Raw genomic sequence first — 115,343 nt, 5'->3', positions numbered from 1 at the left:
CCGGCGGCGTGATGTCGAAACGCGCGGGCAGCTTTTCCTTCACGCGCAAGCGCACGCGCCAGATGGTTTCGTCGCCGGTGGCGCCGGCAATCAGCATATCCGGCACCTTGGGAATTTCCTCAACGATCTCCGGCCGCGACGTGGTGGTGCGCTGGTAGAAGCTCACCAGCTGTGCCTTGGCCAGTACCGCACCTTTTGGCGCGGTGACGTTGTAATCGCGGCTCTGGAACAGCGCGCGCTGGCCGCGCGGCACCAGATAGACAAAAGTGAACTCCGCGCCGCCATCGGGCAGCGTGACCGGCGGCGTGGTCGACACGCTGATCCCGCGCGGCAGCTCAAAGCGCGAACCATCCTGCCAGCTCACGCACTCCGGCGTCGCCGCCATGTACACATCAACCGGCGTATAGGATTCGCCGCAGGCAGTCAGCAGCAGCAGAGGCAAGACGAGGGGAATGGTATAACGCAAGCGCATAATAAAAAACGGGCTTCTTGAAATCAGAAGCCCGTAGTTTACTGCATTACCACATGATGACGCGGTCTTTTGGCGCCAGGTACATTTTGTCACCTGGTTTGATGCCGAAGGCGTCGTAGAAGCCTGGCTGGTTGCGCATGGTGCCGTTGGCGCGGAACTGGCCTGGCGAGTGCGGATCGGTCTTGATCTGCACGATCTGCTGCGCTTCACGCATCTTCATGCGCCACACTTGTGCAAAGCCCATGTAGAAGCGCTGGTCGCCGGTCAGGCCGTCGATCACTGGTGCTTTCGCGCCCTTCAACGACAGCTTGTAGGCCTTGTACGCGATCGCTACGCCGCTATTGTCGGCAATGTTCTCGCCCAGGGTCAGCTCGCCGTTGACGTGGTAGCCAGGCAGTGGGCTGAACTGGTTGTACTGCTCCACCAGCATCTTGGTCTTGGCCGCGAAGTTCTTGTGATCGGACTTGGTCCACCAGTCACGCAGGTTACCGTCGCCGTCGTACTGGGCGCCTTGGTCGTCGAAGCCGTGGCTGATTTCGTGGCCGATCACGCCGCCGATGGCGCCGTAGTTGACCGCGTCATCCGCGTCCGCGTTGAAGAATGGCGCTTGCAGAATCGAGGCCGGGAACACGATCTCGTTCATCTCCGGGTTGTAGTAAGCGTTGACGGTTTGTGGCGTCATGCCCCACTCGTCGCGGTCGATCGGTTTGCCCAGCTTGTTCAGTTCCTTGTTGTAGTCGAACTGGTGCGAACGCATCACGTTACCGGCCAGGTCATCCTTGCTGACCACCAGCGAGGAGTAGTCGCGCCACTTGTTCGGGTAGCCGATCTTGGTGGTGAATTTGGCCAGCTTGGCTTGCGCCTGCTTCTTGGTGACCGGGCTCATCCAGTCCAGCTTGTCGATGCTTTGCTTGTAAGCGACCAGCAGGTTTTTCACCAGCGCTTCCATGCGCGCCTTGCGCTCGGCCGGGAAGTGTTCCGCCACGTACAGCTTGCCGACGGCCTCGCCCAGCGCGCCTTCGGTCACGGACACGCCGCGTTTCCAGCGTGGACGCTGTTCGGTCACGCCGCTCAGCACGGTACCGTAGAAGGCAAAGTTTTCATCCACAAAGGCTTTGCTCAGGTACGGCGCGTTAGCGCGCACCAGTTGCCATTGGAAGTAGGCTTTCAGGGTGTCCAGCGGAGTGCTGTCCAGCAGGGTTGCGACGCCTTTCAGGTAGCTCGGCTGGCTGACGATCACGTAGCTGACTTTGCCTGCCACGCCAGCGTCGGCCAGGTAGGCGTTCCAGTCATGGCCTGGCGCCAGTGCGCCCAGCTTGGCGATGTCGACCTTGTTGTAGGCCTTGACCGGGTCGCGCAGTTCCACCTTGGTCCACTGCAGCTTGGCGATCTCGGTTTCGAAAGCAACGATGGCGTGCGCCTTGGCAGCAGCATTGGTGTCGCCAGCCAGCGTCAGCATCTTGGTGATGTGCTGCTCGTACTTGGCCAGCGTGTCAGCCAGCTTGGCGTCGTCGGCTTTCAGGTAGTAGTCGCGGTCCGGCAGACCCAGACCATCCTGGTACAGGTCGGCCACGTACTTGGTCGAATCCTTGTTGTCCTGGTGGACGCCGTAGCCGTACGGTGCGGTCACGCCGATCTGGTTAAAGTGCGAGATCAGGGCTGGCAGCTGTTTCTTGTCGCTCAGCGCGGCAATCTTGGCCAGTTCCGCGTTCAGCGGCGACAGGCCCAGTTGTTCCAGCTTGGCTTCATCCATGAAGCTGGCGTAGAAGTCGCCGATGCGTTGCGCTTCCGGGCCGCCCGCCTTGTTGGAGGCGGCGCCTTCGATAATCGCGCGCAGTTGCGGCTGGATGTCATCGCGCAGCTTGGCGAAGGTGCCCCAGCTTGCTTTGTCGGCCGGGATTTCGGTCGTGGCCAGCCACTTGCCGTTCATGTGGGTGAACAGATCGTCCTGCACGCGCACGGCCGGGTCGATGTACTCGACGGCGATGCCGGAGGTTGGCTTGCTGGCTACTTTGGTGCTGGCAGGGGCAGCGCTTTTGGCGCTGTCCGCGGCGCCGGCCAAACCTGCGATCAGGCTCAGCATCAATGCACTTACGAGATGACGTTTCACGAGGATTTCCTTCTATGTTTAATGGAAGGCCCATTGCTCGAATGGGCGAGGCACTACTTTACTACATCACCACATGATGACGCGGTCTTTGGGCGCAAGGTACATCTTGTCGCCCGGTTTAACGCCGAAGGCTTCATAGAAGCCCGGCTGGTTACGCACCGTGCCGTTGGCGCGGAACTGGTCCGGCGAATGCGGATCGGCTTTCAGGTAGACGATTTGCTGCTCGTCGCGGATCTTGCTGCGCCATACCTGGCCGAAGCCCATGTAGAAGCGCTGGTCGCCGGTCAGGCCGTCGATCACCGGCGCCGGCTTGCCGCCCAGCGACAGCAGGTAAGCCTTGTAGGCAATGGCCGCGCCGCTGTTGTCGGCGATGTTCTCGCCCAGGGTCAGCTCGCCGTTGACGAAGTAGCCCTTGACCGGACTGAAGGCGTTGTATTGCTTGACCAGCAGCTTGGTCTTGGCTGCGAAGTTTTTATGGTCGGACTTGGTCCACCAGTCGCGCAGGTTGCCGTCGCCGTCGTACTGCGCACCCTGGTCGTCGAAACCGTGGCTGATTTCATGGCCGATCACCGCGCCGATGGCGCCGTAGTTGACCGCATCATCAGCGGCCGCATCGAAGAACGGTGGCTGCAAAATCACGGCTGGGAACACGATCTCGTTCAGCTCCGGGTTGTAATAGGCGTTGACGGTTTGCGGCGTCATGCCCCACTCGTCGCGGTCGATTGGCTTGCCCAGCTTGCTGACTTCCTTGGCGTACTCAAACGCGCGCGAGCGCTGCACATTGCCGGCCAAATCATCCTTGGCCACCATCAGCGCCGAGTAGTCGCGCCACTTGTTCGGATAGCCGATCTTGACGGTGAACTTGGCCAGCTTGGCTTGCGCCTGCTTCTTGGTTTCCGGGCCCATCCAGTCCAGCGTTTCCACGCTCTGGCTGAAGGCGGCCAGCAGATTTTTCACCAGCGCTTCCATGCGCGCCTTGCGCTCGGCCGGGAAATACTGCTCGACGTAGAGCTTGCCCAGCGCTTCCCCCAGCGCCGTATCGGTGGCGTTGACGGCGCGTTTCCAGCGCGGCTCCTGCTCGTTCACGCCGCTCAGCACCTTGCCGTAGAAGGCGAAGTTCTCCAGCGCAAAATCCTTGGCCAGATACGGCGCGTTGGCATGCAGCACATGCCACTGGAAATAGACCTTCCACGTCGCCAGCGGCGTCTTGTTGAGCAGCTTGCTGAAGCCAGTGAGATAGCTCGGCTGGCTGACGATCACGTAGTCGACCTTGCCGCCGATGCCGGTATCGTTCAGCCATGTAGTCCAGTCGTAACCGGGCGCCAGCTTGGGCAGCTTATCGAGCGGCACCTTGTTGTAAGCCTTGACCGGATCGCGCAGTTCGACCTTGGTCCACTGCAGCTTGGCCATCTCGGTTTCCAGCGCCACGATGGCTTTGGCGTCGGCCGCCGCGTTGGCGTTGCCGGCCAGCGCCAGCATTTTTGCCACGTGCTGCTCATACTTGGCCAGCGTGTCGGCCAGCTTCTTGTCCGATTTTTTCAGGTAGTAGTCGCGGTCCGGCAGGCCCAGGCCGTCTTGCACCAGGTCGGCTACGTATTTGGTCGAATCCTTGTTGTCCTGGTGGATGCCAAAGCTGAACGGCGCCGTGTAGCTGTAGCGGTTGAAGTGGGCGATCAGGGCAGGAATCTGCTGCTTGTCGCTGAGCGCGGCGACGCGGTCGAAGTCGGCCTTCAGCGGTGCCAGGCGCAGCGCTTCCAGCTTGGCTTCATCCATATAGCTGGCGAAGAAATCGCCGATGCGCTGGGCTTCCGGGCTGCCGGCCGGATTGGCGGCGGCCGCTTCGATAATGGCGCGCAGCTGCGGCTTGGTGTCGTCATCCAGTTTTTCAAACGAACCCCAGCTCGACTTATCGGACGGGATGTCCGTTTTGGCCAGCCATTTGCCGTTCAGGTTGAGGAAAAAATTATCCTGCGGCCGCACGGCGCTGTCGATGTTGCTCACATCGACGCCCGAGGTTTTAGGTTCAGCATGAACGCCGGCCGAAGCCAGCAGCGCCAGCATGAGCGCGCTTACGAGAGTGGTCTTCAAGTCTATATCTCCGAATGTATAGTCAAGTCTCGGAACAATAGCAAAAATACCACCCCCGGTCACTATTACCAGATGCTGATGCGCTGTTCCGGCGCAACATACAGCTTGTCGCCGGGCTTGACACCGAAGGCTTCATAGAAGCCCGGCTGGTTGACCACAGGCCCGTTGACGCGGAACTGGCCCGGCGAGTGCGGGTCGGTCGTCACTTGCAGGATCTGCTGGTCGTCGCGCATTTTCACGCGCCACAGCTGGCCCCAGCCCATGAAGAAGCGCTGGTCGCCGGTGAAGCCGTCGATCACCGGCGCGGTCTTGCCGGCCAGCGACAGCTTGTAAGCCTTGTAGGCGATGGCCATGCCGCTGTTGTCGCCGATGTTCTCGCCCAGGGTCAGCGCGCCGTTGACCTTGTAGCCCGGCAGCGGGCTATAGCCGTTGTACTGCTGGACCAGGGCGTCGGCCTTGGCCTTGAAGTTGGCGCGGTCTTCCTTGGTCCACCAGTCGCGCAGGTTGCCGTCGCCATCGGACTGGCTGCCGCCGTCGTCAAAGCCGTGGCCGATTTCGTGGCCGATCACCGAGCCGATGGCGCCGTAGTTGACCGCATCATCCGCACGCGCGTCAAAGAACGGCGGCTGCAGGATGGCGGCCGGGAACACGATCTCGTTCATGGTCGAGTTGTAGTAAGCATTGATGGTTTGCGGCGTCATGCTCCACTCTTCGCGGTCGATCGGCTTGCCCAGCTTGGCGATCATGCGCTGGTGCTGGAAGTACTCGCCGCGCAGCACATTGCCCACCAGGTCGTTCTTCACAATCGACAACGCGCTGTAGTCGCGCCATTTGTTCGGATAGCCGATCTTCGGCGTGAATTTGGCCAGCTTGGCTTGCGCTTCCAGCTTGGTGGCCGGGCTCATCCAGTCGAGGCCATCGATACTCTGCTTGTAGGCCACCAGCAGGTTCTTCACCAGCGCATCCATGCGTTCCTTGCGCTCAGGCGGGAAATATTCCGCCACATACTGCTTGCCCAGCGCTTCGCCGAGATTGGATTCGACCAGCGCCACTGCCGACTTCCAGCGCGGCGGCTGCACCGCCACGCCGGTCAGCACAGTGCTGTAGAAGTCGAAGTGGGCGTCGGCGAATTCTTTCGACAGATAAGGCGAGGCTTCGCGCAGCAGCTGCCATTCGAAGTAAGTCTTCCAGGTGGCCAGGTCGGTCTTTTCCAGCACGGCGTTGAAGCCGGTCAGGTAGCTCGGCTGGCTGACGATCACATAGCTGACCTTGTTGGCCACGCCACTGGCGGCCAGTGCATGGCCCCAGTCGAAGCCTGGCGCCAGCTCGGACAGCTGTTTGATTTCCATCTTGTTGTAGCGCTTGACCGGATCGCGGTTCTGCACCTTGGACCACTGCACCTCGGCCAGCGCGGTTTCCAGCGCGATGATTTTCTTGGCGTTGGCGTAGCCGTTATGGTCGCCCGCCAGCGTCAGGATTTTACCGATGTGCAGCTCATACTTGGCCAGTGCACTGGCCATCTTGGCGTCGTCTTTTTTCAGGTAGTAGTCGCGGTCCGGCAGGCCGAGGCCGCTCTGGGTGAGGTAGACCGCGTACTTGGTCGACTCGCGTGCATCCGGGCGCACATAGATGCCGTACGGAGTGCTGACGCCGATCTGGGTCAGGTGGGCGAACAGCAGCGGCAAGCCCTTCTTGTCCTTGAGCGCGCGGATGCGGTTCAGTTCACCGGTCAGCGGACGAATGCCCTGCTGGTTCAGCTTTTCCTCATCCATGAAGCTGGCGTACAGGTCGGCGACTTTTTGCGCGTCGGTGCCGCTCTTGGCTTTTTCGGCGGCGCTCTTCTCGATCAGGCCGCGCAGCTGCGACAAGGTGTCGTCGCGCAGCTTGGCGAAAGTGCCCCAGCTGGATTTCTCGCCCGGGATGTCGGTGGTCTTGATCCAGCTGCCGTTAAGGTAGGTGAAGAAGTCATCTTGCGGACGCACACTGGTGTCCATATTAGGAATGTCGATGCCGGAGATCGGCTCCGCCGCCGTGGCGAAGGCGGTCATCAGGCTCAGGGTCAGTGCGGTCAGCAGGCGTGGTTTCACAGCGTGTCCTCTAGGTTAAAACTTCATTTCGTACTTGATGCTCCAGACCGTGTACGTCTGGTTGACGGTGTTGGCCAGTTGCGCCAGGCCGTTGGTGGTAACGGTATTGGCGCCGATGGCATCTTCCGCCATCAGGTTGTTGGCGGAAATGCGGACCTGGTTGCGGGCATTGAACTTCCACAGCGCATAGGCGTCAAACGAACGCTTGCGGCTAGTGTAGACCAGTTGCGACAGGCTGCTCTGGATCAGGGTTTCCGGCGTCCAGTTCAGGCTACTGCCAACGGTCAGCGGCGCTTCCTTCATGCGGTAGTCGAAGCCGACGTTGGCGGTCTGCTTGGGCTGAGCGTCGAGACGGTTGTTCGGGCCCGGGATGTCATCCACGCTGGACCAGAAGCGGCTGTAGTTGGTGCGGAAATCGATGGCGGGCGCATCGGCCATCAGTTCCTGCAGCTGGAACTTGGCTTCCAGCTCGATGCCCTTGGTGCGCGCGTGGCCGATGTTGCGCGGCGTCGAGACCCAGCGCGGGCCGGTGCTGGTGTTTTGCAGCGTGATGTCGCGGCGGATCAGGTCGTTGATATCGCGGATGAAACCGCTGGCGCTGAGGATGCCGGCGCGGCCCAGGTAATGCTCGTAGGCGAGATCAAGACCGGTAGCCAGCTCCGGCTTCAGGTTAGGGTTGCCGGTACGGTCGGGCCGGGTAGCGCTGTTCAGGCGCGACAGCGCCGGCAAGGCAATCAGGTCCTGGATGTTGGCCGCCTTGTAGCTCTTGGTCAGGCTGGCGCGGATCTGGTCCTTGTCGTGGCCGGGAATGCGGTAGACCGCGTGTAGCAACGGGCTCAGCACGCTGCTGGTGTTGCTGATGTCGCCGCCCTTGGCGCTGCTGCTGGTAGTGCGGATGCCTTCCCAGCGCACGCCGGCGTAGCCCGACCACTGGGCCGAGATATCCCATTCATCCTGCGCGAACACGGCCAGGCGGCGGGTGTCGGCAGTGAGGTTATCGCCGGAATCGGCAAACTGGGCGTTGCCGTCCTTGTCGACCGAGGTCTTGGTCTCGGCGCGGTGGCCCAGTTCGATATCCCAGCCGGCCGCCAGCGAGTGTTCCTTGCCGATCGGCGTGCTGTACTTGCCGCCGCTGTTGGCGCTGCGGTCGCGCACGGTGGCGGTGTCGGTATAGCGATTCAGCAGCTTGCCCGCGTTGTCGTACTGGTAGCGCAGCGAATCGTTGTCGCTGTGGCCGGTGCCGAAGCCGAATTTCACGTCCAGCTTGGACGCGCCTTGCAGCTTGTGCACCCAGTTGCCGAAGCCGCGCAGGAAGGTGGATTCGGAATGCGAGTCGGTCAACGCGAGATTGTATTCCGGCGGCAGTTGCAGCGCGGCTGGCACCACGCCAGGCGTCTGCGTCAGATCGCTGCGCGCATTGCCGTCGCTGCGGCTGACCATCACGAAGGGCTGGAAATTCAGCGTGTCGCCGCCGTCGAACTTGTAGGACAGGCGCGGCGTCAGGTGCAGGCTGCGCGTTTCGCGCTTGGTTTGATCGAGGACGTTTTCATCCTTGGTGACGACGCCGTCGCTGCGGGTGTCGGTATTGTGGGTCTCGGTCTGGTCGTGCTGCTTGTTTTCGAAGACGGAACCGGTCAGCAACCACGTCAGGCTACCGGTCTTGCCCGGTACGGTCAGCGAAATATTCGGTGCGTGGCGGCCCTGCTCGATCGAATCGGTGACCTTGAGCTGCTTGTCGCGCTGCTGATAGCCGTCGCGCAGGATGATGTTGATAGTGCCGGCAATCGCCCGCGTGCTGTGCTCGGCCACCGGGCCGCGCATGATTTCGATGCGTTCCACCTGGTCAGGCGACAGCGACTCCATCGAGAAGCCTGCCGGCGGCCGTTCACCGTTGAGCAGGATCTGTGTGTAACCACTGCCCATACCACGCATGCGCACGTCGCCACCACGGCCCGGACGGCCGCCCAGCGTGACGCCGGGCAGGCGCTTGAGCACATCGCCGAGGTTGCTGTCGCCGTTGCGGTCCAGTTCCTCGCGGCCGTAGATCTGCTTGCCGGCCACCGAGTTGCGACGTTCGGTCATGTCGTCGACGCGGCCGCCGCTGATGGTGACTTGCTGGATCTGGTTGCCGTCTGCAGCGGACTTGACGGCCGGTTGCTGGGCCGTGGCCGGAACACTGCCGGACTGCGTATCGGACTGCGCGGCCGCGTCAGCCGCGCCCAGCAAGGCCAGCCAGGCCAGGGGAAGTAATTTGCTCATGATGGTCAGTGGTCGAATTCTCGCGGAGGATTCTACCGTCATGACTGGCCGTCAAGCCGCTTGTTGCCTGCTTTTTACTTTACGATACACAGGCTACGTAGATCCCTTAGCCGCCGCCTGGCAGGTTGATATTGGCGCCGCCCTGACCGCCACTCATGCCACCGCTCATGCCGCCACCACCGCGACGTCCGCCGCCGCGATGCTCGCCGCCCTCTTCTTTGTGCTCGGGACGGGCGGCGCCGCCATTGTCCTGCACCCGCTGCAGCTGCTCGCTGACCAGCTGCACCACGGTCTGGCGCTGGCCCTCGGACAGTGCGTCATTCACGGTCAGCCACCATTCGCGCAGCTGCTTTTCCTCGCCGGCGCTGATATTGGTTTCCTCGTCCATCGCCCGGCCGAGGTCGCGCAGCTCGGCGTTGGCGCCCTGGGCGCCGGCCAGCGCAGCCGCCTGCAGATGCTCGCGGCGGGTCTTGCGGTCAGCCAGCAGCTTGCGCGTCTTCGACTCAGTCTGCGCCCACAGGGTCTGCTGGTTGGCGTTCAGGTTCAGCGATTTTTTCAGCTCGGCCGCCATCGGGATATAGTCCTCGGCGCGCATCTCGGCCACCGGGGTGGCAAAGGCCGACGACAACATTGCCGACAAGGCCAGCGCAGCACTGACGCGGCTCAAGGCAGCCGGGACGGGGAATGACAACAATCGCATGTAAGCTCCGTAGGTAAAAAAAAGCCAGCGCTTGGGGCGCTGGCGAAAAACCACTTCAGGGTAGAGAGAAATACGAGTTCAGTGTAGGACGCGAAATTGGCTGTTACAGGGCTTCTTACAATTACTTACTGTCGTGAACGTTGGGGATACACTGCGTACAAATCAGCAAACTTGGCCTTTCGCCAAGCGGGCGCTGGTGTACTTTAAATGTCAACGCGGAGCGTTGTAAAACCTCGTAAAGGTATAAATCATTTCGTGACGGCTACTACGTTTGCCGGGAATCAGGTTTATACTGAAATCATGCAGGCTGCACCTCGCAGCGGCTAGCTTAGACAGGTGAAACATGGGCAAGAAACTAAAGAATTCCGGTCTGGTAGGACTGGGCGTGGTAGCTGGCGTCGCCATCTCCCTGCAATTCTCGGCGATGGCGCAAAAGCCGGTCGACCCGCCGCTGCCACTGGAAGAGCTGCGCCAGCTGGCCGATGTGTTCGGCCTGATCAAATCCGACTACGTTGAACCTGTCGAAGACAAGAAGCTGCTGACCGAGGCTATCTCGGGCATGGTGGCTTCGCTCGATCCGCACTCCGCTTATTTAGACAAGAAGGCCTATGCCGAACTGCGTGAAGGTTCGCAGGGCAAATTCGTCGGCCTCGGCATCGAGATCGGCCAGAGCGAAGATGGCTACATCAAGATCGTGGCGCCGATTGAAGATTCGCCAGCGTGGCGCGCCGGCATCAAGCCGGGCGACCTGATCAGCCGTCTGGACAATACCCCGGTCAAAGGCATGACCTTGGACGACTCGATCAAGAAAATGCGCGGCGAGCCGAACAGCAAAGTCAGCCTGACCGTGCTGCGCAAGGGCGAAGCCGAGCCGCTGGTGTTCAACATCACGCGTGAGGAAATCCACCAGAAGAGCGTGAAGGGCAAACTGGTTGAGCCTGGTTATGCATGGCTGCGCATCTCGCAATTCCAGGAGCCGACCGTGGATGACATGGCGGCCAAGATTGCTGAACTGTATAAGCAAGACCCCAACATCAAAGGCTTGATCCTCGACCTGCGCAACGACCCGGGCGGTGTGCTGCAGGGCGCGATCGGTGTGGCGGCGGCCTTCCTGCCGAAAGATTCGCCGATCGTGTCGACCAACGGCCAGCTGCCGGACCAGAAGCAAATCTTCTACGGCCGTCCTGAATACTACGCACTGCGCAACGACAGCGATGCGCTGGCCAAGCTGCCGGCCGCCATCAAGCGGGTGCCGATGGTGGTGCTGGTGAATACCGGCTCGGCTTCAGCTTCGGAAATCGTCGCTGGCGCGCTGCAGGATTACAAGCGGGCCGAGATCATCGGCACCCAGACCTTCGGCAAAGGCTCGGTGCAAACCATCCGCCAGCTGACCGCCGACACCGCCGTCAAACTGACCACGGCGCGCTACTACACGCCGAACGGGCGCTCGATCCAGGCCAAGGGCATCACGCCGGACGTGCCAGTCGATGAATACGCCGACGGCGACGGCCTGAACGCCCTGCGTACCCGCGAGGCCGACCTCGACAAGCACCTGTCCAACGACCGCGAGCAGGAAGGCGAGAAAATCAAGCGCGACGAACTGGAAGAACAGCTGCGCATCGTCGCGCTGGAGAAGAAACGCAAACCGCTGGACTACGGCAGCGGCGAAGACTTCCAGCTGCAACAAGCACTGAACCACCTCAAAGGCCTGCCAGTCCAGACCGCCAAACCAGCCACCACCGTGGTCTCGGTCGATGCTGGACTGAAGAAGGATCTAGCCAAGAAATAAACTGTTTTCAGTAGCAGCCTCAAAATCCGGGGTCAGGTCCCCCATTTCTACACGAGCCCAACCGTAGCAGTCGCTTACGGTTGGGCGCGTGTAGAAATGGGGGACCTGACCCCGGATTTTTTTATTTTCGCGGAACGTGCAGGCATTGTGTAGAATTTGCCTCATTATTGGCATCAGCCATTGCTTAATTTGAAAGTTTAATCATGAAACAAGCCGTCATCAGCGGTACCGGCCTCTACACGCCAGCACAGTCGATCAGCAACGAAGAACTGGTCGTATGCTTCAATGCTTACGTTGAACAGTTCAACGCCGACAACGCCGCCGCCATCGCGGAAGGCACGGTGACGGCGCTGGAACCATCCAGCGTGGCCTTCATCGAAAAAGCCTCCGGCATCAAGTCGCGCTACGTCATGGAAAAGGCCGGCATCCTCGATCCGAAGCGCATGGTGTCGCACATCCCTGAGCGCGCCGACGAAGAACTATCGCTGCAAGCGGAGATCTGCGTGGCCGCCGCCAAGCAGGCGATGGACCGCGCCGGCAAAGCCGCCGCCGATATCGATATGGTGCTGGTGGCTTGCTCCAATATGCAGCGCGGCTACCCGGCCATGGCAGTGGAAGTGCAGGAAGCGCTGGGCATCGTCGGCTACGGCTTCGATATGAACGTGGCCTGCTCGTCGGCCACCTTCGGCATCCAGCAGGCGGTGGCGGCAGTGCAAAGTGGCCAGGCGCGCGCAGTGCTGGTGCTGAATCCGGAAATCACCTCGGGCCACCTGAACTGGCGCGACCGCGACAGCCACTTCATCTTCGGCGACGCCTGCACCGCCATCGTGGTGGAAGCAGCTGACACCGCCAAAGGCGCGCACCGCTGGGCGATTCTGGACACCAAGCTGAAGACCAGCTTCTCCAACAACATCCGCAACAACTTCGGCTTCCTCAACCGCTTCGACGAAGCCGGCGTCGGCCAGGCCGACAAGCTGTTCCGCCAGCAAGGCCGCAAAGTCTTCAAGGACGTGTGCCCGATGGCCGCTGAGATGATCAAGGAGACCGTCGCCAACGCCGGCCTGGAAGTGCCGCAGGTGAAGCGCTTCTGGCTGCACCAGGCCAACCTGAACATGAACCTGCTGATCAGCCGCATGGTGCTGGGCCGCGACGCCGAACCAGGCGAAGCGCCGGTGATCCTGGACGAATACGCCAACACCTCATCGGCCGGATCCGTGATCGCCTTCCACAAACACTCGGACGACATGGCCGCCGGTGAACTGGGCGTGATCTGCTCCTTCGGCGCCGGCTACTCGATCGGCTGCGTGGTGGTGAAGCGCATCTAATCAACGAACCGCAAATCCTTCAACCCTATCGTCGGCAAGATGGCGCGCAGGCCGCCGCGGCTGATGGCGATGTAGACCGGGCGGTCGGCCAGCGTGCCGATCTTGCCTTGCGCATGCGCGGCGCCGCCGTCCTCGCGCTGATATGCAAAATCTTTTTCATGCAAGTGCCTTCCCAAAACGCAGTGCGCCGGGCAGCAGGCCTTCGCGGAAGTAGAAGCGTTGCGCCAGCACGTTGGTCAATCCCGTATCAAGTACCAGCCGTGCACATTGCGCTTCCTGCGCAAATACGGTCAGCTTCTCAAGCAGCAGCGCGCCCCAGCGGCGGCTCCGATGCACTTCCGCCGCAATCAGATCATCCACATACAGGAAGCGGCCGTACACCGTGTTCTCCTGATAGCGATAGCCGGCCAGCGCCACTACTTCGCCATCATTCCACACCGCGAGAATGCGGTACTGCTGCTCATACTGGCGCATGACTTGCGCTACAAACGCATCCTCCGATTCCAGATGCGGACGCAGTTCCTTCATCACCGGATAGCAGGCGCGCAGCTCTTGCTCGGTCTCGACGATCTTCATGGCATATCCTTTCAAAAACGCCATCGTAGGCTGGCGATGGCATAATCCGAAGAGCCATGAAATGACATTGGGAGTGGTCCATGAAATTCCTCGACCTGGACACCAGCGCCGCCGAGCCGCTGTACCGCCAAATCTACACCCGCTTGCGCGACGCCATCGCGCAAGGCTTGCTACAACCGGGCGACCGCATCCCCGCCGCCCGCGCACTGGCGATGGAATTGGGCCTGGCACGCGGCACGGTGGAATCGGCCTACGCGCTGCTGACGGCAGAAGGCTACGTGGAGGCACGCGGCCAGGCCGGCACAGTGGTCACGCCAGCCTTGGCCCGTCACGCTCCTGTCGCGCCCACGCCGCGCCCTGCTCCCGCTCACAATAACCTCGGCGACGCCGCCTCCTCCACCAAGCCATTCCAGATGGGCATACCGGCGCTGGACGCCTTCCCGCGCAAGGTATGGGCGCGACTGGCCGCACGCTCTGTGCGCGCCACCCAGCCGGAAGACATGATCTATCCACCGTGGGCCGGGATGCCGGAACTGCGCATCGCGATTGCCGCTTACCTGCAGCTGTCGCGCGGGATCGACTGCACGCCGTCGCAGGTGTTCATCACCAACGGCTACCGCAACAGCATCGAACTGGTGACGCGCGCCCTGCTCGCTCCCGGCGACGGCGTATGGGTCGAAGATCCCGGCTATCCACCTACCAGCGATTTGCTGCGCGCAGCAGGCATGCAGCCGGTTCCGGTGAAGGTGGATGGCGAAGGCTTGATGGTGTCGCACGGCGTCGCTACCGCACCCAAGGCGCGAGCCGCCATCGTCACACCCGCGCATCAAAGCCCGCTGTGCGTATCGCTGTCGCTGCCGCGCCGCTTGGCGCTGCTGGATTGGGCCGCGCAGTCCAAAGCATGGATCGTGGAAGACGACTACGACGGCGAGTACCGCTACGTCAGCCGCCCGCTGCCAGCGCTGCAAAGCCTGGACCGCGATGGCCGCGTGCTGTACTCCGGCACCTTCAGCAAGGTGCTGTTCCCTGCGATCCGGCTGGCGTATCTGGTGGTGCCGCCAGCGCAAGTGCCGCGCTTTGAAGAAGCCACCCGCACCTTCGCCGCCAGCGGCCCGACGCTGATGCAGAAAATCGTGGCCGACTTCATGAACGAAGGCCACTTTGCCCGCCACATCCAGCGCATGCGGCGTCTGTATGCGGAACGCCGCCAGATCACCGCGGACGGCCTGTCCTCGGTGCTGGGCAAGCATATGCAGGTCGATCCGCAGCCGGGCGGCATGCACCTTGTGCTGCGCATGAAAGGCCATCACACTGACCGTGCACTGGCGGCGCGCATGCGCGAACATGGCATGTCGGCGCTGGCCTTGTCCGAGCGCGGCGTGCTGCCGCATGGGGCGTCAGCGCTGCTGCTGGCCTTCACCAATGTCGATACCGCGGCGCGGGCGCGTGAGCTGGGCCGGCGCATACTCAAAATCATGGCCTAGCTGAAATCACCATTCTTGGCTCTTCATGACTGGACCATAGCGGCGCACAATGATTCCATCGTAATCAACCTACTGAAGGAAATCATCATGAGCAAACGTCTGGAAGTCTTCAAATTCGCACCGGAAGCGTACAAAGGCTTTGGGGCCGTCCACGAATACGTGAAATCGGCGCTGCCGGCCGAGCTGCTGGAGCTGGTCTACCTGCGCATCTCCCTGATCAACGGCTGCGCCTACTGCATCGATATGCACACCCGCGACCTGCTGAAGCAAGGTGTCAAATCGGACAAGATTGCGCTGGTGCCGGTGTGGGACGAAGCGGCCGCCCTGTTCAGCGACAAAGAGCAAGCCGCACTGGCATGGGCCGAAACTGTGACCCGCGTCGAACAAACCAAAGTGCCGGACGCCGACTACCAGAAAGCCCTGTCGGTGCTGGGCGAACAGGCACTGGCCGACCTCACCGTCGCCGTCGCGCTGATGAACGCCTACAACCGCTTCGGCGTCAGCATGCGCATGCAACCCGCAGCATTGGCAAGTTAAGGAAGTTGTAGAGCGAGTGTGCTACGCTGAGGGTTTCACGTAGATTTTTTTCTAAGGAATCCCGCACGCATGCCCCACAATATCAGCCTGATTACCACCATCGCCGCCGCACTAGGAGCCGGTCTCCTGTTCGGCTATCTTGCAACGCGCCTGAAGCTGCCGGCGCTGGTGGGTTATCTCGCTGCGGGCATTATCATCGGCCCGGCCACGCCGGGCTTCGTGGCAGATACCGCGCTGGCCGGCCAGTTGGCCGAAATCGGCGTGATGCTGATGATGTTCGGCGTCGGCCTGCACTTCTCTCTCGATGATCTCTGGGCCGTGCGCAAAGTGGCGCTGCCCGGGGCGGTGCTGCAAATCGCCGTCGCCACTGCGCTTGGCATGGGACTCGCCCACTACTGGGGATGGAGCATCGGTGGTGGCCTCGTATTCGGCCTCGCGCTATCGGTGGCCAGCACCGTGGTGCTGCTGCGCGCTCTTGAGGAGCGCGGCATACTTGATAGCTTCAATGGCCGCATCGCGGTCGGCTGGCTGGTGGTGGAAGACCTGGTCACTGTGCTGGTGCTGGTGCTGCTGCCGGCATTGGCCGGCTCGCTGGGCGGCGAAGTAGCTGACGCACACGGCGCGCATGGCGGCGGTGGCGATTTGTGGACCACGCTGGCCATCACGCTGGGCCAAGTTGCCGCCTTCATCGTGCTGATGCTGGTGGTCGGCCGCAAGCTGTTCCCGTGGATCCTGTGGCAAGTGGCGCGCACCAATTCGCGCGAGCTGTTCACGCTGTGCGTGATCGCGGCGGCAGTCGGCATCGCGTACGCCTCCACCCACTACTTCGGCGTGTCGTTCGCGCTGGGCTCCTTCTTCGCTGGCATGGTGCTGCGCGAATCGGCACTGGCGCATCGCGCTGCCGAAGAATCGCTGCCGCTGCGCGATGCGTTTGCGGTGCTGTTCTTTGTTTCGGTGGGCATGCTGTTCGAGCCATCGATTCTGATCGAACAGCCGCTTAAGTTGCTGGCTGTGGTGCTGATTATCGTAGTCGGAAAATCGGTGGCGGCCTTCCTGCTGGTGATCGTGCTGCGCTATCCGGCCAAGACTGCACTGATGGTCTCGGCCAGCCTGGCGCAGATTGGCGAGTTCTCCTTCATCCTCGCTGCACTGGGCCTGTCGCTGAAATTGATGCCGGTGGAAGGCCAAAGCCTGATCCTCGCTGGCGCCATCATCTCCATCGCTTTAAATCCAGTGGTGTTCCGCGTGACCAAACCACTGGAACGCTGGTTCAGCAACAACGCCGCGCTGGCCGCAAAATTCGACCGCCCTGCCGACCCGCTGGCCGAACTGCCAACCTCCGTGCCACATGAGCACCTGCGTGGACAAGTGGTGCTGGTCGGTTACGGCCGCGTGGGTCGCCGCATCGCGGCGTCGCTGAAAGAGCAAGGCATCGCCTTTGTGGTGGCAGAGCAGAATCGCGAAGTCGTCGATCAGTTGCGTAAGGAAGGCGTTCACGCCGTCGCCGGCAATGCAGGCGAACCGGCAGTGCTGATACAAGCGCACATCGCGCATGCATCGATGCTGGTGATCGCCACGCCGGACACCTTCCACGTACGCTCCATGATCGAAACCGCGCGCGCCCTCAATCCCAGCATCAAAACCGTGGTTCGCACCCATAGCGACGAAGAAGCGGACCTGCTGCGCACCGAGCGCGCCGGCGAAATCTTCATGGGCGAACAGGAATTGGCTAAAGGGATGACAGAGTACGTTCTGGATAGCCTGGACAAGGCCAAAGCGCATCACCCACACTGATGAAGAAATTCTGCCGACAACCTGCGCTGGCTATCTGTCTGCTACTGCAGGCCGTACCGCTCATGGCCGCAGATGCTCCCGCTGAGATCCCGATCCTGATTCAGGAGGATGCTGACGCCACCGGCAAAGTCCTGCCACCGTCTCCCATCATCCCGGGCATTATCAGCCTGCTGGCGGCCGAGTCGGGGCTCAATCTGGTGGTCAGTCCCTATCCGTGGCGGCGGGCGCAGATGATGGCGGAAAATGGCGAGGGCTTGCTGTATGGAGCGGCCATCACGCCGGAGCGCAGCCGCGTTTTCCATTTCACCAAACCGCTGGATACCGTCAACCAGTGGCTGGTGTCGTCCGCGCAGGCGCCGCTCGTGTTCCAGCAGTGGGAAAATTTGCGCGGCAAGACCATCTCGATACTCAGTGGCGGCAAATACAGCGCGGAGTTCGAGGAACGCCGCGGCAAGCTGTTCGCCGTTGAGCAGAATTCAGCCATGCTGGCGAACCGTTTGAAAATGCTGGCGGCAAAACGCGTCGATGCAGTTCTGATTGCCAGCTATCTCAACGCGCCCCAGCTTGAGGCCCGCCTAAACTGCATGTACCCGGATAGCCTCAAGTGGGTGGTGGCAGGGAAGCCGCTTGATACGGAGCCGATGATGATCGCAATACCAAAATCAGCGCCGCTCAACAGCACCCTGCCGGTACTGAACGATGCGATCGACCGTCTGGTCAAATCGCGCAGCCTCCAGAAATTCCACGAAATGAAGGCTCCCGGCTCCAACTGCTAGCCCAATTCGGGGTCAGCTCTGTCATTTGGACAAGCGCGAACAATGCTTGAGGAAGATCAATGCCTTCATCAATATATTCTGATTTAAACTCTGAAGAAAACACGTCTCAAAAGCTCTTAGGACTTGCTAAGGTCGTCTGATTGCAATTCCGTAGTGAGATAGGTATGAGGGAACGCATTGATATTTCTCAAACATCGTTCTCACCTGTCCAAATGACAGAGCTGACCCCGAATCTGGGACACCCGCCTGCGCGGAATAGACAGCATGACTAAGATGCTTACAGGCGCGCTGCCAGCTCCGCGCCTTCCTTGATGGCGCGTTTGGCGTCCAGTTCTGCGGCCAGTGCGGCGCCGCCGATTTTGTGGAAGCGTGGCCACGAGGTGTTGGCTTTGGCTTCTTCCTCGCTCGGCATCAGGTCCGCCAAGCTATCCTGGCCCGCGCAGATCACCACGTTATCAACCGACAGCAGGCGCTGTTCGCCACCTACGGTGATGTGCAGGCCTTGATCGTCGATACGGTCATACTGCACACCGCCGATCATCACTACGCCATTCCGCGCCAGCACTGCGCGGTGCACCCAGCCCGAGGTCTTGCCCAGACCCGCGCCCAGACGCGAAGCCTTGCGCTGCAGGAGGTACAGCTGGCGCACCGGCTCCGGATGCTCAGCCGGCACCAGGCCGCCCGGCGTATCGCCCTTGAAGCTCACGCCCCATTCGCGCGCCCAGACGTCCAGCGCCAGCGGCAATGGATGCTTGGTGTCGTGCAGCAGGAACTCACCCATGTCGAAACCAATGCCGCCCGCGCCGATAATTGCCACGCGCTTGCCCACCGGCTTTTTGTCACGCAGGACGTCGATGTACGACAGTACTTTCGGATGACCGATGCCTTCAATCGGCGGCATCCGCACTTTGATGCCGGTGGCGACGATCACGTCGTCGTAGCCTTCCGCCAGCAGCTGCTCGCGCGTCACGCGCACGCCCAATTTCAGCGTCACGCCGGTCAGTTCGATCTTGCGCGCGAAGTAGCGGATGGTCTCTGCAAATTCTTCCTTGCCCGGCACCTGCATGGCGATCTTGAACTGGCCGCCGACGCTATCGGCTGAATCGAACAAGGTCACGTCATGGCCGCATTCCGCCGCCACCGTGGATGCCGACAAACCGGCCGGACCTGCGCCAATGACGGCCACGCGGCGCTTCTTGGCGGCCGGCGCATACACCAGCTCCGTCTCATGGCACGCACGCGGATTCACCAGGCAGCTGGCGGTCTTGCGCGAGAAGGTGTGATCGAGGCAGGCCTGGTTGCAGCCGATGCAGGTGTTGATTTCATCGGCGCGGCCCTCGGCCGCTTTGACCACGAAATGCGAATCGGCCAGAAACGGACGCGCCATCGAAATCATGTCCGCCTCACCGCGCTGCAAGATGCCTTCCGCATCGGCCGGCATGTTGATGCGGTTGGACGCTACCACCGGTATCGTCACCTCCAACCGCAGGCGGCCCGCCAGCGAAGCAAACGCACCGCGCGGCACCGAAGTCACGATGGTCGGCACACGCGCTTCGTGCCAGCCGTAGCCAGTATTCAGGATGGTGACGCCAGCCTGCTGCAAAGCCTTGGCGACAGTGACTACATCCTCCCACGTATTGCCGCCTTCAACGAGATCCAGCAGCGAGTGGCGATACATGATGATGAAGTCATTGCCCACTTCCGCGCGAATGCGCTTCACGATCTCCAGCGCGAGACGCATGCGGTTCTCGATACTGCCGCCCCATTTATCCTTACGCAGGTTGGTGCGCGCGCACAGGAATTGATTCAGCAGATAACCTTCGCTACCCATCACCTCCACACCGTCGTAGCCGGCGTCGCGCGCCAGCTTGGCGCAGCGCGCGTAATCGCGAATGGTGGTCTCGATGCAGGCCTCGGTCAGCGCGCGCGGCTTGAACGGCGAGATCGGCGATTTCTTCGCCGACGCCGACACCACGAACGGCTGATAACCATAACGTCCAGAGTGCAAAATTTGCATCAGGATCTTGCCACCCTCTTCGTGCACCGCCTTCGTCACACGACGATGGTTGATCACGTCGCCCTTGAAGTTGAGCGTACCTCCAAAGGGTAACAGCCATCCCGACCGGTTAGGAGAAATGCCGCCGGTGACAATCAAACCAACGCCGCCGCGCGCGCGTTCACGATAGAATGCGGCCAGTTTGCCGTAGTTATAGAAGCGGTCTTCAAGGCCGGTATGCATCGACCCCATGATGACGCGATTGCGCAGCGTGGTGAATCCCAGGTCAAGTGGGGCCAGCAGGTGTGGGTAGTTTATAGTTTTCATAATGCCCGCATTTAATCCCAATTCTCTAGATATGGGCTTCTAAAGTCGCGCGTGCTGCTCTTGTATTCTGCCACCCTTTACCGTACGCTGGTCAAATGATGCGATTCCTTCTGTTTTTGTTGTTAGGTGCGGCCGCACAGGTGGCGATGGCGCAGGCACCTAAGCTTGAATTGCCCAAGCTGGAAGTGTCGGTCAATCGCGTGGAGCACGATGCGCAGCACATGTACGAAGTGGACGCCACCGGCACCGTGGCGGCGCCGCTGCCCAAGGTATGGCGCATCCTCACCGGCTACGAGCGCATGTCCGAATTCGTGCCCGACATGGAGTCGTGCAAGGTCCTGTCCCGCAATGGCAATGAGGTGATCATTGAACAATTCGGCGTGGCCCGCTTCCTGTTCATGTCCAAGACTATCCATTTGATTGTGCGCGCGGTGGAGCAGCCGATGTCCTCCATCGACATCTCGCTGATCTCCGGCGACATGAAGCACTATGAATCACACTGGGAGCTGGTGCCGGTGCCAGAAACCGGCGGCACCAAAGTGATTTACAAGGGACGCATGATGCCGAACTTTTACGTGCCCGGCATCCTCGGTTCCAAGATGATACGCAGCGATATCGAACGCATGATGAGCGCCGTGCTGGCGCGCCTCGACCGGCGCGATGCGCCGAAAGTCGAAGCGATCCCGCAGCCTTCGCAGCCCTAAGCCTGCTTAGGCTAAATACGCGTCTTTCGAGCGCAGCTCGGCGAAGTTTTCCAGGTTGCCGATTTTGATCAGCACTGGGTTCAGACTCAATTGCGCCTGCATGGCGCGCCACGCAAACTGCCATTCCTGTTCCTGCGCTTCAGCCACGGTCTTGGTGAAGGCTGCGCCCAGCGCCGCGCGGGTACCGTATTCGATGGCGCCATCAATCCCCGCCCAGCTAGGAAGCGTACGCTGCACCGCACGATGGATGCGCTCACCGAATTCCTCGGTGTTGTGGATGATCAGGCAAGCATCGGCTGCGAACAGCTCGAACAGCTTGGGATCCCAGGCCTGGGAAAAACTCAGGGTCAGGCAGTTGGAGGCCGGAGTCAGGATGAACTGGCCCTGGCTCAGCGCCAGTTCCAGGTCTTCGCGCACGCCGTAGCGGTACAGGGTGGGCGGGCGTTGGTAGTCGTGCATGATGTACTCACATAAAAAAGTTTAACGCTTGTGCCGGACATGGCGCTGTGAACGCATCCACGCCGACGCAATGAAGATTTCGCGCAGCAGCGAAATGAAGCTGCCGACCAGGCAAACCACGGCCACCACGAACATGCCCGCAATGTATTTGTCCAGGCTCAGGTTCGTGATATCGCCGAGGAACAGCATGGCCACGATCACGCAGACAAACAGCCCGCAGGCGGTCGACAGCGCGATCGACATATTGATCAAGTGCGAACGGCTATACAGCACATCCAGTTCATTCAGGTATGGGTCGCTGTAGGCGACGTCGAGCCGGTCTTCCAGCACGCGCGAACGGTCGATGATGCGCGCCAATCGGTTGGTCAGCACGATCAGGTTGGTGCATACGCCTGACAGCAGGAACACCGGCGCAATCGCCAGCTGGATGATGTGACCGATATCTCCGGTCTGAATGTTCATGATCGCCATACGGCCTTATTCTTATCGATTAATTCACAGTGTAGCAGCCCGCGTCTCCCCGGGCCGGTTTTCAGGTGAAGCTGCGGGTACGCTTGAACTGTTCGGTGGCCGCCACCAGCGCGCGCGAGATGCCTTTTTCCATGGCGCCGTGGCCCGCATCCGGAATCATATTCAGCACCGCGCCCGGCCAGGCCTGTTGCAAGCGCCATGCCGACACCGGCGGGCAAATCACGTCGTAGCGGCCCTGCACGATCACTGCCGGCAGGTGGGCAATGCGGCTAACCTCGCGCACCAGCTGGTCGTCGCTGAAGAAGCCAAGATTGGCCATGTAATGCGACTCAAGACGGCCGACGCCGAGATCCAGCGCATCCGACGGCGGATCTTCGGCCTGCGGCAGCAGGAACACGCGGCGGCCTTCGAAACGGCTCCACGCGCGCACCGCCGGCATGTGCACCGTCGGGTCCTCGCTCATGATGCGCTGCACATAGGCTTGCAGCAGGTCGCCGCGTTCTGCTTCTGGAATCGGCGCGATGAAGTCGGCATGCACCTCGGGGTGGAACCAGCGCGCACCGTCGAGGAACCAGTCGATTTCCTCTTGGGTACACAGGAAGATTCCGCGCAGCACGAAGCCGAGGCAGCGCTCAGGATGCGCCTCGCCGTAGGCCAGCGCCAGCGTCGAGCCCCACGAGCCGCCAAACACCAGCCACTGCTGGATGCCGAACTGCACGCGCAGCCGTTCGATGTCCTCGATCAGCAGCTGGGTGGTGTTGTTGCGGCACTCGCCCAGCGGGGTCGATTTGCCGGCGCCGCGCTGGTCGAACAGGATCACGCGGTACTGGTCCGGATCGAAGAAGCGGCGGTGCTGCGGCGACAGGCCGGCGCCCGGGCCGCCATGCAAGAAGATCACCGGAATGCCGTTCGGATTGCCCACCTCCTCCCAGTAGATGGTGTGCAAATCGTCGACCGCCAGCATGCCGTGACGGCTGGGTGCAATGGGTGGAAACAGGACGGAAGTAGGGTCGAACATGGCTATCCTTTGAGCATCGATAGCAGATTGTACGAAAAAAAAGCCGGGATCGCGAACGAACCCGGCTCTTGTGTCATGCGTCAGCGACGGCTTAGGACATGTGCTGGCCGCCGTTGATGGCGATATTGGAGCCCGTCACAAAGGCTGCCTCGTCCGAAGACAGGTAAGCCACCAGGCCCGCTACTTCTTCCGGTTTGCCCAAGCGGCCCATCGGAATTTGCGGCACGATCTTGGTATCCAGTACTTCTTGCGGGATCTCCATCACCATCTTGGTGCCGATGTAGCCTGGCGAGATGGTGTTGACGGTCACGCCTTTTTTCGCCACTTCCAGCGCCAGCGCCTTGGTGAAGCCGTGCATGCCGGCCTTGGCTGCCGAGTAGTTGGTCTGGCCGAAAGCGCCCTTTTGACCGTTGACCGACGAGATATTGATGATACGGCCCCAGCCGCGTTCCACCATGCCGTCGCATACCGGCTTGGTCATGTTGAAGACGGAATCCAGGTTGGTGCCCATGACGGCGTCCCAATTTGGTTTGTCCATCTTCTTGAACGTCATATCGCGCGTGATGCCGGCGTTGTTCACCAGCACGTCGACCGGACCGATTTCTTTTTCGATCGCGGAGATGCAAGCTTGTGCCGAGTCATAGTCGGCCACATCGCATGGGTAGGCGCGGAAGTTGTAACCTTGGTCGCGGGTCGTCGCCAGCCATTGTTCAACTTTAGGATTGCCAGGGGAATACGTGGTGACGACACAATAGCCTAGCGCTGACAGCTTGAAACAAATCGCTTCGCCCAGACCACCCATGCCACCGGTTACTAATGCAACTCTTGCCATTTTCGTCCCCTCTGTAATAAACACTAAAAATCCGAAAACACAGCCCGGCGACATGCCGGGCCGCTTGTATGCTGCTTATGGACGCTCGATTGCCAGCGCCACCCCCATGCCGCCGCCGATGCACAGCGAGGCCAGGCCTTTTTTCGCGTCGCGACGGATCATTTCGTGGATCAGGGTCACCAGCACGCGGGCGCCGGACGCGCCGATCGGGTGGCCGATGGCGATCGCACCGCCGTTGACGTTGATCTTGCTGGTGTCCCAGCCCATCTCTTTGTTGACCGCTACCGCTTGTGCAGCAAAGGCTTCGTTAATTTCCAGCAGATCCAGGTCGTCTGGGGTCCAGCCGGCTTTTTTCAGGCACAGCTTGGTCGCCGAGACCGGGCCCATGCCCATGAACGCCGGATCCAGGCCGGACGAAGCGTAAGCCTTGATCTTGGCCAGCACCGGCAGGCCCAGTTCCTTGGCCTTGGTGGCGGTAGTCATGATGACGGCGGCGGCGCCATCGTTCAGGCCGGAAGCGTTACCGGCAGTCACGGTGCCATCCTTGGCGAAGGCAGGACGCAGGCCGGCCAGCGCTTCCAGGGTCGAGCCTGGCTTCACGTATTCATCGGTGTCGAAGATGATGCTGCCCTTCTTCTGCACGATTTCCAGCGGCAGGATCTCATCCTTGAACTTGCCGGCTTTTTGCGCGGCTTCCGCTTTCAGTTGCGATTGCAGGGCGAATTCGTCCTGCTCGGCACGCGAAATCTCGTATTTCTTGGCCACGTTTTCGGCGGTGGTGCCCATGTGGTACTGGTTAAAGGCATCCCACAGGCCGTCCACGATCATGCTGTCCACGGCTTTGAAGTCGCCCATGCGGAAGCCGTCGCGCGAACCGTTGATGACGTGCGGCGAGGCGCTCATGTTTTCCTGGCCGCCGGCGATGACGATTTGCGCGTCGCCTGCTTTCAGGGCTTGCGCCGCCAGGTGGGTGGCTTTCAGGCCGGAACCGCAAACATGATTGATGGTGAAGCCAGGAATGGTGTTCGGCAGGCCGGACTTGATCACTGCCTGGCGCGCCGGGTTCTGGCCAACGCCAGCGGTCAGCACCTGGCCGAGGATGGCTTCACTGATCAAATTAGGATCGATACCGGTCTTGGCCAGCAAGCCCTTGATCACATGCGCGCCCAATTCAGACGCCGGGGTCTTCGCCAGGCTACCGCCAAATTTACCCACACCAGTACGGCCAGCGGCCACGATAACTACATCATCCATTTGATTCTCCATTGCGCCGGCCGCGACCGGCTAAGTTGAGCAACAACGCGAATTTTTATCATACGCCGTCCGCAGAAAAGCTGTGGCAGGTTTCGATGGTGCGTCGCCGCGAGGAATCGCCAGGATTATCTAGCAGCATCCGTGCCCAGTGCGCAACCGCCGGACACTAATCGTATGCGCAGGATTCCGCGCTTACCTTGATGCGCATCAAATCCTTTCATTTATATTTTGCAGAAACAATAACACTTTGTCACGATAATAATTTGATACCATCCAGCGAGCTGGCGCACTGCTCGCGTATCACGTTGACGAAGTCGAGCACGTAAGCCCTGTGTTTCTGCGCCTCCGGGACCGAGACGAACAAATCACTCCACAGGCCCTGCTCGCCCACCGGGCGTGCAATCACGTAGTCATAATCCACATAATTCTTGATTGCCCAGTTCGGCAAGGCGGCAATCCCGCGTCGGCTGGCCACCAATTGCAGCACGGCCACCGTCAGTTCCGCCGTGCGGCGCTGGAAGTTGACACCGGCCGGTTGCAGCACTTCGCGGATCAGGTCGATGCGTTGTTCCGGCACCGGGTAAGTGATCAGGGTTTCGCCTTCAAAATCGGCAGCTTGCAGGCGGCGCTGGGCAGCCAGGCGGTGTTTCTGCGCCATCACCACCAGGATTTCAAAGCGGAACAGCGGGAAAGTGGTGAATTCTGGTCCGTACGGCGAACCGATGACGAGATCGGCTTCGCCGCTGCGCAGCAGCTCGGCTGGCTCGCTGTGGAAGCCCGAAACCAGGTCGATCTCTACTTCCGGCCAGCGTTTGCGGAATTCGTCCATCACCGGCATCAGCCAGTCGAAACAGGTGTGGCACTCCAAAGCTACCCGTAACTGGCCGGTATCTCCCTGCATCAGGCGTGCAACTTCGCGTTCTGCGGTTTCGATCTCGGGCAACAGCATGTCGGCCAGCTTGAGCAGGCGCGCGCCGGTGGCGGTGAAGCCAATAGGCACCGATTTGCGCTCAAAAAGCGGCCCGCCGTAGCGATCTTCCAGCAATTTGATTTGATGTGACAGGGCGGACTGCGTCAGGTTGAGCAGTTGGGCAGCACGCACAAGACTGCCGGCCGAGCGCAGCGCGCTCAAAGTGCGTAAGTGGCGTATCTCTAGCATGGTCTATTAGTTTTTTTCATGTGAAGCCGCAAAATTTTTCGTTTTGATTATAGACCGGTTTGCCGCACACTTTATATCACCAATATTAAATGCGGATGACAGGCATCATGACGAACACTAATAAAGCGATACACACCCACATTCCCGGTTTTCCACGCATCGGCGCGGCCCGCGAACTGAAATTTGCGCTGGAACGCCACTGGCGCGGCGAGCAGGATGAGGCCGCACTGGAAGCCACCGGCCGCGAACTGCGCGCCCGCCACTGGGCCTTGCAGCGCGACGCCGGTCTCGATTTCGTGACGGTTGGCGATTTTGCGTTTTACGACCAGGTCGCCAACCACATCCAGCTGCTGGGCTGCGAACCGGCACGCTACGGCTTCAGCGCCGAACAGTCGCAACTGAGCCGCTACTTCACGATGGCGCGCGGCCGCAGCGGCGACGCGCACGAAGCCGGTTGCGGCTGCGGCCAGGCGCACGGCGAAACCGGCCTGCAAGCCGCCGCCGCGCTGGAAATGACCAAGTGGTTCGACACCAACTATCACTACCTCGTCCCTGAATTCACGCCGGACACCGCCTTCTCGCTGGCCTGCGAACGCCTGTTCGACGAAGTCGCCGAAGCGCAAGCCCTCGGCCACGCCGTCAAAGCCGTGCTGGTCGGCCCGCTGAGTTTCCTGTGGCTGGGCAAAGCACGCGGTGCCGAAGGCTTCGACCGCCTCAGCCTGCTGGACAAACTGCTGCCGGTCTACAGCCAGGTGCTGGACCGCCTGAAAGCCCAAGGCGTACAGTGGGTCCAGATTGACGAGCCCATCCTGGGCCTCGACCTGCCGTCCGCATGGCGCAGCGCTTTCGAAAACACCTACTGGCAACTGAACCAGGTCGGCGTACCGCTGCTGCTGGCCACCTATTTCTCGCCGCTGGAAGAAAACCTGAGCCTGGCCTGCCGCCTGCCGGTGGCCGGCCTGCACGTGGACGGTGTGCGTGCACCACACGAACTGACCAGCATCGCCGACTGGCTGCCGGTGCACAAAGTGCTGTCGGTCGGCATCGTTGACGGCCGCAACATCTGGCGCACCGACCTCGACGCGGCACTGGCCGTGCTGGCGCCGATCATGGACAAGCGCGCCGGCAAGCTGTGGTTGTCCTCGTCCTGCTCGCTGCTGCACACGCCGTTCACGCTGGCAGCCGAAACCACGTTCGACAGCGAAATCCGCTCCTGGCTGGCCTTCGCCACCGAAAAACTCGACGAACTGTACGTACTGAAACGCGCCCTGCAAGGTGACGCCGGTGCCAACCTCGACGCCGGCACCACCGAAGCACTGGCCGTCTCGCGCGCCGCCATCGCCAGCCGCCGCGCCAGCCCGCGCGTGCACCAGCAAGCGGTACGCGAGCGCCTGCAAGCCATGCCAGCCGACGCCGACCAGCGCCGCTCCGGCTTCACGCAACGCCAGGCCGAACAGCGCGCACGCTTCAAACTACCGTCCTTCCCGACCACCACCATCGGCTCCTTCCCGCAGACGCAAGCGATCCGCAGCGCCCGCGCCGGCTTCAAACGCGGCGAACTCAGCGCCGCCGACTACGAAACCAAAATGCGCGAAGAAATCGCCTACGCCGTGCAGCAGCAAGAATCCCTCGGCCTCGACGTACTGGTCCACGGCGAAGCCGAGCGCAACGACATGGTCGAATACTTTGGCGAACAGCTGGACGGCTTCGTCTTCACCCAACTGGGCTGGGTGCAATCCTATGGCTCGCGCTGCGTCAAACCGCCGATCATCTTCGGCGACGTCAGCCGTCCGAAAGCCATGACGGTGGACTGGACCGTGCACGCCCAAAGCCTGACTGGCAAGCCGATGAAAGGCATGCTCACCGGACCGATCACCATCCTGCAATGGTCCTTCGTGCGCGACGACCAGCCGCGCGCCGTCACCGCGCTGCAAATCGCGCTGGCCATCCGTGACGAGGTGGCCGACCTGGAGCAAGCCGGCATCGGCATCATCCAGATCGACGAACCGGCCGTGCGCGAAGGCTTGCCGCTGCGCCGCAGCCGCTGGGACGAGTACCTGAACTGGGCCACCCAAGCTTTCCGCGTCTCAGCCAGCGCGGTGGCGGACGGCACGCAAATCCACACCCATATGTGCTACGCCGAGTTCAACGACATCCTGCCGCAGATCGCCGCCATGGATGCCGACGTCATCACCATCGAGACCAGCCGTTCGGACATGGAGCTGCTGAACGGCTTCGGCCAGTTCCGCTATCCGAACGAGATCGGTCCCGGCGTGTACGACATCCATTCGCCGCGCGTACCGGCGCAAGCGGAGATGGTGCGCCTGCTGCAAAAAGCCAGCGCGGTGATCCCGCCGGCCAACCTGTGGGTCAATCCGGACTGCGGCCTGAAGACGCGCGGCTGGCCAGAAACTGAAACTGCCCTGCGCAATATGGTGGCAGCGGCCAAGCAACTGCGCGCGATTTACTAACGTCATTCCCGCGCAGGCGGGAATCCATGCAACGCCACAAAGGCCGCAAAATATGGGCTCCCGCCTGCGCGGGAGCGACGTAGCGTGGCATTTTTACAGTAGAATGCTGGTGCCTGCGCATGCGCGCGAGGATAACCACTGATACTGTCGCCCATGTCCAAGAGCCTGTTTCAAAAGCCCATAGAAATCAAGATTTCCACCGTCGTTGCCGTGTCCGCCATTTTGGCGACCGCTGACAGCATCGCTCTCGACGCCGCACTGGCCGAAATGACCGGTGGCACCGCCGACTTTTTCGAAGACGACATCACCGTAATCGACGTTGCCGCGCTGCCGGCCGGCTGCGATCCGATCGACTGGGGCAGCTTGATCGCCCTGCTGAAAAAATACCGTCTGAATCCAGTCGCCGTGCGCAACGCGCCGCCAGAAATGGCCGCCGACATCGCCGCCCACGGCCTGACGCTGGAGCCAGCCAACGCCAAGCCGCGCGAGGAGCCGGAGCATGCTCCGGCGCAACGCCCAGTACCAGCCCCTGCACCGGTTGCCGTGGCCGCCGCCCAAGCCCAGCCGCCTGCGCCCGCCAGCAACGGCACTGAGGTCATGATCATCGACACGCCAGTCCGTGCCGGCCAGCGCATCTACGCGCGCGGCTGCGACCTGGTGGTGACCGCCGTGGTCAACAACGGCGCTGAAATCATCGCCGACGGCAGCATCCACGTGTACAACACGCTGAATGGCCGCGCCCTGGCCGGCGCCTCGGGCAATGCCCAGGCCCGCATCTTTGCACTGAATATGTCACCCGAACTGGTGTCCATCGCCGGCGTCTACAGCACGTTTGAAGACGGATTTCCAACGGAATATGCACGTTCGCCGACGCAAATTCGCTTGGTAGGCGACCGAATCGATATACTATCTGTCAATACTGCCAATCGAGCATAAGCACACCACTCTGAAAAGGATTACTTGTGGCAAGAATTATTGTTGTAACGTCCGGCAAGGGCGGTGTAGGTAAAACGACGTCCAGCGCCAGCTTCTCCACCGGCCTGGCCATGCGCGGTCACAAGACCGCGGTCATCGACTTCGACGTCGGCCTGCGTAACCTCGACCTGATCATGGGCTGCGAACGCCGTGTGGTGTACGACCTGATCAACGTCATCAACAAAGAAGCAAGCCTGACCCAGGCGCTGATCAAGGACAAGCACTGCGACAACCTGTTCATCCTGCCAGCCTCGCAAACGCGCGACAAAGATGCGCTGTCGGAAGACGGCGTGGAAGTCGTGCTGCATGAGCTGATCAACATGGGCTTTGAATACATCATCTGCGATTCGCCGGCTGGTATCGAGCACGGCGCGCTGATGGCGCTGACCTTTGCCGATGAAGCCATCATCGTTACCAACCCGGAAGTATCGTCGGTGCGTGACTCCGACCGTATCCTCGGCATCATCCAGGCCAAGTCGCGCCGCGCCCAGACCGGCGGCGAGCCAGTCAAGGAACACCTGCTGATCACCCGCTACTCGCCGAAACGCGTGGAAGCGGACGAAATGCTGTCGTATGAAGATGTGCAAGAAATTTTGCGCATTCCACTGATCGGCATCATTCCGGAATCGGAATCGGTGCTGCATGCTTCGAACCAGGGCAACCCGGCGATCCACTTCAAGGGCACCGATGTGGCAGAGGCGTACGAAGATGTAGTCTCGCGCTTCCTCGGCCAGGAACTGCCGCTGCGCTTTACCAATTATGAAAAGCCAGGCCTGCTGCAGCGTATCTTTGGGAGCAAGTAATCATGGCACTGCTTTCTTTCCTGTTTCCGCCTAAACCGAAAACCGCCACTGCGGCCAAGGAGCGGCTGCAGATCATCATCGCGCGCGAGCGCAGCGGCCGCGCCGGTCCGGACTTCCTGCCGGCCCTGCACAAGGAGCTGATCGAGGTGATTTCCAAGTACACCAAGGTCAACGCCGACGACATCAAGATTTCGCTGGACCGCCAGGGCAACCTGGAAGTTCTCGACGTCAACGTGGTGCTGCCAGACGCTTAAGTTTTAAGCAGGCTGGCGGTGCACGCCAGCCGTCACCAGCTCCTGCGCCACCCTGGCGCAGGCTTCCACGTGCTGGTAGCCGATCTGGCGGAAGGCCAAAAAGCCGATCCCGGCCGAGGCCAGCTGCCCGGCCAGCGGCACCAGCTTGCTCGCCTGCCGCGCCACCGACTTCATGCCGGTCTTGCGCAACAACTGCATCACTACCTCCCGCGTCACCAGTTTGCCGATCAGCATGCCGCCGACACCTAATGCCGCTTCGTAGGCGATCAGGCGGAATTTAGGCTGCAAGCGGCCGATTTGCTGTTCGGACAGGCCGAATTCCTGATTAATATCGTCAATTAGCAACGCAAACAGGCGTAGGTCGGTCACCACATCCAGCCCCGGAATCGGCACTGCCGACATGCCGGCCGACACCATCGCCCGGCGCCGCACCAGCTGACGGCAGCGTTCGCGCACGGCGGCTATGTCACCTTGCGAGCCCGGCACCATGGTCCAATTTGTGTCTTTTTTGCTGCTCATATCTGCTCCCGGCCCGCACTGGGCATTCTTGCCATTTTTCAACTTCTGCATTGAATTCAGCGTTTTTCCAGTGTACCGTGTAATCAATATACGGCTGCGCACTGGGAAAACAAGAATTGCCAGAAAATTAATGTTAGTATCCAGAAAAAAATAAATTGGCCGTTTTGCTAATTGTTTTGTAAATCTCTGTTATATTTGGAGTGACTTCTCCTTAACATTTTCCTTCAGGCAGCAGTATGAGAATTGCCGTACTCGACAACGATCGCAGCCAAGCCGACTTGATTTGCCAGGTGCTGACTTCGGCCGGCCACATCTGCCATAGTTTCCAGACTGCCAAAGACGTGCTGGCGCAACTGCGCAAGGACAGCTATGACATGCTGATCCTCGACTGGCAGGTAGTCGACCTGAGCGGCAGCGAAGTCTTGCGCCGCGCCAAGGAAAAGCTGCCGGAAAATGCTCCCGTGCTGTTCCTGACCACCAGTTCCGGCGAGGACGACATCGTGGCCGGGCTGGCCGCCGGCGCCGATGATTACATGATCAAACCGCTGCGCCGTAGCGAGATGGTGGCCCGCGTGCAAGCCCTGCTGCGCCGTGCCTATCCGGCGCAAAACGGCGCCGAGTCGCTGCAGTTCGGCCAATACATCTTCGAGACACGGCCCGGCCGCTTGCTGATGGATGGCACCGTGCTGGACGTCACGCACAAAGAGTTCTACCTCGCCCTGTTATTTTTCCGCAACATCGGCCGCCCCCTGTCGCGCGCCTACATCCATGAAGCCGTATGGATACGCGAGACCGCCGTCCCCTCGCGCACCATGGATACCCACGTCTCCCGCGTCCGCAACAAATTGCAATTAAAACCAGAAAATGGCTTCCGCCTGGTGCCGGTCTACAGCTACGGCTACCGCCTCGAAAAGCTCGGCGCCTGATTCGGCCAATCCCGCTGCTATAGCTTTAGGCAGTCCGCCGGGCAACATCAGGACATCACGGTATAATGTCCGCATAATTAATGTCTGGACCCGAAATGCAGCTGCTTGCCGTCGGCCTCAATCACACCACTGCTCCGGTCTCGCTGCGCGAGCAGCTGGCGTTCGCCCCTGAGCAGCTGGGGCAGGCGGTGATGGCGGCGCGCTCGTGGTTTGAACGCATCGACCATCGTGGTTCCGACGAAGCGGCCATTCTCTCGACCTGCAACCGCACCGAGTTGTACGCCGCCAGCACCGTGCCCGACCCGCTCGACGCCGGCGCCCATTTCCTCGCCGATTTCCATAAGCTGAACTACGCCGAACTGCGTCCGCACCTGTACATGCTGCCGCAGCACGACGCCGTGCGCCACACCTTCCGCGTCGCCTCCGGGCTCGATTCGATGGTGCTGGGCGAAACGCAGATCCTCGGCCAGATCAAGGACGCCATCCGCACCGCCGATGAAGTGGGCGGCCTCGGTACCTATCTGCACCAGCTATTCCAGCGTTCCTTCTCGGTCGCGAAAGAAGTCCGCAGCACTACCGAAATCGGCGCCCACAGCGTGTCGATGGCCGCTGCCGCAGTGCGCCTGTCGCAGCGCATCTTCGACAAGATCTCTGAGCAGAACGTGCTGTTCATCGGCGCCGGCGAGATGATCGAATTGTGCGCCACCCACTTCGCGGCGCAGAATCCGAAATCCATCACCATCGCCAACCGCACGCTGGAACGCGGCGAAGTGCTGGCCCACCGCTTCGGCGGCCGCGCCATCCGCCTCGCCGATTTGCAGGACAAGCTGCACCAGTACGACATCGTGATTTCCTGCACCGCTTCCTCGCTGCCGCTGATCGGCCTCGGGATGGTGGAACGCGCCGTCAAGGCCCGCCGCCACAAGCCAATGTTCATGGTCGATCTGGCCGTGCCGCGTGATATCGAACCGGAAGTCGGCCGCCTGAATGACGCCTTCCTGTACACGGTCGACGACTTGGGCAAGGTGGTACAAACCGGGCTCGAAAACCGCCAGGCCGCCGTCGCGCAGGCCGAAGCGATTATTGAAACCCGCGTGCAATCGTTCATGCACTGGATCGACGACCGCGCCGTGGTGCCGGTGATCCAGCACCTGCAGGAAAACGGCGAAGCACTGCGCCTGCTGGAACTGGAACGCGCCCGCAAGATGCTGGCCAAGGGCGAAGATATCGACGCCGTGCTGGAAGCCCTGTCCAAGGGCCTGACCGCAAAGTTCATGCACGGCCCGCAGCAAGCGCTGCACCGCGCGCAGGGCGAGGAACGCGCCCAATTGGCAGAACTGCTGCCACAGATGTTCCGCGGCCGCCGTTAGCGGTCCCGCCTCCTCCGCTCTGCCCTCTCTCCGCCGCCACCTGCGCGGCACATGTCTCACTTTTTAAGAACACGCTATGAAACCATCCATGCTGGCCAAGCTTGATCAACTGGCAAACCGCCTGGTCGAACTCGATGAATTGCTGATGTCCGAAGGCGCCACCGATAACATGGACAGCTACCGCAAGATGACCCGCGAGCACGCCGAAATCGGTCCGCTGGTGGCAGTCTACAAGTCCTATCAGGAAGCGCTGGGCGACATCGCCGCCGCTGAAGAAATGCTGTCCGATCCGGACATGAAGGAATTCGCGCAGGAAGAAATCGAAGCCGCCAAAACCCGCACCGCCGAACTGGATCTGGCGCTGCAAAAAATGCTGCTGCCGAAGGACGTCAACGACGAGCGCAACATCTTCCTCGAAATCCGCGCCGGCACCGGCGGCGACGAATCGGCCTTGTTTGCGGGCGACCTGCTGCGCATGTACACCCGCTACGCAGAACGCAATCGCTGGCAGGTGGAGATGGTGTCGGAATCCTCGTCGGACCTGGGCGGCTACCGCGAGGTGATCGTGCGCCTGGTCGGCAACGGCGTCTACTCAAAACTGAAATTCGAATCGGGCGGCCATCGCGTGCAGCGCGTGCCGGCCACTGAAACACAGGGCCGCATCCACACCTCCGCCTGCACCGTGGCAGTGATGCCGGAAGCCGATGAAGTAGAGGACGTGAACATCAATCCGTCCGAGCTGCGCATCGATACCTACCGCGCATCAGGCGCCGGTGGCCAGCACATTAACAAGACCGATTCCGCCGTCCGCATCACCCACCTGCCGACCGGCATCGTGGTCGAATGCCAGGACGACCGCTCGCAGCACAAGAACAAGGCGCAGGCGATGAAGGTGCTGGCCACCCGCATCAAGGACGTGCAGCTGCGCGAACAGCAGGCCAAGGAAGCGGCGACGCGCAAGTCCCTGATCGGCTCCGGCGACCGCAGTGAACGCATCCGCACCTACAACTACCCGCAAGGCCGCATGACCGACCACCGCATCAACCTGACCTTGTACAAGCTCGATTTCATCATGGACGGCGACCTGACGGAACTGACCAACGCGCTGACCACCGAGCACCAAGCGGAATTGTTAGCTGCCTTGGGCGATTAATCGGAGCCTAAGGCTGAAATAACAACTTTGTGCGAGAATCTTCCGATTCTTCCAAGGACACTCACATGATACATACCCGCTCCCTGCTGCTCTCCATCGCTGTCGCCGCGTTTGGCCTGATCGGCGTCGCCCTGTATTTGCAGCACGGCCTTGATATGCTGCCTTGCCCGCTGTGCGTGATCCAGCGCTACCTGTTCATCGCCATCGGCGTGTTCGCGCTGATCGGCGCTTATACCAGCAAGCCGAAAGCACTGGCTGGCGTTGGCCTGCTGGCGGCATTGGGCGGCTTGGGCACCGCCGGCAAACACCTGTGGGTGCTGGCGCATCCGGGCCTGTCGTGCGGTATCGATCCGATGGAGACCTTCCTCAACAAAATCCCGACCGCGACCTACCTGCCCTTCCTGTTCCAGGCCGACGGCCTGTGTGAAGACGCGCTGGCGCCGTGGTTTGGCCTGTCGATTCCGCAGTGGTCCTTCCTGTGGTTTGGCCTGTTCACGCTGGCGCTGGGCTGGGTGCTGATCCGCCGCGTAAAATGACCGACACCATCGCCTCCCTGCAAAAGCAATCGAAGCTCGATGCGCTGGATAACCGCGTGCTGCTGTGCCACGCGCTGGGCGTCAACCGCATCGCGCTGATCACGCAGTCGGAACGCGTGCTGACAGCAGAAGAGTCGCAACGTTTTAACGCGCTGGCGCAGCGCCGCTTGGACGGCGAACCGATCGCCTACATCGTCGGCCAGCGCGAATTTTTCGGCCTGCCGTTTGAAGTCAATGATGCGGTGCTGATCCCGCGTCCCGACACCGAACTGCTGGTCGAGCTGACGCTGGACCGCCTACCGGCACAAGGCCGCGTGCTGGACATGGGCACCGGCAGCGGCGCCATCGCCGTCTCGCTGGCGCACACGCGCAAGGACGCTGACGTCACCGCGTTGGATGTCAGCCCGGATGCACTGGCCGTCGCCCAGCGCAACGCCGCCAACAACGGCGCCCGCGTCACCTTCCTGCAAAGCGACTGGTACGCCGCGCTGCAAGGCGCTGCGCCGTTCGACGTCATCGCCTCCAATCCACCCTATATCGCCAGCGACGACTGCCATTTGTCGGAAGGGGATTTGCGCTACGAACCAGTGGGCGCACTGACCGACCACGCGGATGGTTTGTCGGCGCTGCGCATCATCATCGCCGGCGCGCCGCAGCATCTGAAGCCGCAAGGCTGGCTGCTGATGGAGCATGGCTACGATCAATCGGCCGCCGTGCGCGCGCTGCTCTCGGAAGCGGGTTACGACGAAGTGCAAAGCTGGCAGGACCTGGCCGGCATCGAACGCGTCACCGGCGGTAAACTCAATAACCTGCTCAGTACCTGATTTCCAGCCGCCGGCGCAAGGCCGATAACAGCATGGCCGCCGGCGCCGGTTTGTACATCACCTCAATAAAATCGCTGGGCCGCTCGGGCGGCAGCAGCGTATGCAGCAGCACCGGCGGCGCTTCCTCGCGCGGCCAGATATCCCACACGCTTTCGTCGGCGCACAGGATCAGCGAGGGATCGCGGTCGCCCGGCTCGTACTGCACATCAAATTCCGCGCTCTCCAGAATCTCGCTCAGATAATCCTGCATCGGCTGGTGCGGCTCCAGCAGCAAAATTGCATGGCCGCTGCCGAACGGCTCCGGCCAGTCGAAGTGCGGCGTCGGCGGCAACGCATCTTCTTCCTCGGCCAGCGGTGCACGCATAGTGAAGCGCAGGGCGTCGCCGCTCTGCTGCAAAACGCCACCCATGGCGCGAACCAGATGCGCCGCCACCATCACCCCGGGCAGGATGCGATCGTCGTCCAGCGAGGCCGTTACATCGCTCCACGGGCCATCCGGCTGACCGGCCACGAACGTCATCTCCACCTCGCCGCGCAGTCGCCTCGCCTGTAGCGACAACTGGCCGCCGACATGCTCGCGCAAGCGCGCCAGCACTTGCGCCAGGCGCTTGGCATCGAGCATGGCCAGCGCTGGCAGCCCGCCGCCGTCGTGCGAGATGTGGCGCATCAGCGCATGCAGGTAGGCCGGGGCCAGCGCCAGTTCCGGCGCCTGCAGCTCGAAGCGTGCGCATTCCTGCAAATCGGACAGCCATTCCAGCTGGCGGCGTGCTTCGAATTCCAGCGCCCCCAGGTCGATAAAGCCGGTGCTGGCGCCGGTGGCGATGCGCGCCAGCGGCGCGCGCAGGTCGTGATTGAGGGCCGCCAGCAAACGGGCGCGGATGTGATTGGGGTCGAGGTCTTTGCGGCTCACGGGTGGACCGCCTGCTGCCGTATGGCCTGGCGATAAGCGGTCGGCGTGGCCGCCAACTGCTCGCGGAAGGCCGTGGCAAAATTGGCCGCGCTGCGGAAGCCGGTCTGCTCGGCGATCTGCTGCACGCTCATGTCGGTATCGCTGAGCAGCTGCTGCCCACGCCGGATGCGCGCCTCGCCAAGATAGCCGAACACCGTGGTGCCGATGTGGCGGCGGAACGCTTGCGACAAGCGCTTTTCGTGGGTGCCGAGCGAACGCGCAATACCGGCCAGCGTCAGCGCCGCGCCGAGGTTGTCGTCGATCAGGCGCATGGCGGCGGCAGCCACCACTTCATCCGGATCATGCGCCGCCGGCAGCGGCGCCGGTACTGGCGTAGCAGCAGCTTTGCGCAAGCCGGCCAGCTCCAGGTGGATGCGCACCCGCGCAAACACTTCCGCCGGATGATAAGGCTTGGCGACGAAATCCACGCCGCCCATGGCCAGCCCGGCCACCCGTTCGTCCGGCTCATCGAGCGCACTCAGGAAAATCACCGGGATGGAACGCGTGGCGGGATTGGCTTTCAACAGGCGGCAGGCGGCAAAGCCGTCCAGTCCCGGCATGCAGACGTCGAGCAGGATCAGGTCCGGCGGCGAGGCCAGCGCGGCCTGGTAGCCGGCCATGCCGTCGCCGGCGCTGCGCACGTGGTACAACTGGCGGCGCAGCAAATCGGTCAGGAAGCGCAATTCCTCCCGCTCGTCGTCGACGATCAGGATGCCGGGCCTGGTTTGCTCAGTTGTCGTCAGGGCGAGGATGGCGCACTCCTTTTCAGGAACTCCATTCCATTATGCACACGCTTTTCGCGCTATTGTCGAGTTTCTCCTTCAGCAAAACCGTTTTCGCGCGCGCCAGAATGTCAGGCTACAAGTTACCGATCAGCCCCAGCCCATGGACGCCGTACTGGCCGCCAACCAGCGTCACATCCTGCGCCAGCAAGGACACCAGATCGGTGCGGCTATGGCTGGCCAGATAGCCGTCCCACTTGGCCAGCGTGGCGCTGTCGGCGTCGTGATCGGTGACGTTGTGGTACAGCAGGTTGACGAAGGCCTGGTTGTCCAGCGCGCCATAATGCTGCTGGAATTCGGTCGACATCAGGAAACCGTCGGCCAGGCTCGCGCCGTCGCGGCCGCTGTTGATCCAGCTCACAAAGCCGTCAAAGTCGCCGGCGCGGTCCAGCGTCATCTGGTACAGCATGCCGATTTCCTGCAGCTTGGCGGTCGGCGTCTGGGTGAAGCGCAGGTCCAGCTTGGCGCCGTTAAACTCGCCTAGCTCGATCTGGCGCAAGGTGTCGGCCGCACCGGCCGCATCGACGATCATGACGTCGCCGCTGCGGTTCAGGGCCAGGCTGTAGGCCGCAGCGTTGTCGCTGTAGACCACCGTATCGATGCCATCGCCGCCGACCAGCAAATCGGAGCCGGCGCCGCCTTCCAGACGGTCGTCGCCGGAATTCAGGATCCAGCCCTGCTCCTGCGTCAGCACCTCCGTGCCCAGCGGTGCGCCGGCGTCGCCTATCCAGAAGGCGCGGTGCGCGGCCGTCATGGCGATATCGGCAAACACGCTGGCGCGCGCCGCCACATCGCCCACCGGGGCCGCATCAAGCCGCGCCACATACGAGGCCGGCGCGCTCTCGGCCGGCGCCACACCCAGGCTGTTGTGCAGCAGGGTTGCCACATAAGCGTGGTTGTCGAGCTTCATGATGCTGCCCAGCGCTTCATCCGACCACAGCATGCGCTCCGCCTGCTGCTGCAGCGAGACTTCTCGCGCCGCCCAGTCATTCAGGCCCGGCAGGTCCGGCGCGCGGTCGAACGCGGTGTGGTATAGCAGCGAGAGATCTTCCAGCCAGGCCGCCTTGCCCTGGATGAAAGTCAGCAGCTTCTGGCTGGCGTCCAGCTCGGCCGCCGTCACCGTTTCCGTGACGCCGGCGCCAGCCAGCACCAGCTGGTGCTGCGCCACCACCTTGCCGTCCTTGAGGAAGAATTGCCATTGGCCGCTATCGCTGCGGCCGCCCTGCAGGAGGTCGTTGCCATCACCACCGAGCAGCTGGTCGTTGCCGCCGCCGCCGGCCAGGCTGTCGTTGCCGTCGCCGCCGTGCAGGTAGTCGTTGCCGCCGGCCGTGGCCAGGATGTCGTTACCGCCGTTGCCGTACAAGGTGTCGTTGTCGCTGCCGGTGCTGAGCCAGATGCGCTGCGCTGCATCATCGCCAATGAAGAAGTTGGCGCCAGCGCCCCCCTGCACATTGGCGGCGCCGATGATGGCGGCAAAGTGCACATCATCCAGCTCCAGGCCGATATTTAGCGGTAGCTTGCGCGCATCGACCACCAGTGCGATGGCGGTGCCGTCGCCCGGCGCGGCCGCCTCGGCGTGGGCGACCGGGGTGGCCACGTCATGCGCGGCCACGGCGGCGCCGTTGATGATCAGCACCGCATCAGGGCTGCCGGCTTGCCCGTCCAGCGTCAGTGTGGCGTGCTGCAAGTGGGTGCCGTTCTCCAGGCTGGCGAGGAATTCGCGCGCCTGCGCTTCCATCGCTGCGCGCGTGGCCTGGCCCGGCACCGTTTGGTCGTCGATGCGGCCGATCAGGTCAATCTGCGCCTGCGCGCCGTCCAGCAGCAACGCCGGTCCCGACGCTGCAAAACCGACGCCGACCGGCACGCTCACCGTCAGGCTGGTGGCCGGCAGCGTACCGTTGGCGACGATGCCAAGCGGGATATCGGCCAGGTGGGCATGGCTGGTGCTGGTGTCTTCCGGCCGCGCGCTGGTGATGGTCGGCACCGTCACCGTGCGGGTGGCCAGGCCGGTGCGGCTGTCGGTGCCCATCACCGTGTGGATCACTACGCCATCCACCAGCGTCGGCGAGCCAGTATCGGCCACCGGCGGCGGATTGGTATCCACCGTCACCACCAGCGGCGCGGCAGCGGTGTTGGTATTGCCCGCCGCATCGCTGAAGTGGCCGCCGCCGAGATTGACGGTAATCGGCGTGGTGCTGTTGGTCGGCGGCGTGATGACCACGGTGTAGCTGCTGCCGCTGCCGGTAAAACTGGTGATCACGCCGCCGGTCACCACCAGGTCGGCCGCAGTCAGCACGCCTGGGTCGCTCAGTGTCAGCGTGATGGTGGCGTGGCCGCCCTGCTGCACCGCACCGCCGCTGTTGGCCAGCGTGATCGTTGGCGCCGTGGTGTCCACGGTGTAGTTGGCGGCATAGGCGGTGCTGGCATTGCCGGCAGCATCGATCACGCGCACCTTCAGCGTGCCGCTGCCGGACAGGGTTTTGCTGACACTCCAGCTGGTGGCGCCGACCGAGGTCGGCACCGTGCTCCAGCTGATGCCGTTGTCGAGCGAGATTTGCACCACGTCGCCGGCTACCAGCGGCGCGCTCAGGTTGCCGCTCAGGGTTTGCGTCGCCACGTTGGTGATCAGGTCACCAGCGGTGCCGGTATCGGCGGAGAACGACACGCCGCCCGCCGTCGCCGACGGCGCCAGCGTGTCGATCGCCAGCGAGGCCAGCGAACCGCTGCTGCCGGTGTTGCCGGCGGTGTCGGTGTAGGCGCCGCTGATGGTAATCGCGACCGTGCCGCTGGCCGTCCCGGCAACGGGCGTGTAGTCCACCGTGTACACCTTGGGATCGCTGGTCGGCTGCAGGTTGCCGAGCGTGCCGCCGGTGGCGCTGATCATGCCCAGCGTGAGGCCATTCGGGATTTCCGAGAAGGTCAGCGTCAGCGTGGTCGGTGCGACGCCGTTGGCCACTGCCGCGCTGCTGCTGATGGTGACCGTCGGCGGCGACGCATCGTAGGCGTACGGCGTGACGGTTTCGGTGCTGTGGTTGCCGGCCGTATCCATCACCCGCACCCGCATCACGCCGCTGGCGGTCAGCGTGTGCGCCAGGCTCCAGGTGGTAACGCCGGAGACCGTGGTGACGCTGGCAGCCGTCCAGGTAGCACCGTCGTCGAACGAGACTTGTACCGTCTCGCCGCTGGCCAGCGGCGCAGTCAGCGTGCCGCTGACGGTTTGCCCGGCCACCGAGGTAATCAGGTCGGTGCCGCTGCTGCCGGTATCGGCGGAGAAGCGCGGCGTGCCGGTGGCGGCCGACAGCGGCGCCAGCGTGTCATAGCTAAGCGTTGGCGTGCTGCCGCCCAGGCCGGCATTGCCGGCGCTGTCGCTGTAGACGTTGGGAGCCACGCTGATCGAGGCGGCGCCGCCGGCGCTGCCCGGCGTCGGCGTGAACACCACGGTGTACACCAGCGGATTGGCGGTGGCCGTAAAGCCGCTCAGGGTGCCGCCGACCGCCGTCACATCGCCCACCGCAAAGCCGAGCGGCGCCTCGCTGAAGGTGAAGGTAATCACGGCCGTCTCGCCGGCCTTCAAGGCCGACACGCTACTGCTGATCACCATGCTTGGCGGGGTAGCATCGATACTGACGCTGGCGCTGGCAGCAGCCGAGCCCAGGTTGCCGGCCAGGTCGGTGTAGCTGCCGGCGCCCAGCGAGACACTGCCGGCGCCACTGAAGTTGAAGATCGGCGAGAACTGCACCGTGTACACCAGCGGGTTGGCGGTGGCGCCAAAGCTGGCGGCATCGAGCGTGACGCCGGTGGCGATCAGGTCAGCAAACGTAAAGCCGGTCGGCACTTCGCTGAAGCTGATGGTCAGCGTGCCGATATCGCCCGCCTTCATGCTGCTGAGGTTGGAGCTGAAGGTGGCGCCCGGCGCCGTAGTATCCAGCACATAGGCTTTCGCGCTGGCGACGCCGTGGTTGCCGGCAGCGTCGGTCACGCGCACTTGCAGCACGCCGCTGCCGCCCAGCACCGTGGGCGCCAGTGCCCACAGCGTGGAACCTACTGTACTGGCCGCCGTCACCCAGTTGACGCCGTTATCGAGCGACACCTCGACCAGCTCGCCGGTTTGCAGGTTGGCGTTCAGCGTGCCGCTGATATTTTGCAGCGCCACGCTGGTGACCAGGTCGCCGCTCACACCGGTATCGCTGCTGAACTGCACGCTGGCCGAGCCGGTGCCGGGCGCCAGCGTGCTGTAGTTGATGGTGGGTAGTGTGGCCAGCGCCGCCGGGTTGCCGGCGGCGTCGAAGAATTGACCGGCCAGCACGCTGATGCTGCCGCTGCCCGAGGCCACGCCCGGCGTCGGCGTGAACAGCGCGGTGTACACCAGCGGATTGGCGGTCAGGCCAAAGCCGCTCAGGGTGCCGCCAGCAACGCTGATGTCACTAAAGGTGAAACCGACCGGCGCTTCGCTGAAACTGAAGGTGATGACGGCCGATTCGCCGATCTTCAGGTTGGCCGCGCTGCTGGTCATGCTGAGCACCGGCGGTGCGGTATCGACTGTGACCAGCGGCGAGCTGGCGCTACCGCCGGCATTGCCGGCGAGGTCGGTGTACAGCCCCGGCGCCAGCGTCACGCCGGCGCTGCCGCCGGCCAGGCCGGCATTGGGCGTCAGCAGCACCGTGTAGACCAACGGATTGGCGGTGGCGATGAAGCCGCTCAGGGTGCCGTTGACGGCCACCAGGTCGGAGACAGTAAAGCCGCTCGGCGCTTCGCTGAAGGTAAAGGTCAGCGTGGCCGATTCGCCCGCCTTGAGCGCGGTGGCGCTGCTGGTGACTGCCATGGTCGGCGCCACCAGGTCCAGCACATAGGCGGCACTAAAAACCGAGCCGGCGTTGCCGGCGGCGTCGCTGACGCGCACCAGCAAGTTGCCGCTGCCGCCCAGCGATTGCGGCGTCAGTGCCCAGCTGGACGGACCGCTGGCAATGGCGCTCAGCCAGCTGGCGCCGTTGTTCAGCGACACTTGCACCACCTCACCTGCCACCAATGGCGCGTCCAGCGTACCGCTGATGATTTGGGTGGCCGCGTTGGTGATCAAGTCTGTGCCGCTGGCGCCATGGTCGGCCGAGAAGCTGACCGCCGCCCCGCCGGTGGTCGGCGCCAGCGTATCGATGGCGATCGGTGCACTGCTGACCGTGCTGCCGAGGTTGCCCGCCGCATCGGCATACACGCTGCCGGCCACGCTGATCGATTCGCTGGCAGCAGCAGTGCCGGCCGTCGGCGTATACAGCGCGGTATAGACCAGCGGATTGGCGGTGGCCGCCAGCCCGCTCAGGGCGCCGTAGCTGGCCGTGATATTGCCCAGCACGAAGGCCGCCGGTGCATCGCTGAAGGTGAAGGTAATGACGGCCGTCTCACCCACCTTGAGCGCACTGGCGCTGCTGGTGATCGATAGTGTTGGCGCCTGCGTATCGACGCTGATGGCCGGCGCACTGCCGCCGCTGCCCAGGTTGCCGGCGATATCGGTGTACAGGCCGTTACCCAGCGTGACGCTGGCACTGCCGTTGTAGCCCGGCGTCGGCGTCAGCACCACGGTGTACACCAGCGGGTTGGCGGTGGCGGCAAAGCCGCTCAGGGTGCCGCCGCTGGCGATCAGGTCGCCGACCGTGAAGCCGGACGGCGCTTCGCTGAAGGTGAAACTGATGGTGGCACTCTGGCCAGCCTTGAGGGTGCTGCTGTCGCTGCTGATGGCCACCGTCGGCGGCGTGGTGTCCAGCACATAGTTGTAGGTGGAGACCGTGCCGTGGTTGCCGTTGCTGTCGCTGACCCGCACTTGCACTGTCCCGGTCGAGGTCAGGGTCTGGCCGGTCAGCGCCCACGAGCTGCCGCCGGTGGCGGATGCGGCAGTAGTCCAGCTACTGCCGTTGTTGAGCGACACTTCGACCACGTCGCCAACTGCCAGCACGCCGCCGCCCAGCGTGCCGGCCAGGGTTTGCGCGGCAACCTTGGTGATCAGGTCAGTGCTGCTGGCGCCGGTGTCGGACGAGAACAGCAAGCTGCTGCCGGCCAGCGCCGGCGCCAGCGTGTCAATGCTGATGCCGGGCGAATTGCTGGCCGCGCCGCCGTTGCCGGCCACATCGGCATAAGCACCAGCCGCCACCGTCACCACCGCCGTGGCCGCCGCGACATTGGCGGCTGGCGTAAGCACTGCCGTGTACACCAGCGGATTAGCGGTCTGCACCAAGCCGCTAAGGGTGCCGTTGGTGGCGCTGATGTCGCCCAGGCTGAACGCCGCCGGCGGCTCACTGAAGGTGAAGGTGATCACCGCCGTGCCGCTGCTGTTGAGCGAACTGGCGCTGCTGCTGATGCTCAGCGTCGGCGCCAGCGTATCGATGCTGATGGCGGTCATGGCACCGCCCACGCCGGCGTTGCCAAGACTGTCCGTGAAGGTGCCATTGGCAATGCTGACCGCGCCGCTGCCAGCGGCCACGCCATTAGTCGGCGAGAGCACGGCGGTGTACACCAGCGGATCGGCGGTGGCGGCAAAGCTGGACAGCGTGCCGCCGCTCACCGTCACATCGCCCAGGGTGAAGCCGACCGGCGCGCTACTGAACTTGAAGGTGATGTTGGCGGTGTCGCCCGCCTTCAGCATGCTGACGTCGCTGAGGATGGCCACACCGGGCGCCACCGTCGCATAGGAGATCGACGGCGCCGACGCGCCGAAGCCGCCGTTGCCGGCGGTGTCGGTGTAAGCGCCGGGCGCGACCGAGATCGCAGCCACCCCGGCGCTCTGGCCGGCAGTCGGCGTGAACACGGCGGTGTACACCAGCGGATTGGCGGTGGCGCTGAAGCCGGTCAGCGTGCCGCCCGTAACGTTCACGCTGCTGGCGCTGAAGCCGGTCGGCGCTTCGCTGAAGGTGAAGGTGATGATGGGCGCGTCGGCACTGTTGAGCACCGTCTTGCTGGTGCTGATGACCAGCGTCGGCGGCGAGCTATCCAGCGTGTAGCCGGCGCTGAACGGCGAGCCGTGGTTGCCGGCGGCGTCGCTGACGCGCACTTGCACCGTGTGCCCGGCGCCGCTGCTGAGGGTCTGGCCGGACAGCGACCAGCTGGCGCTGCCGGCGCTGCCGGTGGCGGTGATCCAGCTGCTACCGCCGTTGAGCGAGATTTCCACCGTCTCGCCGCTTTGCAGATTGGCGCTGAGGGTGCCGCTGAGGTTTTGCGCCGCCGTGTTGGTGATCAGGTCGGCGCCGCTGCTGCCGGTATCGGCAGAGAACACCACGCTGGCGCCGGTGGTGGTGGGCGCCACCGTATCCACCGCAATCGTGCCAGACGATGCGCCCGCGCCGGCATTGCCGGCCTTGTCGGTGTAGCTGCCGGCGGCAACCGTCACGGCATCGCTGACGCCGTCCTGCCCAGGCAGCGGCGTGTAGGTGGCGGTGTACACCAGCGGATTGCTGGTGGCAGTCAGGCCGCTGAGCGTGCCGCTACCGGCGCTGATGTCGCTCAGGTCGAAGCCGGACGGCGCTTCATTGAAGGTGAAGGTAATGGTGGCCGTCTCGCCGGCCTTGACCGCGCTGGCGCTGCTGCTGATGCTGACCGTGGGCGGCGTGGTATCGAGCACATAGGCCACCGAGTAGGTGGCGCCGTGGTTGCCGGCGGCGTCGGTGACGCGCACTTTGAGGGTGTCGCTGGCGGTCAGGTTCTGGCCGGTGAGGGTCCAGGCGCTGCCGCTGCCGGTGGCGTTGGTCCAGGTGGCGCCGTTGTCGAGCGACACTTCCACCGTTTCGCCGCTGCCCAGCACACCGACCAGCGTGCCGCTGATGGTCTGGCTGCTGGCGTTGGTCACCAGGTCGGTGGCGCTGCTGCCGTTGTCGGCCGAGAACAGCACCGAACTGCCGATGGCGGCCGGCGGCAGGGTGTCGATGGCGATCGGCGGCGTCAGCGCGGCGGTGGCCGCGTTGCCGGCCAGGTCGGTGAAGGCGCCGCTGGCGACAGTGATGCTGGCCGCCGTGTTCTGGATGCCGGCGGTGGGCGTGAAAGTGGCGCTGTAGACCAGCGGATTGGCGGTCGGCGCCAGCCCGCTCAGCACGCCGCCGGTGGTGACCACGTCGGATGCCGTGAAGCCCACCGGCTGCTCGCTGAAGGTGAAGGTGACGGTGGCCGTTTCACCGGCCTTGACCGCGCCGACATTGCTGGTGATGGCGACCGTGGGCGCCAGCGTATCGATGCTGATGGCGGGCGCACTGGCGCCGCTGCCGCTGTTGCCAAAGGCATCGCTGTAGGCGCCGGCGCCGACGCTGATCCCGGCGCTGCCGGAAGCCAGGTTGACGTCCGGCGTGAATAGCGCCGTGTACACCAGCGGATTGGCGGTGACGGTAAAGCCGCTCAGGGTGCCGTTGCTGTAGTTGATGTCGGCCGCGGTAAAGCCGGTCGGCGGCGTGCTGAAGGTGAAGGTCAGCGTGGCTGCCTCGCCGCTCTTGAGCGCGAGGTCGTTGCTGGTGATGACCAGCGACGGCAGCGTGGTGTTGATGCTGATCGGCACTGCCGCGCTGACCGTGCCGTTGTTGCCGGCAGCGTCGGTGTAGCCGCCAGCGTTGACTTGCGCGGTGCCGGTAACGCCGGCCTGGCCGGCAGTCGGCGTGTAGAGCGCGGTGTACACCAGCGGATTGGCGGTGGCCGCCAGCCCGCTAACGGTGCCGCCGGTGACCGTCAGCGACGAGGCGGTAAAGTTGTACGGCGTTTCGCTGAAGGTGAAGGTCAGGGTGGCGGTGTCGCCGGCCTTGAGTGCAGACAGGTCGCTGGTGACGCTGACCGTGGGCGCCGTGGTGTCGAGCACATAGGCTGCGCCGAAGGCCGCGCCGTGGTTGCCGGCAGCGTCGTTGACGCGCACTTGTACGGTGTCACTGCCGCTCAGGGTGCGGCCGCTCAGGCTCCAGCTGGTGGCGCCGGTGCTGGCCGTGGCGTTGGTCCAGGTGGTGCCGTGATCGAGCGAGACTTGCACCGTTTCGCCTGCCACCAGCGCCGCGCTCAGCGAGCCGCTGACGGTTTGCGCGGCAGTCCTGGTAATCAGGTCGGTGCTGCTGGCGCCGGTGTCTGCCGAGAAGCTGAAGCCGGTGCCGATGGTGGTGGGCGCCTGCGTGTCGATGCTGATCGACGGCGTGGTGCCGGCCGTGCCGCTATTGCCGGCCAGGTCGGTGTAGCTGCCGCTGCTAACCGTGATGCTAGCCGAGCCGCTGTTGACGCCCGACGCCGGCGTGAACACCGCCGTGTACACCAGCGGATTGGCGGTCACCGTGAAGCCGCTCAAGCTACCGCCGCTGACATTCACATCGCCGGAGGTAAAGCCCAGCGGCGTTTCGCTGAAGGTGAAGGTGATGGCGGCCGTATCGCCATCCTTGACGGCGGAAACGTTGCTGGTGATGGCCAGCGTGGGCGCGCGCGTGTCGACCGCGATCACCGGCGTGACGCCGCCGCCGCCGGCATTGCCGAAGCTGTCCGTATAGCTGCCGCCGGTCACCGTGATCGAGGCCGCCGCCGTGACATTGCTGCCGGGCGTGAACACGGCGCTGTAGACGCCGCCGCCAAGGCTGGTCAGGCCGCTGATCGTACCGCCGCTGGCAACGATGTCGCCGGCCGTGAAGCCGCTTGGCGCGCTGCTGAAGGTAAACGTGATGTTGGACGTCTCGCCGCTTTTCAGGGTCGCCGCATCGCTGGTGATCAGTACGCTCGGGCCCAGTGTGTTGATGGTAATACTGGCCGAGGTGGCGCCGGCGCCGGTGTTGCCGGCCAGGTCGGTGTAGCTGGCCGCCGTCAGCGTGACGTTGCCGGCCAGGCCGCTCAAGCCGCTGTTGGGCGTGAACTCCACCGTGTAGACGCGCGGATTGGCGGTGGCCGTCAGGTTGGCCAGCGTGCCGCCGGTGGCGTTCAGGTCGGACAGGCTGAGGGTGGCGCCGTCCGGCGTTTCGCTGAAGGTCAGCGTGACGATGGCCGTTTCGCCGCTCTTCAGCGCGCTGACGCTAGTGGTCATGGCGACAGTCGGCGCGGTGGTGTCCAGCACGTAGGCGGTGCTGGTGGCGCTGCCGATGTTGCCGGCCGTGTCCACCACCCGCACTTGCAGCGTGTTGCTGCCGGTGAGGGTCTGGCCGGCCAGGCTCCAGGAGGTGCCGCTGGCGCTGGCCGTGGCCCAGGTGCTGCCGTTGTTGAGCGAGACTTCCACATGCTCGTCGCCCGCCAGGGTGGTGTTCAGCATGCCGCTGATGGTCTGGGCCGCCGTCTTGGTGATCAGGTCGGTGCTGCTGGCGCCGGTGTCGGCCGAGAAGCTCACGCTGGTGCTGGTGTTGGACGGCGCGGTGGTGTCGAGCGTGTAGCTGGCACTGAGCGGCGTGCTGCTGCCGCCAGGATTGGTGACGCGCACCTGCAGCGTACCGGAACCGCTCAGGGTCTGGCCGGCCAGCGACCAGCTGCTGCTGCCAACGCTGGTGCTGACGGTGGTCCAGGTACTGCCGTTGTCGAGCGAGACTTGCACCGCTTCGCCGCTGGCCAGGCCGGCGCTCAGGGTGCCGCTGATGGTCTGGGCGGCAGTCTTGGTGATCAGGTCGCTGCTGCTGGTGCCGGTGTCGGCCGAGAAGGCGACACTAAGCGCAGTGGTGCTGCTGGGCGAGGCCGACACCACCGTGGTGGCGCTGTTGCTGACAATGACGCTGCCATCGTTGATACTGACCGTGAAGGTGGTGGTGGCGTTCAAGCCCGCCGTACTCTGGAACACCAGGGTTTGCAGCGCAGTCTGCGCCGCGCCCGGCGCCGCCAGCGCCAGCGTGTAGCTGACGCCGCCGTCCAGCGTGACAAAGCCGGATGCGCTCAGCGAAGCCGGCGTGAACACGCCCTTGGCCGCACTGTCCGGCGTGATGGTGACGATCACCACCGCACCGACGTCCGGATCGCTCAGGCTGATGCCGGAGAACGGATGCAGCGTACCGCCCGCTGTCACGCTCTGCGCCGCCGCCGTGCCGCTCAGCACCGGCGCATCGTTGACCGAGGTCGCAGTGACCACGGTGGAGCTATTGCTGCCACTGGATGCACCCAGCGCATCGGTTGCGGTCAGCGTGAAGGTGGTGGCAATGCCGACGCCAACGGCGGCCTGGTTGGCAGTGGGGGTAAAGGTCAGCGCCTTCAGCTGCGTGGTCAGGGTGGCCGGCGTGGTCGCGCTCAGCGTGTAGCTGCCATTGCTGCCGGACAGGCCGGTGCCGCTCAGCGTGCCATTGGCGCTGTTGAAGCTGATGGTCATGCTGACGTTGTCGCCGTTGACATCGGCCACCGTCACACCGCTGAAGGGCTTGATGGTGGCGTTGTCGTTGACGGCGCCGGCCGCCGCGCCGGTGATGGTGGGTGCGCTGTTGGTGGTGTTGGTGACCGCCACGCCGACGCCGGCCACCGCCGTGTTGGCGTTGCCGATCACGCTGTTCCAGTCGTCGCCGGCCACCAGCTGGTAAGTGGTGCCGCCGGCCGAGATGGTGCCATTCTTGTTGAGCAGGGCTTCCACCGCTGCAATGTCGGCGCCCGACAGCGTGACCGAGAACGAGGTGGCGCTGCTGACGTCCACATTGCCAGTGGTGCTGAGCACGCGCGAGACGCCGCCCTCGCCCTTGAGGCTCAGTTTGGCGACGGTGATGTCGTTGCTGCCACCGATAATGCCGACCAGGTTGGCGCCGGTCACGGTCAGCACATGGGTGCCGGCGTTGTAGCTGGCCGAGCTAATGGTCGGCAGTTGCACGCTGGAGACAGTGATCGGGTTGCCGGTCATGTCGATGCCGTTGCTGAGATTGCTGTCCCAGTTGGCCGCCGCCGCGATATTGAAGCTGGTGCCGTCAACGCTGCTGCTGCCGTTGTTGTTGAGCAGGCCGTTGATGGCCAGCGCGTCGGCCGCGTTCAGCGTGATCGACGCCGCCGTGGTGCTGGAGGCGCTCACCACCGCCGAGGTCAGGGTGTAGGTGGCGCCGTTGGCGCCGGTGACGGTCAGTTTGCTCGGATCGATGGCGTCGCCGGCACGGATGCCCACCGCCGTCAGGGCCAGCACGCCGGTGTTGGCGTTGTAGGCGGCCGAAGTGATGCTATTGGCCACACGGCCATTGGCCACCGTGACGTCGTCGATGGCCACCTCGAAGCCCAGCGGATTGACGATGCGGATGCCGTAGATGCCCTTGAAATCGGCCATCGAGGCAAAATTCAGCAAGCCGTACTCGTTCACCACCAGACTGGTCAGCGAGACGCCAACGCCGGTCGGCTGGTAGTTGGCATCCAGCGCATACACCGTGAAGATGACGGTGCCCAGCAGGTTGCCGACCAGGCTGCCGCTGCCGAGATTCAGGCTGAGCATATCGAACACGCCACTGTTGGCGCGCAAGTCGACATAGCTGACCGGCGACAGCAGCGAACCGTTGACGGTCAGGCGGTCATCGGTGACCTGCACGCCCAGCACACTGGTGCCGTTGGCGTTGACCACCACCACGCCGCCGCCGTTGGTGCTTTGGGTGTACAAGTCCAGCCCGGTGCCCAGCACATTATTGAGGTGCACCACCGCGCCGGCTGCCAGCCCGGTGGAATTGAGCAGGGTGACATCGCTGCTGGTGCCGAAGGTGAAGGTGCCGCTGGCGCCGCCGTTGACCAGCGCCAGGTCGCCCGCAAACGCCTGCTCGGCGGCGGTGCTGAGCACCGAGGCGGTTTCGATGGTGCCGTGCTGGTATTCCAGGTCCCAGTTGCCGTGCGCGCCGGTAAGGTCGGTGGAAGCGGCGACGTCGGCGCCGCTGGCGGTCGACAGCGCATCGACAAAGTCCTGCCCGGCCGTACCCTGCGCCACATCGCAGCCGTACAGCAGCAAGTCGCCGCCGTCGCGCAGCGCAGCGCCCCACTCTCGCAGCGCATCGGCATAGCGCGCCAGGCCGGCCTGGTCCAATACCGTGTTGCCGAGCTGGAGCTGGCCTTCCGCACCGTGCGAGACAATCTGGATGCTATCGAGGTCCTGGTAGTTGCGCAGCACGGTGGCGATCTGCTCCACGCCGTTGCGCCATGAAACCAGTTTAACCACAAGTACATCATCCGAAACACCCTCTGCTAGTGTGGCGGCACCCGCCACACCGGCATCGATGAAGAGAACAGAGTGATACGTATGGCTTTGATTACTCATCTTGCATCTCCGCATCATTAGCGTAGATAACCGATTATGAGTAGCTTCAAAAGGATTACCAAATTTTCCCGTTTGCCAAACGTTCTGTCCGGGATTGCAAAAGTACAGGTGGCGTGGCGCACCAAGTCAGGCCCTTGCTTTGTTAAAATGCTCTTTTTGCCGCTGCCCGGCGAGTTCGGCCAATTTCGGTTACTCTCAGCACCAATATTTTTTTTGCTGCACCAGAAAGGATTTCAAATTGCCAACTCTTTTGACACGACGCCTGGCCTTGTTGGCCGATGAAAAGCACCGCGCCGTGCTGGCTGGCGGCTTGCGCGGCATTGAGCGGGAAACCTTGCGCGTAGACCGCGCCGGCCACCTCGCGCACAGCCCGCATCCGGTGGCCATGGGTTCGGCCCTGACGCATCCGCAAATCACCACCGATTACGCTGAGACCCTGCTGGAGTTCATCACTCCGGCCGAAAAAGACATCGCCGACACCGTCGCCAAGCTGGACGGCATCCACCGCTACGCCTACAGCAAGCTGGGCGACGAGCTGCTGTGGAGCCAGTCGATGCCGTGCCAGCTGCCGGCCGAGCAAGACATTGAGATTGCCTACTACGGCACCTCCAACCTGGGCACGCTGAAACACGTGTACCGCCGCGGCCTGGCGCTGCGCTACGGCAAAGCCATGCAGTGCATCGCCGGCATCCACTACAACTACTCGCTGGACGAACGCCTGTGGCGCGTGCTGGCCGAGCATGAAGTGAGCGGCAAGCGCCTGACGCCGCGCTCGTTCCAGTCGGAAGCCTACCTGGCCACCATCCGCAACTTCCGCCGCTACAGCTGGCTGCTGATGTATTTGTTCGGCGCCTCGCCGGTGCTGTCGAGCGGCTTCCTGCGCGGCCGCCAGCACAAGCTGGAGACGCTGTCCGACGACACGCTCTACCTGCCGTACGCCACCAGCCTGCGCATGAGCGACCTCGGTTACCAGAACGATGCGCAGTCTGGCCTGAGCCCGCATGAAAACTGTTTGGACAGCTACGTGGCGGCGATGACCAAGGCCGTCAACCAGCCGTACGAGCCGTACGCGAAACTGGGCACCAAGCGCGATGGCGAATGGATCCAGCTCAGCACCAACGTGCTGCAGATCGAGAACGAGTACTACTCCACCATTCGTCCCAAGCGCGTGATTCAAACCGGCGAGCGTCCGATCCAGGCGCTGTGCGCGCGCGGCGTGCAGTACATCGAAGTGCGCTGCATGGATGTGGATCCGTTCGAGCCAGTCGGCATCAGCGTGGCCACCGGCCGCTTCCTCGATGCCTTCCTGCTGTTCTGCGCACTTGAGGAAAGCGACACCATCACGCCGGAACAAGGCGCGGTCTACACCGAGAACTTTGCGCGTACCGTCAAGGAAGGTCGCCGTCCGGGCCTGACGCTGAACAACGGCGAGGCCGAAGTGGCGCTGCCGGTGTGGGGCGCGGAACTGCTGGAGCGTATCCGCCCTGTCGCAGCTTTGCTCGATACGCTGCGCGGCGACACGGCACACGCCGACGCGCTGGCAGCGCAATCGGCCAAGCTGCTGGATACTGAACTGACGCCATCGGCCAAGGTGCTGGCAGCGCTGCGTGCCAACGGCAAATCGTTCGGCGCTTTCGCGCTGGCGCAAAGCGAGAAGCACGCGGCCTACTTCCGCAGCCATCCGCCGACCGCTGAAGAAGCAGCCTACTTCGACAACCTGGCGGCCGTGTCGCTGGCCGAACAGGCCGAGATGGAAGCCGCACCGCAAACCAATTTTGACGATTACGTCGCGGCCTATCGCGCATCGAACCTGTGCCAATCACGCCAGGACTGTGACTGACTGCGACTAAATTCGATGCTCACCTTCTACAACGAACAGCACGCGCAGCACCGCGGCCGCCACGAGTTCTTTCGCGGCGAACAGGTGCCCTGCTTTGAAAAGCCGGAGCGTGCTGATTCGGTGCTGGCGGAGTTAGGCCGGCGCGGTTTGGGACGCATCGTCACGCCGCACGGCGTGCCTTTGATGTCGCTGGAGCGCATCCACACGCCACGCTACCTGCACTTCCTGCGCAATGCCTGGAGCGAATGGGTGGCGCTGGATCCGGCCAATGCGCAGAAGGACGCCTTCCCATCCGTGTGGCCGGTGCGCACGCTGCGCAGCGATATCGAGCCGGAAAATTTTGCTGCCCGTATGGGGCTGTACTCGATGGACAGCGGCACGCCGCTGACCGCCGGTACCTGGACCGCCGCCAAGACTGGTGCGGATTGCGCGGTCAATGCGGCGCATGCCTTACGGCTCGGCGAGCGTGGCGCGTTTGTGTTGAGCCGTCCGCCCGGCCATCACGCGGGCGCGGATTTTTTCGGCGGCTACTGCTTCCTGAATAACGCCGCGCTGGCGGCGCAGCACTTGCTGGATGACGGCGCGCGCAAGGTAGCGATTATCGATATCGACTACCACCACGGCAATGGCACGCAGAGCATTTTCTACCACCGCGATGATGTGCTGTTCGTGTCGATCCACGCGGATCCGCGCAACGAGTATCCGTTTTATCTCGGCCATGCCGATGAACGCGGCGAAGGCGCCGGGCATGGCTACAATATGAACCTCCCGCTGGCCGCAGGCAGCAGCACGCAGGCGTGGTTCACGGCGCTGGAGACGGCCTGCGTCCGCATCGGTAGCTTTGCGCCGGATGCGGTGGTGGTGTCGCTAGGTGTGGATACGTTTGTGGGCGATCCGCTGTCACGCTTCGCGCTGCAAAGCGCCGACTACCTGAAAATCGGCGAGCGCCTGGCGTGGCTGGGCAAGCCGACCGCCTTCATCTTCGAAGGCGGCTATGCGGTGAAAGAGCTCGGGGTGAACGTGGTGAACGTCCTCGAAGGCTACGAGACCGCTCTTTAGTACACGTCCCTGCGGTAGCGCCCCGCTTCCGCCAGTTGCTCCAGCTGTGCGCGGCCGATGATGTCGGCCAGTGCGTCATCCACGCCGCCGGCCATGCCGTGCTGGCTGCCGCAAACGTAGATCACCGCACCGTCATTAATCCATGCACGCAGCGTGTCGGCGCGCTCACGCATGCAGTCCTGCACGTAGCCGCCGCCCGTTACGTCGCGCGAATACACCAGGTCCAGCTCCGGCAGGAAGCCGCGTGCGCGCCAACCCTGGATCTCTTCCGCACAAACCGCATCGTACTGTTGCTGGCGCTCGCCGAAAATCAGCCAGTTGCGCGACGGACCCTCGCGTACTCGATCGCGCAAGTGCGAACGCAAGCCTGCGATACCGGAACCGTTGCCGATGTAGATCGCCGGTGCTGGTGCCGGATACGCATCAAACGAAGGATTCACCACCAGCCGCACACGCACCTCATCGCCGATGGCCGCTTGCGCCGTCAGCCAGCCGGAGGCCAGTCCATCCGCGACCTTGCGCACCACCAGCTGCATGCAGCCATCTTCCTTCACCGACGCCAGCGAATAGCGGCGCGGTGTTGCGTCCTTGCCGTAATGGCCCGGCCAGATATCGACCAGCGCGCCGGGACGCCAGCCCGCGCCGACCTCACCGTGCAGCGTGATTTCGTACAGCGGCTCGCCGATGCTGCCCGGGTTGAGCAGGATGCGTCCCATCAAACGCCAGCTGGCGTAATCGTCGTCCGCTGCGTTGGCGGTGAGCGCGATTTCAGCGGCATCGCCTGCATCACTGGCTGCGTCGCCCATCAAGCCGCGCAGCGCATTGCCCCAGCGCGTCAAAGCCCCTGCATCGCCGTTATCCACCTCCACCATCGGATGCAGCGGCTGCGCCCCCATGACGGCGAGGCGCTGATCCAGCGTGCGGCCAAAGCCGCAGAACTGCGCGTAATTGCGGTCGCCCAGCGCCAGCACGGCGTACTGCATGTGCTTCAATTCCTGCGCCGCCGCATGCAGCAAGCGGCTGAAACGGCGCGCGCTGTCCGGCGGTTCGCCGTCGCCGAAACTACTGGCGACAAACAGCGCGCGGCGATAAGTGCTCAATTGTGGCAGCGTCATGTTTTCCAGCGAATGCACGTGCACCGCCACGCCGGCTTTGCGCAATGCTGCTGCGCTTTGCAGCGCAAGACGCTCGGCCTGGCCGGTCTGGCTGGCGTAGGCCATCAGCACCGGATCATCATGATCGCCAGCCGGCGCGGTGGCAGCAAACTGCGCGCGCTCGGCACGGGCGATGCGTTTTTGTTTGCGGCGGTTCAGGTACAGCATCCAGCCGGTGATGCCAAAGCCCGGCAGCGCCAGCGCCGCGATGAAGACGATGATTTGCCCGGTCACGCCGAAGTAAGTCCCGAGGTGCAGCGGGTAGATGGTGGACTGGAAGCGCGCGCCGAGCGGCTTGTCCGCATACAGTTCGTTCTTCAGCAGCGCTCCGGTCTGCAGGTTGATCGACATGCTGCTGCGCGCACGCACATGTGGTGCATCCTTCGCAACCCACAGGATTTGCAGCGGCTGCGTGGCGCGTTCCGGCGGACGCAGGAGCGCCATCTTCCAGTCCGGCGCGTTGTTGCGGAAGGTATCCCAACCGGCCGACAAGTCGGCTGCTTCGACCGCCGGCGCCTTGGCCAGCTTGGGTGCTTTCGGCTTGGCCGCAGCAACGTCGCGCGGCGGACGCAAAGTCCCCATCCAGCCATCTGCCATATCGCGGATCGGATCAAAAGCCCAGTACACACCGGACGCGGTGAACATCAAGAACACCACCATCACCCACGTGCCGGCCACCGAGTGCAAGCCCCACAGGAAGGACCGGCCCTTCATGCGCGTGTCGAAAGTAAGCCAGGTGCGCCAGTCCCCTACGCGGCGCGGCCAGCGCAAATACAGGCCACTCAGCGCAAGCCCCATCAGACAGAACGCCAACACGCCAGTCACCATCTTGCCCGGATCGCGCTGCAGCAGCACAAAGCGGTGCAGCTGCTCGGTCCATTCAAAGAAGCCATCACCCGCCAGTTCCGGCAGCAGCGCACCGGTGTAGGGATTGAGATAAATCGTTTCGCCCTTGCGTTGGCCCGGCGGCGGCGCAAGGCCGACCCGCGCGCTGGAGCCTAGCGTGTTGTACAGCGTGATGCTGGTGACACGTTCGTGCGGTTTGAATGCCTTGGCCGCATCCATGAACTGCTGCGGCGACAGCACCGGTGCATCCTGCAAGGCAACGTTACGCACGCCGGGATTCAACGCATCAAGGATTTGCTCGCGGAACGCCAGCACGGCGCCACTCAGGCCGATCACCATCAGGACCGTACCGGCCGTGATGCCGACAAACCAATGCAGCTGGAACCAGAGCTTTTTCACAGGTCGACCTTCGCACTGAGTTTAATCAAACGCGGCGCACCGGATGCGAGGCGCGTGCCCGCACCGGCCCAGTACCGTTTGTCGGCAGCGTTATCCACGTTGAGCTGCCAGACCATATTCTTGACGGCGTAGCGGCCGCCGACGCTGAACAGCGTTACACCGCCGAGGAAAGCCTGATCCAGATCGTTGACCGGACGACGCCCCGTGTAATACGCGCCGCCGTTGAACGACAAGCCGTGCGCCAGTTCGTATGACAGGAACGCGCTGCCGGTTTGTTTGGACGCGTTCTCCGGCTGCTTGCCGTTGTAGACCGCATTAATGTGGCGGAATTCCGGATCGAGGAACTGCGCCGAGGTTTGCCACGACAGGCTGCGCGTCAGCTTGCCCTGCGCCGACAGCTCAAGGCCGCGATAACGCTGCTCACCGTCGGCGGTGAACACGTTGGCGGTGTTGGTGTAGTAGCCCGGACGGCTGATATCGAACAGCGCGGCCTGCACCAGCGTGCCGCCTTCCACGCGCCAGCGCGCGCCGACTTCCTTCTGGCGGCTGACGCCCGGCGCCATGCGCGTGCCGACGTTGGCGCTGCCGGTCGGCGCGGTTTCACCTTCTTCCAGCCCTTGTGAGGACGAGGCGTAGAACGACAGGTCCTGATTCAGTTTATAGATCAGCGCTACCATCGGCGTGGTCTTGCTGACGTCATAGTGATTCGTGCCCTGGTCGCTGCGATACTGCACGCTGCGCACGCCAGCCACCGCCTGCCAATGCGGCGAGAAGGTCAGGCGGTCAATCGCATACACGCCGCTGTCACGCGAGGACAGCGCCGCAGTAGTCGGCGTGGTGGGATATGCGCCGACGGTGTAGCTGGTGATGGCCACTGGGTTGTACAGGTTTTGCGACGCCACCGTGTAGCTGGCTTGATAGATCGGGTCCTGTCCCTTGTCGGTGCGGGTTGCGCCGAAAGTAAGATCGTGCTGCACCGCGCCCGTCGCCACGGTGCCCGCCAGTTCGGCGCGCAACATATCCGAATCCACCACGCTGTGTTGCAGGTTGCCGGTGATGCGGCCCGCGCCGGTGGCCAGCGCCGCTGCATTCGTCAAACGGAAAATGGCCAGTGCGCGATCGCGCGCGGTTTCGGAGTGGCCGGCTTCCACGGTCAGCGCCCAGTCATCGCCCAGCGCGTAATCGGCGCGCAGCAGGGCGTTTTTGGTCTCGGCATCAAACTTGGCCCAGTCAGGACCGATCAAACGTTTCGGATCGACGGCGGCTGGCAGCGCGATCGTGCCATTCACGGCAGTCGGCAAGGCGATGCCCGCTTGTTCGGTGACGCGGCGCTTGTCGTATTCCAGATCGGCCTTCAACAGCAGGCGCGAGTTCACGCGCCAGTCCAGCGCTGCCGAGACGAATTTGCGGTTGCCGTTGCCAACGTTGTCCAAATAGGAGCCCAGCGTGCCGCCAGCGGCGTTGATGCGCACGCCCACTTGCTGCTGCTCGCCGAAACGACGCGCGACATCAGCCGTGGCAACGGCGCTGCCGTTCTGGTCCACCATCATGCCGACCGTGCTCACCGGCTTGGCGGCCGCGCGCTTGGTGACGAAGTTGACCACGCCAGCTGGCGACGTGAAGCCGTAGTACAAAGCGGTGGCGCCCTTCAGCACTTCCACCCGTTCCTTGTCTTCCATCGGCACCTGCGAGAAGTTCATGATCGGCAGCGAGCCGTTCAGACGGTAGTTGGTGCGGTTCTCCACGGCGATGCCGCGAATGACCAGCTGGTCCCACGTATCGCCACCGTTCTGCTGGCGCGTGACGCCAGCGGTATTGCGCAGCGCGTCGTACAAGCCGCCGGCCGCCTGCAGTTCCAGCACCTCGCGCGTGACCACGTTGACGGTGGACGGCACGTCCATGATGTCGGCGCCACGGAAGCTGCCCGCCTCCACCGTCTTCGGCACAAAGCCGTTGGCGCGCGCCGCCGTCACCTTCACGGCTTGCATGACTTGCTCATCGGCCTCCTGGGCGAAAGCGGGGAAAACAGCGGACAAGGCGAGGTACAGCGGCAATGGACGGAATGGCATGGAAAGGCGGGAAATGAGAAAAGATGCGCGTCATTCTAGCATTAATGCGAATCATTCTCAATTACTACTCTTCAACTATCCGAATCAACTATCCCAATACGGCGGATCGCCGATGGCATCTTTCAGCCAGGCCGCCAGCGCACGCAGCTTGGCCGACGGCTTGCGGCCGTGCGGGTGGCCAATGTAGATGAATTCCGGCTCGGCATGGATGCCGACATCGATTTTCTGTAGCTTGCCCTCCTTCAGCGCCTGCCCAGCGATGAAAGCCGGCAGCAGCGCGATGCCCAGCCCGGCGATGGCGGCGTCGCACATCATGTCGCCGTTGTTGAGCACCAGCCCCCGGTCGCCCTGCACCACGTAGGCCTGGTCGCCATCGACAAAGCGCCAGTCGGCGGTGCCGCGATTGGTGTAGAAAATGCCGCGGTGCTCGGCCAGTTCCTGCAAGTTTTTGGGCGCGCCATTGCGCTTGAGGTAGGCCGGCGAGGCCACCAGGTAGCGCGGGCTAGGCGCCAGCTGCCACGCCACCAGGAAGGAATCGACAATGGGGCCGTTGCGGATGATGGCGTCGAAGCCGTCCGAGGTGGCGTCGACACGGCGGTCGTTCAAATCCAGCGTCAGTTGGATGTCCGGGTATTGGTCGAGAAATCCGTACAACGCCGGCCCGAGGTGCATGCGGCCAAAGGTTACCGGCGCCGAAATGCGCAGCGGTCCGGTCAACTCGCCGCGCCGTTCGGCCAGGTCAGTCTGGGCCTGCCGTACCTCGCACACGATGCGGCGCGCGCGCTCAAGAAAAGCGCTGCCATCCTCGGTGAGAGACAGTTTGCGGGTGCTCCGCTGCAAAAGTGTTGCGCCAAGTGAACGCTCCAGCTCCGCCAAACGCTCGCTGACTACCGATCGCGAGATGCGCATACGCCGCGCCGCCTCGCTCAAAGAGCCGCTTTCTGCCACCTGTACAAAGGTAACGATGCCTTCAAGTTTCATGATTGTTCTGCTTTTCCGAATTCCTGTTGCGGTGTTTAGCAACTACTCCCCTAAAACATACTAAACCATACTTGCCTTCGATCCCAAGGTAGGCAAGTTGGCCAGATGGGAGATTGAAATCATAAAAAAAGGAAAGTCGTAGATGATGAAAGAAACCATACTGTCCCACTCGGTGCGCGGCATTTTTTCCGGCAGCCTGGCCGTTGGCCTGGGCCTTTTTGCTACCGCTGCGGTAGCCCAAGATAGCGCTACCATCCAACGCGTGGAAGTGACCGGCTCGGCGATCAAACGCATCAGCAAGGAAGGCTCCGTGCCGGTGCAAGTCATCACCAGTGCGGATATCGCAAAAAGTGGCGCCAAGAGCGTTGAAGACCTGGTGCAGGCATTGCCTGCCATGCAGGGCTTCATCACCTCCTCGGAATCGGTGAACGGCGGCGGCGGCGGCGTGCAGAACGCCTCCATCCACGGCATCGGCTCCGGCTACACCTTGGTGCTGCTGAACGGCCGCCGCATGGCGCCATACAGCGCCGGCAGCGCCGTCAACCTGGCCAGCATCCCGCTGGCGGCAGTGGAGCGCGTTGAGGTGCTGACCGACGGCGCCTCCGCGCTGTACGGCGCCGACGCTATCGCCGGCGTGGTCAACTTCGTGCTGAAGAAAAACCAGCAAGACTTCAACATCGAAGGCACCTACAGCTCGCCGGAAAAATCGGGCGGCCGCAGCAACAACGTCGGCTTCTCCAAGGGCTTCGGCGACCTGGAAACGGACGGCTACAACGTGCTGGCTTCCTACAGCCACGACGGCCAGGACGAACTGAACGCGTCGCAGCGTGATTTCGCCAAGAGCGGCCTGGTGCGCTTCAGCGAGAACGGCAAGCAGTACTCGCTGTACCAGCTGGCGGTCAACACTTCGCCGGCCTCGGTCACGCTGAATTTCAAGGACGGCAAATCGCCGCTGACGTTCTCGCCGAACTACCTGAAGGACGGCAAGTGCGCGCCGAATACCGCCTACATCGGCACCGCGACCGACAAGTCGTGCTGGTTCGACTACTCGGGCACGGTGCAGCTGATCCCGAAATCCAAGCGCGACAGCGTGTTCCTGTCGGGCCGCGCCAAGATCAATAGCGACACCACCGCATTCGCTGAAGTCGTTGCGTCGCGCTTCGCGCAGACCGGCCGCTTTGCCCCGCCTGCGCAAGCGCTAGCCCTGCCGCTGTCTGATCCGAAATACGCGGCCAACGTCATGCCTTACTTGGCACAACTGGGCGTCACGCCAGCCAATGTCAGCAAGGCCACCATGAACTTGCGGCTGGTTGATGCCGGCGGCCGCGCGGAAGAATACATCTCCGATGCCCGCCACTTTGCCGGTGGTATCGAAGGCAACTTCAAGTCGTTCGACTACACCGCGTCGTACGTGCACTCGGAAAATACCCGCACCGCCAATTACGTCGGTGGCTTCCTGAGCCGCGACCGCTACAAGAAGCTGACGTTCGACCCGTTTGGTGCGGCAGGCTCATCGGCGGCTTTGCTGGCACCGGCCGTGCTGAATGAACTGGATACGGAAACCAAGACCCAGCTGGACATCCTGAGCGTGCGCGCCTCGGGCGAACTGTACAAGCTGCCGGCTGGTCCGCTGCAAATCGGCGTTGGCGCCGACACCACCCGTCAGAAATACGCCAGCCTGCCAAGCTCGATCACGCAAGGTCCTAACCCGCAACAGCCAAGCTGGACCGACACGGTGCTGGGTAGCGCACCGGGCGCCTTGCCAGTCGAAGGTTCGCGCAAGAGCTGGGGTGCGTTTGCCGAGTTGCTGGTACCGGTGCTCAAGAACCTGGACCTGTCGGCCGCGCTGCGCCACGACAGCTATGACGCCATCAAGAGCGACCGCATCTACGATCTGGACTCCAAGCTGATCGGCTCGGGCACGCAGGGCAACGACGCCTCGAAATCGACCTACAAGCTGTCGCTGCGCTACAACCCGCTGGACACCGTGCTGCTGCGCGGCTCCTACGGCACCGGCTTCAAAGTCGCCGACCTGGATAGCGTGATCTCGCCGATCTCGGACTTTGGCGTGACCTCGGGCAAATATGCCTGCCCGGTGAAGGCGCCGGATCCACGCGCGGCAGACTGCGCCGGCACCACCCAGTACGCACTGGTCAGCGGCGGCAACAACCTGAGCGGCGCCAACGGCCTGAAGCCGGAGGAGTCGAAGCAGTACACCGTGGGCATCCGCGTCGAGCCTATCAATTCGCTGTCGCTGGGCTTCGACCTGTGGAACGTCAAGATGACCAACCAGATCTCGCAGCTGCCGGAAGGCCTGGTGTTCTCCAATCCAGGCGCCTTCAACAGCCTGTTCTCGACCGTGTATGACGCCGGCATCGGCTCCAACAAGCTGGTGACCTTGCTGCCGTACTTCAATCTGGGCAGCTCGCACTACAAGGGCATCGACTGGGATCACTCCTACCGTACCAAAACCGGCTTCGGCAACCTGTCGCTTAACTGGACCGGTACCTATATGCTGAAGTCGGAGCAGACGCTGCCGGATACCGACGATAGCGGCAAGCAGGTGAACAGCACGGAAAGCAGCCTCGGTCGCTTTGACAAGTTCAACAATGTCACCGCGCGCGTGGTAAGCCGCCTGGCCGTCAGCCTGAAGACGCCTGGCATGTACACCCACACGCTGACCATGAACTACCGCTCCGGCTACCACGACCAGGAACTGAGCGCGGATGACAGCGTGGTCAAGGAAGTGCTGCCTGATGGCACCTTGTCCACCGGCTTTGTCGGCATGAAGCGCGATGTGTCGTCGTACACCACGATCGATTGGCAAACCCGCGTCGACCTGAACAAGATGTATGCCTTCACTGGCGGCATCAAGAACTTGTTCGACCGCACGCCACCGTTCTCGGACCGCACGGCCGGTGGTGGTAACCAGGTTGGCTACGATGGCCGTTACGCCAGCGCACTGGGTCGTACCTTCTACCTGAGCGCTTCCGCCAAGTTTTAAGAACGGTAACACCGTGGGGGGCTGGTAGCCCATAACCGGCCTTTTGCCGGGAACTGCTTGCAGTTCCCGGTTTTTTTTAGCTCGCTAAGTCATGTGTTTGGCTCATCCGGCCATCATTGCCATAAATGCAAATTTGGGATTCGAAATATCATGAAGAATATGAAGACAAAAAGCTTATTTGGCAGCCGCTTGCTTGTGCTCGTTTTGACCGGACTGCTGGCTGCGTGCACCACCACGCCAGCCAAGGTCACTCACGAATTCAGTTTCGACTTTAACCCCAGGATCGAAGTGCTGGATTATCACTACGGTTCCCACGGCGACCATCCTGAGGCTTGGCAACTGGCCACCGGCCATATCAGCCAGGGAACCGGAATATATGGCCGGATTTTTGTGCCGGAATATTTGCAGGTGAAATGGAAGATCTTGCCGAATGGCCCAGTCCATGAAGATCGCGTCGAGCTCGCCCCCGGTCACATCTTAACAATATGAAAAAATTCTGGAAAGTCCTCCCCTGGCTGACGACATGGGTTGCAGGGGCTGCGCTGGCAGTCGATGTGTCGCCGCGCGTAGCGGTTGGCGGTGTCATCGTTACCGATTCAAGCGCACCAAAGCTGGTAGGTGAAAAGCTGACGCTGTCACCAGCGCGTGTCGAAGCAATTACAGTATTTCAACATGATGATGGCACATCAGTGACGGCCAGGATGGCATTTCGCTCGCCAGTCTTCGGATGGGATCCCGAGCAGGCACAGGATTACCGGAATATCGGTCCGGTGGAGGCACTGGAAATCAAAGCCAACGGCATCCCCGTCAGTGCAAGGCTCAGGCAAAAAGCTTTGCTTGATGGCCGTGATATCACTTACCAGTTGCGACAGGCAGCACTGAGCGACGAACAGATTTTCCGCAGCTTTGGCGATGCTGAAACCGTTGCCGGTGTAGACCTGGAGCCGTCGCAAATGGCTGCCCTGAAAAAATTGGGAGCACTGTCCGGTAAGCTGCCGGCCTGGAAGGTCGCTGAGACCAGCGATTGGCAGCAAATCTTTCCGGCTGCGCGCCAGACCACCATTGAGCATCGCTATCAGCCCTTGCGCGGCCACGCCTACGCTACTTATGGCCAGCACAGCGGCCTCACTCCGGATGACATACCTGTTTCCTCTCTGGGCCTCAACGATGAAGCCTGCCTGAGCGAAGGGGCGGGCAAGGCCGTCACGGCGCGCATCCGTGCGCTACTGCGTCAAGGTGCTCGCGAAGTGTACGTCGAACTTCATGACATCGAGTACCTGATCGGTAAGAGCGCCCCCATCGCCGACTTCACACTAGACATTGTCAAACTCCACCCCGATCAGATTGTTTCGCTGTGCTTCCCAGGAAAGCCCGTGCGCATCAACGACAACACGCTGCGCTTCAGCCTACACCACTCAACGCCTCCTTCGCGCGTCATCGTCAATTTCTATTCCATTTCGTCTACATACTAAGTGCGCACGACTGCCCGCCATACCCGCTAACGCCGACACTCGGTCGTAAGCCCCTTCAAAGCCTAACCCTCTTTAGTGACACTTTACGGTTATTCATCTTTAGCAGTTCAGACCTGACATGACACTACCTGTCAGTTGCGCTAGAGTCCTGAGAGGCTAATTCCGGCTACACTTCCTAAAAACCGCCCTCCGGTCAGGCCTAGCGGTTTTTTTCTTCACACCTCCCTGTCCTATTCTCGATTTCGAGACCTCCCCTCGCTCGCATCCTGGCTCGCCAAGTCATGTGTTTGGCTCATCCAGTCATTGTTGCCACAAATGCAAATTGCTTTTTTGAAATATTATTAGGAATAAATTGATTTTAAATAAATAAACCATGAAAAGACTTTGGGGAATCCTTCCCTGGTTGCTGGCTTTGATTGTCTGGCCAGCGCTGGGACAGGATATGTTGCCGAACACGGCGGTAGACAGTCAGCTGGGGCTGCTGTCGCCACGTGTCGAGCTACTCCGCGTCTTGACATATGATGGCACGCAGACCAGCGCTGCCGCTGACAACCACGCTTACGATCAGGGCAGCAACTTCACCCCTGAACCCGCGCCATTTTCTGCACTTGCCTACGATGATGAAGATCTGCTGGACGACGACGGCGGCGAGCCAGCCCCACCCAGCGACGCCACACTGAGCATTGTCCTGCAACATCCAGAGCAAATTGTTTCGCTTTGCCGTCCTGGCAAGCCAGTACGTATCATTGACAGCACGCTGCACTTCAGCCAGCACAACTTCACACCTCCTTCCCGTAACTCCGGCTTCATCTCGTCCGCGCAATAAACGCACGCGGCAGCTTTATCTTCAATTGACCAAGCCCCTGCGCTGGCACCTTCCAGCGAGATCCTGTACGTCAATTCATTCTCAATGATAGGCAATTCTCGCGTTCGCTCAATTCATCAAGAACGGTCAATTGGTGAGCGAGGCCTTACCGGCGATTGTGTAAGCGAATTGCGTTTTTTGAATTAGAGAGCAACCACAACATGAAAATAAAAAATTTATTGAGCAGTCGACTAGTTTTGCTCGTTTTGGCAGGCCTGCTGGGTGCGTGCACCACGACGCCAGCCAAGGTCGATCATCGTTTCAGTTTCGACTTTAATCCCCGGATCGAAGTGCTGGATTATCAGTACGGTTCCCACGGCGACCATGCTGAGAGTTGGGAACTGGCCACCGGCCATATAAGTCAGGGAACCGGAATAAATGGCCGGATTTTTGTGCCCGAATATTTATATGTGAAATGGAAGGTCTTGCCAAATGGCCCGGTCCATGAGGATCGCGTCGATCTCAAGTCTCGTTTGCCCGCAGACATCACCAATCAACATGTGTACTTCTTTATCGAAGGTGCGCAGTTGAATGTCTACCTGATTTCTCCTGAATCTGCTAATCCGCCATTCCATGCAACTAGCGAGGAAATCCGAAGTTGGTTGACGTCCGGGCATGCCGATGACTATGTTCATGGCAAATATGGCAACAAAAAAATTACAAAAATTTATCCGATTAATTAAAAAAAATCAGCCTCCAGGAGAACATCTTGTCCATCGTGAAACCTTTAAGCCCTAGCGAGATATCCACAGCACAACAACAAGCATCGAATATCGCTGGCACAGCGAAGCCAGCTACATCGAGCGGCCAATTCGTTTTTTTTGCAGCCTTTGACGGCACCAATAACGATAAGGACGATCTTACACTGTCAGGTAATCCGAATAGCACAAATGTCGCGCAGCTGTTCAAACAGGTACAGCCAAGTGACAATGTCGCAAAAGGTTACTATCCCGGCCCTGGCACTAAAGATTCAGAGTGGGGATCTTCAGCAATTCCAACGGGACAGGTGAATGCCGCTGCGGAAAAGGCATACGCCGAGTTTAATGAACAAGCTGCCGCATGGGCGCAAAATAATCCCGGCCAGCCTATTACGACCATGGTGACAGCCTTTAGCCGCGGCGATGCATCGGCGGCGATCTTTTCCCAATTGGTCTACGAACGAGGCGTGACGGATACGAGCGGTAAGGTATTGGTACCGCCGGGCCAGATCGGTGTCTCCGCAGGCATCATTTTTGATCCGGTAGCGACTGGCGTCGGCGGCAATTTGGCATTTGCACCCAATGCAGGGAACATCACGGTAATACGGGCTAACGATGAATATCGCTCGCTGTTCCGCGCGTTAGACTATACCGGTGAGAACGGCATCAATACCGTATTCATGACTGGTAACCATTGCGACATTGGCGGTGGCTACGACAATGGGTTGGGAGCACTCACACTGGACGGCGCCACCAAATTTTTCAAAATCTCGGGTTTGGCCATCAATTCTGTCCCACCGGAACGTGTATTCAAACCCAGCGACGCCGCCCTTCATACCGAGGGTGTTGATGACTTTGGCCACAAGATCTGGGAAGAAGATGGTCAGGCAGATGATCTGAGCATTATTCCGGGAACGATACGCCAGGTCGACAAAAATATAACCGTCGCGCCCGGAACGGAAGTGGATAACAGTAGTGGCGGACAGACCATCAAATTTACTGACGCCAAAGGCAACACGACGATCGATGCGACCACGAGTGTAAGTGGCGGAGTCAAAGAAACCTTTACGCTAACGGATGCAAACGGCAAGGTTAAAGCCTCGTCTGAACGCATCGTGGATGCTAGCAAGACCACGATCACCGAGAATATTGATCAGGATGGTGATGGCAGCATCGACCAGACCAGCGTCATGATCGATTCCAACCACGATGGCAAGCCAGAGCGCGACGAAACCATAGTGAAGGCCGCCGACGGCAGCAAGTCAGACGACGTCAAAGACTTCAAGGCAGATGGCAGCCTGAAGGATGAAACCACGGCGCTGAGCGGTGCTGATGGCTACCTTGATCAGGTCGATCACTTCGACAGCAATAGCAAAGAAATCTTCCGCGAAAATTATGACAGGAGCGGCCGCGAAACATCCAAAGATCTGTTCAATGGAACTGGATTGGAAATCGAACGAGACAACTTTGATGTCGCCACCGGCAATGAAGTCAGCCATAGTATTTTTACCTATACTGGCACCACCAAGACCAGCTCGGAAGACTTCGGCGCCACCAACCTGCCAGTGGCATTGACAACCTACGACGCGAACGGCCACCGCACCACACTGGAAAACTTCAACAGCGCCGGGCTGGAAAGCTCGCTAGACACCTTCGATGTCAACGGTAACGAAATCAGCATCGCCAACTACGCCAAAGGTTTCTTTGGCAACGAAGAGACCAGCTACATCACCATGAACGCGAATGGCGTCACCACCGGCTACGAGCTGTTTAGCTACGGTTCCGAAGTCAGCATGATGCATTACGACGACCTCGGGCAAAAAACCACCTTTGACCAGATCACAGCCGGCGGCAGGACCATCGAAAGCTTTGGCAGCAATGGCCAGGAAAGCGGTTTGGCCACCTATAGCACGGCCGGTGTGGAAACCAGCTACGCTGCCTACAACAGCCTGGGCCAGGAACTCAGCCTGTCGTCCTTGAACGCCGCTGGCAAAGTCATCACGCTGGAAGAGTTCGACCCTAGCAGCCACCTGGACCTCGACATCAAACAGTTCAACGCCAACGGCGCTATGCTCAGCGTGGAAGGCTTCGATGCGGCCGGCAAGGAAAAGACCTTCGATACCTTCGATGCCGCCAGCGGCCAGGAACTGCTGCACGCGACCTACGCCACCGGCATTTTGGGGCTGAAGGAAGCAACCTTGAGCACACTGGACACCAATGGCGCTACCGTCACGCTGGAAACTTTCGACTTCATGGGCAGTGAAGTCAGCCTGGCGCATTTCGACACCACTGGTCACGAAACCAGCCTGGACGTGTGGAACGGTTACAAGACCGCCACCGAAACCTTCGATGCGGCCGGCCATGAATCTGGCTTGGTCAACTTCAATAGCGCCGGCCAGGAGATCAGCCACGGTCTGTTCAACAGCCTGGGCCAGGAAACCAGCCTGATCGGCGTTAACGCCAGCGGCCAGATGACCAGCGAGGAAGATTTCGCGCCGGCCACGCACATCGACGTCGATCTCAAACTGTTCAACAACGGCATGCTGGTCAGCATAGAAGGCTACAACTCGTCCGGTGTTGAAAATTCGCTGGCGACCTACGACACCAGCGGCAACGAAACCAGCTTCGCCACGTTTGGCGTCAACAATTTTGGCGCGGTGCAGGAAACCTCGCTGGCGACGCTGGATGCCAATGGCCATACCGTCCTGTTTGAGACCCTGACCTACGGCATGGAGGCCAGCCTGGCGCGCTACGACACCAGCGGTCATGAAACCAGCCTGGACGGATTCATCATGGGTACCAAGGCCACCTCTGAACTGTTCAGCTCAACCGGGGTCGAATCCGGTCTAATGACCTTCAATAACAATGTCGAAACCAGCTACGCCAGTTTCAACACCCTGGGCCAGGAAACCAGCCTCGACAATCTGACGCCAACCGGACAAGTCACCAGCCGGGAAGAATTCAATACGCAAACGCACATCCATACCGACATCGAAGCGTTCAACAGCAGTGGCGCCGAAGTCAGCTATGAGACCTTCGACACCAGCGGCATCGAAAATTCGATGACCACTTACAACCCCGATACGGGCAAAGTTGACACCGTGGCCAGCTTCATTCCCGGCTACAACCATTCAGCACAAGAAACCCAGCTGGTGAACCTGAATCCGGATGGATCGACATCGGCGTTGGAACTGTTCACCTATGGACTGGAAGCCAGCGTGGAGCACTTCGACCAGGGCCATGAAGTCAGCCTGGACTTGTACACCAGCGGCTACAAGTCGGCCACCGAGACCTTTAATGCCGGCGGTGTGGAAAACGGCCTGACCAACTACGATAGCGTTGGCGTTGAAATCGGGTATGGCGTGTTCAATCCATCCGGCCAGGAACTGAGCCTAATGGGCGTCACACCAGGCAATCCGAGCCAAGTCATTAACATCGAGGATTTCAATCCGGCCACCCACGTCGAAACCGACTTCAAGACCTTCGGCACCAACGGCATCATCACCAGCCTGGAGACGTTCAACAGCAGCGGCATTGAGAACTCCATGGCCCAGTTCGACGCCAACGGGGTCGAGACCACCCTTGCCAGCTATACGGCGGGCCTGGGCGGCAGCCTGACCGAGACCAGTCTGGCCACGTTGAACCCGGCCGGTTATACGACCAGCCTGGAGTCGTTCGCCTACGGCTCCGAAACCAGCATGGCCCATTACAACTCGGTGGGGCAGGAAACCAGCCTCGATCTGTTCAGCAGCGGCTACAAGAACGCGGTGGAAACCTTCAGCAGCAATGGCCTGGAAAACGGCCTGACCAACTACAACAGCGCCGGTATCGAAACCGGTTACGGCGTCTTCAACAGCGCTGGCCAGGAAACCAGTCTGATCGGCGTGAACGCGGCCGGCCAGATGATCAGCCAAGAAGACTTTGTTCCCGGCGGCCGCCTGGACCAGGACATCAAGCTGTACACCGATGGTACCTTGCGCAGCGTTGAAACTTTCACCGGCGGCGTCGAAAACTCGCTGGCCCTGTACGATGCCGGCGGCCACGAGCAAAGCCTTGCCACTTATGCTCCCGGCAATGGCGGCGTAGTACAGGAAAACTCGCTGACCAGCTTTGGCGCCAATGGCATTAGCGTCAGCTATGAAACCCTGACCTTCGGCCAGGAAGCCACCTTGGCGCACTATGATGACAACGGTCACGAAACCAGCCTGGATACCTTCATCATGGGCACCCAGAACGCCACCGAAACATTCGACGGCAACGGCACGGAATCGGGTTACATGACCTTTAACAATGGCGTGGAAACCAGCTATGGCACTTTCAATCCGGCTGGCCAGGAAACCAGCCTGGTATCGATCTCGCCGACCGGCCACATCAACACCATCGAAGATTTCAACCCGGCCAACCACCAGGAAACCGACCTTAAAACCTTCAATAGCGCCAACGTCGAGATCAACCTGGAAGGCTTCAGCAACGGTATCGAAAACGCGTTCATGACCTTCGATCCAACCACCGGACGCGAAACCAGTGCGGCCACCTTCGTGCCGGCCAACTGGGGGCCGCCGGTGGAAACCAGTCTGGCCACGCTGAACAGCGCCGGCGTCACCGTCAGTCTGGAGCAATGGGATAACAATGGCGCCGAAAGCAGCATGGCGATCTTTACCGATAGCGGCCAAAAGGTCAGCCTGGACACCTTCTATTTCGGCGACAAGACCTCGGTCACCTGGGACAGCCATGGCGTCGAAAACAGCCTGATTAAATACCAATCCGGCGTCGAGGTCAGCTACGGCAGCTTCAACAGTGCCGGCCAGGAAATCAGCCTGACTGGTGTCGACAAAAACCAGCAGACCATCAGCCGCGAAAACTTCAATCCGACCACGCAGACGCCGGTCGACCTGGAAACCTTCAGCAATGGCCTGGAAGTCAGCATGGAAGGCTTCAACAGCGCCGGCAAGGAAATTTCGCTGGCCACGTTCGATACCGGCGGACATGAAGTGACGCTGGCCACCTTTACGCCGGGTGCCGGCAACAGCGCCTCGGTGGAAGTCAGCCTGGCGACGCTGAACACGGCGGGTTACACCACCAGTCTGGAAACCTTCACCAGTGGCCAGGAAGCCAGCATGGCGCGCTTCGACGACCTGGGCCATGAAACCTCGCTGGACACCTACACCGGTGCCCTCAAAAACAGCACCGAGACATTTGGCGCCAACGGCCAGGAGTCGGGCCTGATCAACTACGGCTTTGGCGGACAGGAAACCAGCTACGGTCTGTTCAATGGCAATGGCCAGGAAACCGCCCTGGTATTTGTCGATGCGGGCGGCGTCACCACCAGCCGCGTCGATCTCAATCCTGCCACCCAGCAGCAAATCGATCTCAAGCTGTACACCGCCGGCATCGAGGTCAGCGAGGAAGATTTCAACGGCGCCGGCAAAGAGATTGCGCTGGCCACCTTTGACGCCAGCGGCCATGAGCTGACGCTGGCCACCTTTACGCCCGGCACCGGCAGCAGCGCTTCGGTCGAAACCAGCCTGGCCACGCTCAACACGGCCGGCTACACCATCGGCCTGGAGACCTTTGCCAACGGGATGGAAGCCGGCATGGAGCACTTCAGCGCGACCGGACAGGAGACGTCGTTAGAAACGTTTATGGGCGGCACCCGCGTCAGCAACGAGACTTTCGTCAATGGTTACGAATCGCGATTGGACAACTACAACTTCTCCGGCCAGGAAACCGGCTACAGTAGCTTCGACAGCTCAGGCCGCCAAGTGAGCGTAGTCACCCTGAATCCATCCAATGGGCAGATGCAGGCCCAGGCCGCTTTCAACACGGCGACGCAGAAGGAAACGTCACTGACGACGTATCTGAACGGCAGCGTGTCCAGCGTGGAGCTGTTCGATGGCAACGGCCTGGAGGCCAGTCTGGAAACCTTCGGCGCCAACGGCCAGGAAAGCAGCTTCGCTACCTTTGCCGCCAACGGCGCCAATGGGGTGAAGGAGGTGCTGCTGGCTAACTACAACAGCGCTGGCCAGCAAATCAATGTGCAGTTCATGAATGGCACGCAGGTTCTCGGCGAAGAGGACTTCAACCCGAGCACCCATGCCGAAACCAACGTCAGCGGCATCGTCAACATCAGCGGCAGCACGCTGGTGGTGGCTGCCAACACCACGGTAACCATCAATGGTTCCGGCAATACCATTACCGGCGCCGCTGGCGACAACATCACGGTGGGCGGCAATGCCGGCGGCACGGTCGACACGGTCAACCTGTCCGGCGCCGCGGTAACGGTAGAAGACAATTCGTTGGTCACGGTGAATGGCAGCAACGACGTCATCGGCATTGGCATCCATGACAAGCTGGGTGTCTACGGCGCAGGCGACACCGTCAATGCCGGCATCTACACTGGCGCCGGCGTCGGCGACAGCGTGACGGTGGGCGGCGGTGGCGCCCTCAGCACAACGCCAACCGACGTCATCAACATCAGCAACGCGGCCGTCTCCGTGATCGACAATTCGCGTGTCGACGTCAAGGGCTCCAATGACACAGTAGGTGCTGGCAACAATGACTACTTCGGTGTCTACGGCGGCAACAATACGATCACCGCCAACGCTGGCGATGCGGTCTGGGTTGGCATTGGTGCCAACAGTGTGCCAGCACCGGCCAGCAGTCTCACCGGCAGCAACCTCACCGTGACCGTGTCGGGCTTCTCCGAGGCGAAGGTGCACGGCAGCAGCGATCACCTGATCTTGGGCGTGACGGACAGCGTTCTGGTCGATGGCGGCGGCAACCTGGTTGACGCTGCTGGCAGTGACCGCGTCGAGTTACAAAACACCAATGGCGTGTTCGACAACGTGACTGGCTCGGCCAATGCACTGGGCGCCAGTGCCGCCAACGGGCAAATCGGCGGCATCTACATGGACGCCAATGTCCAGGCTTATGTGCACGGCAATTACGACGGCATCAGCATGGCCGCTGGCGCCAGCCTGGGTGCGTTTGGCGGTGGCAACCACATCGACGCGGTGGCCAACGACCTGGTAGTGGTGGACCAGACCGCCGGCGTGGTCGACACCATCGGCGCCGTCAACCTGCTCAATACCGGCGTTACCGCGCTGGGCCAGACGGCCGGCATCGTCCTCAATGCCAATTCCAGTGTCTCGCTCGACGGCGACAATGACTCGGTGCTGGAAAATGGCGGCAACCGCCTGAATGTCAGCGGCGGCTATGTGACGGTGGAGGCAAATGGCGACAAGGACTTGAATAACCTGTACGGCCTCAACGACATCACTAATGTACGCGGTGCCCATTCGGTCACCAACAACGAAGGTAATAGTGATAAGAGCAACGTCAGCGGTATCGACGACACCACCGATAACTACGGCAACAGCGACCAGACCCAGGTGACGGGGACCAAAGACCTGACTAATAATTTCGGCTCGAATACGTTCACCAATAATATCGGCGCCAATGAAGTGACGATGAATGAAAACGGGTCGGACACCAGCAACAATAACGGCATCGGCTCGAACCGCAATATCTCGGATTCAGAACTGCGCACTTACTGGGGTGATGGCGGCCCGGTCATGCCACAGGCGGAAAATCGCGGCTTGTTCTTCGGCGACAGCTTCTTGGATGTCATCGCCAATCTGCTCACCCACTACTTTGGTGCCGGCATGGCTGGCACGCCGGAGCAGGCGGCGGCCAAGGCGGCGCAAGACATGGATGCGATCGCCAAGCAGCAATGGAACAGCAACAACCAGCTTAGTGCTGGGGTGGCGCTGGCCGAGCTGCAGCAGATTCAAGCGGTCATCGCTACGGAACAAAACACGGCGCTGACCGGCACGCGCTGGAGTCAGCCGGTGGTGCGCTGGAGCGTGGCCGACCATGGTAGCGAATTCAGCAGCTATCTGGGCGCGGCGGCGATCCCAGCGGTACAACAGGCGTTCGATGCCTGGAGCGCGGCCACCGGCCTTCGCTTCGAGCAAGTGGCTGACGGCGAACAGGCCGATATCCGCATCGGCAACGGCAAGTTCGACACGGCTGGCACCGGCATGGTCGGCAATACCACGCTGGGCGGCTTGGCCGGCACCATGGACAGCGGCGTCATCGTGCAGGTCGAGGACAGTGCCGAAACGGCTCTGGTGGCGGGCAGCGGCGGCACGCTGGTGTATGCCGGCACGGATACCAGCTTGGAGCAGGTCTTGCTGCACGAAATCGGCCATGCGCTGGGCTTGGCTGACAATGCCGATGCCAGTTCAATCGAGTGCTATGCCCTCAGCGCCAGTAACCGCACGCTCAGCGACGCGGACGTGGCGGCGGTACGGGCGCTGTATGGCACTGGCCAGGCAGCCAACCCGGATGCCTTGATCCAGGCCATGGCAACCATGAGCCCGGCTGGCGCCGCGCATACCGGTGCACCGGCGGCCAACGACCCACTGGTGCAGCCTCTGCTGAGTGCAGGCTACGGCAGCCACAGCCTGCAAGCGTAAGTCGAATGTGCCTGGCCCGTTGCCCGGACCAGGCACGCAATAGCAAGAGAACGAGAATCACACATGGTAACCAGTACAGCAAGTGCAGCAGCCCCCCCACCCATTGACACCGGCCTGGCGTGCCTGCTGATGATGGCGGGCCTGCACGGCATCAGCGCCGATGCGGCAGCCCTGCAACACGAATTCGGCCTTGGCGCGCCATTGCGCGATGACGCCTTGTTATTGGCGGCGCGCAGCCTGGGCTTCTCCGCCAGCCAGCTGCGCCAGGATCCGGCACGGCTGGCGCAAGCGCCGCTGCCCGCCATCGCACGCGACCAGGAAGGACGCTATTTCATCCTGGCCAAATACCAACCCGCCACGCAGCCGGCGGAAGGCGCCGAACTGCGGCCGGCGCGGGTGCTGATCCAGCGGCCCGGTGAAGCGCCGCAGCTGCTGGCGGTCGATACGCTGTTGCAGGCGTGGACCGGTGAACTGGTGTTTTGCACCAGCAAAGCCAGCCATGCCGGCGATATGGCCCGCTTTGACTTCACCTGGTTCATTCCGGCAGTGGTCAAATACCGCCGGCTACTGGGGGAGGTCTTGCTGATTTCCCTGGTGCTGCAACTGATCGGCCTGGCCACGCCGCTGTTCTTCCAGGTCGTGATGGACAAGGTGCTGGTCAACCATGCGATGAAGACGCTGAATGTGATTGCCATCGGCCTGATCTGCGCTACCGTGTTCGAGGCGCTGCTGACCGCGATCCGTACCTATGTGTTTGCCCAGACCAGCAGTAAAATCGATGTCGAACTGGGCGCGCGCCTGTTCCGCCATCTGCTGAACCTGCCGTTAGCGTATTTCCAGGCGCGCCGCGTGGGCGACTCGGTGGCCCGCATCCGTGAACTGGAAAATATCCGCTCCTTCTTGACCGGCAATGCCATGACGCTGGTGCTGGACTTGCTGTTCTCGGTGGTTTTCCTCAGCGTGATGCTGTGCTACAGCGCCGCGCTGACCGGCATCGTGCTGGTCTCGATTCCGCTGTATCTGCTGTTATCGCTACTGCTGACGCCCATCCTGCGCGCGCGCCTGAACGACAAGTTCAACCGCAGCGCCGAAAACCAGTCCTTCTTGGTCGAAACCATCGGCGGCATCGACACCGTCAAGGCGCTGGCGGTCGAACCGCGCTGGCAGCAGAAATGGGAACGCCAGTTGGCTGGCTATGTGACAGCCGGATTGGGCGCCACCAACATTGCCACCGTCGCCAGCGGCGGCGTCACCCTGATCAGCAAGCTGGTGACGGCCGCCATCATGTGGTACGGCGCTGGCCTGGTGCTGGACGGCCGCCTCAGCGTAGGCGAACTGGTGGCCTTCAACATGCTGGCTGGCCAGGTCGCCACACCCATCCTGCGGCTGGCCCAGTTGTGGAACGATTTCCAGCAAGTGGGCATTTCGATGAGCCGTCTGGGCGACATCCTCAACGCCCGCACCGAGGTGGCCGGACAGAAAAGCCGCCTGCCGCGCCTGGCCGGTGCGATCGAATTCGACCAGGTGTCGTTCCGCTACCGGCCTGATGCGGCCGATGTAATCCGTCAGTTGAGCCTGACGATACGCCCCGGCGAAGTGATCGGTATCGTCGGCCGCTCGGGCTCGGGCAAAAGCACCTTGACCAAGCTGGTGCAACGGCTGTATGTGCCTGACCGCGGCCGCGTGCTGGTCGATGGCCATGACCTGGCCATCATCGACACTACCTCCTTGCGTCACCAGATCGGCGTGGTACTGCAGGAAAACACGCTATTTATGCGCAGCATCCGTGACAACATCGCAGTGGGCAATCCGGCGCTGCCGCTGGACGCCGTGATCGCGGCAGCGCGGCTGGCCGGCGCCCATGACTTTATCTGCGAACTGGCGGAAGGCTATGACACGCTGGTCGGCGAGCACGGCACCGGCCTGTCAGGCGGCCAGCGCCAGCGCATCGCCATCGCCCGTGCATTGATCGGCAATCCACGGGTACTGATTTTTGACGAGGCCACCAGCGCACTCGACTATGAATCGGAACGCATCATCCAGCAAAACATGCGGGCCATCTGCCAGGGCCGCACGGTGCTGATCATCGCCCACCGCCTGTCTGCGGTACGCGATGCCGACCGCATCGTCGTCATGGAGCGCGGCCAGATTGCGGAGAGCGGCAGCCACGAGGCGCTGTTGCAGAACGCGCAGGGCATCTACAGCCACCTATACCGGCTGCAGGCGGGACACGCCATGGCGTCGCAGGTGGCAGCATGAGCGGCTGGCATCGTGTGAGCGCCGCGATGGCGCTGCTGGGCCGCTATCGGCGTGTGCTGGGCTATAGCTGGCAACGCCGCGCCGAGTTGGACGGCAAGGGCCTGCGTCCCCAGGAAGCGGCCTTTTTGCCAGCTGCGCTGGCGCTGCAGGAGCAGCCGGTGTCGTCCACGGCGCGCCTCACGGCATGGCTGTTGACGCTGCTGGTTGCGCTGTTGCTGCTGTGGTCGGTGTTGGGCAAGGTCGATATCATCGTCAATGCCAACGGCAAAATCATTCCCAGCCAGCGCGTGAAAACCATCGCATCGGTGGATGTGGCCAGTGTGCGTGCGCTGCACGTGGTGGAAGGCCAGCAGGTGAAGGCGGGACAATTGCTGGTTGAACTGGACACCAGTGCCAGCGACGCCGAACATGACAAGGCGGCCAGCCAGCAGGGCGCGGCCATGCTGCAGGTCGAACGGGCCCGCGCCCTGATTGCGGCTATCGAGCAGGGCCATACGCCGCAGTTGCCTTTGCCGGCCGACGGGCCGGCGCGCGCGCAATGGCAGGCCGAGCAATTACATCTGGATGGCCAGTACCGGGATTACCAGGCACGGCTGGCACGCATCGATGGTGAAATTGCCCGCTGCCGCCAGGATCTGCCGCTGGCGACCCAACGCGCAAACGATTACCTCGTCCTGCTGGAGCAGCATGATGTGGCACGCCATGCCTGGCTGGACAAGGAACAGGCCAGGATCGACCTGAACGGCCAACTAAGCGACGCCCTGCACCAGCGCGCCGCGCTGCTGGCCGACACCCGGCGCGCCGCCTACGACCAGTTGAGCGAAGGCCTCAAGCTGGAGCAGGCGGCGCACCAGGACGCGCTGCGGGCGGGCGCCCACAGCCAGTTGCTGCGGCTGGTGGCCCCGGTTGATGGCACCGTCCAGCAACTGAACCTGCACACAGTGGGCGGCGTGGTGCCGGCGGCACAGCCCCTAATGGAAATCGTACCGGCGTCGCAGGCGCTGGAGGTCGAAGCCATGCTGGAGAACCGCGATGTCGGTTTCGTGCTGCCGGGCCAGCGTGCGGAAGTCAAAGTGGAAGCCTTCGATTACACCAAATACGGCACCGTCGGCGCCAGTGTGACCCAGGTATCGCGTGATGCCATCGCCGATGACAAGCGCGGGCTGCTGTACGCGGTCAAGATCATGCTGCAGCGGCCAAGTATTGCAGCCGCTGGCAGCGCCATGCCGCTGGCGCCAGGCATGGCTGTATCGGTCGAGGTCAAGACCGGCGAGCGGCGCATCATCGAGTATGTGCTGGCGCCACTGTTGCAACATCAACGGGAGGCTCTGCATGAACGCTAACCTGCGCGGCAAGGCGCTGGCAGCGTTGCCGCTGGCATTGATGCTGAGCGCGCCGGCCTGGGCGCAGCAAGGCAGCTGGCTCGACCGTCTCAGCGCTCCCCTCCCCGATCCGCTGCGTGTGCAGCCGCCCCAGCTGGCGCAGGGCGCCACGCTGCCGGGTGACGCCTCGCCCCTGGCCGCTGCGGAAGCCATGCCCGCCTCCCTGGACCGGGCCCTGTCGCTGGCCGATGCGGTCGATCTGGCGCTGTCCCACAAGCCTCAAGTCCAGTCGGCATGGGCCAGCATCAAGCTGCAGGCCAGTGCGCTGGGCGAGGCGCGTGCCGCCTATCTACCCACGGCGTCGGCCACCGTCAGCCGGCTCAATACGCATACCGCCTACGATCTGAACGGCATACCAGCCACCAGCAATGCCGCCCATACCATGTATGCGGCATTGAACTGGCGCCTGTTCGATTTCGGCACCCGTGCCGCCAACCGCCAGAGCGCCAACCAGCTGCTGGCTGCGGCGCTGGCACAGCATGAAGCCACCTTACAGCAAACCCTGGCCGCCACCATTCAGGCATATTTCGATGTCGAAAGCAGCCATGCGGCATGGCAGGCCAAGGAGCAGAGTGTGCTGCTGGCGCACCAGACGCTCGACAGCGCTCAGCGGCGCGAGCAGCGCGGCGCGGCCGCGCAGGGCGATACACTGCAGGCAGGCACCGCGCTGGCGCGCGCGCTGCTGGAACGCAACCGTAGCTGGTCGAGCTACCGCAAGGCCGTGGCGACGCTGGCTTATGCGATCGGCGTACCGGCCGAGAGCGAGCTCAGCGTGGCCGACGAGGAGGATGACGGCGCCGCCGGACTGGCCCCCACCGATCAGCGCAGCCTGGCCGACTGGATGCAGCAGGCGCGCGGCAGCCATCCGGCCATCCAGGCGGCACGGGCCAGCTGGCAGGCGGCGCAAAGCCGGGTTGGCGCCACCGTGGCAGAAGGCTTGCCGACGCTCGACCTGTCGCTGAACTATTATCGCAACGGCTATCCGGGCCAAGCACCATCGGCGCTGGGCCAGCGCGTCGCGACCCTAGGCTTGTCGATCAACGTGCCGCTATTCGACGGCTTCAGCCACAGTTACAAGGTCAGGGGCGCGCAAGCGCAAGCAGAACAGCGCGCCGCGGAACTGGACGAGGTAGAACACCAGGTATTGCTGGAAGTAGTGAAAGCCCATGCCGAGACGCGCGCTGCCCTGCAAAACCTGCAAGCTTCGCAGGATCTGCTAACCGCCGCACGCGATGCCCAGGCCAGCGCCCGGCGCCGCTACGAGCACGGGGCGGCCGACCTGATCGAACTGCTCAGCAGCCAGAATGCGCTGGCCGATGCGATACAGGAGCGGGTACGCTGCCTGGCCGAATGGCGCTCCGCCCGTTTACGCCTGCTGGCTGACGGCGGCGTGCTGGGACATGAGGCACTGCTCGCCGCGACACACCGGGGGCAGCTATGACACCAGCATTGGCGGCATCGCTGAAACAGGCGGCACAATGGCGGGCGCAAGGCCAGACCCAGCAAGCCCTGGCGCTCTGCTCGGCGCTGCTTGATACGCAGCCTGAGCTGGCTGAGGCATGGTTTGAGCAAGGCTTGCTGCTGGATAAGCTCAGACAGACTGAAGCAGCAATGGCCAGCTATGATCGGGTGATCGCACTACGCCCCGATTTCATCCCTGCCTATCTGAACCGGGGCAACGCGCTCAATACCCTGCGTCGCCCAGAGCAGGCGCTTGCCACCTACCTGCATGCACTCCGGCTGAAGGCGAACGCCCTGCCTTTGCTGGTCAACATAGGCGCCACCTTGCAGAAGCTGGGACGGTATCAGGAAGCGCTGCATGCCTACCAGCACGTGCTGCAGCTGCGCCCCGATCATGCGGATGCCCTATCTAACCGCGGCAACATCGAATTCATGCTGCAGCGCTACAGCCAGGCACTGGACAGCTATGCGCAAGCGCAGGCCTATCATCCCATGCACGTGGGCGCCAATTTTAACGAGAGCCTGTGCCAGCTATTGTTGGGCAACTTCGGACCAGGCTGGCAAAAGTATGAGTGGCGCTGGCATACCAGGCAGCTGGCCCACGGCAAGCGCCACATCCAGGCACCGCTGTGGCTGGGGTACGGCGACTTGCGTGGCAAAACCATTCTGCTGCACGCCGAGCAGGGATTTGGCGACACCATCCAGTTCTGCCGCTATGTCAGCTGGGTGGCTAGCCTGGGAGCGCAGGTGCTACTGGAGGTACAGGCGCCACTGCGGTCGCTGATGGCCCAGCTGCCCGGCGTACGGGCGATTTATGTCCGTGGGGAGGCGCTGCCGAAAGTGGACTGCCATTGTCCATTGATGAGCCTACCACTGGCGCATCGCACCCGTTTGGCCACGATACCGCCCTTGCCGGCCGGACTGCGCCCAACCCCACAGCAGCTGGCTGACTGGACACAACGGCTGGGCGCCAAATCGCTGCCCCGCATCGGCCTGGTATGTTCCGGCAGCACCGGCCATGTCGATGACCGCAACCGCTCCATTCCACTGGTACAGATGGCTCAGGCGCTGGCCGGTCCGGTGCAGCTGTTTTGTGTTCAAAAAGAGTTACGGCAAGACGATGCGGCACGCATAGCTGCCGGTGACATTGGTTTTTTCGGCCCGCAGTTAGGTGACTTCAGCGATACAGCAGCGCTACTGTTACACATGGACTTGGTGATTACTGTCGATACCGCGGTTGCCCACCTCGCCGCGACGCTGGGAAAACCCGTATGGATACTGCTGCCCTTCGTGCCAGACTGGCGCTGGCTGCTCCAGCGCAGCGACAGTCCATGGTATCCATCGGTACGATTGTTCCGCCAATCGGCTCCGGGTGACTGGCTGGGGCCGTTGCGCGAGGTTGCCGTCGAGTTTCACAAAAGTTGGCAAGCTGACGCTGCCGCCGCCCCGCCCGTGGCGGATTGACTTCGCACTGGAGCCCTCTCCTACCTAGAGTGACGACAATGCTCATCGGCGCAGTTTGAAAACAGTCCAGACTGCTCACAGCCCCCCCTGCCTATGATGCCGAAGTCACAGGCAATCGCGCCGCACGAAGCTCGGATCGATCAGCAATTCCGCGTATTCTGCAGTGTCGGCAAACTGTCTTGCGTCCACCGCGAGGCCGGATGCGAGGGCATCACGCACCCGTGAGGAAATGGCATATGCGCGCGCTCCTGGGTGCCGCCTTGAGGGATAAGCGAAACCGTGAACTTCCCCTTTGTATTCCTCGAGCATTTGATCAAGTTCGACGCCAAACCATTGACACCAGTCGTACTCGATATCGCGTTGCGCATCATAAATTCCCATTCGGCTGGCGGCGACACCGGACAGGTCGAACAGCCGCAGCGTCCGATCAAATGAGAGCGAGGGGATCAAGCCGCTTTCGGCGCCGTGGTCGAATGTAAAACACCCTGGCAAGATCGCCGGGTTCTTACAGAACCCCGCTTCCCACACCGCCGTATGCGTTTGATCGGCGGCGTATATCCAGTAGAAAGGGAAGCCTGTAGCCGTCTCAAAACTCAGGGGTGGACCGTAGCGGTAGGTTCTTGTCACCCGGTCCGGCCAGATTGACAGTGCATTCCAAGCCGCGCGTATCAACACCTGGCCGACGGGAACTTCAATGATGCGGGACGAGCGCTGCAGTGGTTGGATACAACATAGTTAGCCTATATGGTCGGCCACACTCCTGCGTTTGAACTCGGCCAGCTCGGCTACCCTGCGCGCACGCTCCTGTGCCGGCGCGCGCAACATAGCCGACTGGCTCGGGTGTATCGTCCGCCGCGTCGCAAATGGCAAGCCCGCCAGCACTTCCGCCGGGGCCAACGCATTCAACTCATCGGCTTCTATGACCCAGAAAGCATGGATTTCACTACTCGGCATGTCATCAAGGCGTTCAAGCACGGGCTGGATCAGTTCAGGCACCGGCGAGACAAACTGCCAAGCCGGAAACTCCTTGCCGATCGCGCGCCCCAGTGGTGTGACACAGTAAAACCGCTTACTATCTACCGCGCGATAAAACGATGCCTGGGAAAGCTCCACCCATCCCTGCCCGATGACTTCCGAGACCTTGAGTTTCGACACTGGCAGCACACTTGAGCTCCGGGCGGGGCGGCCATCTGTCCACCTGTCCGGGTCTACCCACGCTTGCTGAACGTCCGCAACGGCACGTTTGATTAAGTCAAGCACACGAGGGCCATCCGGGCCTTGTGCCAACGCAACCGCACGCTCAGTAACCAGTTGAGAGAACCGGTCGAGAACAGCACGATCATGCTGGGTCAGGGGGCGATCCGCAGGCTCAACGACATGCGCTTCAGAATGCAGTGTCATCTCGTGATCCTTAAGCAAATTGTGGTGGCGCAATAGCTGGATGGGTAGCCGTGAGCTGTCTTATTCGGCGCAATAGGCTGACCGGGTGTTGCGACGGGCGCAGCACGCGCGCAGCATGGAGCAAAAACACCTCCTCCAGGCCAGTGATGGTCTTTTTAATATGCAAAAGATAGCGCTGGTAGCCATCATCATCTGAATTGAACAGGTCCTCAAGCGAGAATTCCTTGGCACGATTCAACCCTGCCAATGCTTCAGTGAAGCGAAGGCGCGCCTCTTCAATCATCCCCAGCATTTGCGAATGCTGCTGATGCAGATTTTCAGCGGCGGTAACAGCATCCAAGATCTTGCGATAGCTGTCGTACGCATCAAGCATGCGCCCCCATTGAAGGGAGCGATCTGCAGCTGCATCAAGGAAATTAGTAGTCACAGGCGCCTCCAGGAACTCTTTGTGTGACGTAAGCTTAGCAGAGATTCTTAAAATTATCAAGATTATCGACATTCTCTAAACATTCCAAAGAAGTCGATGGCGGCGACATGGGCAAACGACCGACTGGACCGATCGCATGATCTGGCGGTTTGACCTTGCGCGATCCAAGATCGGCTGCAAGCGCAACGCATCGTTATCGTGCACCAGCGTCCACATTAGATCGGCCCACATTCGGAACGCACCGCGTGATTGTTGATACCGCCTGTTCATTTGCACTCAAAACTGACCTGGTAGCGTTAATCAGCCTTTTTGCTTGCGAGCTTGTGAAGGAGAGCTCAAGACCAAGTTGTATGGGTCATGCTACGGTACAAATCTATGCTTAAGTCAGGGTCATGTCTGCATGCAAATCAATAATAGACCCTGTCAGCGGAGAAAAATATTTTCTAAAATAGCTTGCTATTGAATCGCGCGCTATGTATAGTGTGTACATGGGCGCTGCAAACAGCGCAGACTGTAGTAAATTAGCAAGCTAGTTATACCGAACGGTAGATAGCACGCGATTGAATAGTCAACTAAACTTATGTTGTACTTAGATGTACCTCACTCACTGAAAGGAAATATCATGTCGATCGAAAAAGTCCTGTACACCGCACACGCAAAAACCACCGGCGGCCGCGAAGGCCAATCCGCTTCGTCGGACGGTCATCTGTCCGTGAAGCTGAGCACCCCGAAAGAACTGGGCGGCGGTGGCGGCGACGGCACCAACCCTGAACAGCTGTTCGCATCGGGCTACGCAGCTTGCTTCATCGGCGCCATGAAATTCGTCGGTGGCCGCGACAAGATCGCGGTGCCTGCAGACCTGTCGGTAGAGACCTCGGTCGGCATCGGCCCGATCCCAACCGGCTTCGGCATCGAAGTGGAACACAAAATCACGCTGCCAGGCCTGGACCGCGCTACCGCCGAAAAACTGGTGGCAGCCGCCCACATCGTCTGCCCTTACTCGAACGCCACCCGTGGCAACATCGACGTCAAGCTGACCATTCTGTAATCACATACAATCATTGCTTTGATCCCTAGCGAGAGAAGCAATGATTGAGTGGCACTGGCTGGCTTTTGACGATATCCCGCGCGCTGACTGGTACGAAGTACTGCGTCAGCGCCAGGCCGTTTTCATCCTCGAACAAACCTGTTTGTATCCCGACATCGACGGCGCCGATACGGTCTGCCATCACCTGCTGGGATGGCGCGAGATCGATGGCCAGCGCACGCTGGTGACTTACCTGCGCGTGGTACCGCCGGGCGTGAAATTCGACGAGATGTCGATAGGCCGTGTGCTGACCACGCAAGCCGGTCGCGGTTCCGGCGTTGGCCGCGAACTGCTGGCCAAGGCGATTCCTTTGGCTGAAAAACTGCATCCGGGCTGGGATATCCGCATCGGCGCGCAAGCGCATCTTGAAAAATTCTATGGCAGCTTTGGCTTCCAGACGGTGACCGATCCGTACGATGAAGATGGCATCATGCACATCGATATGGTGCGCGTTAAAACGTCAGGATAAAACGCGCGCCGGCGCCGACTGGGCGGGCGTAACGCACGGTGCCGCCGTTGCCGTGCACCAGATGGCGCACCATCGCCAGTCCGATTCCCCTGCCCTGTTTTTTAGTGCTGAAAAACGGCGTGAAGATGTGCGCGGCCAGTGCTTCCGGCACGCCCGGGCCGTTGTCCGACACTTCGATGCGCAGGCGGCCGCCCCGGCTCAGGCGCGCGCTTACTTGCGCTTCGGTGCCGGCTTCCGCTGCGTTCTTCAGTAGATTGATCAAGGCTTGTTCCAGCTGGCCGGGATCGATCATCACTTCCATTGACGCTGGTTCGACTGAGAAGGTGAGCCGGTTTTCCCATTGCGGTTGCAGCAGCGCTTTCAAACGTTCAAACAATTCTTCCAGCAGCACGCGCTGCGGTTGCGCTTGCGGTACGGTGGAGAGGCTGCGGTAGCTGCTCACAAAATCTACCAGACTGGCGGCGCGTCTTGCGATGGCGTCCAGCGCGGTGTTCAGGTCTGCGTGGATGTCTTGTGGTAGCTGCTCGCTGGCTTCTTCCAGCAGGCTGCAGGCAGTGCGCGAGAGCGAGGCCACTGGCGTGAGGGAGTTCATGATTTCGTGGGTCAGCACTTGCACCAGTTCGCGCCAGGCGTTGAGGGCTTCGGCTTCCAGTTCGCTTTCTACTGGCATCAGCGCGGCGAGGCGTTGCGCGGAGCCTTGCATGGTCAGGGCGGAGATGGCGACCAATGCGCGCTCGGCGCCGCGTTCGGTGTCGAAACTGATTAGTTGGCGTTGACCGGTGGCTTGTGCGGCCAGCAGCTGATGTAGCGATTGCGGTGCGATGGCGCGGCCCGGTGCAGTCAGACGGCGCGCGCTGGCGTTGAGTGCTGCGACTGCGCCTACACCGCTGGCGTTCTCAATGCGGAATAGCGCGATCGGCGAGTGCTCAAGGCGGGCCTCCAGCGCGAGCATGGCATCGGCTAGTTCGCGCGACGGCGCGGCATCAGGCGACGGCATCTCCATGTGCGGCATGCGTGGCGAAAGGCGGCGCAGGCATTGCCACAGCAGGCTTGCCGGTGCGATGGCGAGCAGCGCGCACAGGACGATGCGGCGCGGCTCCGGTATTGGCGACAAAATGTCAGCAGCGACGGATAGCGCCATCAGGCCGGCCGCGCCAGCCGCCACGCCCAGCTTGAGCGCGTGCTCAGATGCCATGCTTGCCCAGCTTGCGATACAAGGCCGCACGGCTGATGCCCAGCGTCTTGGCCGCGTGGCTGATATTGCCGTTGAACTGCACCAGCGTCGCCGCAATCGCCGCCCGTTCGATGGCGTCCAGCGTCAAGTCGCCGCCCGAACTGCTCGCCGGCGCGATCACCGGCGGCGCGAGAGTAATCGTGCTGACCGGTGCGATGGTGACTGCTGTGGCGATGCTGGTCGCTGCGAGGCCGAAGTCATTAATCGCGTATTCCATGCCTTGGCCAAGAATCACCGCCCTTTCGCACGCGTGGCGCAAGGCGCGCACATTGCCGGGCCAGTCGTGCCGCAACAGCGCATCCATCGCTGTCGCGGTCAGGTTACGTGATGGGCGTTCATACTGCGCCTCATACAGCTTCAGGTAATGCTGCACCAGCAGCGGCACATCTTCGCGCCGCTCGCGCAACGGCGGCACGCGGATCACAATCGTATTCAAGCGAAACAGCAAATCCGCCCTGAATACCGACGGATCAAACAAGCGCGCCTCTTCCAGATTGGTCGCGCTGATAATCCGCACATCGATCGACTCCGGCTTGTCCGCGCCTATCGGCGTGACCTCGCGCCGCTCCAGCGCCGTCAACAGCTTGGCCTGTGCCGCCAGCGGCATATTCCCGATTTCATCCAAAAACAGCGAGCCGCCGCGCGCAGCCTGGAAGCGCCCTGCCCTATCAGCCTTCGCATCCGTGAACGAACCTTTGCGGTGGCCGAACAACTCACTCTCAAAAGTCGACTCGGGCAGCGCGCCCATATCCACGGCCAGCATGGTTCCCGCTGCCCGCCGCGACGCCGCATGAATCGCCCGCGCCACCAGCTCCTTGCCGACGCCGTTCTCGCCGAGCACCATCACATTGGCCTCCGTCGGCGCCACGCTGGCAATCAAGGCCTTCAATTCCTGCATGGCGCGCGACTCGCCCATCAACTCCGGCGAACCAGCTGCACCACCGCGCACCGCCTCGCGCCGCGCCAACGCCTGATCCACCGCCGCGACCAGGCGCGCGTTATCCCACGGCTTGGTGATGAAATCCCCTGCGCCACGCTTGAGCGCTTCCACCGCCAGCGGCACATCGGCATACGCCGTCATCGCAATCACGGCCGGAGGATTCGACTGCGCACGCAATATATCCAACAGCGCCAAACCTTCGGCGCCGTTGATGCTGCCCGGCGTGAAGTTCAGATCCAGCAGCACCACATCCGGCACGCCGCGCGCCAGTAGCGCAGGCAAGCCCGCCGGATCGCTCAAGGTGGCGACCTGACCATAACGCCGCCGCAGCAGCAATTGCGCCGCAGTAGCGACATCGGCGTCATCATCGAGGATCAGGATATAGGCAGGCATGCGGCCATTCTAGCAGCCGTTCCAACGCTGTAAACGCCCACTTTCTGCAGCTGTTCGCATGCGGACAGCGCCCACTGTCCGGAAATGAACACTCACCACTGCAAAACCCCGCTTTTCGCTATGGCACAGCGTTTGCAGTAGAGCCTTCATGCACATCAAAAAAAATTTCAAGCCCGCTGCACCGCATGACGGCGCCACGATGGACGTGGTGATACCGCGCCGTCGCGGCAAACGCGTGGCCGTCATCGCCGCCGTGCTACTAACGCTGGCGGCAGCGTCCTACGCACTGTGGTTATGGATGCCGCGCGGCCTGCAAATCGACGGCACAGACCTGCGCACGGGCGTCGCCACGCGCGGCGTGTTTGTCGATGAAGTGATCGTGCGCGCCAGCGCCGAGCCGCTCAACTCCGTCATCCTCGATGCGGTGGAATCCGGCCGCGTGGAAGAAGTCTTCGCCACTGATGGCGCGACGGTGAAGAAAGGCCAACTGCTATTCCGCATCTCCAACCCGCAGCGCAATCTGGAACTGCTGGCGCGGCAATCGGAGCATGCGGTAAGCATCTTCAATCTCTCCAACCTGCGGGTGTCGCAGGAGGCCAGCGCCAGCGAGCACCAGCGCCGTTTGGACGACTTGCAATTCGCAGCGGAGCAAGCCGGCAAGCAGCATGCGCGCAACGTCAAGCTGGCGGCGCAAGGCTATATCTCCAGCGTGGCGCTGGAAGAATCGGTCGACCGCCTCGCCCAGCAGCAGCGCGCGCTGCGGCAGGAGCAGCAAGCAACAGCCGCTGAATCGCGCGTGCGTGATCACGCCGAGCAGCAGCTGGAAACCGCTATCCACGGCCTCAACTCCGGCCTGAAACTGGTGTCGGCCACCGTTGATGCACTGGCCGTGCGCGCGCCGGCTGATGGACGCCTGACCAACTTCCACCTGCAAGTGGGCGAATCCATCGCCACCGGAAAAAACATCGGGCGCATCGACGATCCGCTGCGCTTCAAACTCTCCGCCAGCGTGGACGAGTACTACCTGAACCGCATGGCCGTCGGTCGCCACGCCAGTGTGCAGCAGGATGGCCGCAGCTACGCCGCCGACATCAGCACCATTTACCCGCAGATCAAGCAAGGCCGCTTCACCGTCGAACTGGTGTTCACGCAAGGACAGCCGCCGGTACTGAATCCCGGCCAAAGCCTAGACGCGCGCATCACGCTGGGCGAACCGGCCAGCGCCCTGTTGCTGCCCAACGGCGCCTTCATCAACGACAGCGGCGGCACCTGGGTCTACGTGCTGGATGCAACGGGCCGCAACGCCGAACGCCGCACAGTGCGTATCGGTCGCCGTAGCAACAGCCAAGTCGAAATCCTGGCTGGCCTGGGCACCGGCGAAAAAGTGATCTTGTCCAGTTACGCGGCCTACGGAAATTCACCACGGCTGCAAATTACGCAGTAACCTTCCCACACCACCCAACAAAGGTACACGCACATGCTCAAACTTGTCGGCGTCAGCAAAATTCACCAAGCGGGAGAAATCCAGACCACGGCGCTGGACCGCGTCGATTTGCATATCGAGGCGGGCGAATACGTCGCCATCACCGGCCCTTCCGGCTGCGGCAAGTCGACCATGCTCGGCATCCTCGGTCTGCTGGATGTGCCGACGCGCGGCGAGTACTGGTTCGAAGGCCAGAACGTCGCTGGTTGGAGCGAGGCGCAGTTGAACAAGCTGCGGCGCGGCCGCATCGGCTTCATTTTCCAGAGCTTCAATCTGATCGAAGAACTGACCGTGTTTGAAAACGTCGAACTAGCGCTGGAGTACAACGGCACGCCCGCGCGTGAACGGCGCGAACGCGTGACGGCGATGCTGAATAAACTTGGCGTCGGCCACCGTGCCGGACATCGTCCGTCGCAGCTGTCCGGCGGCCAGCAGCAGCGCGTGGCGATTGCGCGCGCGCTGGTGTCTGGCCCCGCCGTGCTGCTGGCCGACGAACCGACCGGTAATCTCGACAGCGCGCACGGCGATGAAGTCATGCGCCTGCTCCGTCAGATCAACGCCGAAGGCACAACAGTGGTAATGGTCACCCACTCGCCCGACCACGCCGCGCAAGCCTCGCGCACCCTCAATCTGCTGGACGGCCGCGTGATGGTCGACGCGCTGCAGGCAGCGTGATGCTGCGCGATTTCCGCATTGGCTGGCGTTTGCTGCTGCGCCATCCGCTGCATACCGCTGTTGAATTGCTGGGCCTCGCGGCCGGCTTCGCGGTGTGCTTCGTGTTGCTGGCGTTTGTGCAGTACTCGTTCAGCTACGACCGCGATGTGCCGCAGCGTGAACAGGTGTACGTCATCAAGCATCGCCTGAACTTTATCGCGCAGCCGCAGTGGATGGAGTACACGCCGTTCGCCCTGCGCGACGTGGCTTTGCATAGCGGTGTGCCACTGCAAGCCAGCGCATGGTGGCCCAGCCAGGCGGCGCTGAACCGGGAGGGCGCGATACGCATGGTCGACATCACGGCGGTGGATCCGGCGTTTGAGCAGATCGCCGGACTGCACGCAATGGAAGGCGACCTGCATCAAGCACTGACGCGGCCCGACGGCATGGCGCTGACGCGGCAAACGGCACTGCAGTGGTTCGGCACGACCAACGCCTTGGGCCGCAGTGCCGTGGTCAACCAACAAACGCTGCAAGTACGCGCCATCCTGCCGGATCGCCCGTCCAACAGCACCCTGCCATTCGGCGCACTGGTCGGCGTTGGCAGCGCGCTGTGGACCGAACAGGAACGGCAGCAGGTGCTGTCCAACTGGACCGGCATCAACGGCCGCATTTACGTCAAGACCAGCGTGCCTCCGCAAACGCTGCAAGCCGCGCTGCAAAGCGTGATCGACACCTCGCCGTGGGACAGTTTCTCCACGCCGGAAATGAAAGCTGCGCTGGCCGAACGCAAGATGGTCGATGTGGCCCTTGGCTCGCTGGCCGATGCCTATTTCGACCGCAGCGTCGCCAACACCATGGGCGCCGGCCAGCGCGGCGACATGCGCATGGTGCTGGCGCTCGGCGCGGCGGGTTTATTGATTCTGCTGCTGGCAGTGGTCAACTACATCAACCTGGCGACGGTGCGGGCGGTACGCCGCCAGCGCGAGATCGCCGTGCGCCGCGTGATGGGCGCCACCACGCGTCAGTTGCTGCTGCAGTTCATGGCCGAAGCCATGCTGCTGTCGACCGCCGCCGCCGCACTGGGCGTGCTGCTGGCGTGGCTGCTGTTGCCGCTGGCGTCCGAGCTGTTGCAACGGCAGCTGGAAGGCATGTTCACACCGGCGACAGTTGCAGCCGGCCTGGCGTTCGGCGCGCTGGTCGGCGCGATGGCCGGACTGTATCCCGGCTGGCTGGCGCGCGGCGTCGACATGCGCGCCACACTGGCGCAGCGCAGCGGCGAAACACCCGGTAGCGCATGGCTGCGGCGCGCGCTGACGGCGGTGCAGTTCAGTGCCGCCATCGGCATGGGCAGCGTGGCGCTGGCGATACTGTGGCAGACGCAGTTTGCCGCCGAAGCACCGCCCGGCTTCGATCCATCGCCACTGCTGGTGATCGATATGCCCATCGGCCTTGACCAGCCACCCGCCCGCGCACTACGCGACGCGCTGGCGCAGCTGCCCGGCGTGGCCGCCGTCACCGACAGCGGCAACGTACCAGGCCGCAACGACCATACCGGCACGCGCGGCAGCCAGACCGTCAAGCACGTGGACGGCAGCAACGTGGCGATGCCAGTGCAATTTGCCGGCGTGGATTTCTTCAAGGTCTATGGCGTGCCAGCGCTGGCCGGCCGCACTTTCGACGCGCGCGAAGCACAGCCGGCGGCGGACGGTGATGAAAGCGTGGTGCTCAATCCGTCCGCAGTGCAAGCGCTGGGCTTTGCCTCCATCCAGCAGGCGGTGGGCCAGCGCATCAACGGCACGCAGCAGCGCGTGATCGGCGTGGTGCCGGACCTGCGCTGGGAAACGCTGCGCGATCCGGTACGGCCGCTGATGTACTTGCAGACGCGCGAAAGCGGCATGTTCACGCTACGCCTGAGCGGCACGCGCGCCGCTGTGGAACCAGCCATTGCCGCCGTCTGGCAGCACTACTTCCCGGCCCAGCCGGCGGTGATCCGCAGCGCTGGCAGCTACTACGCGCTGGCCTATGCCGACGATGTACGGCTGGCGCAACTGCTGGCCTGCGCCACGGCGGTGGTGCTGGTGCTGGCGGCGTTTGGCATCTACGTGCTGGCGGCGCACAGCGTGCAGCAGCGCGCGCGTGAGATCGTGCTGCGCAAGCTGCACGGCGCCGGCCGCACGGCCATTGCCGCATTGGTCGGACGGGAGTTTCTGCTGCTGGTTGCTGTTGCAGCCTTGATCGCGCTGCCGCCGGCGTGGCTGGCGATTGCACAATACCTTGCTCCGTTTGCCGAGCGCTCGCCGCTGGGTGCGTGGGCGCCGCCGGCGGCACTGGCTTTGGCGCTGCTGGTGGTGGCCGCAGCCACTGCGCGCCACACCTGGTCGGCCATGCGCATGGCGCCGGTGCAGGTGCTGCGGGCATAAAAAAAGGCAGCGTAAGCTGCCTTTTTTAGCTTACTTCATTCTCACTTCACAGTGAGCAGTTCGATATCGAAGACCAGCGTCGAGTTACTCGGAATCGTGGCGGTGCCAATATAGCCGTAGCCTTGGCTAGGCGGAATGACCACGGTACGCTTGCCGCCAACTTGCATGCCGGAGATGCCGATGCTGAAGCCGGTCACCACACCGGTACCCACCGTAACGGCCAGCGGCGTGCCGCCCACGTTGGTATCAAACTGGGTGCCTTTGTGATCAACGGCGTTAGCGTCGTAGAGCCAGCCGGTGTAGGTCACGGTGACCGCGCTACCAGCGTATGCGGTGGCGCCAGTGCCGACTTTGACATCGGTGTAGGTAGTGGTTGGCTGGTACACAGCCTTGCTCACATTCACCAGCGTGAAGTCGTACACCAGCGCCGAATTGCTCGGAATGGCTGGATAGGTGATGCCGTTGACGGCGATCTTGTCGCGCGAGGCGATGCCGTAAGCCATGTTAGCCGGCAGCACGGCGGTGCGCTTGCCGCCCGGTTGCATACCCAGCAGCGTCTGGTCCCAGCCTGCGGCCGGCAGCGACGCAGTCGGCAGCGCGCCCACGCCCACGGTGCCGGTCAGCGGCACGCCGCTGTCGATGGTGCTTTCTACTTTGTCGCCCTTGCCGTCGGTTTTGGTCGAGTCGTACAGGTAGCCCACATAATTGACGGTCACGGTATCGCCGGTCGCCGCCGTCAGGCCGCTGCCGACCACGGTGGTGGTCACTTTGTAGTCCGGCTGTGGCACCACCACAGCGGTAGGAGTCTTGGCGCCGCCGCCGCAGGCGGTCAGCACCGCTACGCAGGCAGCAGCGGCGATCAGTTGCAACTTCGATTTCATTATTTACCTTTGATGAGTATTCGTATTCGGTAGTCCCGGCGCAGAAGTTTAGCAGACCGCGCCACTTCCCCTCCGGGCACTACATTCAGTTACATTATTTTGTCTTCAAATTTCCACTTGCGTGCCAAGTTCAATCACGCGGTTCGGTGGAATCTGGTAGTAGTCGGCGGCGCCGCGCGCATTGCGCGACATGGCCACGAACAGGTGCTCGCGCCAGGTCGACATGCCGGAACCCGGGGTCGAGATCACGGTCTGGCGGGCGATGAAGAAGGAAGTCTCCATCATCTCGAACGGCAGGCCGAGGCACTCGCACAGCGCCAGCACGCGCGGGATGTCCGGTTCGTCCTTGAAGCCGTAGTAGATGTTGAGCTGGTAGCACTGGTGGCCCAGGTCCGTGACTTTGACCTGTTCAGCTTCCGTCACATACGGCTCTTCAATGATGTGCACCGTCAGGAACACCACGCGCTCGTGCAGCACTTTGTTGTGCGACAGATTGTGCAACAGCGCATGCGGCACGCCGTCACTCTCGCCACGCATGAAGATGGCGGTGCCGTAGACGCGCGTCGGCGGCGCTACGAACAGCGAGGACAGGAATTCTTCCAGCGGAATCGCGTGCTTTTGCAGGTTTTCAAACACCAGCTCGCGGCCGCGCTTCCAGGTCAGCATCACGATGAACAGCACGCCGCCCAGCAGCAGCGGGAACCAGCCGCCGTGGAACAGCTTCAGGGTGCTGGCCGAGAACAGCGCAACGTCGATGGCGATGAAGAAGCCGGTCGCGCCGAAGCACAGCGCCAGCGGCAGATGCCAGCGGTAGCGAATCACGAAGAAGGTCAGGAAGGTGGTGGCCAGCATGGTGGCCGTCACTGCGATACCGTAGGCGCCGGCCAGTTTGTCGGACGAACCGAAGCCTACCACGGCCAGCAGCACCACGATCATCTGCAGCCAGTTCACGGCCGGGATGTAGATCTGGCCGATTTCGCTGGCCGAAGTGTGCAGGATGCGCATGCGCGGCAGCAGGCCGAGGGCGATGGCTTGCTTGGTCATCGAGAAAGTGCCGGAAATGGTCGCTTGCGAAGCGATCACCGCCGCCATCGTCGACAGCACCACCAGCGGGTAGACGCTCCATGCACCCAGCTGCTGGAAGAAGGGATTGGAAATCGCGTCCGGACGCAGCAGCAGCAGCGCGCCCTGGCCGAGGTAGTTCAGCGCCAGCGCCGGGAACACGATCAGGAACCATGCGGCGCGGATCGGCTTTTTACCGAAGTGGCCCATGTCGGCGTACAGCGCCTCGGCGCCGGTGAGCGCCAGCACCACCGCACCCAGCGCGACGAAGGCGATCTTCTGGTTTTCGTACATGAAGTGCAGCGCATACCAGGGATTGAGCGCAGCCAGCACCCGCGGAGCTTCGACAATATTCACGATACCCATCGCCGCCAGCGCGGCAAACCAGATCACCATGATCGGGCCGAAGAAGCGGCCGATGCCGGCGGTACCGTGGCGCTGCATGGTGTACAGGATGATCAGCACGATGATGGTCAGCGGCACGATGTACTGTTCCAGTCCCGGCGTGGCCACTTCCAGACCTTCGATCGCGCCCAGTACGGAAATGGCCGGGGTGATCACGCTGTCGCCGTAGAACATGGTGGCGCCGAACACGCCGAGCAGCATCAGTGGATAGTGCCATTTCGGCGCGGCCTTGGTGACGGAATTCAGTGCCAGCGCCATCAGCGCCATGATGCCGCCCTCGCCGCGGTTGTCGGCGCGCAGCACCAGGCTCACATATTTGAGCGAGACGATGATGGTCAGCCCCCAGAAAATCAGGGAGATGATGCCCAGCAGGTTGCCCTCGTTCAGGGCCAGTCCATGCTCGGGATCAAAGACGGTTTTGAGGGTGTAGAGAGGGCTGGTACCGATGTCGCCATAGACAATGCCGACAGCCGCCAGCGTGAGTGCCGCGAGACTGCTTTTCTTGTGTTGCTCGGTCAAGATTGCACCTGTTGTTGTTTTGGTGCATTGCACAATAGGATAAGACTATGCAAAAGGCAAGGAGATTTTGGCATACGACGGCGTTCCAAATGGTCAATACCGAGAGTGTACGCCTCTGACCCTGAACTGCAAGATGAGGGATAATGGCAGACCTCCCCTCACTCGCGCAGCAGTCCCCATGAATTCAGGTATTTTCTATGCAACCACGGCGTTTCTCTGCTGGGGTTTGTTCCCGCTGTATTTCCACGCCATCGGGGAAGTGCCGCCGATGCAGATCCTGGCGCACCGCATGCTGTGGTCGCTGTTGTTCCTGGTGATCGTGTTGAGCGTGCGCCAGCAGTGGAAATGGCTGCCAAAGGTACTGCAACAGCCGCGCGTCCTGATGAGTTTTGTGGCCAGTGCACTGCTGCTGACGGCCAACTGGGGCGTGTACATCTGGTCGGTGAACAATGGCCATGTGATTGACGCCAGCCTGGGCTACTTCATCAATCCGCTGGTGAATGTGTTGCTGGGGCTGCTCGTGCTGAAGGAACACCTGCGCCGTGGCCAGTGGATCGCGATTGCGGTAGCGGCCGGTGGAGTGGCGTGGCTGACCTGGCAATCGGGCCAGTTGCCGTGGATTGCCTTAATTTTAGGCATGACCTTCGGCGGCTACGGCTTGCTGCGCAAAACGGCCGCGCTGGCGGCGCTGGAGGGCCTGTCGCTGGAAACCATGATTTTGTTCCCGCTGGCGCTGGTGTATGTGCTGTGGCTGAGCTTCCATGGCGAGAATACCTTCATCAACACGCCGCATAACAGCACGCGCTGGCTGCTGGCCGCCGCCGGCCCGATTACCGCCATCCCACTGCTGCTATTTGCGGCCGGCGCGCGCAAGATTCCGATGGCGGTGCTGGGGCTGATCCAGTACGTCTCGCCCACCATGCAGGCGCTGCTGGGCGTGTGGGTGTTCCATGAAGCCTTCACGGCCGACCGCATGATCGGCTTCCTGATCATCTGGGCGGCGCTGATCCTGTACGTGGCCGAGGGGCTGTGGGCCGGAAAACGTGCTAAATAGTGGGAAGATGGCGGGATTTATCGTATCCTGTCGTCCTTCCCTGCATTTCTACCTTCACTGAGATTCTCAATGGCAAATTACGTCTATACCATGAACCGCGTGGGCAAAATCGTCCCGCCCAAGCGCCAGATCCTGAAAGATATTTCGCTGTCCTTCTTCCCGGGCGCAAAGATCGGCGTGCTGGGCCTGAACGGCTCCGGTAAGTCGACCTTGCTGAAAATTATGGCCGGCATCGATACCGACATCCAGGGCGAAGCACGCCCAATGCCGGGCCTGAACATCGGCTACCTGCCGCAGGAACCGCAACTGGATCCGGAAAAAACCGTGCGCCAGGAAGTGGAATCGGGCCTGGGCGAAGCGTTTGAAGCGCAAGCCAAGCTGGACGCCGTGTACGCCGCCTACGCTGAAGAGGACGCGGACTTCGACGCGCTGGCCGCCGAACAAGCGCGCCTGGAAGCGATTATCTCGTCGTCCGACGGCGGCAACCTGAACCTGCAACTGGAAATGGCCGCCGACGCGCTGCGCCTGCCGCCGTGGGATGCCAAAGTCGGTATCCTGTCCGGTGGTGAGAAGCGCCGCGTGGCGCTGTGCAAACTGCTGCTGTCCAAGCCAGACATGCTGCTGCTCGACGAACCAACCAACCACCTGGATGCCGAGTCCGTCGAATGGCTAGAACAATTCCTGCTGCGCTTCCCAGGCACCGTGGTCGGTATCACCCACGATCGCTACTTCCTCGACAACGCTGCTGAGTGGATCCTGGAACTGGACCGTGGCCATGGCATTCCATGGAAGGGCAACTACTCGTCGTGGCTGGATCAGAAACAAGACCGCCTGAAGCAGGAAGAAGCTACCGAATCGGCGCGCCAGCGCGCGCTGCAAAAAGAATTGGAATGGTCGCGCCAGAATCCGAAAGCACGCCAGGCGAAATCGAAAGCCCGTCTGGCCCGCTTCAACGAGCTGAGCGAGTACGAATACCAGAAGCGCAACGAGACCCAGGAGATTTTCATCCCTGTGGCCGAGCGTCTGGGTAACGAAGTGATCGAGTTCAAGAACGTGTCGAAAGGCTTTGGCGACCGCCTGCTGCTGGACAACGTGTCGTTCACGATTCCGCCGGGCGCCATCGTCGGTATCATCGGCCCGAACGGCGCCGGTAAATCGACCCTGTTCAAAATGATCGCCGGTATCGACCAGCCGGACAGCGGTGAAGTAGTGATCGGCCAGACCGCGCGCATTTCGCTGGTGGACCAGAGCCGCGACGCGCTGGCTGACAGCAAGACCGTGTTTGAAGACGTGTCGGGCGGTGCGGACGTGCTGAGCGTTGGCCGCTTCGAAATGCCATCGCGCGCCTACCTGGGCCGCTTCAACTTCAAGGGCGGCGACCAGCAGAAGATCGTTGGCAATCTGTCCGGTGGTGAGCGCGGCCGCCTGCACCTGGCCAAGACCCTGCTCAAGGGCGGCAACGTCCTGCTGCTGGATGAACCGTCGAATGACCTGGACGTGGAAACCCTGCGCGCGCTGGAAGATGCGCTGCTGGAGTTCGCTGGTTCCGTGATGGTGATCTCGCACGATCGCTGGTTCCTGGACCGTATCGCCACCCACATCCTGGCATTCGAAGGCAACTCCCAAGTCACCTTCTTTGACGGTAACTACCAAGAGTACGAAGCCGACAAAAAGAAACGCCTGGGCGAAGAAGGCGCCAAACCAAAACGCATCCGCTACAAGCCGCTGACCAACTAATCAGCGCCAGTAATGAAAAAGCCCTCCCCCGCACTAAGCGGTTGGGAGGGCTTTTTTACGCTCTGCGCTTAGAAGTTGTAGCGCAGACCGGCGGTGATGGCGCCGGCTTTGCGGCCGACATCGATGTCGTTCTTGCCGTAGTTTTCGTACTCCAGCGAGACTTTCACGTTTTTGTTGATGGCGTACTCACCACCCACCGAAGCGTACAGCGCGGTTTTGTTATCGCTGCCGTTGACCGAGGCGATGCCCGAGGTGGTTACTTCATTGTGGTTGCGCGCCACGCCCAGCTTGCCGAAGACGGCGAAGTCTTTGGCGACTGGCCAGGTGCCTTTACCAGCAACGTAGTACGAGTGCGCATCCGTGTTCAGGCCGCCGGCAGCATTGCCCACGGTGTAGTTGTAGCTGCGCTTGCCGAAATCGGTGTAGCCCGCTTCCACTGCCCACGTCTGGTCGATATTGTAACCACCGTAGATTTTGCCGGCCGCCTTGGTGCCGCTGTGGTTGTCGCCACTGACGGCGCCTGCAGTGGCAGAATCGAAGTTATAACGGCTGCCCACCACGCCTGCACCGATGTAACCGGTGCCGGCCGCGTCTTGGGCGAAAGCTGCGGTGCCGCTCAGGGTGGCGGCGGTAGCGATGAGTGCGATGAGGGTCTTTTTCATGATGTTGGATCTTTCAGCATTGAGTTAATCAAGGGTCTTGCCTGGGATCGCAGTTTCTCTTGAATTGCGATGTGACCAAGATAGCACTCTGGTCAACCGCCGTCTCCGCCGATTTAGTAAGAAGTGTTACATCATGTAAGCCAAATTATAAGTGGCTTAAATTGACTTAAGCCGAACTTAAGAACCCTTTAAAAATCACCCCGAATTTCCCGGAAAGTCAGGTTGATGCGTGGTCCACGCGCGCTGCGCTCCTTGTTGATGCCATGCAGCCAGTGCTGCTGCAGCGCGCCCGCCATCAGCAGCAGACAGCCGTCGCCCAGCGCCAGCTTGACGGTCTTCGGCAGCGTGCGGTGTTTGAGGATGAAGGTGCGCGGCGCGCCAAAGCTAACTGAGGCGACGGCAGGCTCCGGCCCCAGCTCGCGCTCGTCGTCGGCGTGGAAGCCCATGCTGTCGCGCTCGTCGCGGTAGTAATTGAGCAGCACACTATTGAAGCGTCGCCCGGTTTCACGCTCAACTGCCTGTTTGATGTGCAGTTGCAGCGCGGTGAACGGCTGCGGATGGAAGGTCTTGCCGGAATAACGGTAGCTGGCCTCGCCATGCCAGGCCGACAAACGCGGCTGCATATGCAATTTGCCCCAGACCTGGATTTGTTCTTCGCGCCAGTCGGTCTCGACCAACAGGCGGCGCATGACTTCCTCCGGCGCCAGGTCCAGCGCCAGGCGCTGCTGGAACCACAGTTCGCCATCCTCTATCGGGATCGGCGTAAGGCGGGCGTCGTCGGCAAATAAGTCCATGCGCGGTATGATACCGGCACTACGCAATCAAGGAGTGACCTGCATGAAGAAACGCCAGTTCCTGGGCACGGCTGCGCTGGCCGGTTTGTCCGCCGCCATCGCCACGCCGGTCCAAGCCGCAGCAAGCGGCAACGGCCCTACGCTGCTGACCGTCACCGGCGCCATCGGCGTGGGCAATCGCGGCAAGCTGGATCCGGTGCGCGATCAGATGATGTACAAGCAGAAGCTCAGCTTTGACAAGGCCTACGGCTTCGACTTTGCTGCGCTGATAGCGCTGCCGGCGATCACCATCAAGCCGACGCTGGAATACGATGGCAAGCCGCACACGCTGCGCGGTCCGCTGCTGCTGGATGTGATGAAGGCGACTGGCGCCAAGCTCAACGACAACACCAGGCTGGTGCTGCGTGCCATTGATGCCTTTGCGGCGACCGTGACGGTGGCGCAAGCGAAGACGCAGCGCTACATCGTGGCCACCCATCTGGATGGCGCACCGATGGCGCTGGGCGGTTTGGGGCCGCTGTGGGCAGTGTACGATGCGGATAAAGTCCCCGAAATGGCGGCCAAACCAGTCTCCGACCGGTTCGGCCTATGCCCTTGGGGCCTGTATCACATCAGCGTGGATTAAGCGTAGGCTTCAGCCAAGCTCATCACGCGTGGCGTGATGGTAATGCCGACACCGTTGAACAGGGCGTTGATGGCAGCCATGTTCGACTCCAGCTCTTCCGCTTTCCAGCCTTCGAACAGGTCGGTGCCGGCTTTTTGGAAGTGCAGGTCCAGCACCTTGCCGCGGTCCTTGTGGGTGTAGCCGCCGCTATAGGTCTGTTTGAAACCCATACCGGTCAGTGCCGCCAGTACTTCGGCTGGCGGATTGTCCGGATCGGTGGCGATGAACACGCCGAAGGTTTTGCCAGGCGGCTTGGCAGCGACATCAACGTCGTAAATCCCAGGCGCTTTCGTTACGGTCGTACTTTTCAGAAATAACATGTTCTTACCCCTACTATCCAGATTTGGCGCCGGTTAAGCTTGCAGCTTGATTCTTGTAGAAAAGATTCCAAGAATCAAGCTTATTGCTAATTCAGAGGTTTGTCGACATATCGCTATACTTATTTTGTGAATTCGTAGCAATACAACTGCAAATCCATGCTCCAGGCAAAGGGTACATCTACTTAAAATATAGTTGTTAAGTAGTAATTTGCAAGGAGTTACGTACTTATAGGCGAATTCTGATGTTTTCTTTGTGCTAAGTCTGTGGTGGGACCGACAAGAGACCGATACAACGCTCCGGTCGCTTCGTCCCATGCAGTGACCGCCTGCTGCTGGCGCGCCACCGTCGCCATGTCGCCGCGCGCGATGGGGCCGCTCAGTGCGGCAGGGGCGCCGAGACGAAATACATTCGCCATCGACTCACTGGCCAGCGGCTGGGCCAGCTGGCGCGCGACCGGTTCCGGAATGCCGGCCGACTGGTAGGCACGCAGGGCGGCGTCCAGCACCGTCACCAGATAATTACTCGCAAACACCGCCGCTGCGTGGTACACGGTCTTGGCTGCAGCGTTGATCGGCACCGGCTGCGCGCCGATGGCCTGCAGCGCCGGCGCCAGCACCGCCAGCGCGCCCTCATCGCCTTCAATGCCGCAGAACGTACCTGAAAATTGAGCGGCCACCGCCGCCGGATCGGCAAAGCTGCGGATCGGATGCACGCTGGCGACCAGCGCGCCAGCATCACGCGCGGCTTGCAAGCGGTCCGACGCCAACGCGCCGCTGCAATGGAAAACGATGCTGCCTTGCAGCGGCACCGCTTGCGCCAAGGCCTCGCAGGCTGGCACGATCTGGTCATCACCCACGGCCAGCACGTGCACGGCAGCCGGCTGCAACTGCTCATAGCCAGTCACCACACTGCCGGCGCCGATAAACGCCACCGCCTGCTGTGCCGAGTCAGCCGAGCGGGTCAGCACTTGCTGGATGCGGAAACCGCCTTGCGCCGCCAACAAACGGCCCAGCACCCGGCCCACATGGCCGGCGCCGATTAAATTCACGCTAGATTCAATTACGTGCATGGGTCAGCTGGAAACTGTGTATGCCTTCAAATTCGGCTAACTCCGCCGATAATACTGACATCGTAGCGCCACTGCGCTTGCTCAGGGCGATGGCGACAAAGCGCCATTCCTGCATGCCGTTGTCGCAGCCTATCATCAGCGAGCCGCCGGCGATTTCATAGCCACGCTGCAACGCCATCGCCCTGAGCGCCGGTTCTTGCGGTTTATAGCCAGCCTTGAAGCGCATAGTGATGGCAATTGCGTGGCGCGACGGCAGCCAGGCTTCCACCCGGGTCAGGAAAATCATCGAGCTGGCGCACAACGCGGCCAAGCCCATCGCGCCCATATAAAAGCCCACGCCCACCATCACGCCGATCACCGACGACGCCCAGATCGAGGCCGCCGTGGTCAGGCCGCTGATGTTGAAGCCTTCGCGCATGATCACGCCGGCGCCAAGGAAGCCAATGCCAGTCACGATACCCTGGATGATGCGGGTGGGATCCGAATTCACCAGGTACTGCGACACATGGCCGCCGAACCAGTGCGCCGGATAGCCGCCGATCACCGTCAGCGCAGCGGAAGCCATACACACCAGGCCATAGGTGCGCATGCCGGCGGCGCGGCCGTGGTACGAACGTTCATAGCCGACCATCAAGCCCAGCGCCAAGGCCCCCAGCAAGTTCAGCAGGATCACTGCGTTGGTGGCGATCTCGGAATGCGACCAATAGGCTTGCAGGAATTCGATGGCGGGCATGAAGGGCTTTCTTATTTTTTGACCAGCTGCTTTTCGAAGGCAACATCCAGTTTGCTGACGCGCTTGGGCGCGGCCGGGGCGATGCTGTTGACGAAGGCGACAAAATCATCGAGCTCCAGCGGCGCGCATAGCGGTGGATTGCCGGCGCCGTCGCTGATGAAGAAGTGGCCGCTGCCGGTCACCGACATCGAGTATTTCTCGTTACCACTGCGGCGTTTCAGCCGGTCGACCGCCGAGGTGGCCCTGGTGGCGCGCGCGCTCATACGGCCTCCGTGCGGTTGTGCAGCCATGCCAGCGCATCGCCGGACAGCAGCGGCGCCAGGCGCTTGCGCACCGTCGCGTGGTACTCATTAAGCCAGCGTTTTTCTTCCTCACGCAGCAGCGCCGGTTCGATGCAGCGGGTGTCGATCGGGCACAGGGTCAGCGTTTCGAAGTTGAGGAAGTCGCCGAACTCGGTCTGGCCGGCGGCGCGGTTCAGCACCAGGTTCTCGATGCGGATACCCCAGCGGCCCGGGCGGTACAAACCCGGTTCGATCGAGGTGATCATGCCCGCCTCCATCGCCGTGTGCGCTTCCGGCATGGTGGATGGCGAAATCGACTGCGGACCTTCGTGCACGTTCAGGAAATAGCCGACGCCGTGGCCGGTGCCGTGACCAAAGTCCAGCCCCTCGGCCCACAGCGGCGCGCGGGCAATGGCATCCAGCATCGGCGACTTGGTCCCGCGCGGAAAGCGGACGGCGGACAAGGCGATCATGCCCTTCAGCACCAGCGTGAAATCGCGGCGGTGCTCGTCGGTAATGCGGCCGACCGCCACCACGCGGGTGATGTCGGTAGTGCCGCCCAGGTACTGGCCACCTGAGTCGATCAGCAGCAAGTTGTTGCCTTCGATGGTGGCGTGGCGCGCCTCGGTAGCGCGGTAGTGCATGATCGCGCCGTTGGGACCGAAGCCGGCGATAGTCGCAAAGCTCGGACTGATGAAGCCTGGGCGGCGCGCGCGGGCGGCGGTGATTTGCCTGTCGATTTCCACCTCGGTCAGCGGAGTGCGGTCTGGATTGGCCAGCGTTTGCTCCAGCCAGGTGAAGAATTCGCACAAGGCGGCGCCGTCCTGCTCCATAGTGGCGCGCACGTGAACAGCATCCTGCTCGCTCTTGCGCGACTTGGCCAGCGTGGTCGGATTAATCGCTTCGATGACTTTGACCTTGGCCGGTATCCACTGGCGGGTGCCGTAGGTAATGCGGCGCGGGTCGAGCAGCACGGTGGCGTCTGCCGGCAAGGCGGCCAGCGCAGCGGCGGCTGAGGCGTAGGGGGCAACGTCGATGCCTTCATCGGCCAGCGCGGTGCGCAGCTCGGGCGAGATTTTGCCGTCCGCCACATATAAAGTGGCGCGAGTGGCGGTGACCACGGCGTGCGACAGGAATATCGGATTGAAATTGACGTCGGCGCCGCGCAGGTTGAACAAGTAGGCGATGTCGTCCAGCGTCGAAATCAGGTGACGGTTGGCGCCGGCCTGCTGCATGGCGCCGCGCAGCTCGGCCAGCTTGCCGCTGCGGCTTTTCGACGCGTAAGGCGGCAAATGCTCGTAAATCGGCGCGGCCGGCAGCGCTGGACGGTCTTGCCAGACTTGCTCCAGCAGGTCGAGCTCGGTGCGCAGTTTGACGTCTTTGGCGTCCAGCGCGGTTTGCAGCAAGCGGGCGATGGCCAGGCCGAGCACGGCGCCATCCACTGCCAGCGTCTGGCCGGATTTCAGGTGGCTTGCCAGCCAGTCAACATATTGCACGCTGGCGCCGGAGGTCAGCTTCATCAGCTGGATGCCAGTTTCGGCCAATTGCTGTTCAGCTTGGGTCCAATAACGGGCATCGGTCCAGATGCCGGCAAACTCCGGCGTGATGATGAAAGTGCCGACCGAGCCGGTAAAACCGGATGCCCATTCGCGGCCTTGCCAGCGTTCCGGCAGATATTCGGAGAGGTGCGGATCGGCGGATGGAATCATCAGCGCATCGATTTGCTGCTGGCGCATCGCCGCCCGCAGCAGCGCCAGGCGTTCGGCGACTTGGGAAGGGTCTGGAGTATTCATAGGGGAAAGCTCAAAATATCTTGCCCCTATGATACCGCGATTACTTGATCTGCCGCTAAATAGCTGTTCGGGCGAATGATTTAATGGCTCAGCCTGTTGTGCAGACAACGTCCACCTATATTGCTCACGATCGCCTCATTCTGTCACAAAGGATTGCGCAATTTTTTCGAGACTGGCAGTTTGATTGGAATACAGCCTCACCATGCCGTGCGGCTAAAAATATATTGTCAGAACTAAATACTGCTGACAACGCTGAAGGCATAGATGGGCACGGTTCACATTTTCACATGCTCAGAGGACTAAAAAGACCTCGCCGTCTATTAAAGTAGATGGTAATTGGCGAATAATTTTTAATTTTAAATTGGCAATGCTTATGCTATTGATAGAAATGTATAATCCACCGATTCCTGGCGAGCTTATTAGAAAGTGTTTCTTAAGTCTAATAAGATGAGCCTCCATGAGTATTCTAAACAATTGGGTATGTCACGCTTAAAGAAGAGGCTTCGGCACGCGGCTTAGTGTGCCAAATTTTGGTGAGTTCGCGCCAATAATTGGCATGAATTGGCTTAAAAAATCGCGCTATGCCTTGTAGCGCCGTAATCATGACTCAGTAATTCCTGTTTTTTTTTAAAGCTGTAAAGCCTGATTCGCGCGCCAGCGCGAGGCCCAGGATAATAATCCTGGTTGTTCCTGCGAAATATGCACGATTTTATCCAAAATCGAATATAAATTCGAATGAAATAAGGACGCCAGACAGCGCGTTCCCACGTACTGTGATTTATTCGATCATTTCCAATAAACGTCGCTGCCCGCATAGGTGCGATACGACTATCGCGCAAAACCATCGTATCCTATTTAAGGACCTATTTCATTAAAACCGTACCCTTTTCCAAACCACCTTCCGGGGGTCTCACCGGCAAATGTCACGCTTTTACCATCGGAAGAGAAATCATTCATCTTCACTATGTCGCCTTTACGGCACACATAACTGCCCTTCCGCGCAATTGTTGTTGAAAAAGACAACAGGCTTTCTCGCGGCACGTTAATATCATCAAACAAAAAAAGAAACGCAACAGGAGACACTGGTGCAAACCGAATACGAGACTTTTCCTCGCCGCTTGCTCGCGCATGGTCAGGTAAGGCCCGGGAAACCCGCGTTTCGCGAAAAGTATCTGGGCATCTGGCAAAGCTGGACCTGGTCCCAGGTCAACGACGAAGTGCGCGCCCTCGCCGGCGGCTTGGCTGCGCTCGGCTTCCAGCGGGGCATGAATCTCGCCATCATCGGCGATAACCGCCCTCGCCTGTACTGGTCCATGCTGGCCGCGCAATGCCTGGGTGGCGTGCCGGTGCCGCTGTACCAGGATGCTCCCGCCGCCGACATGGCCTACGTGCTTGAAAACGCCGAAATCCACTTCGCCATCGTCGAAGACCAGGAACAGGTCGACAAGTTGCTCGAATTGCAATCGTCATATCCGCACCTGCGCCACATCGCTTACGACGATGAGCGCGGCATGCGCCACCATCGGCAGCAAGGTTTGCTGGCCTTCGCTCAGCTACAAGAGATGGGGCGCGCCTGGGACCGGGCCCATCCCGGTTTCTTCGAGGCCCAGCTTGCCGAAGGCCGGGCCGGCGACAACGCCATCATCCTGTACACCTCCGGCACCACCGGCAAACCCAAGGGCGTGTGCCAGACCCACGCCGCGCTGCTGGCGGCGGGCGAAGGCGGCGTTGGCTTCGAGAAGCTCACCGATGCGGAAGACATCCTCTCCTACCTGCCGATGGCATGGGTGGGCGACTGCCTGTTCTCCTTCGCCCAGGCAATGACCGCCGGCTTCACGGTCAACTGCCCGGAATCCGGCGAAACAGTCATGACCGACATGCGTGAAATCGGCCCTACTTATTACTTCGCCCCGCCGCGCGTGTTTGAAAACATGCTGACGACGGTGATGATCCGCATGGAAGACGCCGGCGCCATCAAGCGCCGCATGTTCCACCACTTCATGGCCGTGGCGCGCCGCTGTGGTGCTCAAATTTTAGACAATAAGCCGGTGCCGCTGGCCGACCGCCTGCGCTACGCCGTCGGCAAGGCACTGGTCTACGGGCCACTGAAAAATGTGCTGGGCATGTCGCGCATCCGCGTCGCTTACACGGCCGGCGCGGCGATCGGCCCTGATCTGTTCCGCTTTTATCGCTCGATTGGCGTCAATTTGAAGCAATTCTACGGATCGACCGAAACCTGCGCCTATATTTGCCTGCAGCCGGATGGCCAGATCAAGTTCGACAGCGTCGGCCTGCCGGCACCCGGCGTGGAGGTCAAACTGGCCGAAAACGGCGAAGTTCTCGTCAAATCGCCGACGTTAATGGATTGTTACTACAAGCGCCCGGACGCCACCGCTGAAGCGATCGATGAACACGGCTATTTCCACACCGGCGACGCCGGTGTGTTCGACCACGAAGGCCACTTGAAAATCATCGACCGCGCAGCCGACGTCGGCCGCATGAACAGCGGCGCCATCTTCGCGCCCAACTACATCGAGAACAAGCTGAAGTTCTTCCCCTTCATCAAAGAGGCAGTCGTATTTGGCCACCAGCGTGACGAGGTGTGCGCTTTCGTCAACATTGACATGGAAGCGGTCGGCAACTGGGCCGAGCGCCGCAGCATCGCTTATTCCGGCTACACCGACCTGGCAGCACATCCGCAGGTGTACGGGCTGGTGCGCGACTGCATCGAACAAGTCAACGCCGACCTCGCCGCCGAGCCTTCGATGGGCGACACCCAAGTCCACCGCTACCTGGTTTTGCACAAGGAACTCGATCCCGACGACGACGAGCTGACCCGCACGCGCAAAGTGCGCCGCAAGTTCATCGCTGAAAAATACGCGGTGCTGATTGCTGCACTCTACGAAGGCAAGACCTCGCAATACATCGAAACACAGGTCAAGTTTGAGGACGGCCGCAGCGGCGTGGTCGCAGCCGACCTGCAAATCGAACGCTGCAAGACCTACCCTGCCGTACAGGCAGCGGCATGACCGAGGACGTGCACATGCAAATGAACGAGCCAGAAGCCCACTTTGGCGCGGCGGGACGCAAAACCGGGCCAGTGATTCTCGACCTGAAAAATATCTCACTGTCCTTCGGCGGCGTGAAGGCGCTGACCGATATTTCCTTCGACGTGCGCCAACACGAAATCCGCGCCATCATCGGCCCGAACGGCGCCGGCAAAAGCTCCATGCTGAACGTGATCAACGGCGTGTATCGCCCACAGCAAGGGCAGATCGTCTACCAAGGCGAAGTGCGCAAGAATATGGATTGCCATGCCGCTGCCAAATCGGGCATCGCCCGCACCTTCCAGAACATCGCGCTGTTCAAGGGCATGACGGTATTGGACAACATCATGACCGGCCGTAACCTCAAGATGAAATCCAATTTCCTGATGCAGGCCCTGTACTGGGGACCGGCGCGGCGCGAGGAAATCGCCCATCGCATCAAGGCGGAGGAGATCATCGATTTTTTAGAAATTCAAGCCATCCGCAAAACGCCGGTGGGCCGCCTGCCCTACGGCCTGCAAAAGCGCGTGGAGCTGGGCCGTGCGCTGGCCGCCGAGCCGGAAATCCTGCTGCTGGACGAGCCGATGGCGGGCATGAATGTCGAAGAAAAGCAGGACATGTGCCGCTTCATCCTCGACGTGAACGATCAATTCGGCACCACCATCGTGCTGATCGAACATGACATGGGTGTGGTGATGGATATCTCGGACCGCGTGGTGGTGCTCGACTACGGCAAAAAAATCGGCGATGGCACGCCGGACGAAGTGCGCTGCAATCAGGACGTTATCAACGCATACCTGGGAGTAGGCTGCGCATGAATCTCAACTTTTTCTTCGAAGTGCTGATCGGTGGCCTGCTGTCCGGGGTGATGTACGCGCTGGTGGCAATTGGGTTTGTGCTGATCTACAAAGCCTCCGGCGTATTCAATTTTGCGCAAGGCGCGATGGTGTATTTCGCTGCGCTGACCTGCGTTGGCGTGATGGACAAGCTGGGTGTGTCGCTGTGGATCGCATTACCGATCACGGTGGCGGTGATGATTTTGCTCGGCCTGGCGATTGAGCGCGTGGTGCTGCGGCCCTTGGTCAATCAACCGGAGATCACGCTGTTCATGGCAACCATCGGATTGGCGTTTTTCATTGAAGGGCTGGCGCAGCTGGTGTTCGGCGCGCAGGTGCGCAAGCTGGAACTGCCGATTGAAGACGTGCCATCGCAGTACCTGATGGACAACTACAACATCCTGGTCTCGCAATTCGACATCATGGCAGCGCTGGTGTGCGGTTTGCTGGTTACGTCGCTAGCCTTGCTGTTCTCGAAAACCAAAGTAGGCCGCGCCTTGCGCGCCGTGGCAGACGACCATCAAGCCGCACTGGCGGTCGGCATTCCCTTGCAGCGCATCTGGGCCGTGCTATGGGCGGTGGCTGGCTTGGTGGCACTGGTGGCCGGCATGCTGTGGGGCGCGCGTAATGGCGTGCAGTTCGCGCTGACCTTCATCGCGTTGAAGGCGCTGCCGGTGCTGATCCTCGGCGGCTTCACTTCCATGCCGGGCGCGATTGTGGGCGGCCTGATTATCGGCGCTTCCGAAAAATTGGCCGAGGTGTATATCGGCCCGCTGGTCGGCGGCGGTATCGAGGGCTGGTTCCCTTACGTGCTGGCCTTGCTGTTCCTGCTGGTGCGGCCGGAAGGCCTGTTCGGCGAAAAAATCATCCGGAGGATCTGAGGCATGTTCTACCGCGAAGCAGGACAATTCAAAACCAGCTACCAGGCCGATGGCCAGATCTTCCCTATTTTGCAGGACCGCCTTGCGCTGCTGGTGCTGCTGGCCGTTGCCATTGTGGTGGTGCCGCTGGTGGCGTCGCCGTACGCGCTGTCCGCGATCCTGATTCCATTCCTGATTTTCTCGCTGGCCGCTTTGGGTCTCAATATTTTGACCGGCTACGCAGGCCAGCTATCGCTCGGTACCGCAGCCTTCATGGCGGTGGGCGCGTTCGCCTCGTACAACTTCATCCTGCGCATTCCCGGCTTGCCGGTGCTGGCGGCGTTTGTGCTGGGCGGCTTGAGTGCGGCGCTGGTCGGCATCGCGTTTGGCCTGCCATCGCTGCGCATACGGGGTTTTTATCTCGCCGCCGCCACGCTGGCCACGCAGTTCTTCGTGGTGTGGTGCCTGACCAAGATTCCCTACCTGACTAACTACAGCAGCTCCGGTGTGATTACCGCGCAGCCCATCGTCATCCTCGGCTACGCCTTCGATACGCCGAACCGCAAATACCTTCTGGTGCTGGCCGTAGTGGTCGTGATGGCGCTGCTGGCCAAGAATATGATCCGCTCCAACGTCGGCCGTTCGTGGATGGCCGTGCGCGACATGGACGTAGCGGCAGAAGTGATCGGCTTCCGCCTGATGCGCACCAAGCTGCTGGCGTTCGCCGTCAGCTCCTTCTATTGCGGCGTGGCCGGCGCGCTATATGCATATGCCTACCTCGGCACGGTGGAGCCGGAAGCGTACAACCTTGACCTGTCGTTCCGCATCCTGTTCATGATCATCATTGGTGGCGTGGGCTCAGTGCTGGGTTCTTTCCTCGGTGCGGCGTTTATCGTACTGCTGCCGGTGCTGTTGAATGTCCTTGCACATAGCCTTACGTTGCCGACCAGCGTCGCCTCCAACCTGGAGCTAATGGTGTTCGGCGCGCTGATTATTTTTTTCCTGATCGTCGAGCCTCACGGCCTTGCGCGCCTGTGGCAAATTGGTAAAGAGAAGTTGCGTCTGTGGCCGTTCCCCCATTAAAAAATCAGAGGAGACACACTATGAAACGCTTTGCAGCTATCGTCGCCGGAATCACGCTTGCCGCCAGCAGCGCTGCCATCGCGCAGCCTATGGAACAGTACATCGCCCTGCCCTCGTATCGCGTAGGCCCTTATGCGGCGGGCGGTTCTGGATTTTATGGCGGCATCATCGACTACTTCAATCTGGTGAATTTGTCGGGCGGCGTGAATGGCGTGAAGATTTCTTGGGAAGAGTGCGAGACTGAATACAACCCATCGCGCGGCGTGGAATGCTACGAGCGTTTAAAGACCAAAAACGGCGGCGCAACGCTGGTCGAACCTTTATCCACAGGCGTCGCTTACGGTATTCTGGATCGACTCGCCGTCGATAAAATTCCGATGACGATGATCGGCTACGGCCGCTCCGACGCCGCCAACGGCAAAGTTTTCCCCTATGTTTTCCCGCTGATTACCAGCTACTGGAATCAAGCTGCGGCCATGATCAAATACCTCGGCGACAAAGATGGTGGCATGGATAAGCTGAAGGGCAAGAAGATCGTGCACCTGTATCACGACTCGGCGTTCGGCAAGGAACCCTTGCCGGTGCTGGAGGCGTTGAGCAAGCAGTATGGCTTTGAACTGATCAAAATCCCCGTCACGCCGCCAGGCAGCGAGCAGCAATCGCAGTGGCTGCAAATTCGCCAGGCGCGTCCCGACCATGTGATCCTGTGGGGCTGGGGCTCGATGAATGCGGTCGCCATCAAAACCGCCCAGCGCAATGGCTTCCCACGCGAGAAAATCCTTGGCGTGTGGTGGGCCGGTTCGGAAGAAGATACTGTACCTACCGGCGATGCAGCCAAAGGCTATAGCGCGATGACCTTCAACACGCCAGGCAACTACCCGGTGATGGACGAGATCCGCAAAAAACTCTACGCCGATGGCAAAGGCAATCTAGCTGACGCATCGCGCATCGGCAGCGTGTATCACATGCGCGGCGTGAGCGCGGCCATCCTGTGGGTGGAGGCGATTCGCGCCGCGCAGGAGAAATTCGGCAAAGGCAAGCGCGTCACCGGCGAGCAGCTGCGCTGGGGCCTGGAAAATCTCAATGTGGACGAGGCACGCCTGAAAGCCGTCGGCGCATTCGGCATGCTGCCCAGGGTGAAGACCAGTTGTGACGATCATGAAGGCTCGGGTGCAGTGAAAGTTCAGCAGTGGGACGGCAAGAAGTGGAATGCCATCACGCCTAACTGGATCGTCGGCGACAAAGCCTTAACCCGCAAACTGCTGGAAGAAAGCTCCGCAGCCTACGCGGCCGAGAAAAAAATCACGCCGGCATGCCTGAAATGACGACTGCTCCATACCTGTCTGTGAATAACGTGGAAGTTATCTACGACCACGTTATCCTTGTGCTGAAAGGCGTGTCGCTGCAAGTCCCGCAGGGGAAGATCGTCGCCCTGCTGGGCGCCAACGGCGCGGGAAAATCGACCACGCTGAAAACCATCTCCACCCTGCTGCGCGGCGAACGCGGTGATGTCACCAAAGGCGAAGTACAGTTCAAGGGCGAACGCATCGACCATCTCACGCCGAATGAACTGGTCAAGCGCGGCCTGTCGCAAGTGATGGAAGGCCGCCACTGCTTCGGCCACCTGACCATCGAAGAAAACCTGCTGACAGGCGCCTACACCCGCAGCGATTCGCGTGCGGAGATCAAGCAGTCGTTGGAAAAGGTCTACCACTACTTCCCGCGCCTAAAAGAACGCCGCAGCAGCCAGGCAGGGTACACCTCCGGCGGCGAGCAGCAGATGTGCGCCATCGGCCGCGCGCTGATGGCCAAGCCTTCCATGATTTTGCTGGACGAGCCGTCCATGGGCATCGCCCCGCAAATCGTTGAAGAGATCTTCGGTATCGTCAAGGACTTGAACAGCAAGGAGAACGTGTCCTTCCTGTTGGCCGAGCAAAACACCAGCATCGCGCTGCGCTACGCGGACTTCGGCTACATCCTCGAAAACGGCCGCGTGGTGATGGAAGGCGCGGCGGCTGATTTGTCCTGCAACGAAGACGTGAAAGAGTTCTACCTCGGCGTCTCCGGCGCGGGCCGCAAGAGCTTCCGCGACATGAAATTTTACCGCCGCCGCAAGCGCTGGCTGGCATAAGGAACCGCATGAACCTCACCAAGGCCAAGGCCTACTGTCGCAAGCTGCCCGGCGCGACCGAAGACATCAAGTGGGAATCCAACCTGGTGTTCTCGATCGGCGATGTGGAAGTGGCCCAGCTGTTAAAACGCTCCTATGAACTGGTGTTCGCCAAACTGACCAAAAAGCTGCAACGCGAAATACAAGGAACATGAACATGGCCGATACTTTCGACAGCCTGGAAGCACGCCTGCCGGAGCAGCGCGAACGCGAACTGATGGCACGCCTGCCGCAGCTGGTGGCGCGCGCAAAAGCTGCGGCGGGATGGTCGCGCATCCTCAAGGACGTCAACGCCGCCGACATCAGCAGCCGCGCCGCGCTGGCCACGCTGCCGGTGACACGCAAATCCGACCTGCACGGACTGCAGGAGCAGCAAACGCCGTTCGGCGGCTTGAATACCACACCGGTGGGCCAGCTGGCGCGCGTCTACATGTCGCCCGGCCCGATCTTCGATCCGGAAGGACGCGGCGCCGACTGGTGGCGTTTCGCGCGGCCGCTGTATGCGTCAGGCGCGCGCGCCGGTGGGCTGCTGCAAAACTGCTTCTCTTATCACTTCACACCGGCTGCCTTCATGGTCGAAGGCGGCGCATCAAGGTTGGGCTGCGCCGTGATCCCGGCCGGTAGCGGCCAGACCGAAATGCAGGTGCAAGCCATCCACACGCTGCGGCCCGATACCTACGTCGGCACGCCGTCCTTCCTGAAGATCATCATCGAGAAGGCGCAGGAAATGGGCGTTGATATCGGCAGCGTCAAGCGCGCGCTGGTGAGCGCCGAAGCGCTGCCGGAATCGCTGCGTACCTGGTTTGCCGAGCATGGCGTGCCGCATGTGCTGCAGGTGTATGCCTCGGCCGATGTCGGCAGCATCGCTTACGAAACGTGGAGTGGAAACGCGCGCGACGCCGGCATGGTGCTGGATGAAGACGTGATTCTCGAAATCGTCCGTCCCGGCAGCGGCGAGCCGGTACCTGCGGGCGAAGTGGGCGAAGTGGTGCTCACCGTGTTCAACCCGGACTATCCGCTGATCCGCTTTGCCACCGGCGACCTGTCGGCCATCCTGACCGACGCGCCGTCGTCGTCCTGTGGCCGCACCAACACCCGCATCAAGGGCTGGCTGGGTCGCGCCGACCAGACCACCAAGGTACGCGGTATGTTCGTCCATCCGTCGCAGGTGCATGACATCGTGCGCCGCCATCCACAGATCGTAAAAGCGCGCCTTGTGGTATCGGGCCAGATTGCGCAGGAGGCGATGACGCTGCACTGTGAAGTCGCCGATCCGGCCAGCGCCATTGCAAACAACGGCGGCGCGGACATCGTCGAATCGATCCGCAAGCTCACCAAGCTACGCGGCGAGGTGCAGTTTGTTGCGGTAGGCAGCCTGCCCAACGACGGCAAAGTCATCGCCGATGTGCGCGACTACCAATAATTGGAGGATAATAACGGACTTCACATCCGTTTTTAATAAAAAGATCATGCAAGACTTCCACCACAACCGTGCCCGCGCCCTGCTTGAGAGCGCAGAAGAACTGTTCACCAAACAGGACGTCGACAATGCCGTTGCCGCGATGGCCGACACGCTGAACGCCCGCTACAACCAGCCGGAGGCCGAAGAGTTCCCGCTGGTATTGGGCGTGATGGGCGGCGCCGTGGTCTTCACCGGCAACCTGCTGCCGCAGCTGACCTTCCCGCTGGAATTCGACTACATCCATGTCAGCCGCTATGGCGATGAGGACAAGGGCGGCGAAGTGGTATGGAAAGTGGTGCCGCGCTCGAACGTTGCTGGCCGCACCGTGATCGTGCTGGACGACATCCTGGACGAAGGCGAAACGCTGGCCCACGTCAAACAGCGCCTGCTGGACATGGGTGCCAAGGAAGTGATCCTGGCCGTGTTTGCCGACAAGGCGATTGGTAAAGTGAAGCCGGTGACGGCGGACATCGTCGGCATCACCATCCCGAACCGCTTCGTGGTTGGTTTCGGCATGGACGCTTACGGCTACTGGCGCAATCTGCCGGGCCTGTGGGCGATCAACAATCCCGACGCGTCGTAATCAAGGCCGCAACTGGTAGGCGTCGATGAATGTGCGGACGCCTTCCGGATGCGCTTTCTTCCACGCCTCAAACTCGGCGCGCCACGATTCCTTGTATTGCAACAGCAGCAAGGCTGGCTCCAGCTGATCGGCCTTGGCCAGCATGTGCAGGGTCTTCAACGCCGGATCCTGCAAGGCACCGCCGCTTTTGGCCGATACCTCATCAACCGCTTTCATCGCTGTGCGCCATGCGGCTAACTCCTGCGCGAACGGCGCGGCCTTTTTATCCGCCAGCGCTTGCTGTGTCGCCAGCAGCAGCCATATCGCGCCATCCGGCTGCTTGCTCCCGTCCGGCGAATTCAGGGATGGATCCATGGTGATGTTCAACTGGCGTGTGACCGGATCCAGCTCGCCTTTGGCCTTGCGCACCAGATTCAGCGGCGTCAATGGAAAGCCGCTGTTGGTGCGCAGCTGATTAAGCTTGACCCAGTTCGGCATCTGGCTTGGCTGCGCGGCGATGCCGTTCATCAGCGCACCTTCGGCCGGGCCGGGCTTGTCCTGCGAGACCAGCGCGTCGGCCAGGAAGCGCCAGCCCTGCGAATTGAGCGGCTCGGCCTCGACACCCTTGCGGAAGCGCTGCTCGGCCTCGGCGTATTTTTTCTGGAAGTAGAAACAGTCGCCGGCGTAAATCCACGCCACTGAATATTTTGGATCGAGTGCGGCGGCGCGCTCGTAATGCGCCAGCGCTTCGTCCAGCTTGCGCTGGGTGAACAGCAGCTCACCCTCGTGTAGCGCGGCCGCCGCTTCGGGCGTGGGCTCATGCAGCGGCAGTGGTTTGTCGTCGCTCAGCTCGCGCAGCACTTCCATCGCCACAACATCGCCGGCATGCTTTTGCAGCGCCTGCCGCGCCAGACCTTCCGATTGCTGCCGCAACTTGGCGGCATCGTCGCCCTGCGCCTGCTGCGACATGCGCAACAACATGCCGGCAATGCTCGACACCGGCAGGGATGAAGCCGGATCCGCCTGCGACGCTGCCGAGAACTTCTCAAACGCTTCCTTGTACTTGCCCTGCGCCTGGAAATGATGCCCTTGCTGAATCAACGCGTCAGCCTCGGCGTTGACCGGCACCAGTCCCTGCGCACTGCTTACTGCACATGCCAGCGCCAGCATCAGCGCAATGAATTTTTTCATGATCCGGCCAGGTTGTTTTCAGATCCTACATCTTATCTGAAATACAACCACCTGGTTAGAGGGCCAGGCGGGCGCGGGCGGCGTCGTATTCGCGTTTCAGGCGTTCGACCATTTCGCCGGCCGATGGGATGTCGTCCATCAGGCCCACGCCTTGGCCTGCGCCCCAGATGTCGCGCCAGGCTTTGGCGCTGCTGGAACCGAAGTTCATGGCGGTCTTGTCGGCAGTCGGCAGCGCGTCCGGATCGAGGCCGGCGGCGACGATGGATTTTTTCAGGTAGTTGCCGTGCACGCCGGTGAACAGGTTGGAGTAGATAATGTCGGCTGCGGTCGATTCGACGATGGCTTCACGGTAGCCGTCGCTGACGTTGGACTCCTTGGTCGCCAGCCAGCGCGAGCCGATGTACGCGAAGTCCGCGCCCATGGCCTGTGCCGCCAGGATCGCATCGCCGGTCGCAATCGAACCGGACAAGGCGATCGGGCCCTTGAAGAACTTGCGCACTTCACCCACCAGAGCGAACGGCGACAAGGTGCCGGCATGGCCGCCAGCGCCGCTGGCCACCAGGATCAGGCCGTCTACGCCCGCTTCCAGGGCTTTTTCGGCGTGACGGATCGACACGATATCGTGCATCACAATGCCGCCGTAGCTGTGGATCGCGTCCAGCATTTCTTTCGGCGGCGCGCGCAGCGAGGAGATGATGATCGGGATCTGGTGCTTTACGCACACTTCCACGTCATGCGCCAGGCGGTCGTTCGACTGGTGCACGATCTGGTTGACGGCGATTGGGCCAACGCGCTTGTCTGGATTGGCGGCCTGGAATTCAGCCAGTTCTTTTTGCAGGTCGGTCAGCCACACATCCAGCAGTTCGGCTGGACGGGCGTTCAGTGCCGGGAAGGAGCCGACGATGCCGGCCTTGCATTGTGCTGCCACCAGCGCCGGACCGCTGGCAATGAACATCGGGGAAGCGATGACTGGGAGGGAGAGATTTTGCAACACTGCAGGCAGGGTCATGGCGGGCTCGCTGGGGTGAGTTAATCGGTCCAAACGATTATAGATCGAAAATAGTACGACCGTGCAGAAACTAGGGAGCTTACTCTACTTTATTCATTAAGTAAGTACTCACCCTCAACACGCGCCGCAACACCACGTACCAGCTGGGCCACTGCCCACTTGCCTAAGTCCTCCGGTGTCTGCTTGAGAAAGTTGGTATTGGCGGCGGCGAACACCGGCATCGAGGTCAGCAGCACCGGCACATCAGCCAGCGGAATGCGCTG

83 protein-coding genes and 1 pseudogene (2 of these 84 cut by a window edge) are annotated in these 115,343 nt (G+C 61.7%); 45 read left to right on the top strand and 39 right to left on the bottom strand.

Going from position 1 to position 115,343, the window contains the following annotated elements:
* From GTP46_RS10285 to GTP46_RS10260, 6 genes are all read right to left on the bottom strand, one after another.
* On the bottom strand, positions 1-472 hold the 5' portion of the coding sequence (locus GTP46_RS10285) for a hypothetical protein (RefSeq protein ID WP_161006523.1). Its footprint begins 89 nt before the window's first position; the window shows 472 of its 561 coding nt (coding positions 1-472); the start codon lies at positions 470-472; its stop codon lies beyond the left edge, outside the window.
* A 46-nt stretch (positions 473-518) separates the two neighbouring features.
* A complete protein-coding gene (locus GTP46_RS10280; protein ID WP_202414224.1) occupies positions 519-2,555 on the bottom strand; it encodes a M13 family metallopeptidase in 2,037 nt (678 codons plus the stop codon).
* 93 nt (positions 2,556-2,648) lie between these two features.
* Entirely contained in the window at positions 2,649-4,643 is a 1,995-nt protein-coding gene (locus GTP46_RS10275; RefSeq protein WP_202414223.1) for a M13 family metallopeptidase, read from the bottom strand.
* Positions 4,644-4,735: 92 nt separating this feature from the next.
* Positions 4,736-6,718, bottom strand: coding sequence for a M13 family metallopeptidase (locus GTP46_RS10270; protein WP_161006601.1), 1,983 nt, complete (start codon positions 6,716-6,718; stop codon positions 4,736-4,738).
* A gap of 54 nt (positions 6,719-6,772) precedes the next feature.
* A complete protein-coding gene (locus GTP46_RS10265; RefSeq protein WP_161006520.1) occupies positions 6,773-9,016 on the bottom strand; it encodes a TonB-dependent receptor plug domain-containing protein in 2,244 nt (747 codons plus the stop codon).
* A 106-nt stretch (positions 9,017-9,122) separates the two neighbouring features.
* A complete protein-coding gene (locus GTP46_RS10260) occupies positions 9,123-9,716 on the bottom strand; it encodes a hypothetical protein (protein WP_161006519.1) in 594 nt (197 codons plus the stop codon).
* 343 nt (positions 9,717-10,059) lie between these two features.
* Between GTP46_RS10260 and GTP46_RS10255 the strand changes: the two genes are divergently transcribed.
* Together GTP46_RS10255 and GTP46_RS10250 are read left to right on the top strand one after the other, a co-directional pair.
* Positions 10,060-11,505: a S41 family peptidase gene (locus tag GTP46_RS10255; protein WP_161006518.1), complete on the top strand. Its 1,446-nt coding sequence runs from the start codon at positions 10,060-10,062 to the stop codon at positions 11,503-11,505.
* A 203-nt stretch (positions 11,506-11,708) separates the two neighbouring features.
* Positions 11,709-12,830, top strand: coding sequence for a beta-ketoacyl-ACP synthase III (locus tag GTP46_RS10250; protein WP_161006517.1), 1,122 nt, complete (start codon positions 11,709-11,711; stop codon positions 12,828-12,830).
* Between the two features lie 5 nt (positions 12,831-12,835).
* Here GTP46_RS10250 and GTP46_RS30305 read toward each other — a convergent pair.
* Together GTP46_RS30305 and GTP46_RS10240 are read right to left on the bottom strand one after the other, a co-directional pair.
* A pseudogene (locus GTP46_RS30305) lies at positions 12,836-12,940 on the bottom strand (flavodoxin family protein); the annotation flags it as partial.
* A 46-nt stretch (positions 12,941-12,986) separates the two neighbouring features.
* Positions 12,987-13,406, bottom strand: a complete 420-nt coding sequence (locus GTP46_RS10240) for a GNAT family N-acetyltransferase (RefSeq protein WP_161006516.1) — start codon at positions 13,404-13,406, stop codon at positions 12,987-12,989.
* Between the two features lie 80 nt (positions 13,407-13,486).
* Between GTP46_RS10240 and pdxR the strand changes: the two genes are divergently transcribed.
* From pdxR to GTP46_RS10220, 4 genes are all read left to right on the top strand, one after another.
* Positions 13,487-14,890, top strand: coding sequence for a MocR-like pyridoxine biosynthesis transcription factor PdxR (gene pdxR / locus GTP46_RS10235; protein ID WP_161006515.1), 1,404 nt, complete (start codon positions 13,487-13,489; stop codon positions 14,888-14,890).
* Positions 14,891-14,977: 87 nt separating this feature from the next.
* Positions 14,978-15,427, top strand: coding sequence for a carboxymuconolactone decarboxylase family protein (locus GTP46_RS10230; RefSeq protein WP_161006514.1), 450 nt, complete (start codon positions 14,978-14,980; stop codon positions 15,425-15,427).
* Between the two features lie 69 nt (positions 15,428-15,496).
* Positions 15,497-17,221 carry a cation:proton antiporter domain-containing protein gene (locus GTP46_RS10225; RefSeq protein WP_161006513.1) on the top strand — a complete coding sequence of 575 codons (1,725 nt, stop codon included), beginning with the start codon at positions 15,497-15,499 and terminating at the stop codon, positions 17,219-17,221.
* Positions 17,221-17,997, top strand: a complete 777-nt coding sequence (locus GTP46_RS10220; protein ID WP_161006512.1) for a substrate-binding periplasmic protein — start codon at positions 17,221-17,223, stop codon at positions 17,995-17,997. Before GTP46_RS10225 ends, GTP46_RS10220 begins: the two co-directional genes overlap by 1 nt.
* A 277-nt stretch (positions 17,998-18,274) precedes the next feature.
* Here GTP46_RS10220 and GTP46_RS10215 read toward each other — a convergent pair whose 3' ends face one another.
* Complete coding sequence (locus GTP46_RS10215; RefSeq protein ID WP_161006511.1) at positions 18,275-20,320, bottom strand: NADPH-dependent 2,4-dienoyl-CoA reductase; 2,046 nt, start codon at positions 20,318-20,320, stop codon at positions 18,275-18,277.
* A 98-nt stretch (positions 20,321-20,418) separates the two neighbouring features.
* Here GTP46_RS10215 and GTP46_RS10210 point away from each other — a divergent pair, with 98 nt between their 5' ends.
* A complete protein-coding gene (locus GTP46_RS10210) occupies positions 20,419-21,024 on the top strand; it encodes an SRPBCC family protein (protein ID WP_161006600.1) in 606 nt (201 codons plus the stop codon).
* Between the two features lie 6 nt (positions 21,025-21,030).
* Here GTP46_RS10210 and GTP46_RS10205 read toward each other — a convergent pair whose 3' ends face one another.
* From GTP46_RS10205 to GTP46_RS10180, 6 genes are all read right to left on the bottom strand, one after another.
* Positions 21,031-21,483, bottom strand: a complete 453-nt coding sequence (locus GTP46_RS10205) for a hypothetical protein (protein WP_161006510.1) — start codon at positions 21,481-21,483, stop codon at positions 21,031-21,033.
* A gap of 21 nt (positions 21,484-21,504) precedes the next feature.
* Entirely contained in the window at positions 21,505-21,945 is a 441-nt protein-coding gene (locus GTP46_RS10200; RefSeq protein WP_161006509.1) for a DUF2721 domain-containing protein, read from the bottom strand.
* Positions 21,946-22,015: 70 nt separating this feature from the next.
* Positions 22,016-22,972, bottom strand: coding sequence for a prolyl aminopeptidase (gene pip / locus GTP46_RS10195; protein WP_161006508.1), 957 nt, complete (start codon positions 22,970-22,972; stop codon positions 22,016-22,018).
* A gap of 91 nt (positions 22,973-23,063) precedes the next feature.
* A complete protein-coding gene (phbB, locus tag GTP46_RS10190; RefSeq protein ID WP_161006507.1) occupies positions 23,064-23,804 on the bottom strand; it encodes an acetoacetyl-CoA reductase in 741 nt (246 codons plus the stop codon).
* 75 nt (positions 23,805-23,879) lie between these two features.
* The gene (locus tag GTP46_RS10185; protein ID WP_161006506.1) at positions 23,880-25,058 is read right to left on the bottom strand and encodes an acetyl-CoA C-acetyltransferase; all 1,179 of its coding nucleotides are present in this window, start codon (positions 25,056-25,058) and stop codon (positions 23,880-23,882) included.
* Positions 25,059-25,308: 250 nt separating this feature from the next.
* Positions 25,309-26,217, bottom strand: coding sequence for a LysR family transcriptional regulator (locus GTP46_RS10180; protein WP_161006505.1), 909 nt, complete (start codon positions 26,215-26,217; stop codon positions 25,309-25,311).
* A 107-nt stretch (positions 26,218-26,324) separates the two neighbouring features.
* Between GTP46_RS10180 and metE the strand changes: the two genes are divergently transcribed.
* From metE to minE, 4 genes are all read left to right on the top strand, one after another.
* Positions 26,325-28,688 (top strand): 5-methyltetrahydropteroyltriglutamate--homocysteine S-methyltransferase, encoded by a 2,364-nt coding sequence (gene metE / locus GTP46_RS10175; RefSeq protein ID WP_161006504.1) that lies wholly within the window; start codon positions 26,325-26,327, stop codon positions 28,686-28,688.
* Positions 28,689-28,841: 153 nt separating this feature from the next.
* On the top strand, positions 28,842-29,624 hold the full coding sequence (gene minC, locus GTP46_RS10170; protein WP_161006503.1) for a septum site-determining protein MinC: 783 nt from the start codon (positions 28,842-28,844) through the stop codon (positions 29,622-29,624).
* Positions 29,625-29,650: 26 nt separating this feature from the next.
* Positions 29,651-30,466, top strand: coding sequence for a septum site-determining protein MinD (gene minD / locus GTP46_RS10165; protein WP_161006502.1), 816 nt, complete (start codon positions 29,651-29,653; stop codon positions 30,464-30,466).
* Positions 30,467-30,468: 2 nt separating this feature from the next.
* On the top strand, positions 30,469-30,720 hold the full coding sequence (gene minE / locus GTP46_RS10160) for a cell division topological specificity factor MinE (RefSeq protein WP_072782712.1): 252 nt from the start codon (positions 30,469-30,471) through the stop codon (positions 30,718-30,720).
* A 3-nt stretch (positions 30,721-30,723) separates the two neighbouring features.
* Here the strand turns inward: minE and GTP46_RS10155 are convergent, their stop codons facing one another.
* Positions 30,724-31,239, bottom strand: coding sequence for a hypothetical protein (locus GTP46_RS10155; protein ID WP_161006501.1), 516 nt, complete (start codon positions 31,237-31,239; stop codon positions 30,724-30,726).
* A 236-nt stretch (positions 31,240-31,475) separates the two neighbouring features.
* On the opposite strand from GTP46_RS10155, the gene GTP46_RS10150 reads away from it, so the two are divergent.
* The 5 genes from GTP46_RS10150 (at position 31,476) to prmC (ending at position 36,048) form a co-directional block, all read left to right on the top strand.
* Positions 31,476-32,165, top strand: coding sequence for a response regulator transcription factor (locus tag GTP46_RS10150; protein WP_161006500.1), 690 nt, complete (start codon positions 31,476-31,478; stop codon positions 32,163-32,165).
* Positions 32,166-32,260: 95 nt separating this feature from the next.
* Positions 32,261-33,535, top strand: coding sequence for a glutamyl-tRNA reductase (hemA, locus tag GTP46_RS10145; protein WP_161006599.1), 1,275 nt, complete (start codon positions 32,261-32,263; stop codon positions 33,533-33,535).
* Between the two features lie 76 nt (positions 33,536-33,611).
* Positions 33,612-34,688 carry a peptide chain release factor 1 gene (gene prfA / locus GTP46_RS10140; RefSeq protein WP_161006499.1) on the top strand — a complete coding sequence of 359 codons (1,077 nt, stop codon included), beginning with the start codon at positions 33,612-33,614 and terminating at the stop codon, positions 34,686-34,688.
* Between the two features lie 65 nt (positions 34,689-34,753).
* Positions 34,754-35,224 (top strand): disulfide bond formation protein B, encoded by a 471-nt coding sequence (locus tag GTP46_RS10135; protein ID WP_161006498.1) that lies wholly within the window; start codon positions 34,754-34,756, stop codon positions 35,222-35,224.
* Entirely contained in the window at positions 35,221-36,048 is an 828-nt protein-coding gene (gene prmC, locus GTP46_RS10130) for a peptide chain release factor N(5)-glutamine methyltransferase (RefSeq protein ID WP_161006497.1), read from the top strand. Before GTP46_RS10135 ends, prmC begins: the two co-directional genes overlap by 4 nt.
* Here prmC and GTP46_RS10125 read toward each other — a convergent pair.
* The 3 genes from GTP46_RS10125 to GTP46_RS10115 all read right to left on the bottom strand — a co-directional run bounded on the left by GTP46_RS10125 (position 36,038) and on the right by GTP46_RS10115 (position 50,941).
* Positions 36,038-36,958 carry a histidine kinase gene (locus GTP46_RS10125; protein WP_161006496.1) on the bottom strand — a complete coding sequence of 307 codons (921 nt, stop codon included), beginning with the start codon at positions 36,956-36,958 and terminating at the stop codon, positions 36,038-36,040. The two genes, prmC and GTP46_RS10125, sit on opposite strands and share 11 nt — an antisense overlap.
* Positions 36,955-37,704: a response regulator transcription factor gene (locus GTP46_RS10120; protein ID WP_371869623.1), complete on the bottom strand. Its 750-nt coding sequence runs from the start codon at positions 37,702-37,704 to the stop codon at positions 36,955-36,957. The genes GTP46_RS10125 and GTP46_RS10120 overlap by 4 nt, the downstream gene beginning before the upstream one ends.
* Before the next feature lie 151 nt (positions 37,705-37,855).
* Positions 37,856-50,941: an Ig-like domain-containing protein gene (locus tag GTP46_RS10115; protein WP_161006495.1), complete on the bottom strand. Its 13,086-nt coding sequence runs from the start codon at positions 50,939-50,941 to the stop codon at positions 37,856-37,858.
* Positions 50,942-51,179: 238 nt separating this feature from the next.
* On the opposite strand from GTP46_RS10115, the gene gshA reads away from it, so the two are divergent.
* Positions 51,180-52,781, top strand: coding sequence for a glutamate--cysteine ligase (gene gshA, locus GTP46_RS10110; RefSeq protein WP_161006494.1), 1,602 nt, complete (start codon positions 51,180-51,182; stop codon positions 52,779-52,781).
* Between the two features lie 15 nt (positions 52,782-52,796).
* On the top strand, positions 52,797-53,840 hold the full coding sequence (locus GTP46_RS10105; protein WP_161006493.1) for a histone deacetylase family protein: 1,044 nt from the start codon (positions 52,797-52,799) through the stop codon (positions 53,838-53,840).
* Here the strand turns inward: GTP46_RS10105 and GTP46_RS10100 are convergent.
* From GTP46_RS10100 to GTP46_RS10090, 3 genes are all read right to left on the bottom strand, one after another.
* Positions 53,837-56,239: a PepSY domain-containing protein gene (locus GTP46_RS10100; RefSeq protein WP_161006492.1), complete on the bottom strand. Its 2,403-nt coding sequence runs from the start codon at positions 56,237-56,239 to the stop codon at positions 53,837-53,839. The two genes, GTP46_RS10105 and GTP46_RS10100, sit on opposite strands and share 4 nt — an antisense overlap.
* A complete protein-coding gene (locus GTP46_RS10095) occupies positions 56,236-58,308 on the bottom strand; it encodes a TonB-dependent siderophore receptor (protein ID WP_161006491.1) in 2,073 nt (690 codons plus the stop codon). Before GTP46_RS10095 ends, GTP46_RS10100 begins: the two co-directional genes overlap by 4 nt.
* A gap of 84 nt (positions 58,309-58,392) precedes the next feature.
* On the bottom strand, positions 58,393-59,289 hold the full coding sequence (locus tag GTP46_RS10090) for a LysR family transcriptional regulator (RefSeq protein ID WP_202414213.1): 897 nt from the start codon (positions 59,287-59,289) through the stop codon (positions 58,393-58,395).
* A 142-nt stretch (positions 59,290-59,431) separates the two neighbouring features.
* Here GTP46_RS10090 and GTP46_RS10085 point away from each other — a divergent pair, with 142 nt between their 5' ends.
* The 10 genes from GTP46_RS10085 to GTP46_RS10040 all read left to right on the top strand — a co-directional run bounded on the left by GTP46_RS10085 (position 59,432) and on the right by GTP46_RS10040 (position 80,374).
* Complete coding sequence (locus tag GTP46_RS10085) at positions 59,432-62,293, top strand: TonB-dependent receptor (protein ID WP_161006490.1); 2,862 nt, start codon at positions 59,432-59,434, stop codon at positions 62,291-62,293.
* 150 nt (positions 62,294-62,443) lie between these two features.
* Positions 62,444-62,782, top strand: coding sequence for a hypothetical protein (locus GTP46_RS10080; RefSeq protein WP_161006489.1), 339 nt, complete (start codon positions 62,444-62,446; stop codon positions 62,780-62,782).
* Positions 62,779-63,765, top strand: a complete 987-nt coding sequence (locus tag GTP46_RS10075; protein WP_161006488.1) for a DUF4424 family protein — start codon at positions 62,779-62,781, stop codon at positions 63,763-63,765. Before GTP46_RS10080 ends, GTP46_RS10075 begins: the two co-directional genes overlap by 4 nt.
* Before the next feature lie 373 nt (positions 63,766-64,138).
* Positions 64,139-64,591: a hypothetical protein gene (locus GTP46_RS10070; RefSeq protein WP_161006487.1), complete on the top strand. Its 453-nt coding sequence runs from the start codon at positions 64,139-64,141 to the stop codon at positions 64,589-64,591.
* Between the two features lie 200 nt (positions 64,592-64,791).
* A complete protein-coding gene (locus GTP46_RS10065; protein ID WP_161006486.1) occupies positions 64,792-65,313 on the top strand; it encodes a hypothetical protein in 522 nt (173 codons plus the stop codon).
* A 482-nt stretch (positions 65,314-65,795) separates the two neighbouring features.
* Positions 65,796-73,808 (top strand): matrixin family metalloprotease, encoded by an 8,013-nt coding sequence (locus GTP46_RS10060; protein ID WP_161006485.1) that lies wholly within the window; start codon positions 65,796-65,798, stop codon positions 73,806-73,808.
* Positions 73,809-73,871: 63 nt separating this feature from the next.
* Positions 73,872-76,067, top strand: coding sequence for a type I secretion system permease/ATPase (locus tag GTP46_RS10055; protein WP_161006484.1), 2,196 nt, complete (start codon positions 73,872-73,874; stop codon positions 76,065-76,067).
* Positions 76,064-77,410 (top strand): HlyD family type I secretion periplasmic adaptor subunit, encoded by a 1,347-nt coding sequence (locus GTP46_RS10050; protein WP_161006483.1) that lies wholly within the window; start codon positions 76,064-76,066, stop codon positions 77,408-77,410. The genes GTP46_RS10055 and GTP46_RS10050 overlap by 4 nt, the downstream gene beginning before the upstream one ends.
* Positions 77,400-78,890 (top strand): TolC family protein, encoded by a 1,491-nt coding sequence (locus tag GTP46_RS10045; RefSeq protein ID WP_229258880.1) that lies wholly within the window; start codon positions 77,400-77,402, stop codon positions 78,888-78,890. Before GTP46_RS10050 ends, GTP46_RS10045 begins: the two co-directional genes overlap by 11 nt.
* Positions 78,887-80,374 carry a tetratricopeptide repeat protein gene (locus GTP46_RS10040; RefSeq protein ID WP_161006482.1) on the top strand — a complete coding sequence of 496 codons (1,488 nt, stop codon included), beginning with the start codon at positions 78,887-78,889 and terminating at the stop codon, positions 80,372-80,374. The genes GTP46_RS10045 and GTP46_RS10040 overlap by 4 nt, the downstream gene beginning before the upstream one ends.
* A gap of 105 nt (positions 80,375-80,479) precedes the next feature.
* Here the strand turns inward: GTP46_RS10040 and GTP46_RS10035 are convergent, their stop codons facing one another.
* The 3 genes from GTP46_RS10035 to GTP46_RS10025 all read right to left on the bottom strand — a co-directional run bounded on the left by GTP46_RS10035 (position 80,480) and on the right by GTP46_RS10025 (position 82,202).
* Positions 80,480-81,001: an RES family NAD+ phosphorylase gene (locus GTP46_RS10035; protein ID WP_161006481.1), complete on the bottom strand. Its 522-nt coding sequence runs from the start codon at positions 80,999-81,001 to the stop codon at positions 80,480-80,482.
* Positions 81,002-81,109: 108 nt separating this feature from the next.
* Positions 81,110-81,775, bottom strand: coding sequence for a hypothetical protein (locus GTP46_RS10030; protein ID WP_161006480.1), 666 nt, complete (start codon positions 81,773-81,775; stop codon positions 81,110-81,112).
* 10 nt (positions 81,776-81,785) lie between these two features.
* On the bottom strand, positions 81,786-82,202 hold the full coding sequence (locus GTP46_RS10025) for a hypothetical protein (protein WP_161006479.1): 417 nt from the start codon (positions 82,200-82,202) through the stop codon (positions 81,786-81,788).
* A gap of 622 nt (positions 82,203-82,824) precedes the next feature.
* On the opposite strand from GTP46_RS10025, the gene GTP46_RS10020 reads away from it, so the two are divergent.
* Positions 82,825-83,250, top strand: coding sequence for an organic hydroperoxide resistance protein (locus GTP46_RS10020; protein ID WP_161006478.1), 426 nt, complete (start codon positions 82,825-82,827; stop codon positions 83,248-83,250).
* Positions 83,251-83,290: 40 nt separating this feature from the next.
* The gene (locus GTP46_RS10015) at positions 83,291-83,758 is read left to right on the top strand and encodes a GNAT family N-acetyltransferase (protein ID WP_161006477.1); all 468 of its coding nucleotides are present in this window, start codon (positions 83,291-83,293) and stop codon (positions 83,756-83,758) included.
* Here the strand turns inward: GTP46_RS10015 and GTP46_RS10010 are convergent.
* Together GTP46_RS10010 and GTP46_RS10005 are read right to left on the bottom strand one after the other, a co-directional pair.
* Positions 83,742-84,953 carry a sensor histidine kinase gene (locus GTP46_RS10010; protein ID WP_161006476.1) on the bottom strand — a complete coding sequence of 404 codons (1,212 nt, stop codon included), beginning with the start codon at positions 84,951-84,953 and terminating at the stop codon, positions 83,742-83,744. The two genes, GTP46_RS10015 and GTP46_RS10010, sit on opposite strands and share 17 nt — an antisense overlap.
* Complete coding sequence (locus GTP46_RS10005) at positions 84,943-86,325, bottom strand: sigma-54-dependent transcriptional regulator (RefSeq protein ID WP_161006475.1); 1,383 nt, start codon at positions 86,323-86,325, stop codon at positions 84,943-84,945. Before GTP46_RS10005 ends, GTP46_RS10010 begins: the two co-directional genes overlap by 11 nt.
* A gap of 148 nt (positions 86,326-86,473) precedes the next feature.
* On the opposite strand from GTP46_RS10005, the gene GTP46_RS10000 reads away from it, so the two are divergent.
* From GTP46_RS10000 to GTP46_RS09990, 3 genes are read left to right on the top strand one after another with little or no spacing between them, the layout of a single operon-like run.
* Entirely contained in the window at positions 86,474-87,769 is a 1,296-nt protein-coding gene (locus tag GTP46_RS10000; protein WP_229258879.1) for an efflux RND transporter periplasmic adaptor subunit, read from the top strand.
* Between the two features lie 33 nt (positions 87,770-87,802).
* Positions 87,803-88,483 (top strand): ABC transporter ATP-binding protein, encoded by a 681-nt coding sequence (locus tag GTP46_RS09995; protein ID WP_161006474.1) that lies wholly within the window; start codon positions 87,803-87,805, stop codon positions 88,481-88,483.
* Positions 88,483-90,885 (top strand): ABC transporter permease, encoded by a 2,403-nt coding sequence (locus GTP46_RS09990; RefSeq protein ID WP_202414212.1) that lies wholly within the window; start codon positions 88,483-88,485, stop codon positions 90,883-90,885. The genes GTP46_RS09995 and GTP46_RS09990 overlap by 1 nt, the downstream gene beginning before the upstream one ends.
* A gap of 41 nt (positions 90,886-90,926) precedes the next feature.
* Here GTP46_RS09990 and GTP46_RS09985 read toward each other — a convergent pair whose 3' ends face one another.
* Positions 90,927-91,766, bottom strand: coding sequence for an FKBP-type peptidyl-prolyl cis-trans isomerase (locus GTP46_RS09985; RefSeq protein ID WP_161006472.1), 840 nt, complete (start codon positions 91,764-91,766; stop codon positions 90,927-90,929).
* A 105-nt stretch (positions 91,767-91,871) separates the two neighbouring features.
* Positions 91,872-93,752, bottom strand: a complete 1,881-nt coding sequence (locus GTP46_RS09980) for a potassium transporter Kup (RefSeq protein ID WP_161006471.1) — start codon at positions 93,750-93,752, stop codon at positions 91,872-91,874.
* A gap of 178 nt (positions 93,753-93,930) precedes the next feature.
* Between GTP46_RS09980 and rarD the strand changes: the two genes are divergently transcribed.
* Both rarD and ettA read left to right on the top strand, forming a co-directional pair.
* The gene (rarD, locus tag GTP46_RS09975) at positions 93,931-94,806 is read left to right on the top strand and encodes an EamA family transporter RarD (RefSeq protein ID WP_161006470.1); all 876 of its coding nucleotides are present in this window, start codon (positions 93,931-93,933) and stop codon (positions 94,804-94,806) included.
* A 69-nt stretch (positions 94,807-94,875) separates the two neighbouring features.
* Positions 94,876-96,543, top strand: a complete 1,668-nt coding sequence (gene ettA / locus GTP46_RS09970) for an energy-dependent translational throttle protein EttA (RefSeq protein WP_161006469.1) — start codon at positions 94,876-94,878, stop codon at positions 96,541-96,543.
* 68 nt (positions 96,544-96,611) lie between these two features.
* Here the strand turns inward: ettA and GTP46_RS09965 are convergent, their stop codons facing one another.
* Positions 96,612-97,205 (bottom strand): outer membrane beta-barrel protein, encoded by a 594-nt coding sequence (locus GTP46_RS09965; RefSeq protein WP_161006468.1) that lies wholly within the window; start codon positions 97,203-97,205, stop codon positions 96,612-96,614.
* 188 nt (positions 97,206-97,393) lie between these two features.
* A complete protein-coding gene (locus GTP46_RS09960; protein ID WP_161006467.1) occupies positions 97,394-97,999 on the bottom strand; it encodes an alpha-ketoglutarate-dependent dioxygenase AlkB family protein in 606 nt (201 codons plus the stop codon).
* 43 nt (positions 98,000-98,042) lie between these two features.
* Between GTP46_RS09960 and GTP46_RS09955 the strand changes: the two genes are divergently transcribed.
* The gene (locus GTP46_RS09955) at positions 98,043-98,624 is read left to right on the top strand and encodes a putative pterin-binding protein (protein WP_161006466.1); all 582 of its coding nucleotides are present in this window, start codon (positions 98,043-98,045) and stop codon (positions 98,622-98,624) included.
* Here the strand turns inward: GTP46_RS09955 and GTP46_RS09950 are convergent.
* The 5 genes from GTP46_RS09950 to GTP46_RS09930 all read right to left on the bottom strand — a co-directional run bounded on the left by GTP46_RS09950 (position 98,621) and on the right by GTP46_RS09930 (position 102,860).
* Entirely contained in the window at positions 98,621-98,983 is a 363-nt protein-coding gene (locus tag GTP46_RS09950; protein WP_161006465.1) for a hypothetical protein, read from the bottom strand. The genes GTP46_RS09955 and GTP46_RS09950 overlap by 4 nt on opposite strands.
* A gap of 218 nt (positions 98,984-99,201) precedes the next feature.
* The gene (locus GTP46_RS09945) at positions 99,202-100,053 is read right to left on the bottom strand and encodes a Rossmann-like and DUF2520 domain-containing protein (RefSeq protein ID WP_161006464.1); all 852 of its coding nucleotides are present in this window, start codon (positions 100,051-100,053) and stop codon (positions 99,202-99,204) included.
* On the bottom strand, positions 100,040-100,786 hold the full coding sequence (locus GTP46_RS09940; protein ID WP_161006463.1) for an MgtC/SapB family protein: 747 nt from the start codon (positions 100,784-100,786) through the stop codon (positions 100,040-100,042). Before GTP46_RS09940 ends, GTP46_RS09945 begins: the two co-directional genes overlap by 14 nt.
* An 11-nt stretch (positions 100,787-100,797) precedes the next feature.
* The gene (locus tag GTP46_RS09935) at positions 100,798-101,049 is read right to left on the bottom strand and encodes a hypothetical protein (protein ID WP_161006462.1); all 252 of its coding nucleotides are present in this window, start codon (positions 101,047-101,049) and stop codon (positions 100,798-100,800) included.
* On the bottom strand, positions 101,046-102,860 hold the full coding sequence (locus GTP46_RS09930; protein ID WP_161006461.1) for an aminopeptidase P family protein: 1,815 nt from the start codon (positions 102,858-102,860) through the stop codon (positions 101,046-101,048). The genes GTP46_RS09935 and GTP46_RS09930 overlap by 4 nt, the downstream gene beginning before the upstream one ends.
* A gap of 1,082 nt (positions 102,861-103,942) precedes the next feature.
* Between GTP46_RS09930 and GTP46_RS09925 the strand changes: the two genes are divergently transcribed.
* From GTP46_RS09925 to GTP46_RS09885, 9 genes are read left to right on the top strand one after another with little or no spacing between them, the layout of a single operon-like run.
* Complete coding sequence (locus GTP46_RS09925; RefSeq protein WP_202414220.1) at positions 103,943-105,889, top strand: AMP-binding protein; 1,947 nt, start codon at positions 103,943-103,945, stop codon at positions 105,887-105,889.
* A 14-nt stretch (positions 105,890-105,903) separates the two neighbouring features.
* On the top strand, positions 105,904-106,725 hold the full coding sequence (locus GTP46_RS09920) for an ABC transporter ATP-binding protein (RefSeq protein ID WP_229258878.1): 822 nt from the start codon (positions 105,904-105,906) through the stop codon (positions 106,723-106,725).
* Positions 106,722-107,624, top strand: coding sequence for a branched-chain amino acid ABC transporter permease (locus GTP46_RS09915; protein ID WP_161006458.1), 903 nt, complete (start codon positions 106,722-106,724; stop codon positions 107,622-107,624). Before GTP46_RS09920 ends, GTP46_RS09915 begins: the two co-directional genes overlap by 4 nt.
* 3 nt (positions 107,625-107,627) lie before the next feature.
* Positions 107,628-108,686 carry a branched-chain amino acid ABC transporter permease gene (locus GTP46_RS09910; RefSeq protein WP_161006457.1) on the top strand — a complete coding sequence of 353 codons (1,059 nt, stop codon included), beginning with the start codon at positions 107,628-107,630 and terminating at the stop codon, positions 108,684-108,686.
* Positions 108,687-108,706: 20 nt separating this feature from the next.
* Positions 108,707-110,011: an ABC transporter substrate-binding protein gene (locus tag GTP46_RS09905; protein ID WP_161006456.1), complete on the top strand. Its 1,305-nt coding sequence runs from the start codon at positions 108,707-108,709 to the stop codon at positions 110,009-110,011.
* On the top strand, positions 110,008-110,817 hold the full coding sequence (locus GTP46_RS09900; protein WP_161006455.1) for an ABC transporter ATP-binding protein: 810 nt from the start codon (positions 110,008-110,010) through the stop codon (positions 110,815-110,817). Before GTP46_RS09905 ends, GTP46_RS09900 begins: the two co-directional genes overlap by 4 nt.
* Positions 110,818-110,825: 8 nt before the next feature.
* Positions 110,826-111,011, top strand: coding sequence for an MmcQ/YjbR family DNA-binding protein (locus GTP46_RS09895; protein ID WP_161006454.1), 186 nt, complete (start codon positions 110,826-110,828; stop codon positions 111,009-111,011).
* A 2-nt stretch (positions 111,012-111,013) separates the two neighbouring features.
* Positions 111,014-112,279, top strand: a complete 1,266-nt coding sequence (locus GTP46_RS09890; RefSeq protein ID WP_161006453.1) for a phenylacetate--CoA ligase family protein — start codon at positions 111,014-111,016, stop codon at positions 112,277-112,279.
* A gap of 46 nt (positions 112,280-112,325) precedes the next feature.
* Positions 112,326-112,901: a hypoxanthine-guanine phosphoribosyltransferase gene (locus GTP46_RS09885; RefSeq protein WP_161006452.1), complete on the top strand. Its 576-nt coding sequence runs from the start codon at positions 112,326-112,328 to the stop codon at positions 112,899-112,901.
* Here GTP46_RS09885 and GTP46_RS09880 read toward each other — a convergent pair whose 3' ends face one another.
* From GTP46_RS09880 to GTP46_RS09870, 3 genes are all read right to left on the bottom strand, one after another.
* Complete coding sequence (locus GTP46_RS09880) at positions 112,902-114,071, bottom strand: tetratricopeptide repeat protein (protein WP_161006451.1); 1,170 nt, start codon at positions 114,069-114,071, stop codon at positions 112,902-112,904.
* Between the two features lie 55 nt (positions 114,072-114,126).
* Entirely contained in the window at positions 114,127-115,080 is a 954-nt protein-coding gene (locus GTP46_RS09875; RefSeq protein ID WP_161006450.1) for an NAD(P)H-dependent flavin oxidoreductase, read from the bottom strand.
* Positions 115,081-115,169: 89 nt separating this feature from the next.
* Positions 115,170-115,343, bottom strand: partial view of an MBL fold metallo-hydrolase gene (locus GTP46_RS09870; RefSeq protein WP_161006449.1) — the final stretch only. The gene runs 735 nt beyond the window's last position; 174 of the gene's 909 nt are visible here — the last part of the coding sequence; its start codon lies off the right edge, out of view — the gene reads right to left on this strand; it ends in the stop codon at positions 115,170-115,172.

Origin of the sequence: Duganella flavida, assembly GCF_009857445.1 — a bacterium.
Taxonomy (GTDB): domain Bacteria; phylum Pseudomonadota; class Gammaproteobacteria; order Burkholderiales; family Burkholderiaceae_D; genus Rugamonas; species Rugamonas flavida.
Note: the sequence above shows the minus strand (reverse complement) of the source record. Positions and strands in the feature narration are given on the sequence as shown.

Coding starts and splice junctions, on each gene's coding strand:
- GTP46_RS09905 (WP_161006456.1), top strand. CDS start 108,707: ATGAAACGCTTTGCAGCTATCGTCGCCGGAATCACGCTTGCCGCCAGC.
- GTP46_RS10210 (WP_161006600.1), top strand. CDS start 20,419: ATGCGATTCCTTCTGTTTTTGTTGTTAGGTGCGGCCGCACAGGTGGCG.
- GTP46_RS09930 (WP_161006461.1), bottom strand. CDS start 102,860: ATGAATACTCCAGACCCTTCCCAAGTCGCCGAACGCCTGGCGCTGCTG.
- metE (WP_161006504.1), top strand. CDS start 26,325: ATGACGAACACTAATAAAGCGATACACACCCACATTCCCGGTTTTCCA.
- GTP46_RS10150 (WP_161006500.1), top strand. CDS start 31,476: ATGAGAATTGCCGTACTCGACAACGATCGCAGCCAAGCCGACTTGATT.
- GTP46_RS10225 (WP_161006513.1), top strand. CDS start 15,497: ATGCCCCACAATATCAGCCTGATTACCACCATCGCCGCCGCACTAGGA.
- GTP46_RS09940 (WP_161006463.1), bottom strand. CDS start 100,786: ATGCCCGCCATCGAATTCCTGCAAGCCTATTGGTCGCATTCCGAGATC.
- GTP46_RS10085 (WP_161006490.1), top strand. CDS start 59,432: ATGATGAAAGAAACCATACTGTCCCACTCGGTGCGCGGCATTTTTTCC.
- GTP46_RS10255 (WP_161006518.1), top strand. CDS start 10,060: ATGGGCAAGAAACTAAAGAATTCCGGTCTGGTAGGACTGGGCGTGGTA.
- GTP46_RS09950 (WP_161006465.1), bottom strand. CDS start 98,983: ATGTTATTTCTGAAAAGTACGACCGTAACGAAAGCGCCTGGGATTTAC.
- GTP46_RS10205 (WP_161006510.1), bottom strand. CDS start 21,483: ATGCACGACTACCAACGCCCGCCCACCCTGTACCGCTACGGCGTGCGC.
- GTP46_RS10135 (WP_161006498.1), top strand. CDS start 34,754: ATGATACATACCCGCTCCCTGCTGCTCTCCATCGCTGTCGCCGCGTTT.
- GTP46_RS09995 (WP_161006474.1), top strand. CDS start 87,803: ATGCTCAAACTTGTCGGCGTCAGCAAAATTCACCAAGCGGGAGAAATC.
- GTP46_RS10020 (WP_161006478.1), top strand. CDS start 82,825: ATGTCGATCGAAAAAGTCCTGTACACCGCACACGCAAAAACCACCGGC.
- hemA (WP_161006599.1), top strand. CDS start 32,261: ATGCAGCTGCTTGCCGTCGGCCTCAATCACACCACTGCTCCGGTCTCG.
- GTP46_RS10050 (WP_161006483.1), top strand. CDS start 76,064: ATGAGCGGCTGGCATCGTGTGAGCGCCGCGATGGCGCTGCTGGGCCGC.
- pdxR (WP_161006515.1), top strand. CDS start 13,487: ATGAAATTCCTCGACCTGGACACCAGCGCCGCCGAGCCGCTGTACCGC.
- GTP46_RS10005 (WP_161006475.1), bottom strand. CDS start 86,325: ATGCCTGCCTATATCCTGATCCTCGATGATGACGCCGATGTCGCTACT.
- GTP46_RS09875 (WP_161006450.1), bottom strand. CDS start 115,080: ATGACCCTGCCTGCAGTGTTGCAAAATCTCTCCCTCCCAGTCATCGCT.
- GTP46_RS10240 (WP_161006516.1), bottom strand. CDS start 13,406: ATGAAGATCGTCGAGACCGAGCAAGAGCTGCGCGCCTGCTATCCGGTG.
- GTP46_RS09885 (WP_161006452.1), top strand. CDS start 112,326: ATGCAAGACTTCCACCACAACCGTGCCCGCGCCCTGCTTGAGAGCGCA.
- GTP46_RS10215 (WP_161006511.1), bottom strand. CDS start 20,320: ATGAAAACTATAAACTACCCACACCTGCTGGCCCCACTTGACCTGGGA.
- GTP46_RS10015 (WP_161006477.1), top strand. CDS start 83,291: ATGATTGAGTGGCACTGGCTGGCTTTTGACGATATCCCGCGCGCTGAC.
- GTP46_RS10270 (WP_161006601.1), bottom strand. CDS start 6,718: ATGACCGCCTTCGCCACGGCGGCGGAGCCGATCTCCGGCATCGACATT.
- minE (WP_072782712.1), top strand. CDS start 30,469: ATGGCACTGCTTTCTTTCCTGTTTCCGCCTAAACCGAAAACCGCCACT.
- GTP46_RS09985 (WP_161006472.1), bottom strand. CDS start 91,766: ATGAAATCGAAGTTGCAACTGATCGCCGCTGCTGCCTGCGTAGCGGTG.
- prmC (WP_161006497.1), top strand. CDS start 35,221: ATGACCGACACCATCGCCTCCCTGCAAAAGCAATCGAAGCTCGATGCG.
- GTP46_RS09900 (WP_161006455.1), top strand. CDS start 110,008: ATGACGACTGCTCCATACCTGTCTGTGAATAACGTGGAAGTTATCTAC.
- GTP46_RS10265 (WP_161006520.1), bottom strand. CDS start 9,016: ATGAGCAAATTACTTCCCCTGGCCTGGCTGGCCTTGCTGGGCGCGGCT.
- pip (WP_161006508.1), bottom strand. CDS start 22,972: ATGTTCGACCCTACTTCCGTCCTGTTTCCACCCATTGCACCCAGCCGT.
- GTP46_RS10075 (WP_161006488.1), top strand. CDS start 62,779: ATGAAAAAATTCTGGAAAGTCCTCCCCTGGCTGACGACATGGGTTGCA.
- ettA (WP_161006469.1), top strand. CDS start 94,876: ATGGCAAATTACGTCTATACCATGAACCGCGTGGGCAAAATCGTCCCG.
- prfA (WP_161006499.1), top strand. CDS start 33,612: ATGAAACCATCCATGCTGGCCAAGCTTGATCAACTGGCAAACCGCCTG.
- phbB (WP_161006507.1), bottom strand. CDS start 23,804: ATGGCAAGAGTTGCATTAGTAACCGGTGGCATGGGTGGTCTGGGCGAA.
- GTP46_RS09910 (WP_161006457.1), top strand. CDS start 107,628: ATGTTCTACCGCGAAGCAGGACAATTCAAAACCAGCTACCAGGCCGAT.
- GTP46_RS10065 (WP_161006486.1), top strand. CDS start 64,792: ATGAAAATAAAAAATTTATTGAGCAGTCGACTAGTTTTGCTCGTTTTG.
- GTP46_RS10030 (WP_161006480.1), bottom strand. CDS start 81,775: ATGACACTGCATTCTGAAGCGCATGTCGTTGAGCCTGCGGATCGCCCC.
- GTP46_RS10230 (WP_161006514.1), top strand. CDS start 14,978: ATGAGCAAACGTCTGGAAGTCTTCAAATTCGCACCGGAAGCGTACAAA.
- GTP46_RS10280 (WP_202414224.1), bottom strand. CDS start 2,555: ATGCTGAGCCTGATCGCAGGTTTGGCCGGCGCCGCGGACAGCGCCAAA.
- GTP46_RS10260 (WP_161006519.1), bottom strand. CDS start 9,716: ATGCGATTGTTGTCATTCCCCGTCCCGGCTGCCTTGAGCCGCGTCAGT.
- rarD (WP_161006470.1), top strand. CDS start 93,931: ATGAATTCAGGTATTTTCTATGCAACCACGGCGTTTCTCTGCTGGGGT.
- GTP46_RS09915 (WP_161006458.1), top strand. CDS start 106,722: ATGAATCTCAACTTTTTCTTCGAAGTGCTGATCGGTGGCCTGCTGTCC.
- GTP46_RS09960 (WP_161006467.1), bottom strand. CDS start 97,999: ATGGACTTATTTGCCGACGACGCCCGCCTTACGCCGATCCCGATAGAG.
- GTP46_RS10200 (WP_161006509.1), bottom strand. CDS start 21,945: ATGAACATTCAGACCGGAGATATCGGTCACATCATCCAGCTGGCGATT.
- GTP46_RS10095 (WP_161006491.1), bottom strand. CDS start 58,308: ATGCCATTCCGTCCATTGCCGCTGTACCTCGCCTTGTCCGCTGTTTTC.
- GTP46_RS09895 (WP_161006454.1), top strand. CDS start 110,826: ATGAACCTCACCAAGGCCAAGGCCTACTGTCGCAAGCTGCCCGGCGCG.
- GTP46_RS10000 (WP_229258879.1), top strand. CDS start 86,474: ATGCACATCAAAAAAAATTTCAAGCCCGCTGCACCGCATGACGGCGCC.
- GTP46_RS10080 (WP_161006489.1), top strand. CDS start 62,444: ATGAAGAATATGAAGACAAAAAGCTTATTTGGCAGCCGCTTGCTTGTG.
- GTP46_RS09935 (WP_161006462.1), bottom strand. CDS start 101,049: ATGAGCGCGCGCGCCACCAGGGCCACCTCGGCGGTCGACCGGCTGAAA.
- GTP46_RS09945 (WP_161006464.1), bottom strand. CDS start 100,053: ATGCACGTAATTGAATCTAGCGTGAATTTAATCGGCGCCGGCCATGTG.
- GTP46_RS10055 (WP_161006484.1), top strand. CDS start 73,872: ATGGTAACCAGTACAGCAAGTGCAGCAGCCCCCCCACCCATTGACACC.
- GTP46_RS10115 (WP_161006495.1), bottom strand. CDS start 50,941: ATGAGTAATCAAAGCCATACGTATCACTCTGTTCTCTTCATCGATGCC.
- GTP46_RS10105 (WP_161006493.1), top strand. CDS start 52,797: ATGCTCACCTTCTACAACGAACAGCACGCGCAGCACCGCGGCCGCCAC.
- GTP46_RS09965 (WP_161006468.1), bottom strand. CDS start 97,205: ATGAAAAAGACCCTCATCGCACTCATCGCTACCGCCGCCACCCTGAGC.
- GTP46_RS09990 (WP_202414212.1), top strand. CDS start 88,483: ATGCTGCGCGATTTCCGCATTGGCTGGCGTTTGCTGCTGCGCCATCCG.
- GTP46_RS10155 (WP_161006501.1), bottom strand. CDS start 31,239: ATGAGCAGCAAAAAAGACACAAATTGGACCATGGTGCCGGGCTCGCAA.
- minC (WP_161006503.1), top strand. CDS start 28,842: ATGTCCAAGAGCCTGTTTCAAAAGCCCATAGAAATCAAGATTTCCACC.
- GTP46_RS10045 (WP_229258880.1), top strand. CDS start 77,400: ATGAACGCTAACCTGCGCGGCAAGGCGCTGGCAGCGTTGCCGCTGGCA.
- GTP46_RS10220 (WP_161006512.1), top strand. CDS start 17,221: ATGAAGAAATTCTGCCGACAACCTGCGCTGGCTATCTGTCTGCTACTG.
- GTP46_RS09955 (WP_161006466.1), top strand. CDS start 98,043: ATGAAGAAACGCCAGTTCCTGGGCACGGCTGCGCTGGCCGGTTTGTCC.
- GTP46_RS09890 (WP_161006453.1), top strand. CDS start 111,014: ATGGCCGATACTTTCGACAGCCTGGAAGCACGCCTGCCGGAGCAGCGC.
- GTP46_RS10070 (WP_161006487.1), top strand. CDS start 64,139: ATGAAAAGACTTTGGGGAATCCTTCCCTGGTTGCTGGCTTTGATTGTC.
- GTP46_RS10010 (WP_161006476.1), bottom strand. CDS start 84,953: ATGGCATCTGAGCACGCGCTCAAGCTGGGCGTGGCGGCTGGCGCGGCC.
- GTP46_RS10250 (WP_161006517.1), top strand. CDS start 11,709: ATGAAACAAGCCGTCATCAGCGGTACCGGCCTCTACACGCCAGCACAG.
- GTP46_RS10090 (WP_202414213.1), bottom strand. CDS start 59,289: ATGAAACTTGAAGGCATCGTTACCTTTGTACAGGTGGCAGAAAGCGGC.
- GTP46_RS10185 (WP_161006506.1), bottom strand. CDS start 25,058: ATGGATGATGTAGTTATCGTGGCCGCTGGCCGTACTGGTGTGGGTAAA.
- GTP46_RS09880 (WP_161006451.1), bottom strand. CDS start 114,071: ATGAAAAAATTCATTGCGCTGATGCTGGCGCTGGCATGTGCAGTAAGC.
- GTP46_RS09920 (WP_229258878.1), top strand. CDS start 105,904: ATGCAAATGAACGAGCCAGAAGCCCACTTTGGCGCGGCGGGACGCAAA.
- GTP46_RS10180 (WP_161006505.1), bottom strand. CDS start 26,217: ATGCTAGAGATACGCCACTTACGCACTTTGAGCGCGCTGCGCTCGGCC.
- GTP46_RS10040 (WP_161006482.1), top strand. CDS start 78,887: ATGACACCAGCATTGGCGGCATCGCTGAAACAGGCGGCACAATGGCGG.
- GTP46_RS10275 (WP_202414223.1), bottom strand. CDS start 4,643: ATGCTGGCGCTGCTGGCTTCGGCCGGCGTTCATGCTGAACCTAAAACC.